We start from the raw sequence: 113,807 nt of genomic DNA, 5'->3' as shown, positions 1-113,807 counted from the left end.
TAGCGGTGACGCCATCGCCGCCGCCGTGACGCAGCTGAGGCGGTACGCCGGCCAGGGCCGCGGTCAGATACCCACGGGAAATCCGAAGCTCTTCCACACCGTCCAGCTGACCCTGGCGACCTGCGGGGAGCGGGCACGCCTGGGCACGTTCACGGCCGAAACCGAGCACTACGCACCGTGGCGCGACCCCTACCCACTGACCGACGCGGTCATCGCGGCCGGGCTTGAGTGCAACGAGCGGTCGGTCACCGAGCAAAGTCGGCTCACCGCAGTGGTGCTGCACCCTGAGCGGCTGCTGCAGATCCTTCACGACTACGTGACCTTCATGACGCTGGACAACGGCATCCGGATCAAGGCCGCGCCGCGCTACCAGCAGTATCGCGCGGTTGAGAAGACCCTGGAGCGCCTGCTGACGGGTGACACGCGGGAAGAGGACGGTGCCCAGGACCGGCGGGGCGGGATCATCTGGCACACCCAAGGCTCCGGTAAGAGCCTCACCATGACTTTCCTCGTCCGCCGTATGCGGTCGATACCGGAACTGTCCGCGATCAAAGTCGTGTTGGTCACGGACCGGACCCAGCTTCAGAAACAGTTGTCCGAGACGCTCCGGCTCACCGGTGAAGAAGTCGAAGAGGCCAAGCGGGTCAAGGAGGCCAAGCGGCTGTTGGCGGCCGACGGCCCGGGCATCGTCGCCGTGATGATCCAGAAGCAGCAGGACGTAGCGGCACGGTCCACCAACGGCGAGCTGGTCGAGGCTGTTCCCTCACTTGGGGAGCTCAACGACGGCAGCGCGATCGTGGTCCTCATCGACGAGGCGCACCGGTCGCACGGCTCGACTCTGCACATGAACCTTTTGGAGGCGCTGCCCAACTGCGCCCGGATCGGTTTCACGGGGACTCCGATCATCATGGGCAAGCAGAAGAAGACCTCCCAGATCTTCGGCAACGTCATCGACACCTACCGGCTGGCCGACGCTGAGGCCGACGGCGCGGTCGTGCGGATCTTCTACGAGGGCAACACCGTCAAGGGCGCGGTTAAAGACGGACGTGACCTCGACGAGGTCTTCGAAGACCTGTTCGCCGAGCAGAGCGACGAGGACCGCGAGGCTCTCCAGCGCCGGTACGCCACCAAGGGCGACGTGCTCGAATCCGAGGAGCTGATCACGGCCAAGGCCAGGCACCTGCTCCGGCACTACGTCACGACCGTGTTGCCCGGCAAGTTCAAGGCCCAGCTTGTGGCGAACAGCCGGGAGGCAACACTGCGTTACCGAACGGCTCTGCTCGCCGCGAGGGATGAGCTGGTCCACCAGGCCGAGACTGTCCCGGCACGGTTGCTCGATGCTCCGCTGGACCAGCTGACCGTCCGACAGATCGCCCAGGTCAACGCACACCGGAATCTCGATCTGCTCCGTGCCATGGACTTCGCTCCCATCATCTCACCGGGCACCGACGACGAAGAGCGCTTCGCCGAGTGGACCGCGCAGAAGCCGCAGGAACGCCGGGTCGACGACTTCACAAAGCCGTTTCCGACGGAACTCGGCCCGGACGACCACCCGGTCGCATTCCTGATCGTTAAGTCAATGCTGCTGACCGGCTTCGACGCACCTATCGAGCAGGTGCTCTACATCGACCGCTCGCTCAAACAGGCCGAGCTGCTGCAGGCGGTGGCCCGCGTCAACCGGCCGGCCAAGGACAAGAAGTGCGGCTATGTTGTCGACTACTTCGGGGTCGCCAACCATCTGACCGAAGCTCTCAAGGCCTACTCCGCCGACGATGTCGATGGAGTTTTCGTCGACCTCCGCGAGGAAGTCGCGAAGCTGGATCCGATACGTCGCCGCCTCCAAGCGGTCTTTACCGACCACGGTGTGCCCCCTTCCGGGACAACCCTCGAGGACTGTGTGCTTTTGTTGAACGACGGCGCCCTGTTCGACAGGTTCGAGGCCGAGCTCAAGCGGTTACTCACCACCATCGACGTCATCCTGCCCGAACCGGCCGTGCGCCCCTTCCTCAAAGATGCCACCCTCTACGCGGAGATCGCGATGCGGGCCAAGCGCAGGTTCCGAGTCGACGGTGGCGACTTCGACCCCGGCGCGTACGGCGCGAAGGTCCGGCAACTGCTCGACGATCATCTGCTGTCGCTGGGTATCGACCAGAAGCTGCCGCCGGTGTCGCTGACAGCGGACGACTTCGAGGAGAAGGTAGCGGCGCTGCCCGGCGCGCGAACCCGTGCCTCGGAGATGGAGCACGCCGTGCGGGACCACATCGAGATCAACCGGGGTAGGGACCCGCGCTTCTATAAGCGGCTCAGTCAGCGCCTCGAAGAGATTCTGCGCGAATACGCCGAGAACTGGGAACAACAAGCCGCGCTCCTGGCTGACTTGGTCGCCGAATTGCGAACCGACCGTTCCGCGCCCGGTGATCCGCTCAGCTCGGTCGAACGGGCCCTATATGGCGTGCTGTTGGAGGAAACCGCGCAGGACGGAGTGGTCGCCCCGGAGACCGACCAGTGGTTGTGCGACATCAGCACCGGCGTCTACACCCTCGCCCAGCAGGTGACCCATCGGCGTGATTTCTGGCGTAGCCCGGTCGACCAGGAGGACTTCCGACGCCAGACCGTCCAGTTACTGATCACCAAGGATGCGGCACCCATCGACAAGGTCGACTCGCTGGCTGACCAGCTTGTGGAAGTGATCGGACACCGGCGTACGGAGATTCCGCGTCCTTGACGCCAGGGCTGGCGGGGGATGTCAGTGACGGGTGCCAGGATGTGACCATGAAGGGTCCAGCGGCCGTCGAGGTCCTGCGCGTCGACGACCTCGACGTACAGGTGCGGGTCAGCGAGCGACGGCGACAGGTCAGGCTGACCGTCGAGCGTGACTCGACCGTCAGCGTCACCGTCCCCCCGGGGACCGGGCAAGCCGAGCTGGTCAAGCTGATCAGAAGCCGGCGGCAATGGCTGTACGGCAAGCTCGCCGAACGCGAGTCGCTGAGCGAAGGCAGACCCCCCCGTGAGTATGTCTCCGGAGAGGGCTTTCCCTACCTGGGGCGCAGCCACCGGCTGCTGGTCGTCGAGACTGGCCCGACCGATGTGCGGTTGCTGCGAGGCCGACTGGAGATCCGGCAGGACGTGCTCCACGATGCGTCCACGGCCCTGATCGCCTGGTACACCCGGCGTGGGCTGACCTGGTTGCCCGGTCGGCTCCGGCCGTGGGCCCAGCGGATGGACGTGGCTTGCGGTGAACTCCGGGTCCGGCCTCTGGGCTACCGCTGGGGGTCGTGCTCGCTCCATGGCGATCTCAACATCCATTGGGCGACCATGCAGCTTCCATCCGATCTGATCGACTATGTACTAGTGCACGAGCTCGCTCATGTGCACGCGCCCGATCACAGCGAACGATTCTGGCGAACGGTTCAGCGGGCCATGCCCGACTGCCATGCCCGTCGCGACCGGCTAAGACGGCTCGGGCCCGATCTCTGGCTCCCGGAAATGAAGACATGAAGCCGTTGGCCAGTGGCGGGTGGCCTACGACGGCCTGGGCCCCATGACGCCGTAATCCGGTGCAAGCCCCACCACCTTGATCGTCTCAAATCAAGAAGTTCGATGGCCTCCCGCAAGGAACTCGGCGGGGAGGTCCCCACACTCCACACATCCCCATTTCGTCACTCTGACGCATTTTCTCCGCAGTTGATGAGACCACAGCTCACTTCTGCGATGCTGGAAGTCGATCGAGAGGGGCCGCAGCCATGCAGTGGAAGATCCACGGGGAACGTCCGATCTATGAGAACCCTTGGGTGAACCTGTGGTTGACCGATGTGGAGCAGCCGGACGGTCGCCGGTGGGAGTACCACGTCGTCAAGCTTCGTCATCTGGCCGTGGCTGCCGTGGTCAACGAGCGTCAAGAGGTCCTGATGATGTGGCGACACCGCTTCATCACAGACTCCTGGGCCTGGGAGTTGCCCATGGGTCTTGTGGAGGAGGGCGAGTCTCCGGAGGGGGCAGCTGCCCGCGAGGTGCTGGAAGAGACAGGTTGGCGCCCTGGCCCCATCAAGCCCTTGATCTACGCCGAGCCGGCCAACGGGATCACCGACTCGCAGCACCACGTCTTCCGCGCGGACGGCGCGACCTACGCCGGGCCTCCCACGGAGAAGAACGAGTCCGACCGCATCGAGTGGATCCCCCTCAGCGAGGTGCGGGGGATGATCGACCGCCGGGAAATCGTGAGCAGTGGATCGCTGGTCGGTCTGCTGTACCTGCTCATGGATGAAGCGATCCGTTGACCGGTGGGAGGAGTTCCCGTAGCCGCGCCTCGAAGCCCAGGGCAACGGGCTCTTGCCTGTGTGGGGCCAACTGGTCGTAGAACTCCCTGAGGTGGCCTGACACTCGCTCGGAGGCCACTGCCGACGCGGGCTTCAGAGCTTGCGTGGCGGTGTGGCATGCCTGATCAACCTTGCCCTGGTCCAGCTGCGTACGAGCCAGCCAGAACGCGTGAAAGGCACGGCCGCGCTGGTTGGTCTGGTTTTCCCGCCGCAAAGCGTCCGCGATCAAGGGTTCTGCGGTCGCCGCTTCGCCCAGTCGGCCGTGGGCAATGCCCGTGTCCACGATGAGCTTCGGTTCGTCGAAGTAGGCTACCCATGAAGGGTCCGGGTCTGTCGCCTGAATCTGCTCGAAATGGCGATGCGCTTCCCCGAGCGCCCGGTGAGTAGAGGTTTGGTTGCCGTGGGTGGCGTGGGCGAAGGCTTCACGCATGGACAGCATCGACAGGACGCGTGGGGTGGCGCCCAGGGCTGAGCGGGCCTGGTCCTGGGCGGCGGTCACGAGTGCCAGAGAGTCCGCGGGCTTGTCCTGGTACGTCGCCTGCAAGCTCATGCAGGCAAGCACGTTGGCCATGAACTGCCGGTCGTCGATCTCCTTGGCCAGTTGGAGCGCCTCGGTGAAGTACGCGCGAGCCTGGTTGTACTGGCGGGCGTCGAAGTAGGTCCAGCCGGTGAGGCGTGCCAGCTCGGCCGCGATTCCGTACAGCCCGTTCTGGATGGTCGGCGGTCGACTCTCTTTCAGTAACCCAACCACGTGGCGGAGCTGACCGACGATGGCCGGCCTCAGGGCCTCGCCGCCGTGCTGGTCGTCCCGTCGCCAGTAGTCCTCGATGGAGGACCGGAACGCCTCAAGCGTGGCCGCGCTGAGGCTCGTTCGGGCGGCCAACGACAGGATGCTATCCACACCTGGCCCCGGCAGAGACGCGCGTGTCTGCCGCTCTGGCTTCGGCGTTTGAGGGACCTCCGGCTCGGTGACGACGAGAGCCTGTGGCGTCTCCCAAGGTCGCCGGGCAAGCCCGAGCATGTGGCCTGGGATACGCAAGCCGTCCGCGATGCGCTCGATGACGTCCATGTGCAGCAACTGACGGCGACCAGCGATGACTTCACCGACTCGGCTAGGCGTCAGATCGCATCGTCTCGCGATCATCGACGGGTAGATGCCCGCCTTGGCCTTCACCAGCTGGAAGACCCTCGTGAAGTCCCGAATCCGACATGCGCTGATCATCTCGGGATTGGTGAGTAGACCGGCAGGTAACTCCTGTGGCCGGGACGACTGGGGCATCGGCGGGCTCCCACGTGAGGGCTACGCAACGTCGCTAATTCTCTACCTCTCGTGATGTTACCCAAGTTGGGTAATCAGCCGGACCTTCTGGTGGCGGCCCATGGATCGGGATCCTCCTGTGCATGGCGAGCAATCAGCAGACCAGACCAGGCATCGGTGAACTGGCCAAGGACACGGACACCGGACGCATTGGCGTCGTCATGGGCACGGTCGGTGGGCGTGTGCAGTTGCGGCCCATCCATGGCGGCGTCGAGTGGGATGTCATGCCGGAGAAGGTCGTGGCACTCAGGCCGCGGGAGGAACTGAGCGCCCGACTCGCCGTGAGGAACGGCAACAGCCGGGTCGGGCTGTGATGCGCGTCATCGGCCGGTACGCCGGGGTCCTCTTCATCATCTGCATCAGCGCCTCGTGCGGCCTGGTGATCGGAATGGCCCTCGGCACCAGCAACTAGACCGGTCCGCCCTGGACGGGTGCCGACTCAATGGCTCCCCCGTCCCCGTTCAGGGCGGGCCATCCACGCCCGTTTCCTGGTCGTCTATGAGCGAGCTCGGCGGCCGGGGCGGGAGGCAAGCACAGCCTCAGAAAAGGAGATCTACGCATGACTGCAACGGCGAACGACCAGAGGACCGGCCGCGCGGTGGCAGGCGAGGAGCTGTTCGAGAGCCTCGCCCACTTCGTGGTCATCCACAACGCGCAGACCCCCGAGCGTGCCGAGCGGATCGCCGACCAGGCCGTTGCCTTCCTGGTCACCGCGGCCACCGCCACGGTCCCGATGGTCCCGTCCGATGACGTGGACCTCGGCCTCCACGCGCTCATCCTGCACACGAAGGAGTACGCCGAGCTCTGCGAGAAGTACGCAGGCCGCTTCCTCCACCACAACCCGAAGCCTGGTGGGGGCCGCCGCGATCCACAGATGGTCGCCGCTTCGGCGCACGCCATGAAGGCCGCCGGGTTCATGCTCTTCGACGACCTCTGGACCGTGAACGGCGAGAACCTGGCGCAGTGCGACTCGGACTGCGGTCGCCCGTACGGTCAGGCGTAACCCAAGGCAAGAGCGTCGCGGCCGGCCTTTGCTGAAGGTCGGCCGCACCGCCAGGAAGGAGAAGCACCTTGTCCGGCTCACACCCCGAACTTCCGATCGTGGTGCTCGACGCGCTCATGCCCACGTCACAGCGCCTCGTGCTCAACCGCCGGGGCTCTTCCGTCTGGGACGTGGAAAGCGGTCGCGGCCGGTACGCAGTGAAGCTCGGGTATCCGATCGAAGCCACGCCCGAGTGGCCGGCCCAGCCCTGGACCGCGCTCGCACCCGCGCGTGAGGGTGCCGTTCTCCACCGACTCGGCGCTGACGACATCGCATACGGGGAGTGGGAACGCGGGACGTGGAACGTCCAGCCGTGGCGTGAAGGGCCCGACCTGTACCGGCTGTGGGAGCCGTGCCGTACCGAGGGGTCTTCCGTCGAGCCGCACACCAGCGTGGCGCTGGGTTGCGTGGAGGCGCTGGCCGAACTTCACACCAAGGGATGGACGCATGGTGACGTACAGCCCGCCCACTTCATCATCGGGCCGGAGCGGACGCATCTCATCGACCTCGCCCTTGCCCGGGGCGGACACGTGCCCGAGGGGTACGACTTCCCGTTCCGCGGCTGCCTCGTCCACTACGAGGCGCCGGAGATTGCCCGCAGCGTGCTCGCCACCGGAGAAGCCGAGCCGACGCAGGAAGCCGACATCTACGCGCTCGGTGCGTCCCTGCTCATCTCCGCCACGGGCTGGCGGGCGGTCGAGTATGCAGACGACTCCCCGCGCCCCGTGCAGAGAGAGGCCGTGGCGAACGGGAAGCGTCGTCCCGTGAAGGCGCCCGGTGAGCTGGGTGAACTGATCGACGCGATGCTCAGCCACGCTCCCGAGGATCGGCCCACCATCTACGAGGTGGGCAAGGCCCTGAGCTGATCCCGAAGCGCCGGTTCATCGGCGCCGCTCGCACGGCTACGGCCACAACGCAAAGACCGGACCACCCTCAGCCTGGACAGCATTCCGGGTGGTCCGGTCGCGGTAGCCCTGATCAGGACCCCGGTGCCGATGGTACCGGGGCACTTGGCGTGCCCGGGACCGGGTGCTGTTCCAACTGCTGCTTCACGTTGTCGAATTGAGAGGGGGGTCCTGACCTGAGCCACCGAAAGTCAGCCACGACGGCGGGTGCGCCGAACGAGCACCCGTCACGTGTGTTTCCAGCAACCACCCGCCGGCCTCAGCCACGCTTCTTCTATGCGTCACGGCTCGCGCGTCGATCCGGCCTGGACGTTGCCGACGTGGCATGTCAACTGGGCTCGGGCTGCGGTTCTGCGGGCCATGCGGCATTGACCGATGGGCGGTTGGGTGGCGCGGTCGCGCTTGGTGGACGTCGGCCTGGTCCTACTGCTCGGAGTGGTCGGGTTGCTTCCTGGTCTGGCTGTCCGCCTTGGCGGTGCTGCGCGCTGAGCGGCGGGGCCGCAGGAGCGGTGGCGGAGACAAGGAGCGGCGGCGGCCCTTGGCCGCCAGCGCGCGCGGCCCGCCGTAGGCGGGCCGCCTTGATCCAGTAAAGAAACTCTGAACAGCTCCGGCGCGCATGGGCCTTGGCCGGCCATGCGGCATGCGCTGCCCCTCGACTCCTCACTCGTTCCACGGTTCACGTGCCGCTATGCCGCTATGCCGCTCTTTGGGCACTATACGTGGGTTCGTTCCGACGTTCCGCGAAAACTATCCACAGGCTCGGGACCTGAAGATGCCGTGGTCGGGCCTGACGGGGAGCACATCAGCCTCGCCGTTATCGTTCCGTGATCTTTGGAGGGGGTTGATGATCGGGGTTGTGGTCGGGGGTCGGTGCTGCCCTGGTGACGTGTCGGTCGGCGGACGTGGAACTCACCAAGCTTGCCGGGATCGTTTCGTGACCTCGGGGGCCCGGTCATGGTGACTGATTCGGTGAGTGGTGAGTGCTGGACTGAATTTCTAGGTGCCGACTGTCACACCGCTCCGACTCCTCGCACCTACAGCAAGTGACCGACTGTTCTTGGCCGCTGCGCCTCCAGGCCAAAGGACAGGAGGTGGCGTGGATCACAGGAAAGGAGGGTCACACGCGAGCCGTTCTGCATACCTCTATAGGCGCGCCCCCAAAGAGGACGGATGCACGACTTAGCAGCGAAGTGCCGGTTAGCCAAACCGGCGATTCTCCGGACCCTAGTGCCTTTGCCGGGCGAGGGAGTAGAGGCGGCATGAGCGTGACGGAAAGACCCAGGCCCGCGCTGCGGGACGTGAACAGAGGATCCTGCCCGCCTGGTGGGAGGGGTGGCCGGGATACCTGCTGGCCTGGCTGGCGCTCCGGTAGATGTGGATGCGGGGCGACCGCAAGGGCTTACCCGTCGGCGCGGGCAAGCCTCGATCCGTCGGTGGGCAACCGCTGGGCAAGCCTTCGGGCAAGCCCTGCCCGGTTGGGTTCGTGCATTACGCGGCAACAGCGCAGCAGTGAACGGGGAGACATGACCGAAAAGATAACCAACGAGGAAAGCGAGCTGATCAGCATTCACGTCCGGGAGGCGGTCGAGGTGACCGAACTGGTCCGGGAAATGGTGACCATGGTTGCCAGGCTGAGCCGTGAAACACGGCAGATGCGTGAAGAAGTCACCAGACTCAGGAATGAGGGTCGGGCCGTTGAGTCTTCAGCGCCTCGACTTCCCGGCGCAGCTCCTGATGCTCGGCGCTGAGGGTCCGGATCGCGTTGCGTAGTTCGGCCAGCATTTCGGCGAGGGAGGGTCCGGCGGCCTTCGGGCTGTCCGGCTCCCCCTCCCTCGCCTCGTCCACTTCGGCCGACGTGTTGGCGAGGTACCAGGCTGGCGGGGTGTAGTCGACGCCGAATTCGCCGGTCGCGTCGTGGTCGGCGACGAAACTGCCCCGGCCGTGGATCGTGTAGATCAAGCCCTCGTCACGCAGGACATTGAGCGCGCTTCGCGCGGTCATGTTGGCGACACCGAAGCGTTCCTGTAGTTCACGGATCGACGGCATTTGTTCGCCGGGCTTGATCCGGCCCTTGAGGATGTCGCGCCGAAGCTCGTCGGCTGCGTGCTGATACGGCGGCCGGCGGTCCTGCTTGCTCTCTGGCGCTGGGCTCATGCGCTCCAGAGTAACGATTCCTAGCAGCCCTAGCACACCCCGCTGACATAGCAGCGCTATCTTTGCTGTAGCCTAGTTCACTGCCGTCACTTGACAGTGCTAGGTCAGCTATGTTCAATGGATCTCGCTACGCCACACCGGCGCAGCGCAACCGAAGGGACGTAACACCCATGGCTCGTATCCGTGTTGGCATGCTCCCGACCGCGTCGTTCATGGTCGGCACCCTGCCGGTGCCGAAGTACGCGGACCAGGAGAAGACGCAGTTCGCGCTGGACCGTGAGACGAACGCGAAGCTCTACACGATCACGCTGTTCTTCATGGAGGAGGACCGCGCTGAGGCGATGAAGATCACCGTGCCGGAAACCGGCCTCCCGAACGGCCTCAAGCCCGGCGTGCCGGTGATGCCGGTGGACCTGTTCGCCACCCCGTGGGCGCGGATCTTCAACGGTCAGCTCTCCGACGGCATCGCCTACCGGGCCACCGCTCTGGAGCTGGTCATCCCGACCGCTGTGGCAGAGACGCCCCAGAAGGCGGCGTGAGTGACACCGACTTCCGGTTCGGCGCTGAGCGCAGCTACCCGCTGCCTCACGCCGGGCCGGACCCCCGGTTCACCGAATCGCTCGTCAACTCGGTGGCGGCCGTGCTCGTCAGCCACCGCTACCCCCGCTTCGCCGCCCTCCAGGACTGGGCGGCTCTCGAAACGGCCCTAGCGGCCTTCCTCTACGGCCACAGCAAGGAGAACGACACGTGAGGGAATGGAACGACACGGTGGAAGGGGCCTTCCGCTACGGGCCCCTGGTGGCGGTCGTGATGCTCGCCGTGCTCGCTGGGTGGGCGGTGTTGTGGATACTGCGCTACCTGCGTGCCGATGCCATGACGCGGCAGTCGATCCGGCAGGCCGTACGTATCAGGCGGGGATGGAAGCGGCTGGCGCCGATGCTGAAGCTGTCGGCAACGGACAAGACGCCGACCGTGATGGCGTCGCTGTCGAACACGGACGGCAAGCCGATCAAGCCCCGCGTCCTGGTCCCGGCTCTCAACGTGGACCACGACATGTACGGGGTGATCGCGCGGGCGAACTGCCTGCCCGGGGTGGGCCTGGAGCAGTACCAGAAGGCGGCCCCTCACCTGGCGGACGCCTGGGGCTGCACACGGGTCGCGGTCACGCAGGAAAAGCCCGGACAGGTCGTGATCCGCGGTGTGCGGCTTGATCCGCTCAAGTTCCCTACGGAACACCGCCCTTCGATCATGGCGCCCGAGGAGACGGCCCGGTGGGACCTCGGGCTGGATGAGTACGCCCGTCCCGTGTCTGTGTATCTCACGCAGGTGCCCGGCGTGACCGTCGCCGGTCTGCCCGGCTACGGCAAGACCAGCCTGATCAACCGGCTTCTGTCCGACTGGGCACCCTCGCCCACCGTGCAGTTCGCGTGCGCGGACGGCAAGGTGTCCGCCGCACACGAAGGGGACTATGCCGACTGGGTGCAGCGGATGTTCGCCTTCGTCGGTGACGACCTGGAGGAAGCCAACAGGCTGTTTATGCTGCTGGTGGAGCTGCGGCGGGTGCGCTCGGCCTGGGTCCGCAAGATCCTCGGGGTCAAGAGCATGTGGGACGTCGGCCCGTCCGAGGACTGGCCGCTGGTCGTGCTGATCATCGACGAGGCACACACCTACTTCCGCGACCACAAGGGCTCCGACCCCAAGACGAAAAAGCTCGCCGCGCTCGCGGCGGAGAACGCGCGCCTGGTGGAAGACCTGGTGAAGAAGGGCCGCAGCGTGGGGATGCTCGTCATCCTCGCCACGCAGAAGTCCACCGGTGACGCCATCCCCACGTTCATCCGGGACGTGTGCCCCGTCGGCCTGTCCTTCGCGCAGAAGACCGCCGAAGCCGCCGTTGCCGCTCTCGGTGAAGAGATCCGCGAGTGGCCCGACGCCAACCCGGTCAACCTCCAGGACCCGGCCTATGTCGGCGTCGCCTCGATGAGCCACCAGTCCCAGCCCGGATTCACCCGCATCCGCACCCCCTACGTGCCAGACGCGGACGCGGCACACGTCGCTGATCACACCGCCCACCTGACCGCCGACCCCTACACGCTCCTGGAACGCTTCCTCGGCCCCCGCATGGGGGACACGGACGTGGACCTGACCAAGCCCAACGCCGCCTGATCGTCCGACCTCGGCCGGTCACGACGCAAACGGAAAGGAGGTGAACACCCATGACTGAGGACCGGATCACGCAGCGCACCATCACCGCCGTGATGATCGTCATCGCCGCGCTGGCGTTCGTCTTCTCCTTCGGCAATGTGTGGGCCCTCGCCCTGCGCCTGGGCGTCCCGGGGCCGATCGCCCCGCTCATTGCACCGATGGTGGACCTGTCGGTGGTCGGCCTCCTGGTCGCCCTGCGCTACCTGTCCCTGCGCGGCCTGCCCGCCGATGACATGAAGGCGGCAACCCGGCTCATGCACTTCTCCGGCCTGCTCACCCTGGCTCTCAACGTCGCCGAACCGATCGCCGCCAGGCACTACGGCCGCGCCGCCGTGGACGCTGTGGCCCCGCTGCTCCTACTCGGCTGGGGCACCGTCGGCCCCCAGCTCCTGCGGGCCTTCCACACCGTCACCCGCACCACCAACCCGGCTCCCGCCTCGACGGAAGCCATCGAGCCCGACCCGGAACCGGCCGCGTCTGCCGAACCCACCCCCGCCCCGGACGCTCCGATTAAGGCCCCGGCGGCGCCTGCGGTCGCGGTGCCTGAGCCGCTGCTGTCCGAAGCACGCTCCATCGCCGCATCCCACCATGCAGAACACGGCGAACCCATCACCGCGGCTCAGCTCAAGATGCGGCTCGGTATCGGCCTGCCGATGGCTACCGCCCTTCACGCCGCCCTGTAGGGCCGCACTCCTCCGCCGGCCTCCCGGCACATCCCGCCCCGCCCACCCCCTGGGCTCGACCTGTCATGCCTGCGGACAGCAGCCCGAGCGCACTGAATCGCTGCTGCCCGCAGGCCCCACCCTCGCGCCAGGAAGGAGACCACGCCACTCATGCGCCGCCCCCTCGACCTGCGCCACGTGATCAGCCCCGGCCTGCGGGACCTGATCGAACTGGCCAACACCGACGACTTCGACCGCGTGACCGAACAGGTCCGCAACCTGCGCGGCTGCACCAGCCCCGTCAACCTGCACGGCTGGACGGTCACCACCGACCAGACCACCAAGCAAGTGGTCCGCTCCTACCGCTCCGAAGACGAACCCTCCGGACGGCTGCTGACCACCTGCGGCAACCGCCGCTCCTCCCGCTGCCCCGCCTGCTCACGGGTGTACGCCGCCGACACCTACCACCTCATCAAGGCCGGACTGTCCGGCGGAAAGAGCGTCGCCGAAACCGTCCGCGACCACCCCCGCGCCTTCGTCACCCTCACGGCCCCCTCCTTCGGCCCCGTCCACAACCGCAAGACCGACAGCGCGGGCAAACCCCGCCCCTGCGCCTGCGGCACCCACCACACCGAGGACGACCCAGTGTTGGGCACCCCGCTGGACCCGGCCACCTACGACTACACCGGCGCCGTGTTGTGGAACGCCCACGCCGGGCAGCTGTGGGCACGCTTCACCACCTACCTGCGCCGCGCCCTCGCCGAGCACCTCGGCATGACGCAGAAGGCGCTGAACGCAGCCCTGCGCGTCTCCTTCGCCAAGGTCGCCGAGTATCAGAAGCGCGGCCTGGTCCACTTCCACGCGGTGATCCGCTTCGACGGACCCGACGGCCACACCACCCCGCCCCCACCATGGGCCACCTTCGACGCCCTCCACGTCGCCGCGGGCCTGGCCGTCGAGCGTGCCCGGCTCACTATCGAGTCCGACGCCATCGGCGAGCGCGTGATCAAGTGGGGCGACCGCTTCAAGGTCGACCAGATCTCCGCCCTGGGCGACGGCGAACTCACCGACGCCAAAGTCGCCGGATACGTCGCCAAGTACGCCACCAAGAATGCCGAAGGCGCGGGCACCGTTGACCGCACCCTCATGTGTCGCCCCTGCACCGGACGGGGCTACGTACGCGGCCCCGACGGCTTCCGCGACCTCTGCGCCGACTGCGACGGCACCGGCCAAGCCGAACCCCTCACCGACCTCCGCGTACAGCAGCACGCCCGGCAGATGATCCGCACTGCCTGGGCACTCGGCCACCTGCCGGAGTTCGCCCACCTCAAGCTCTGGAAGTGGGCTCACATGCTCGGCTTCCGCGGCCACTTCTCCAGCAAGTCCCGCGCCTACTCCACCACCCTCGGCGCGCTCCGCGACGTACGCCGTGCCTGGCGCACCGCCCAAGCCGAAGCCGCCCGCATTCGCGCCGGCCTTCCCGCCGACGACGAGAACACCACCCTCGTCACCGCCTCCTCGTGGACCTACCTCAGCAGTGGCTACCGTCCCGGCGAAGAACTCCTCGCCGCCCAAGTCCGCCACGACATGGCCCACGCCCAAAGCCTCAAGCAAGAAGGGCTGGTGCCTGCATGACAACGGCCGTGCTCACCGTGGACCAGGTCGCCGAGCGTCTCGGCATCAGCCGCTGGAAGGTCCACGACCTGATCCGCTCACGCGAACTCGCCTCCTTCAAGATCGGTCGCTGCCGCCGCATCAGCGAAGCCGCGGTGGTCGCCTACATATCCCTCCGCACCGAACAGGAAGCTGCCTGATGGCCAAGCCGAAGAAGAACGCCAACAACGAGGGCACCATCTATCAGCGCAAGGACGGGCGTTGGGAGGGCAGCGCGTACGTGCTCACGACCGACGGCACGTACAAGCGGCGCAGCGTCTACGGCAAGACCTGGGATGAAGCACACGAGAAGCTGACCAAGCTCAAGGCCGACTCCCTGAGCGGTCTCCCGGTAGCCACCAGCAAGATGATGCTGAGCGAGTACTTGGCGTACTGGCTGGCGAACGTCGCCAAGGGCAAGGTCCGCCGGACGACCTACGTCAACTACGAGTCCCTCGTCCGTAACTACGTCACCTCGGAGTTCGGCAAGAAGAAGCTGACCCGGCTCACCGCCCGAGACATCCGCGCCTTCCTCGCCAAGACGGCCGCCACCTGCCAGTGCTGCGCGCAGGGCAAGGACAAGAAGCGGCCGGAGCACAAGCGGCGCTGCTGCGCCCTCGGCAAGTGCTGCAAGAAGCTCCCGTCTGACCGGACCGTGCGCTTTCTGCTGGTCATCCTGCGTGCGGCTCTCCAGCACGCCGTACGTGAGGACGAGCTGCCCCGCAACGTAGCCCGGAACGTGGAGCTGAGCATGGGAACGAAGCGCGAGATCGAACCGCTCACGGCCAAGGAAGGGCGTCAGCTCCTGGCGGCGGCCCGCGATAGCCGACTATGGGCCACTTACGAACTGGCGGTCCGCATCGGCCTGCGGCGAGGTGAGCTGCTGGGGCTGCGCTGGTCGGACGTGGATCTTCACGAAGGCGTCCTCACCGTCCGGCAGGCCCTCCAGCGAGTCGGCGGTGAACTACTGATCGTCGCGCCGAAGACGCAGCGCTCGGCCCGTCGTGTGGCCCTGCCTGCCGAGTGCGTAACGGCGCTCCGGGCTCAGCGCGCCCAGCAGATCGCCGACCGGAAGGGAGCGGGCAGCAACTGGAAGGGAACGGGCCAGGGGCTCGTCTTCACCACGCGGAACGGAACCCCGATAGAGCCGCGCAACCTGAACCGCTCCTTCGAGGCGCTGTGCATGCGGGCCGGCGTCCGCAAGGTCCGCTTCCACGACCTACGCCACACCTGCGCGTCGCTCCTCCACGAACAGGGTGCCGATGCCCGCATGATCATGGAAGTCCTCGGCCACAGCTCGATCCGCGTGACCATGGATATCTACACGTTCGTACGGCTCGACTCGCAGCGCTCGGCGTTCGATCGCGTCGGGGATGCTCTGAGGGGTGACGGCAACGACCCGGACGATGACGACGGTGTCCCGATAGCCGTCTGATCCGCTCCCGAATGCGGTTGCCGTCAAACACTGCCGTCAAGGCAAAAGCCAGAGACCCTGTGGATCACTCCACAGGGTCTCTGGTCTGCTGTGCACTCGGCAGGATTCGAACCTGCAACCTTCTGATCCGTAGTCAGATGCTCTATCCGTTAAGCTACGAGTGCTTGTGCGTTCCGGGCTTTTCTGCCCGGTCGGCGTTGCGGGAACAACATTACATGACCTGCGCCGTCAGGCGAAATCCATTAGCCGCACCCCATCTGACCTGCACAAACGCCCGTACAGCGGTACGTGCGGGCGCAGTCGCCGCGCCGGGAACGACCGAAGCCCCGGCCGTCGGGCCGGGGCTTCGGTGTTGGGGCGGAGGCGGAGGGATTTGAACCCTCGATGGGCTTTAAAACCCAAACCGCATTAGCAGTGCGGCGCCATAGACCGGACTAGGCGACGCCTCCAGCACACCCGCGCGGGCGCGAGTGGTGCGTGCAGATGATGACACAGCCGGGTGGGGTGTCACCAATCGCTCCCCACGGTACTAGGCGCGCGGGCCCCGGGGCAAAGAGCCGCTCGGGCGTGGCCGGGGCGGGCGACCCCCGGGCGGGTCAGTCCGGGTTGCGCAACGAGCGGGCGTGCGGAGCGTTAGAGATGCCGGGGCGGCTGCCGCTCCCGACCGATCACCCTCCAGGAGTACTCATGCTGCGCCGCCTCGCCTTCACCGCCGTCGCGACCGCCACGGCATCAGTCGCCGCGCTCGTCGTCACCGCCCCGGGCGCCGCCGCGTCCGGGATCGGGCCGCTCCCGCTGCCGCTGCTGCAGCCGGAGGAGACGCAGGACCGGCTCACGGTGATCACCGCCGACACCGGCAACCCGATGGCCGACGGCACGTACGAGCTGACCTGCGGCCCGGTCGGCGGCACGCACCCCGAGGCGCAGGCCGCCTGCGACCGGCTGGAGGAGCTCGGCCAGGAGGGGGCGGACCCGTTCGCGCCCCTCGCCGGGGACGCGATGTGCACGCAGATGTACGGCGGCCCGGCGACGGCCCGGGTCACCGGCACCTGGCACGGGCGGTCCGTCGACGCCACCTTCGACCGCAGCAACGGCTGCGAGATCGGGCGGTGGCAGACGCTGGAGCCGGTCCTGCCGACGGCCCGGTACTAGCGCCCGTCCTCGGCGCGGACCACGTGGCGAGCACCGCGTACGGCGGCGTGCGCGCCGGTCGCTCCGGACAGCGCACAGGTCACGGGCCGTAGCGAGGGTCACGGGACCGCTGCGTGTACACAGAACCTTGGTGAGAGCTCCCCCTCATCCGCCGCCGCACCCCCACCCCCTGCCCTTAGACTCCCTCCAGTGACAGGCTGCGGCCCGAGGGGCAAGATGGGGCCGGCCGTCCGCAAAATGCTGTATGTCAGGGAGGAAGCGTCGTCGTGAGCAGCAGGCCATCCCGGGGCGCTGCTCGCCTCGCAGCCATACTCGACGCCCTTCCGGACGGGCTCGTGCTCGTCAACGCCAACGGCACGGTGGTCAACGCCAACACCATCGCGCTGGAACTGTTCGAGACGCCGGGTACGGCCTTGGTGGGGCGAGGACTGCTCGATCTGCTCCCGTCCTTCGACTCGAAGCTGATCCCGGGATCGATGCGGCGGCCGGATGCCGCGGACGAGCGCGGCCGGACGAAGCCGACCCGCATGGTCGCGCGGCGCACGGACGGCTCGGAGTTCCCCGTCGAGGTCACGAGCGCGAACCTGGAGGACGGCCGCGAGGCCTACGCCTCGTACGGCAGCGGCAACGGCAACGGCAACGGCAGCGGCAGCGGCTACACCGGCGACGAACTCCTCATGCTCGTCGTACGCGATCTCTCCGGCACCGTCGACACCGAGGCCGAACTCGCCCGCTCCCAGCGGCAGACCGAGATGATCCTGCGGGCGGCCGCCGAGGGTGTCGTCGGCACGGACACCGAGGGCCGTGTCGTACTCGTGAACCCGGCCGCCGCCCAGATACTCGGTTTCCGCGCCAGCGACCTCGGCGGCAAAAAGCTGCACCCGCTGGTCCTGCACTCACGGCCGGACGGCGAGCCGTTCCCGTACGACGAGTCGCCGCTCGCCGACACCCTCAAGTCCGGGCGCAAGCACCGGGTGCGCGGGCAGGTGCTGTACGCGAAGAACGGCAAGAAGGTGCCGGTCGATCTGACGACCGCGCCGGTGCGCGACGGGGAGCAGCTCGTCGGCGCGGTGCTGACGTTCACCGACCGGCGGCCCTACGAGGAGCTGAAGGAACGGCACGCCAACGAGATCGCGGAGCGCGACGAACGGCATGCGGCCGAGCTGACGGAGCTGACCGAGAAGCACACGGCGGAGCTCGCCGACAGGACGGAGCGGTACGCGGCGGAGGCCGAGGAGCGGGACGAGCAGGTGGCCTCGCTGACCGCCCGGCTGAACCAGCTGACCGCGGTACTCGGCGAGTCGCTGCGCGGCCCTCTGGACGAGCTGCGCGGCGAGCTCGGCAAGCTGGCCGCCGACCCGGCCGGGCAGCTGTGGCCCGAGGCCAACCAGATCCTGCACCACCTGGCCGCCGGCTACGCCCGGATGACCACGCTCGTCGACAACGTGCTCGGCTTCCAGCGGCTCGACGCGGGCGCGGAGCCGCTGCAGCGGGCGAAGGTGCTGCTCGACGGGGTCGTGGCGGCCGGCGTCGACGGCGCGGTCGAACTGATCGGCCCGGGGCGCGCGCAGTTCGCCGTGCACGCGCCGCCCATCGAGGCCGAGGTGGACGCGGCCCGGCTGGCGACCGCCCTGGCGCACCTGGTCGCGGACGTGGCCGGCGTCGACTCGACGGGCAAGACCCGGGTCGTGGCGGGCGCGGGCGGCGGGTACGTCGACTCGACGATCGTGGTCGCGGCGGCGCAGCGCGGCGATGTCGTACGCATCGAGGTCCGCGGCCCGTACCCCGGGGGCGATCCGGTGCACGAGCCGATCGTCCGCGGAATCGTGGCCGCGCACGGCGGTGTGCTGCAGACGCACGAGGTGCCGGGCATGAGCGGCAGCGCGTACGTGCTGGAGGTGCCGCTGGGCGAGGGCGCCGGAATGGTGACGCCACCGGCCGCCGCGACGCCGGCGGCCACGCCCGCGCTGCCCGCACAGGCACAGTCCGGCGGTGGCGGGCGGCGACGCGCTCGGCGGGCGTCCACGGACGCGTTCCTGGAGAGCCCCGTGCCCGAGAACGGTACGGGTGGTGGTCCGGCCGGTACGGGCGGTGGCACCGGCCGGCGCCGCGGTCGGCCGAGCCCGGCCGAGGTGGGCGCATCCGCGGCACCGGCACTCGCGGCCGAGGGCGGCGTGGTCACCGCGGCGGAAGGCGCGGCCGGTGCCGGGCGCCCGGCGCTGGGCGACACCGTTCCGCCTCAGGGTGTGGGCCCGGAGGCGGCGGCAGCCCCGCAGCCCACGGGCCGTCGTGCCCGCCGTGCCGAGGCGGCCGTGCCCGCCCTGCCGCCGGCGACGCCGGGGGTGCCGGGGCCCGCGAGTCCGTCCGCACCCGTGGCGCAGGCGCCCGCGGCAGCACCGGTACCTCCCAACGCCGCCGCGGTCCCGGCGCATCCCGCGGCTCCCGCACATCCCGTGACCCCCACGGAATGGCCGGCTGCCGGACAGTCCAACGGCTCGGCCCCCGGCTGGCCCGTGCCCGGGCAGGGCAATGCTCCTGCCGTCATGACGCAGGCAGCGCACGCGGACCCGAACGGCACCGGTGCCTCCGCGCTGCAGCCCGCCGGGGCCGGGGCCGGCACGCAGCCCGGCGGTGGGCGGCGCACACGGCGTGCGCTGGCCGGTCCGCAGGAGCGGGCCGCGAGCGATGAGGCGGAGGAGGTGCGGGTCGCGTTCGCGCTGCCGCCCGCCGACGCCGATCGCGTCGCCGCACCTGCGGCGGCCGCTCATGACGGCGAGGGCCGCCACGACGCCGCACGCAGCGAGCCGGGCACCGACCACACCCCGCCGCAGCCGCATCCGGTGTCGACCGGGCGTCGCCGTGCGCGCCCGGAAGCGGCGACGGGACCGGAGTGGGCCGACAGCGGGACCTCCGGGCAGGGCCCGGCGGCGCTCGCCGGCGCCCCCGTGCCTGCGGCCTCCTCCGCACCGGCGCCCGCGCAGGCCGAAGGCGGCAACACCGGCTCCGTGCCGCCACCGCCCGCGGCCCCCGCGGTGGCTCCGGCCTCAGCGGCCCCCGCAACCACGCCGCCGCGCGTCGCACAGCCGCTGCCCGCGGAGGCGCCGCTGCCCGCGGACGCTTCGCAGGGCCGGTCGTTCAGCGTGCGCACCCTCGGGCAGGGCGTGCCGTTCGCGCAGCAGGCCGGGCAGACGCAGCACCCCCTGGCGAGCGCGCAGGCCAAGCAGGCCACGCCGGTCCGGCAGCCCGCGCAGGCCACGCCGCCCGCCCCGGCCCCGAACCAGTCGCTCGGCCAGAACCAGACGCTCGCCCCCGGACGGCGGCGCAAGCTGGCCGCCCCGCCCGAGGACGCCGGCGGCGGCGAGCGCGCGCTCCCGGAGACGGCCGCCCGGCCGCACCCGCAGCCCGCGCAGCCCCAGCGGCGGCTCGCCGCCGCTCCCGCCGAGGGCCGGTCGTACGCGATAGGCGCACCGGACGAGGGCGCCGAAGGCCCCGAGCCCCTCGACGGCCCCGGCGGCGCCGTCGAGGTGGCGAACCAGCCCGCGCCCTTCCCCGTGGACGACGAGCTGCCCCCGGAGCCGCTGGACAATCCGCGCCGTCTCCTCGTCTGGCCCGCGCCGGACGTCGCCACGCAGCAGGCGCTGAGCGAGCGCGGCTACCGGCCGGTGATCGTGCACTCGCGCGAGGAGGTGGACGCGCAGATCGCCGCGTTCCCCGCGGCGCTCTTCGTCGACCCGCTGACCGGGCCGATCACGCGTACCGCGCTCCAGTCGCTCCGCCAGGCGGCGGTCGCGGCCGAGGTGCCGGTGCTGCTCGCGGCCGGTCTGGGGCAGGCGACGCGCGAGGCGGCGTACGGCGCCGACCCCGCCGTACTGCTCAAGGCGCTGGCACCGCGCGACAGCGAGCAGCACCCGTCCCGCGTGCTGCTGATCGAGGAGAACGACGACATCGCTGCCGCGCTGACGGCGACGCTGGAGCGGCGCGGTATGCAGGTCGCCCGGGCCAGGGCCGACGCGGACGCGGTCTCGCTCGCCCAGCAGATGCGGCCGAACCTGGTGGTGATGGACCTGATGCAGGTACGTCGCCGCCGCGCGGGGATCATCGACTGGCTGCGTGCGAACGGCCAGTTGAACCGCACCCCGCTCGTCGTCTACACCTCGGCCGGCCTCGACCAGGCCGAACTGCCCAAGCTCTCCTCGGGCGAGACGGTCCTGTTCCTGGCGGAGCGCTCCACGAGCGCCGAGGTGCAGGGCCGGATCGTGGATCTGCTCGCGAAGATCGGCACGAACTAGCGCGAGGACGAACCGGCGCGGGCACGAGCAGGAGCCCGGCACCAGCAGGAGCCCGGCAGGAGCAGGTACATGCCGGTACGGACCCGGGGCCCGGCGCGCGTCATGCGCGCCGGGCCCCGGGCCGTTCGTGCCTGCTGATGCCTACCCGCCTACCTGCCTACCGCAGTTCCGTGACGTCCAGTTGGCCGTCCGCGTACTGCCTGCGGATCACCTTCTTGTCGAACTTCCCGACGCTCGTCTTCGGCACCGCCGGGATGAACGCCCAGCGCTCCGGCAGCTGCCACTTCGCGATCCTCTCTGCGAGGAAGTCCTTCAGCGAGGCGTAGTCCGCGGTCGCGCCGTCCCTGAGGACGACGGTGGCCAGCGGGCGCTCTCCCCACTTCGCGTCCGGAACGGCGACGACCGCCGCCTCCGCGACGTCGGGGTGCGCCATCAGCGCGTTCTCCAGCTCGACGGAGGAGATCCACTCGCCGCCGGACTTGATGACGTCCTTGGCCCGGTCGGTGAGGGTGAGGAAGCCGTCGGGGCTGATGACGCCGACGTCACCCGTCTTGAGCCAGCCGTCGTCGCTGAACTTGTCCTCCGGCTTGAGGTCCTCGCCCGCCGCACCGCCGTAGTACGCCCCCGCGATCCACGGTCCGCGCACCTCCAGCTCACCGGCCGCCTCGCCGTCCCACGGCAGGAACTCGCCGGCGGGCCCGCGCAGCCGGGCCTCGACGCCGGCCGGGAAGCGGCCCTGCGTGAGGCGGTAGCCGAACTCCTCGTCCGTGCCGACCGCGTGGGCCGGCGGCCGGGCGATCGTGCCGAGCGGGGAGGTCTCGGTCATGCCCCAGGCGTGACAGACGCGCATGCCCAGGCGGTCGAACGCCTCCATCAGCGACGGCGGGCAGGCGGAGCCGCCGATGGTGACCTGGGTGAGGGAGCTGACGTCGCGGGGCTTCGCCGTCAGCTCGGCCAGCAGGCCCTGCCAGATGGTGGGGACGGCGGCCGCGTGGGTCGGGCGCTCGGTCTCGATCATCTCGGCGAGCGGCGCGGGCTGGAGGAAGCGGTCCGGCATGAGCATGTTCACGCCGGTCATCAGCGCGGCGTGGGGCAGTCCCCAGGCGTTGACGTGGAACTGCGGGACCACGGCGAGGCTGGTGTCCCCGTCCGTGAGGCCCATCGACTGGGCCATGTTCACCTGCATGGAGTGCAGATAGATGGAGCGGTGGGAGTAGACGACGCCCTTGGGGTCGCCGGTGGTGCCGGAGGTGTAGCACATGGCCGCGGCCGTACGCTCGTCCAGCTCCGGCCAGGCGTAGCCGGTCGGCTTCCCGGCGATCAGCTCCTCGTAGTCGTGGACCTGCGCCTGCGCCCCGGCCAGCACCGAGCGGTCGCCCGGGCCCGAGACCACGATGTGCTCGATCGTCGGCAGCTGCGGGAGCAGCGGGGCGAGCAGCGGCAGGAGGGAGCCGTTGACGATGACGACCCGGTCGGAGGCATGGTTGACGATGAAGACCAGCTGCTCGGCGGGGAGTCGCAGATTGAGGGTGTGCAGGACGGCGCCCATGCAGGGGATCGCGTAGTACGCCTCGACGTGCTCGGCGTTGTTCCACATCAGCGTCGCGATGCGCTGGTCGCCCTCGACCCCGAGGTCGTCGTGCAGGGCGTGCGCCAGCTGGGCGGCGCGCTCACCGATCTCGCGATAGCTGCGGCGCTGCGGCTCGCTGTCTCCGGTCCACGTCGTGATCTGTGACGTGCCGTGGATGGTCATCCCGTGCTTCAGGATGCGGGTGACGGTCAGTGGTACGTCCTGCATGGTGCTCAGCACGGCGTCCTCCCGAGGGCGCACATCTCCGGACCCGGGGGCCACCCCCGCGTCCCCTGGCCTACGTGGCAGTAAGGGTGTGGAGATTCTGCGCACGTACCGCGCGGTATGTCACTACCCCCGGGTACGAAATCGAGGACGAAAACGGAAATGCCGGTGACCCTGCCGACCGGTGAGGCGCGGGCCGACCGGCGGGCCGAACAGTGGCCCACCAGCGGCGCGAGCCGTGCGACGGCGGGTGCGCCGCGCCCGGTCAGCGCACCGGGGCGAGTTCCGGGTCCTCGCGGAGCTTGCCGAGCGCCCGGGAGACCGCGCTCTTGACCGTGCCGACGGAGACCCCGAGCACCTCGGCGGTCTGGGCCTCGCTGAGGTCCTCGTAGTACCGCAGCACGACCATGGCCCGCTGCCGGTCCGGGAGCTTCATGACGGCACGCCACATCGCGTCGTGCAGCACCTGCTGCTCGGCCGGGTCCGGTGAGGGCACCCCGGACGGCTCGGGCAGCTCGTCGCACGCGAACTCGTCCACCTTCCGCTTCCGCCACTGCGACGTCCGCGTGTTGAGGAGCGCGCGGCGGACGTAGCCGTCGAGCGCCCGGTGGTCCTCGATGCGCTCCCAGGCGACATACGTCTTGGTGAGCGCGGTCTGCAGCAGATCCTCCGCGTCGCACGGGTTGGCCGTGAGGGACCGGGCGGTACGCAGCAGCACGGGCCCCCGCGCCCGTACGTACGACGAGAACGACGGGTACGACGGGTAGGAGGGCTTCGGCGATGCCGCCCTGGAGGCGGTTGCGCAGACTGGCGTGGTCATGGCTCCACGCTAGGAGCGGCCCTGGCCCACGGGATCGGCCCCAGGTCCCGAAAGGGGATCCGCCTCAGGTTGTAGGGGTGGTGAACTCCCCACCTCCTGAAGGTGGAGGGCGTCGGACCCGTGAGTAGGGGTCGCAATCGCCCCTCATCGGGGTGCAGCGGCCTGCCCGGCCACCCGTGGCCGCGCTGACCAGGGCGGGCTCAGCCGTCCGCCCCCAGGACGAGCCCCGAGGTCGGGACTCCCGTGCCGGCCGTGACGAGGGTCGTCGCCGCGCCGGGTATCTGGTTCACCGAGGTGCCGCGCAGCTGCCGTACCGCTTCCGCGATGCCGTTCATCCCGTGCAGATACGCCTCTCCCAGCTGGCCTCCATGGGTGTTGAGGGGCAGGGCGTCCGCGGCCACGAAGTCGGCCGCCTCACCCGGCTCGCAGAAGCCGAACTCCTCCAGCTGCATCAGCACGAACGGCGTGAAGTGGTCGTAGAGGATGCCCACATCGATGTCGCTCGGGCCGAGGCCGGAGGTCCGCCAGAGCTGGCGGGCGACGACGCCCATCTCGGGCAGGCCGGTGAGATCGTCCCGGTAGTAGCTGGTCATCTGCTCCTGCGCCCGTCCCGCGCCCTGCGCAGCCGCGACGATCACCGCGGGTGGATGCGCCAGATCCCTGGCCCGCTCGACGGACGTCACCACGATCGCCTGGCCGCCGTCCGTCTCCTGGCAGCAGTCCAGCAGCCGCAGCGGTTCGACGATCCACCGGGAAGCGGCGTGATCCGCGAGGGTGATCGGCTTCCCGTGGAAGTACGCCGCGGGGTTGCGGGCGGCATGACGGCGGTCGACCACCGCGACATGGCCGAACGCCTCCGGGGTCAGTCCGTACGTGTGCAGATAGCGCTGGGCGGCCATGGCCACCCAGGAGGCGGGGGTGAGCAGCCCGAACGGGATGTTCCACCCGAGCGCCGCGCCCTCGGCCGACGGCTCGCGCTGCTGCACCCCCGAGCCGAACCGGCGGCCCGAGCGCTCGTTGAACGCCCGGTAGCAGACGACGACGTCGGCGACGCCCGTGGCGACGGCGAGCGCGGCCTGCTGAACGGTGGCGCAGGCCGCTCCGCCGCCGTAGTGGATCCGGGAGAAGAACGACAGCTCGCCCATGCCGGCCGCCTGGGCGACGGTGATCTCGGGGCTGGTGTCCATGGTGAAGGTGACCAGGCCGTCGACGTCGGCGGGGGAGAGCCCGGCGTCGTCGAGGGCCGCCCGGACCGCCTCGACGGCCAGCGTGAGCTCGCTCCGGCCGGAGTCCTTGGAGAACTCGGTCGCCCCGATGCCGACGACCGCCGCCCGCCCGCCGAGCGCGTCGGCCCTGCGCACGCTCATGATCCCGCCTCCGGTGCTGGGTGCGAACCCGACTCCGGTGCCGGTGGCGAACCCCGACCCGTCTCCGGCCCCGGGTGTCCCGGATACGGGCCCGCCCCGGCTCCGGCCGCCCGCCCGGGAACCGTCACGGTCACCGTGCCCGTGACGTGCTGTCCGATGCCGTTCGCGCCGAGGACCCGCACCTGGGCCGTGTCCCCGTCGACGTCGGTGACCGTGCCGGTCAACGTCATCGTGTCGCCCGGGTGGTTGGGCGCGCCGAGCCGTATCGCGACCCTGCGCAGGACGGCCGTCGGGCCGAAGTGGTCGGTGATGAACCGCCCCACCAGGCCGTTGGTCGTGAGGATGTTCATGAAGATGTCCGGGGAGCCCTTCTCCTTCGCAAGCTCCGCGTCGTGGTGCACGTCCTGGTAGTCCCGGGAGGCGATGGCTCCCGCGACGATCAGGGTGCGGGTGATGGGGATGGTGAGCGGGGGCAGTTCGTCACCGGCCTTCATGACACGGATCCCTCCTCCGTCGCGCCGAACGCGATCACGTCGCCCAGCTCTGCCAGGACTTCACTGCCGCAGCCCAGATACGCGTCGAGCTGGCGGCCCCAAAGGAAATGCCGGTGGACCGGATGGTCGAGGTCGGCGCCGAGGCCGCCGTGCAGATGCTGGCCACTGTGGACGACCCGCTTGCCCGCCTCTGACGCCCACCAAGCGGCGGTCAGCGCGTGCGTGGCGTACGGCAGTCCCTCGTCGAGACGCCACGCCGCCTCGTACGCCGTGACCCGTATCGCCTCCGTGTCCATGTACGCATCGGCCGCGCGGAGTTGGACCGCTTGCCTGGTGGAGAGGGGGCGGCCGAACTGCTCCCGCACCGACGTGTACGCGACGGCCCGGGCGAGCGAGCCCGCGCAGACACCTGCCTGGAGCCCTGCGAAGGCGATCCGTGCGGCGGCGAGCACGTCCTCGTACGCACCGTCGCCGCCGAGCCGCTCGCCCCGCGTGCCGTCCAGCACCAGCCGGCCCGCCGCCCAGGGGGCGGTGGTCTCCACCGGGGCCGTCTCCGCGTCCGCGGCCCGTATCAGCCACAGGCCCCGGTCGGCGTCCGGCACCAGGACATGGGTGGCGTCCCTCAGCCACGGCACGTATGTGACGGTCCCAGTCAGCCGCCCGTCCTCGTCCGCCCGGATCGCGCCCCGGGCCGCGAACGCCCCGGTCGCGACGGCGGTCCCGTCCGACAGGGAGGGCAGCAGTCGCTCCCGCTGCTCGTCCGTGCCGTGCCGGTCCACCGCGAGCAGCCCGTACACACAGCTCGCGGCGAACGGCACCTGCGCGGTCGTGCGGCCCTGCTCCTCCAGCATCAGCACAAGGCCGAGCAGCCCGACGTCCGCCACGGCTGCGGGCAGCCCGGCCGCGCACAGCGCCTTCCACAGCTCGGCGTCCGTCCCGGTCCCCGCGGCGGCCAGCCGCTCGTGCGTGGACAGGTCCCCGAAGATCCGCGCAGCCAGGTCGCGGGCCGCGGCCTGCTCGTCCGTGGGTGTGAAGTCCATGTCAGCCCGCGCTCTCTGCCGGCACGGCGAGCACTGCCGGCGCTTTCGGCACTTCCGGCCCGTGCAGCGCCGCCGACGGCCGGAACACGGGCAGCTCCAGTTCCTCGTCCACCCGCAGGAACTCCAGCCGCACCGGCATCCCGATCCGCACCTTGTCGTACGGCACTCCCACCACGTTGCTCACCATCCGCACGCCCTCGGCCAGCTCGATCAGCCCCACGGCATACGGCGGGTCGAAGGCCGGGAACGGCGGGTGGTGCATCACCACGTACGAGTAGACGGTCCCCTCGCCGCCCGCCTCGACCGTGTCCCACTGCGCCGAGCCGCACGCCCCGCACCCCGGCAGCCAGGGGAAGCGCAGTGTCCCGCACCCCCCGCACCGCTGGATGAGCAGCTTGTGCTCGGCGACCGCGTCCCAGAATCCGGCGTTGTCCCTGTTGACCACCGGCTGCGGCCTCCGGGCCCGCTGCCGCCTCCCTGCGGTGGCCGGTGCCTCTGCCTGCGTGGCTGCCTGTGTCTGCGCGGGTGCCTGCCCCTGTGCCCGCGTCGCTGCCTGTGTCTGCGCGGGTGCCTGCCCCCGTGCCTGCGTCGCTGCCTGTGTCGGTGCCTGTGCCCGTGGCGGTGCGTACTTGAGGATGCGGAAGCGGTGCGTGCCCGCGAGCTCGCCGTCCGCGCGGATGTCCATCCTGGTCGTGACGAAATGCCCCGTCCCCAGCTTGGTCGTCTTGCGCGGCGACACCGACTCGATCCACGAGTCGTAGGTGATCCGGTCGCCCGGCCGCAGCGGTCGCAGATACTCCTGCTCGCAGTCGGTCGCCACCACCGAGGTGAATCCGGCGCCGTCGAGCAGCGCGGACAGCTCGTCGTACGCGCCCGTGCGGTCCGAGTGCCCGGACAGCCCGCCCATCGTCCATGCCTGGAGCATCGTCGGCGGAGCAATCGCGTCCGGCCCTCGGTACGCCGGGTTGGTGTCCCCCATCGCCTCGCACCAGTGCCTGATCATCGGCTCGTTGACAAGGTCCTTGCCGGTGCCCGCGTGGACTGCGACCCGCCGCCCCTCGTAGGTCCTCAGCAGCCCGTACAGCTCGTCCGCACCCATTTCCCCCGCACTCACCGCTTCCCCCTCCTCATGCCGAGCCGCATCGTCGCGACGATCTCCCGCTGCACCTCGCTCACCCCGCCCCCGAAGGTGTTGATCTGCGCCGCCCTGTTCATCCGCTCCAGCTCCCCGCTGCCGAAGCCGCCCGGCGAACCGGCCCTCACCAGCCCCGCGTCCCCCGTGATCTCCTGGCACATTCGATACACCTCAACGGCCGATTCGGTTCCCATGAACTTCACGCCGCTCGCATCGCCGGGGGCGAGCCGGCCGGCCCCCACATCGCCCACCAAACGCCAGTTGAGCAGGCGCGTTGCCGCGAGCCGGGCATGCACTTCGGCGATCCTGGACCGGACCCACGGCTCGTCAACCGGACGCATGCCCGTCACCGGATCGGGAGTACGAGCGTGCTCCAGTGCCGCGGCCGCGAAGTCCTCCGCCTGCATGCCGATCGCGGCGAGCGCCACCCGTTCGTGGTTGAGCTGGTTGGTGACCAGCCCCCAGCCGCCGTTCTCCTCGCCGACCAGATGCGCGGCCGGGACGCGGATCGCGTCGTAGTACGTCGCCGTCGTCGTCAGCCCGCCGACGGTCTCGATCGGCGTCCACGAGAAGCCGGGCGCATCGGTCGGGACGAGGATGATCGAGATGCCCTGGTGCTTGGGCGCGTCGGGGTCGGTGCGGCAGGCGAGCCAGATCCAGTCCGCGTTCTGGGCGTTCGAAGTGAAGATCTTCTGCCCGTCGATCACCCAGGAAGCCGCCGTGCCGTCGCCGTCCCGCACCGCCTTCGTCCGCAGCGCCGCGAGATCGGTCCCGGCCCCGGGCTCGCTGTAGCCGATGGCGAAGACGACGTCCCCGCGCAAAATCCGCGGCAGGAAGAAGGACTTCTGCTGCTCGGTGCCGTACTTCATCAGGGTCGGGCCGACCGTGTTCAGCGTGACCATGGACACGGGTGCGCCCGCGCGGTACGCCTCGTCGAAGAAAACGAACTGCTCGTCGGCGCCGCGCCCCTGCCCCCCGTACTCGACCGGCCAGCCGAGCCCGAGCATGCCGTCGGCGCCGATCCGGCGCAGCAGCCTGCGCTGCTCCGCCGTGCCGTCGGCGGCCGACGGCCCGTCCGGCATCACGTCACGGAAGTACGAGCGGAGTTCGGCGCGCAGCCGCTGCTGGCGTTCTGTCGGGGCGAGGTGCACGGCGGGGGCCTCCCGGGCGCAGGATGGGTTTCTGACTGTCCGTCAGATTGCGGGCACCTGTCAAGGTCGTGAGCGCGCCCCGACGCGAGCGGGCGCGCGGGCGGGCGGACGGCTCGGGCCGCCGGGACAGCGGACGGACGCGGACACGCGAAACGGCCTGCGCGCCGATGCCGTAGCACCGCCGCGCAGGCCGTTGTTCACCCCTCGGCCAGGCCCCCCTTCGGGCCGCGCCCTACCAGAGCTCGAAGAAGTTCACGGTCACGGTCTCGGTCGACTGGTCGATCGCCGTGAAGGCCGAGCCGTTCACGCTCACCGTGTTGTTCCGGTTGGACGCGCCGGCACCGGTGGCCACCTGCTGGGTGGTCGTCGAGATGCCGTAGTTGTCGTTGCCCACGCCACTGCCCTCGATCTCGGCCACGGACGCGTTCGATCCGTCGCCCGCGAAGGCGCCGTTGTCGGCCTGGGCGACGCCGGAGAAGAGTGCGGCGGCGAGAGGCAGCGCTGCGACAGCGGCGAGGGCGCGGGCGGTACGGATGCTTGCCATGTCAATTCCTCCAGGAACCGTAGGTGCACCCCTGAGTGCACCGGAAGTACGGAAGTACGGCTGGGACCCGGGCAGTTGGCCGACCGCCTCGGTCGTTCTCACGACGTCGCGATTCCAGAGTTGCCCACCGAACCCCCGGCGAACCGCCGCGGACGCCCCGATTCCCCCTCAAGCGTGATGACATATCGATAAACCCCCTTCACGCTCTCAACGTCCCAGCTCACGACCTCGCGGACCCCGAAGACCGCCCACGGCAAGAGAAGAAGCGTTCCGGCACATTTTCTGTCAATCCTCTCCAACCCCCTCTTCCCCCTCTTCCCTTATTCGAACACTCGTACGAACATAGAAGTATGGCCACCACCGACCGGCACAGCGCCACCCTGGCCCTCGCCCACGCTCTCTCCGCCGCCGAGCGCGGGCTCCCCGTGATCCCCCTGTCCCCCACGAAGCTCCCCGCGCTGCCCTCGCCCCACCGCCGCGACCCGCAGCCGGTCCTCTGCCGCGGCGAGTGCGGGCTGCCCGGGCACGGTGTGTACGACGCCACGACGGACCCGGCCGGCGTACGCGCCCTGTTCGCCGCCACACCCTGGGCCACGGGGTACGGCATCGCCTGCGGACGGCCTCCGCACCATCTGATCGGCATCGACCTCGACACCAAGAACGCCGCGACGGGGGGCACCGACTCCGTCACGGCCCTGCGGCAGCTCGCGCTGCAGCACCTGTTCACGGTCCCGGAGACGGTCACGGTGCTCACGCCCAGCGGCGGCCGCCATCTGTGGCTGAGCGGCCCGCCCGACGTCGTCGTACCGAACTCGGCGAGCCGCCTCGCGCCCGGAATCGACGTCCGGGGCAGCGGCGGCTACCTCGTCGGCCCCGGCTCGGTCTCGGCGCACGGCGCGTACCGGCTCGCGCCCGGCACCGCAGACCTGCCGCCCGCGCACTGCCCCCGCGCACTGCTGCGCCTGATCGCGCCCCCCGCGCGCCCCCACGACCCTGAGCCGTCGTACGCGGGCGACCGGGCACCCAGGGGCGAAGGGCTGGTCCAGTTCGTACGCGCCGCCCACGAGGGCCAGCGCAACACCCGGCTGTTCTGGGCGGCCTGCCGCGCGTACGAGAACGGCATCGGGGACGCACTCGCGGACGCCCTCACCGAGGCGGCGGTCCGCGCCGGGCTCACCGAGCGGGAGGCCCGCGCCACGATCGCCTCGGCGGCACGGCTGAGCACGGGACGCCGCGATTAGCCATGCCCCGGCCCCGTCTTCGATGACCGGGCCGACGGGGCCGACGGGGCCGAGGGAGCCGACATGACCGCCTCGGACGACCCTCGCCACCACGCCCAGGTGAACAGCCGGCACCCACTGCACCTGGGCCAAATGACATGCATCACAAAATTGGCCCGAACCAGGAAGGCAACTACCCCCTTACGCGGTATTTGCCTGCCCTGCGAGCAGGATGCGCCGCGCCCGTCCCTTGCACAACTCGCTTCCTACGACGGCATTTCCGGTCATACGATCACGGGCCAGCGGCCCTGCGTGGGTGCTACCGCAGCGGCTGCCCCAGCGCTTTCGAACCCTGCCTCTCGGACCCACAAAGGACTCCGTTGAAGATTCGCCGCACGCTTGCCACGGCCGTCGTCGCCGCCGTGACCACCCCCGTCGTCCTGCTCTCCGTCACCCCGGCCTTCGCCGACGCCAAGCCGTCCGCCGCGTCGCAGGCGCAGCGCCAGGCCGCGGAGGACAAGCCCTCCATCGAGGAGCTCGAGAAGGCCGCCGCGGAGGCGCAGAAGGCGTACGACGACGCCGTCGCCGCGCAGAAGGTCGCACGGGCCGTCGTCGAGGCCGCGCTCTCCGACGACGCGCCCCTCACCGTCGCTGCCGAGGCCGCCGAGAAGGAGGCGGCCGACGCCGCCACCGCCAAGCAGAACGCCGACCAGGCGCTCGCCGACGCCCAGGCCGCACTCGCCGCACTGCCCGAGACCGCCACCGCCGAGGAGAAGGCGGCCGCGGAGATGGCCGTTGCCGACGCCGAGACCGCCGCCGTGGCCGCCGCGGCCGCCAAGACCGCCGCCGACGAGAAGGCGACCACGGCCCGCCAGGTGGCCGACGACGCCCGTGTCGCCGCCGCCAAGGAGTACTCCAAGGCCCAGAAGGCCGTCGAAGAGGCCCTCAAGGCGAAGGAGGCCGCCGACAAGGCGCTCGCCGACGCCAAGGAGGAGGCGGAGGAGGGCGAGGACTGCGTCTTCGAGAGCAAGCTCACCACGGTCGTCACCGGCCTGCCGTCCAAGATCGTCGCGGGCTCGACGACCGACTTCTCGCTCCGCGTCACCAACGGCACCGACAAGACGCTGGACGAGGTCTTCCCGTTCGTCTACTTCCACGCGACGGACAAGGGCGGCTACAACGTCATCGACGACGCCTTCCACCTGCAGTGGTCGACCGCCGCCGCCCCGACCTGGAAGAACGTGGAGGAGGACGGCGGCTACGCCGGCTCCGTCAGCCCGCTGAAGGCCGGCGCCCACGCCGACGTGAAGCTGCGCCTGAAGGTCGACGCCACGGCCCCGGCCGGTGAGGGCCTGGCCTTCGTCGCCGGTGACTACGTCAACGACGACGAGTCCTGCGGCGGCAACGACTTCACCGAGTACGCCTTCGAGCTCCTCGCCGCGGGCACCGACGCGGGCGACGTCGACGACGCCGAGCCCGGCAAGACCACGCCGCAGACCCCGGACAACAAGCCGCAGGGCGTCACGTCCACCACCCCGGTGAACTCCGGCACCCTCGCCGACACCGGCTCCTCCTCGGCCCTCCCGCAGCTCGCCGCTGCGGCCGGCGCGGCCGTGGCCCTCGGTGCCGGCGCGGTCTTCGTCGTCCGCCGCCGCAAGGCCGGTTCGGCCGCCTGACGCACCCTCACGCGGCCGCGTAGTACGTACGCGAAAGGCGCCCCCGCATTCCGCGGGGGCGCCTTTCTCCACGCCTGCCCCGTCAGGACGGATCCGCGCCGGTCTGTCGGCCTGCCTCGGGTTGCGCGTCCTTGCCCGGCCTTCGCCCTGCGACGCGTGCGCCACCACGCCGCGGCACCGGTCAGCCCCACGGCGGCCAGGACGGCCGCCTTCGCGCCGACCTTGACCGACAGCCAGCCGAAGAGGAAAGAGGAACCCCACTCCTGCCACCGGACGACGCCGATGATGCCCAGCGTCGTCAGCACTCCCGCCGTGACCGCCAGTGCGGTCGTCACGTCGGCCCCCGGCCGACGCTCTCCCCCATGTCAGCACTCATGCACCTCACGCTGGAGCCCGCGCTCCGCGGTCATGGTCCGACTCAAGGACGATTGCGCAGCGCCCCGCCGTCGGAGACCCGTGGACGCCGTGCACACAAGAAGCCGTGCACACGAGAAGCCGTGCACACGAGAAGCGGTCGCGACTCCACGAGAACGCCCCGGGGTGCTGGTGTTCCCGAAGCCGGGCAGGCCGGCGACGGCCACACCGCGGCACACCTGTGTCAGGTCCACCGACACCGGACGCGCGTCATCGTCCGGCCGAGACCCTCCCGCAGCCGTCCCCGCAACCACCGTCGTGGGACGGTGCTCGGCCGAAGGGCGACCCGAGGTTGCGGCCCTCACACCCACCGGCCCGGCACAGCGCGCCTCGTCCGGCGGAGCCTTCGGGCTTGCTCTGATAACAGAAGTCGCGCATGCCCCCCTCAGAAAAGCTGTCATGGCCGTCATACACATGCGTGCTCGCCCGGGGACTATCGTCTTCCTCGTAGCCGAGAAATCCAGAAGGCGCGACAACGGAAACGGACTGCCGCGCACGGCAGACCAGCAGGACGTGGCACGGCAGTGGAGCGGCGGGGCCGGAGTTCCCGTGGACGCCTGGTCGGCCGCCGGGCTGCGCGGCTCGCCCAGGGGCCGCAGGCAGTACGCACGATCCGCAGTAGGCAGTTGACCAGCAGGAAAGAAGAAGGAAGAAGGCAGACGCCATCAGGATCGCCCGGGCAGGAATCCGGTCAGCCCGGTACCGCAGGCCCCGGAACGGCAGGTGGTCCCACGGTCACGCATGCGCGATCCCCGCACACGCCCCTCTGCCGGGGGACCGCGCGGCAAGAGGAGCCCGGCACCGCAGCAGGCCGGCAGATGGTGTTCACATCCTTCGGGGTTCCGGTGCCGTACGGCACCGGAACCCCTCGACGCGTTTCCCGATCAGAGGTGCAAATGACCGCAGAGAACTCCTTCGACCGTCTCGATGACGACGACTACCCCGCCTACACCATGGGCCGAGCCGCCGAGATGCTCGGCACCACCCCCGGCTTCCTGCGCGCGATCGGTGAAGCCCGCCTCATCACCCCCCTGCGTTCGGAGGGCGGACACCGCCGCTACTCCCGCTACCAGCTGAGAATCGCCGCCCGTGCCCGCGAGCTCGTCGACCAGGGCACCCCCGTCGAGGCTGCTTGCCGCATCGTCATCCTCGAAGACCAGCTCGAAGAAGCCCAGCGCATCAACGAGGAACTACGGCGCTCCGCCACCGAGCCCCGACACGGGGCCGAGGCTTGATCCATTTGCCTGCCGACCCGACGCGTGCCGAGCCGGCGCCGGCCCCTGGGGCGGCGGTCTGCCCGGCCGGACCTCGACGGTCCCGCCCCACCCATGGCGACTGCGCCCCTGCGCAGAAACACTTCGGTCGGCGTCGCCCAATATCTGTGACCGCGAAATGAGAAATAAGGTCGAGGCGCGATGACGGTATCTTGCGCGGCGGCCCGTGTGCAATTGTTCACCGCGCAGGGCCGATCCCGGCGTGCTACTGTCGATCTCAGTTGCAGTTGTGGTTCCCAAACTCCAAGTGCCTCCATAGGCGTGAAGATGCCAGTGGGAGCACTTGTGTAATTTCCGGTAATTTTCCGGACGGGGCAATCATCGCGGCGACACGGGTTTCGCACAGTGCGGACCCGGGCACTGCCCCGAAGGAGAATTGACATGGCATCTGGCACCGTGAAGTGGTTCAACGCGGAAAAGGGTTTCGGCTTCATCGAGCAGGACGGTGGCGGCGCTGACGTGTTCGCCCACTACTCGAACATCGCCGCCCAGGGCTTCCGCGAGCTGCAGGAAGGCCAGAAGGTGAACTTCGACATCGCGCAGGGCCAGAAGGGCCCGACGGCCGAGAACATCGTTCCCGCCTGACGCTGACGCGTAGTACGAGCTGGGGCCCGCACCGTGGGGTGCGGGCCCCAGCTCGTTGCATGGGACGGTGCAGCGCCGCCCGCATCCCGGTAATTCCAGCCGCGGCAGTCCTCTCGGACCCCAGTCCCACCGCCTGACGAACACCCAAGCTCCGGATACCGACTCCGTATGAGCTGATCAAGACTCCGGCCTGCCGTCCGGATCGCTCGGCGCATTTGGGCGGACGCCCCGCCATTTCCTCCGCCGGCTCCGTTTTCGCTTCTGCTTTCAGTTTTGGCTCGTTCTCGCGATTCACCGCGCCGCTCATCTGCTGCGGGAATTCCTTGATACGTGCCGCATCGAGGAAGGTTCCGCATGAACCGCACACGCATGAACGACCGCTACTCCCGCACCCGTGCCGGCAGTGCCGATGGCTCCGGCCGTGGCGGCCGCCTCCGCTCGTCCAGCCCCAGCCGCGCCGGTGCCCCCAGCCGTGCCGGCGGGCCGAGCCGCTCCGGCGGCTACGGTCGTCGGCCCGCCGCGGTGCAGGGAGAGTTCGCGCTCCCGAAAACGGTGACACCCGCACTGCCGGCAGTCGAGGCGTTCGCCGATCTCGACATGCCCAGGCAACTGCTCGACGCGCTCACCGCAGAGGGCGTGAGCGTGCCGTTCCCCATCCAGGGTGCGACCCTGCCCAACACCCTTGCCGGCCGTGACGTGCTCGGTCGCGGTCGCACCGGTTCCGGCAAGACGCTGGCCTTCGGCCTCGCGCTCCTGGCCCGTACCGCCGGACAGCGCGCCGAGCCCCGCCGGCCCCTCGCGCTGGTTCTCGTCCCCACCCGGGAGCTCGCGCAACAGGTCACCGCCGCGCTCACCCCGTACGCCCGGGCGCTCAAGCTGCGGCTGACGACCGTCGTCGGGGGGATGTCCATCGGCCGCCAGGCCAGTGCGCTGCGCAGCAGCACCGAGGTCGTCGTCGCGACTCCGGGCCGGCTCAAGGACCTCATCGACCGTGGCGACTGCCGACTGAACCAGGTGGGCATCACCGTGCTGGACGAGGCCGACCAGATGGCCGACATGGGCTTCATGCCGCAGGTCACCGCCCTGCTCGACCAGGTACGACCGGAGGGCCAGCGGATGCTGTTCTCCGCCACCCTGGACCGCAACGTCGACCTCCTCGTGCGCCGCTACCTGACCGACCCCGTCGTGCACTCCGTCGACCCCTCGGCCGGCGCGGTCACCACGATGGAGCACCACGTGCTGCACGTCCACGGCGCCGACAAGCACGCCGCCACCACCGAGATCGCCGCCCGTGACGGCCGCGTGATCATGTTCCTGGACACCAAGCACGCCGTTGACCGGCTGACCAAGGACCTGCTGGCCAGCGGGGTACGGGCCGCCGCGCTGCACGGCGGGAAGTCCCAGCCTCAGCGCACCCGTACCCTGTCGCAGTTCAAGAGCGGGCACGTCACCGTGCTGGTGGCGACCAACGTGGCGGCGCGCGGGATCCACGTCGACAACCTCGACCTCGTCGTGAACGTCGACCCGCCCACCGACCCCAAGGACTATCTGCACCGGGGTGGGCGCACCGCGCGCGCCGGCGAGTCCGGCAGCGTTGTCACTCTGGTCACGCCGAACCAGCGCCGCGACATGACCCGTCTGATGGCGGCCGCGGGCATCGTCCCGCAGACCACCCAGGTCCGCTCCGGCGAGGCCGAACTGCACCGCATCACCGGGGCCCAGGCGCCCTCCGGCATCCCCGTCACCATCGCGGCGCCTGTGACCGAGCGCCCCCGGCGCAGCTCCGCCACACGCGGCCGGCGCAGTCGACGCCTCTCGCAGGCACCGCGCCGGGCCGCCCGGCGGCAGCCGGCCTTCGACACGGCGGCCTAGAAGGCTCACGATCAGGGAACTGACCACTGACCCATCTCTGAAGGAGGCACCTTGTGACACTGGTTCAGATGCAGCCCCGCCCGGCGAGCGCCGTCCCCGAGAACAGGACGCCGGTCGACGTCATGGACGGGGCCGGCCTCCGCGTGTGGGACGACATGACCGTTGAGGTGGCTCTTTCCGTCATGGCCAGTGCCCGCGCCGGGCACCTGCTCGTCTGTGACGAGGACAGCCAGTGCACCGGCGTGGTCACCCAGGCCCGGCTCACTGCCGTCCGCAACGACACCGCATATACGGACCGGGTTCGACTGCGCGACATTCACGGCGACCGTGGGCCTTTCGCCTCGCCGGTCACCGCGGTGGCCGATGCCGAGCACACGATGCGCTCCAGGCGCCTCGGGGTCCTGCCCGCCCTCGACGAGCACCGTCGCGCCCTGGGCTCCCTTTCCCGCTGAACCGCCTCACCCCACCCGGCCGTTCCCCCTGCTCCCTGCGAGGCCTCATGCGCTGCGTCATCGCCCGTTTCCCGTTCGACCTGACCAAGAGCGGGGTGCTGCAGTCGATGAAGGGCATCAAGCCCGAGCCCGTCACCGGAGAATCCGTGATCATCGGCCGCCGCCACTACCCCCTCAAGCAGGTGGGACAGGTCATCACCCGCCAGGACCGGCGTGATTTCAGCGCCGGCGAAGTCCGGCGGGCCATGACCCTCCTCGGCTTCACCTGCCACACCGTCCCCGCGGCCACACCACCCGCCCCCGGTCTCAGCCCTTACCAGCAGGCTTCCGCGATGCTCGGCGCGCCCGTCTCGGGCTGACCCGGCGGGCAGGCAGAAGCCGCTGCCCCGAACAGCAGTGGGGCCCGACCGGCGCAGGCCGGTCGGGCCCCACTCGGACGGACGTCCTCGCCGCGGTCACTCAATGGCCTCCGTAGCTGAAGGCGCTCCGGGCTCCAGAGTGGTGCGGGGCGGTTCAGGGCGAGACAGGCTCCATGACGAAGGGGTGCCCCTCAGCGAGAGACACCCCATCTGGCCGGCAACTAAGCTGACCTGCGCGGTGGGTGTGGGATTTTGAACCCACGGTGACGTTGCCGCCACGACGGTTTTCAAGAGCGCCGTGCTTCAAGCCTGTGTGGGGCTGTGACCTGCATCGAAGCGCGGCTTGCTGGGTCAGCTGTCCTGGCTGGCCCACATGGCCCACGGCGCCCTCGAAGAGGTTGTGCCCTACGAGGCGAGCCGGGTGGTCCTACACCCGCTTCAGGAGTTCGATCGCTGTGTGGGGCGACCTCACGGAACGGGCCCTTATGGCTGTCTGCCACTGGGGGCAGAGTTGCCGTTGTCTGCCCTCGTTCAGCGGCGTTGGTGTCAACTGGTGATGTCAGCCGGACGATCTGTGCCGCGCCGGGACCCGCCGGGACCCGCCGGGTTCCGGCTCGGTGAGCGACCTGGCCGGGCTAGCCGTTGACGCAGGCGTTGCCCGCCGCCGGGTTGAGCACTCCGATGACGTTCACGGTGTTGCCGCACGCGTTGACGGGGATGTTCACCGGGGCCTGTACGACGTTGCCGGACAGCAGACCGGGCGAGCCCGTCGCGGTCCCGACGGCCGAGGCGCCGTCGGGAGCCTCGGATGCTTCCTCCTCGACGGTCAGCGTCGCGGGGGCCGGGGGATTCAGGCCGACCGTGGTGATCGCTTCAGGGCCGTTGACGTAGGTTCCCGCCTCGTCGGCGGTGACATTCACCGTGACCGTGCAGGACGTCTGGTCGGCGGCCAGGTCGCCGCCTGCCAGAGCCACGGTGGCTGGGGAGTCTCGTTCGGCCCTGTTTGTGGTCCCGGAAGGGCCGGCTCGTGCCCGGTGGCCGGTCGTCAGGGCACGGTGTACCCGCCGTCGACGGGAAGCGCGATGCCGGTGACGAAGCTCGACTTGTCCGAGCAGAGCCAGACCACGGCGTCGGCGATCTCTTCTGCGCGGGCGATCCGCCCCAGGGGGTGAGCGGTGTCGAGCGCCTTGCGCTGGTCCGCGTCCAGGGCCGCGATCATCGGAGTGTCCACCAGGCCGGGGCACACGGCGTTGATGCGGATGCCGTGGGGTGCGGCCTCGAGCGCCGAGCTCTTGGTCATGGCGATCTCGGCGGCCTTGGTGGCCGTGTAGCCGGAGAATCCGGGGACGCCCACCAGCCCCGCGCCGGAGGACATGTTCACGATCGCGCCGGACCCCTGGGCCACCATGTGCCGCAGCTCGTACTTCATCGACAGGAACGCCCCGCGCACGTTGAGGGCGATCATGTGGTCGAGCATCTCGGTCGAGTAGTCCTTGGTGAGCTGGAACTCGCCGTCGTAGCCCGCGTTGTTCAACGCGAAGTCCAGGCGCCCGATGTCTGCGAAGGCGGCCTGGACGGCTTTCTCCACCTGGGACTCGTCGGTGATGTCGGCCACCACGTAGCGGGCCGAGCCACCGGAGGCTTCGATCAGGCGGACGGTCTCCTTGAGGGTCTCCGCGGTGCGACCGGCGACCGTCACCAGCGCCCCCTCGGCGGCCAGGGCCAGGGCGCTCGCCCGTCCGATGCCGCTGCCGCCGCCGGTGACGAGCGCCGAGGTGCCTGCAAACTGCTGGGTCATGTTTGTGATCTCTCTTGTTGCGGTGGGGTGTTGCCTATGTGGAGTGGTCGGTCAGGAGCGCCGAAGCACGGCGGTCACACTCGGACGAGGGCCCGGCGGCCGGCGCTGTGCGGCGGCACCTCGCAACGGTGGGAAGCGGGGTGCCGCCGATGGCCACCGGGGGCGAACCGTTCAGCCGGTGACCGGTGGTTCAGCGGTGGCCTCCGCAGGTGCCGAGGCTGTGGGCGGCACGAGCAGACGGCCCGCCGGGCATGGCGTCAGACCGCTGTGCCCTGGACGATGACCTCGCTGACGTTGACGTCGGCCGGCTGAGCGATGGCGTAGCCGATGGCCTGGGCGATGGCCGAGGCGTCGATACCGACGGCTTCGAGTGCTGCCCGCACCGCGTTCTGCTGCTCGGGGTTGCCTCCGGAGTGGGTGAGCTCGGTCTTGGTGAGGCCGGGGCTGACGACGGTGACGCGGATGTCGGTCGTCTCCTGGCGCAGGCCGTCGGACACGGCGCGTACGGCGAACTTCGTCGCGCAGTACACGACCCCGGTCGGGTCGACGCGGTACGCGGCGGTGGAGGCGACGTTGATGATGTGCCCGGACCGGCGCTCGCGCATGGCGGGCAGGACCGCCGCGATGCCGTGCAGCACGCCGCGCAGGTTCACGTCGATCATCTGGTCCCATTCGTCGACGCGCAGCTCCTCCATGAGGCCCAGCGGCATCACACCGGCATTGTTGACCAGGACGTCGACGCGCCCGTGGCGTTCGAGCGCGCCGGCGACGAAGGCGTTCACGCTGTCGCGATCGGTGACGTCCAGCTGTGCGGACTCGGCGCGGTGGCCGGCCTCGGTGAGCTCGGCGACCAGACGGTCCAGGCGGTCCACGCGCCGGGCGCCGAGGACGACCTGGTGACCGGCGGCGGCGAGGTGGCGGGCGGTGGCCTCGCCGATGCCGCCGGACGCGCCGGTCACCAGGACGATCTTGCGGTCGGAGGACGGGACGGGGTGGTTCATAGCTGTGCTTCCTCAGATGTTCTGCCGACCCTTGTGGCCGGGTGACACATCCAGAGCACCAGCGGCCTGGAACACCAGGAAGAGCTCTCCTTGACCCGGGGCGTGGCCTACGGGGGGTACAGCAATACCCCCTTCGGACAAGGACGCGGCCGGCCCGCAGAGCTAGCCTGAAATACATGAGCCAGCACGTGCCCGAGCCCGATATCCGGGACTTCCTGCGGACACGCCGGGCCCGCATCACCCCGGAGCAAGCCGGTCTGCCGCCGCACCCGGGCGTGCGCCGGGTGCCCGGTCTCAGGCGCGAAGAAGTCGCCCAGCTCGCTGGAGTGAGCGTGGACTACTACGTACGGCTGGAACGCGGACGTACGACGAGCGTCTCCGCTGCCGTCCTGGACGCCGTCGCTCGCGCGCTGCAACTGAACGACACCGAGCGTAACCATCTGTTCGCCCTGGCCAACCCCACCCGGCAGCGCCCGTATGCGAGAGCGAGCCAGCGTGCCCGCCCCGGGCTGCTGCGGGCGCTGGAGAACATCGCCGACGTCCCGGCCCTGCTCCTGGGCCACCGCCTGGACGTCCTGGCCACCAATCACCTGGCCCGCGCCTTCTACCGTGATTTCGAGGGCCTGCCGGCCGGCGAGTGGAACATGGCCCGCTACATGTTCCTCGACGACGCGGCCCGCGATCTCTACGTCGACTGGCCCGAGACCGCCCGCGAGAACGTGGGCATGCTGCGCCTGTACGCGAGCCACCATCCGCGCGATCCCCGGCTCGCCCGGCTGGTTGGTGAACTGTCCGTCGGCGACCGGGACTTCCGCAGGTGGTGGGCGGACCACGACGTGTACCAGCCCAAGTACGGCTCCAAGCGCTACCACCACCCACTCGTCGGGGACCTCACCCTTGGCTTCGAAGCCTTCACACCCATGGGCGACCCCGACCAGACGCTCGGCCTGTACACCGTCCAACCCGGATCACCCTCGGAAAGCGCCCTGCGCTTGCTTGCCAGCTGGACCGCTGACAGCACGCACATCCAGCCCGAGGAAGGCTTGGGGGGTGCGCCTGGCCCGCCTGGCCGTGGGGCGGCGGGGCGGGCCTGAGTGGCGAGGCTGGGATCGATCAGTGCCTGTCCGGCCGGTCATGCGTCTCGCTGAGGCGACCTCGGCTGAGGGGGACCTGCCGCTGCAGGTGCTCACGGCACGGCCCGTTGCTGTCTGCCTTGGCCGCGGTAGGCGGGGGCCGAGGGCTCGGCGCGAGGATGGCGCGACGGCGGCCGGGCGGGGAGGCGGCGAGGCGGGCCGTTGTGCGAGAAAGGGCCCCGCACAACGCCGCTCAGGCAAGGCGGCACCGCGCACCCGCGGCCGCGTTCGCAGCGTCGGCGATGCCGGCATCGAGCCTGTCGCGGGTTGCGACCAGAGCGCTGATCTGCCGATCGATGCGATCTCTTTCCGCCGCGAGCCGCTCGAGCAGCGGCGGCGGCACCATGCCGGTCGCGAGGTACGGCAGGATTTCCGCGATCGACTTGCTCGGCAGCCCCGCCTGGCACATCTCCTGGATCAGATGGACGTGCTTGACCCCGCTGTCCGGGTAGTGCCGCTGCCCACCCGGGCTGCGCTCGGAGGCAAGCAGGTTCTGCTCCTCGTAGTAGCGCAGGGCTCGCACGCCGACCCCTGCCTTCGCGGCGAGTTCGCCGATGCGCATCACCGAATCCCGGGCCGGGCTGAACCCACGGCAAGGCTGTGGTCCACAGCCCGGCCCCCGTTGATCCGTCATGTGAGCAAGAGTCACCATTCACCGCCCGCTCACCCGGCCCCCCGCCGGGAAGGAAATGAGCAACAGTGCAACGCCTGGAAGGCAAGGTCGCGCTCAGACCGGCGGCCTCGATGGCCCAAAGTGTCCGGTGGGACGCCCTGATCGGACAGCGTTCAGGTCCACACCTGGTCCACACACGATGATCCGAAGCGGCACAAGGGCGGTGCAAAGTGAGACAGGCCGAATACAGGAGGGGTGCTCCCTAATCGGAAGCACCCCTCCTGACCAGCATCTACGCTGATCTGCGCGGTGGGTGTGGGATTTGAACCCACGGTGACGTCGCCGCCACGACGGTTTTCAAGACCGTTCCCTTAGGCCGCTCGGGCAACCCACCTCGCGCCGCACCGGACGATCACGGGTGACGTGCGCGTGCACAGCCTAGCCCGTCAGCTGTCGCCCTCGCGCTGGCCCAGAATGACGTCGACCGTGGACTCCTTGCCGTCGCGTTCGTAGGTGAGGGACACCTTGTCGCCCGGCTTGTGGTTCCAGATCTCGCTGATCAGGGTCGGGCCGCTGTCGATGGGCTTGCCGTTGAACTTGGTGATGACGTCGCCCGGCTTGAGGCCGGCCTTGGCGGCCGGGCCGTCGGGGGTGACCGCGGGGGTGCCGCCGGTGCCCTGGGTGGCGATGGTGGCGCCGGCACCCTGGTCCGTCATGTTCACGGTGGCACCGATCACCGGGTAGACGGGCTCGCCGGTCTTGATGAGCTGCTCGGCCACGTTCCTGGCCTGGTTGATCGGGATGGCGAAGCCGAGGCCGATGGAGCCGGCCTGGGCCTGGCCCATGCCGTTGCCCGCGGACTGGATCGCGGAGTTGATGCCGATCACCGCGCCGCTCGCGTCGAGCAGGGGACCGCCGGAGTTGCCGGGGTTGATCGAGGCGTCGGTCTGCAGGGCGCTCATGTACGAGTTCTTGCCGCTGGAGCCGTCGCCCGAGGCGACCGGGCGGTTCTTGGCGCTGATGATGCCCGTGGTGACCGTGTTGGAGAGGCCGAAGGGCGCACCGATCGCGATCGTGGAGTCGCCGACGGCCACCCGGTCGGAGTTGCCGAGCGGCAGCGGGGCCAGTCCGTCGGGCGCGTTCTTCAGCTTCAGCACGGCCACGTCGTAGCCCTGGGCACGGCCCACGACCTCGGCGTCGTACGACTTGCCGCTGGGGAAGATCACGGAGAGCGTGCCGCCGTCGGCCGCGGACTCCACCACGTGGTTGTTGGTGAGGATGTGGCCTTCCCTGTCGTACACGAAGCCGGTGCCCGTGCCGCCCTCGCCCTCGCCGCCGTTGGCCTTGGCCTCGATGGTGGCGACGCTCGGCAGCGCCTTGCCCGCGACCGCGGCGACCGTGCCCGGCTCGCGCTTGAAGCCGGCGGGGGCCTCACCGGCGGAGACGGTGGTCGAGATGCCGCCGCCGTCGTTGCGCTCGGCCGCCCAGTAGCCGATGCCGCCACCGACGGAGCCCGCGACGAGCGCGGCGGCGAGCACGGTGGCGACGAGACCGCCGGAACGCTTGGGCGGGGCGGCCACGTGACCCGCCGCGGGTACGGGTGCTCCCCAGGGGGAGGCCGGCGGCGGGGGCCAGCCGCCCGCAGCGTGCTGCGTCACGGTGGGCGAGGCAGCAGGTACCGGCGGTACCTGCTGCGTCGGCGCATCCGCGCCGGCGGGCTCGTGCGCGGCGTGCGTCGGCGACGCGGCCTGGGGAGCGGCCGCCGGCGCAGGAGGTGGCACGGGAGGTACCGACGGGGCGCCCTGACCTGCAGTGCCCTCGTTGCCCTCGTTCTCGGTGCTCACAGCTCTCTCTCCTCGATTCCGCGAATCCGCGATTCCGCTGTCGGTACGCGTGGGGACCGGCGCGTCGGCCGGGCTCGTCGGCACGCATGCGCGGGTGCATATGGCACAGGTGCGCTGCGCTCAGCTTTTCCCACTGGCTGTCAGGCCACTGTAAGCGGGACCTGTGCGTATCCGCCCCACCCTTTATCCCGGACATTACGGACACGTGATCGACGTCCCCGTTCCGACGATGACACCATGACGCGGTGACACAACTCCCGATCCAGGTCGTCGCCCACCGAGGCGCATCGGAGGACGCCCCCGAGCACACCCTGGCCGCCTATGTGAAGGCCATCGACGACGGGGCCGACGCCCTCGAATGCGACGTGCGACTCACCGCCGACGGCCATCTCGTCTGTGTCCACGACCGTCGCATCAACCGCACGTCCAACGGCCGCGGCGCCGTCTCCGCCCTCGAGCTCTCGAAGCTCGCCGCGCTCGACTTCGGCTCGTGGAAGGACAGCGAGGAGAGCCCGGACTGGGGCGATCGCGAGTTCACTTCCGTCCTCACCCTGGAGCGGCTCCTGGAGCTGGTCGCCGACGCCGGGCGGCCGATCGACCTGGCCATCGAGACCAAGCACCCCACCCGCTGGGCGGGCCAGGTCGAGGAGCGCCTGCTCCATCTGCTGAAGCGTTTCGGCCTCGACACCCCCGCGACGCACGCCGAGTCGTCCGTACGCGTCATGAGCTTCTCCGCGCGCTCGCTGCAGCGGATCGCCACCGCGGCGCCGACCATCCCGACCGTGTACCTGATGCAGTTCCTCCCGCTGCGCATGCGCGACGGGCGGCTGCCCGCGGGCTCCCGCATCGCGGGGCCGGGGATCCGGCTCGTACGCAATCACCCCGCGTTCATCGAGCGCCTGCAGGCGGCGGGCAACCGCGTGCACGTGTGGACGGTGAACGAGCCGGAGGACGTCGATCTGTGCGTCGGCCTCGGCGTCGAGGCCATCATCACCAACCGCCCGAGGCAGGTTCTGGCCCAATTGGGCCGCGGTTAGCCGGCCCCACAGGCAAGCCCTGCGCGGAGCCGGAGCCGAACCCCGAACCGAACCCGGAGTCAGGACTGCGTCACCCGGAGTGACTACAGGGAGTGCACCGGCGCGTTCGGTCCGTGTTCGATCGTTACGAGTGCGTCACCAGACAGGGATTGGCCGGTTTCCGGTCCAGTCCAGTGGGGCATCCACACCGTGGCGTGGGGCAAAGGAGGTCTCGGGGGTGGCGTTGGTGGTGGCACAGGAAGTGCCCACGTCGTCGAGCATGGCCGTGCCCCATGGCCCTGCGGGCGTGGGCGAGGCAAGGCACCGGATGCGTGAGCAGCTGCGGCGCAGCGGGGTGTCCGAATCGGTCGTCGACGATGCTGTTCTGATCCTTTCCGAACTGCTCAGCAATGCCTGCCGGCACGGCAGACCGCTGGGCCGCGCGGAGATCGGGGACGGCGACATCCGCGCCGCCTGGCGCGTCGACAAGGCGGGCAGGCTGACCGTCGAGGTGACGGACGGAGGCGGTCCCACCCGACCGATTCCGGCCACGCCCTCGGTCACCGCGCACGGCGGCCGCGGGCTCAACATCATCAGTGCGCTCGCCCAGGACTGGGGCGTGCGGGACAGCGAGGCCGGTGAGGTCACCGTGTGGGTGCTCGTGACCGAAGGGCATCGTCGCGACGATTTCGCTACGCGCGTCACTGGCTCAGGACCCGGTTCCGGATTCGACTTCGTGGAAGCGTACGAGGAAACGTACGACGACGCCTAGGACGCCCCCACGGCGGGTGCACCGAGGCGTGCCCGAGACCCGGACCGCGACGCGCGCGACGACACCCTCGGACACGTAGCGACCGGCAAACGGGCCGTAACGGCTAGGCTCGCGCCCGAGACACAGGCACCACACAGCACCGCAGTCCTCGGGAGAGAGCCACACCATGGCCAAGAAGCGCCCCCAGACGAAGGCCGTCAAGCCTCAGATCGCCGACGGGGAGATCCCCGTCGTCGGCGCCCGCGAGCCCTGCCCGTGCGGTTCGGGTCGTCGCTACAAGGCCTGCCACGGCCGAGCCGCCTCGCACGCCGTGACCGAGCGGGTCCAGCGCCCCTTCGAAGGGCTCCCCAACGAGTGCGACTGGGTCGCCCTGCGGGAGCTGGTCCCTGCCGCGACGGTCGAACTGACCCTGAAGGACGGCCTGCCCGACGACGTCCCGTCGGTGACGCTCGCCACCGTCCTGCCGATGGCATGGCCCGCGCTGCGCCGCGACAGCGGCGCCGTACTGCTCGCTCTGCAGAACGACACGACCTCCGGCGACCTGAGCCGCGACATCGCCGACACGCTGCGCCGCGTGCTCGTCGCGAAGCCCGGCAGCCCGGTCTCCGCCGCGCGCGTGCCCGCGGACGGACCGCGACTGCAGGATCTGCTCGACCCGGCCGCGCCGTTCGAGCCCGTCATCCACAAGGGCTTCGAGTTCTGGATCCCGGACAACGCGGAGAACGCGGGCCCGGAGGTCGCCGCCTCCCTCGAGCGCGCCAACGCCGCCGCGATCCCGACCGTCAAGCTGACCGGCGTGGACTCGGCGTACTGGTGCGAGACCCCGGAGAAGAACCATCTGCGCTGGGTCATGCCGCACCCCGAGGAGAAGCTCCTCGACGCGCTCGCCCGGCTGCACGCCGCCGGGACGTCGAGCCTCACCGAGGAGACCCGGCTGGTCGGCTCGTTCCGGGCGCACGGGCTCATGGTCCCGGTCTGGGACCTGCCCCGCTCCATGGGCGCCGAGGAGTGCGAGAAGCCGGCAGCGGAATTCGCCGAGCGGCTGGGGGATGCGCTCGCCACCGACGCCCCGCTCACCGCGGAAGAGCGCCGGGCGCGCGGCGGTCTCACCAACCGCCAGGTGACGCTCAGCTGACGGTCCGGACGGGCACAGTGACGATTTCTGTCACCCGACAGGTGATCCCGGTCACACGTGCCCCCACGGGCCGGTAATTCCCTGTCCGAATACCCGAGATCGAATTTGCGAACAGCAGATCTCTTGTTACCGTTCTGGAAGCCCGGTCGCTGGTGCATCCCCCGTCGCCAGCGACCGGGCGTCGCTATTCACGGATTGCGACACGCGGCGCAGCCGTTGCTCAACCGCCCGTAACGACAGGGGAGTTGCTCCCCGATCGCAGCAACAGCGGCCCTTCTCCGAGATCTCCGGAACGCGCGAACTCCGCCACCGCCGCATACGCGTCAACTTCGGCTTCCGCCTTCTCGCGCGGTGTTTCACAGGCCCCGGGTTCATCGTCAGCTTCCACAACGCAATGGGTCTGTACGGTCCTGCCGCCGGGGCCCATGAGGCTCAGCACGGAGCTCAGCCTCTCGCCCGTCGCGTTGCGGTAGTACGTACGCGCCCAGGCGTCCCCGCCCTCGGCCAGGACGCACGTCTGGGCCTCGACACCGTCGGGCGAGGTGAGTTCCGGGCCGCAACGTTCGCTTGTCCGCCCGCGCCAGGGTGATGCGGTCGCATCGATTTCAGCCAGAATTCCGGGCCGCTCCGCCCTTTTGTCGTGCTCCGGAACGGACCTCGCCTCAGGTCCCGGCACACGGGCCGGTCCCGCGGATGCGGCGATCGGCAGCAGGGCGGCGGTGACGACCGCGAGCGCGAGTCCGGTCATGCGGATGTTCATGTGCGGCCCACCTGCCGGCGCGGGGACGTGTGAGGCTCCGGTCACGCGTGCGGCGTGACACGTGAGGTGATCGGTGGGCCGAAGATATCGACGGTGCGAGGGCGCCCGGGGCTCCGCGCGCCCAATTCCCGTAGAACTGGGCTCGGCTCACACCCGTAAGAGTGAGCCGAGCCCGGGATTCTTCACACCGTCGAGCCGAGGTGCGGCGCGGGCCGTCGGCGGTTCAGTACGTGAGCCGGGTGCCGTCCCCGGCCTCCGGCGGGGTGAATCCTTCGGCGGGCGCGCTCACGCTCGCCTCGACGAGCGCGTCGACGACGGCCTCCACGTCCGGCAGCCAGGGCGACGCCGAACCGGGCAGCGGGGCACGCTCCCAGCGCACCTGTCCCGTACCGGCCTCCGACGGTGGCAGCACCAGATAGCCGCCCTCGCCGTGGAAGCGGAGCGAACTGGGCACCCAGTCCTTGGCGTACAGCAGCTCGCCGAGCTGCTCCATCGAGTACGGGGCGACGAGCAGCGACCAGCGGGTGGGGGTCGCCACGACCGGGCCGAGCCGCATACCCATGCGGTCGAGCGCGGCGAGCGCCCGCGCCCCCGCCACCGCGGGCAGGCTCACGGCGCACGGCGCACGGCCTCCCGTCGCCAGCATGATCGGGGCCGTGGGGCGGTTGGTCCACCACCAGCGCACCATGCGCACGTCGGTGGTGGCCGCGAGGATTCCGGGATCGAAGGGGTGTGCGCCGGGAACGACGCACTCGGGGTCGGGGCAGGCGCAACCGCGTCCGCGGTCATCGCGTGCGGCAGGACCGAGCCCCACGCCGGGAAGCACGGGCCAGTGCCATGCCGTGGCGCAGGTGAGCGCCGCGTCGAGCTGGGCAGGCGTCCCCTTGTGCCGGAACCGGAGCCTGCGTCGCCTTCCGGGGATCTCGCGCATGAGCGCTCGTTCCTTTCCGTTGAACGCCGAGGGCCACATCACACCATGTGTGCGTCACTTCACTGTGCGTACCGCTGACGTGCCACTGCGTGCATCGTGCGTGCGCATCGCTTCGTGCGCACCATCGCTTCGTGCTCGTACTTCGCGCTCGCGCACGTGCTTCGCGCCGGCGCTTCGCTCTTCGTGCTTCGTACGCGCACACCACGGCAAGCATCACTGCAGGTGTTACTGCGTGCATCGTGCAGATCGTCGCATCACCGCCCCTCGCCATGAGCCTGCCAGGGGCATGGGCGCCCCGAGCCGCTGCGGCGACGAGCACCGCGGGGGCCGAACGAACGTGGGCCGTGTCCATTAAACGTGTGGCGAGGGGTGGCGCGTGCATGGCGCTTTACTGTCCCGCTGAACTGGTCCCTCTGAACCGGTTCCGCTGGTCCCGCCACTCGGGATGGGGCGCGGCGGCCTCGGCGACTAAGACGCCCGGGCTCCCCGCCAGGTTCCGGAACTGTCCCAACTGCCCCTGACCATCACCATTTACGTACCCACCACGTTCGGAATGACGCTCCCCCTGGGACTTCCGACTGTGGATCTTCGCCCCGGGAGGTGCCCCCTCTCGAACTCCCTCAGTCGACCGCAAATAGATGCCATGGGGGGCATTTTTTGGCCAAGTTAGCAGCACCCCGAACACCCCGTGGACACCAGCAATTCCGCCAGGACAATGCTGGACATCCCCTCACGTGTGCGTGTAGATGTGGATGCATTGATAGCTGCGCAGAATGACATGGGGGTTTGCGATGCTATTGGCCGAAACGCACCAGTCGGAAAGTCGGCTGCCATGAGCGCCCCTCACCTGCCGAAAGTGGCTGGAATCGATTCAGCGGTTCCCGCTTCCGCGCACACTGCCGCGACCCTCGCGGCCTCCCCCGCCCTCGCCCCGACGACGGCCCCCGGCGCGCTGATCCAGGACCGGCTGGCCGGCTGGGTCTCCGACCTCACCACCCTCCACGAACTCACCGAGCGCCTGGCCAGAACCAGCACCCGGGACGACGCGCTCCATGAACTCCTGCGCGCGGGCGCCGCCCTGGTCGGCGCCCGCCGTGGCATGGTGGTCCTGGAACCGCCCGAGGGCCGCGGCCCCGCCACCACCGTCGGCCTCGGCCTCGCCCACGCCGACCTCGGCCACATCGAGACCGTCCCGCGCAGCGCCACCCCCCACGGCCGGATCCTCGACGGAGCCCCCACGAGCGTCCCCGGCCCGGTCGCCCAGGCCGATCTGTTCCGCGACGAGAGCCTCGACCCACGCCTTCGCGAAGTCGCCGTCCGCCTCGGCTACGCGGCCAGCTACGCCCTGCCGCTCGCCACCGCGGAGGCCGGAAGGCTCGGCGTCGCCGTCTGGTTCTACGACGAGCCCGCCGAACCGGTCGAGCGCCAGCGCCATCTCGTCGGCCTCTACGGGCGGTACGCCACCGAGCATCTGGCCCGGCTCCTCGAGCTCGACCGGGCACGTGCCCGCATGGCGATCATCGCCGAGGAACTGCTGCCCAGCCGGCTGCCCCGGGTGCCCGGGGTCCGCCTCGCCGCCCGCCATCTCGGCGGACCGCGCGGCGGCGGCGAGTGGTACGACGCGCTGCCGCTGCCGGAGGGCGCACTGGGGCTCGCCGTCGGCTCCGTCTCCGGGTCGGGGCCGAGCGCCCTGGCCGCCATGGGGCGGCTCCGGGCGAGCCTGCGGGCGTACGCGGTGATGGAGGGGGAGGACCCCGTCGCCGTACTGTCCGATCTGGAGCTGCTGCTGCGGCTGACGGAACCGGCCCGTTCGGCGACCGCGCTGTTCGCGTACTGCGAGCCGGCCCTGAGGAAGGTCGTGCTCGCCGGGGCCGGGCACACCCCGCCACTGATCACCGGGGAGCGGCGGACCGAGTTCGTCGAGACCTCGCTGTCGGCGCCGCTCGGGATGCTGGCCTGCTGGGAGGCGCCGAGCGTGGAGTTCTCGCCCGGCCCCGGAGAGACCGTGCTGCTCTACACCGACGGGCTGCTGCGCCGCACCGGAGACCCCATGGACCGCGCGTTCGCACGGCTCCACACGGCGGCCGCGAGCGTCCCGAAGGCCACCCGCGAGGACCCGTCGGCAATCGTCGACCACGTGCTGCGGACCGTCCTGCCCGAAGGGCTCGGCACCGGCGCGGTCGGCGACGAGGACGACGAGGACGTGGTGATGCTGGCGGCCCGGTTCGAGTGACACACGCCACGGGCCGGTGGGCCGGGGGCGGGGAGGCCGGGGGCGGAAAGGCCGGGGATTCGCGCCGAGGGTCCAAGGACCCTGGGCCCGCTTCCGTACGACCGTACGATGGGTGAGGGTTCAATGTCGTACCAACAAGGAGGCGGACCCGTGGCCGAAGAGCTCACCCCGGAGACCCCGGACGAGACTGAAGAACAGCCGATCAAGCAGCGGAAGAACGGGCTGTACCCGGGAGTGTCCGACGAGCTCGCCGAGAACATGAAGTCCGGCTGGGCCGACACCGAGCTGCACGGTCTCGAGCCGATCGCGCAGGCCGCACACACCGCGCGCCGCCGCGCCGCGCTCTCCGCCCGCTTCCCCGGCGAGCGCCTCGTCATCCCCGCGGGCAATCTGAGGACCCGCTCCAACGACACCGAGTACGCCTTCCGCGCCTCCACCGAGTACGCGTACCTCACGGGTGACCAGACCCACGACGGCGTCCTGGTCCTGGAGCCCACCAAGGACGGCCACGAGGCGACGGTCTATCTGCTGCCGCGCTCCGACCGTGAGAACGGCGAGTTCTGGCTGGACGGCCAGGGTGAGCTCTGGGTCGGCCGCCGGCACTCCCTCGCCGAGGCCGAGCAGCTGCTCGGCATCCCGGCCGAGGACGTCCGCGGGCTCCCGCAGCAGCTGCGCGAGGCCACCGGACCGGTGCGCAACGTCCGCGGCCACGACGCCGGCGTCGAGGCCGCCCTGACCGACAAGGTCACCGCCGAGCGCGACGAGGAACTGCGCGTCTTCCTCTCCGAGGCCCGCCTCGTGAAGGACGAGTTCGAGATCGCCGAGCTGCAGAAGGCCTGCGACTCCACCGCCCGCGGCTTCGAGGACGTCGTCAGGGTCCTCGACAAGGCCGAGGCCACCAGCGAGCGCTACATCGAGGGCACGTTCTTCCTGCGCGCCCGCGTCGAGGGCAACGACATCGGCTACGGCTCGATCTGCGCGGCCGGACCGCACGCCACCACCCTGCACTGGGTGCGCAACGACGGCGCCGTGCGACCCGGCGAGCTGCTGCTGCTCGACGCCGGCGTCGAGACCACCGAGCTCTACACGGCGGACGTCACCCGCACGCTGCCGATCAACGGCCGCTACAGCGAGCTCCAGCGCAAGATCTACGACGCGGTGCACGAGGCCCAGGAGGCCGGGATCGCCGCGGTGAAGCCGGGCGCCGCGTACCGCGATTTCCACGACGCCGCGCAGCGCGTCCTCGCCACCAAGCTGGTCGAGTGGGGCCTGTTCGGGGACATGGACGTGGAGAAGGTGCTCGAGCTCGGCCTGCAGCGTCGCTGGACCCTGCACGGCACCGGCCACATGCTCGGCATGGACGTCCACGACTGCGCGGCCGCGCGGACCGAGACGTACGTGGACACGACGCTGGAGCCGGGCATGTGCCTGACCGTCGAGCCGGGTCTGTACTTCCAGGCCGACGACCTGACCGTGCCCGCCGAGTACCGCGGCATCGGCGTCCGGATCGAGGACGACATCCTCGTCACCGAGGACGGCAACCGGAACCTCTCCGCATCGCTGCCGCGGCAGGCCGACGAGGTGGAGGCCTGGATGGCCCGCCTCAAGGGCTGATCCGCGCAGGCGAAGACGGCGACAGGCAGAGGCGAAGCAGGAGGGCGCCCGGCTCAGGTGACTCTGAGCAGGGCGCCCTCCCGCCACTTCAGCATCTTGTCGAAGCTGACCACCGCACCGTGCCCCGGCCGGTTCCTGAAGTGGACGTGGTCGGCGAGCTGCTCGATCAGACAGAGTCCGCGGCCGTGCTCCGCGGAGGGCGGCGGAGCGGGGGCGACCTGGGCGAAGGGTGCTGTGGCCCGGCGGTCGGGAAAGCCGGGACCGGAGTCCGCCACTTCGATGCAGCACCTGTCGCCGTCCAGATACGCCGTCACGCGGTACGCCTCCGACGGGCCGCCGGGCCCCGCATTGCCGCCGTGCTCCACCGCGTTGGCGCATGCCTCGCTCAGGGCGACCGAGAGGTCGTAGGAGATGTCGGGGTCGACGCCCGCGGTCTCCATCGTGCCGAGGAGAAGGCGACGGGCGAGCGGAACGCTCGCAGCCTCGCGCCGCAAATGGAGAGACCACCAGATGCTCATGCTCCAGCCTCCTGGCTGCGGCTCGACATACCGTTACGTATTGCCGCAAGGCCGCGTCCGTAAGCGCATGGTTGACGTAAGAAGCCGCAAAGCCCTCATTCGGCGGACGCGCGTACGGCGTAGACGGGTGTATGTCGTGCACGCCGGGATGCCTGCCAGGGCGCACGTCGGGACGAACACGCCCTGGACACGCGCACGAAGCGCTCGCAAACGTGATCTTCCGGACCTGCCGATCGGCGGCCGGGGGCACAGTGCGATGATGTCCCGGCCATGTCTGCCCACCCGTCGGTCGAGCCCTCGATCGCACACGCCGGAGCCGGTCTTCGGCTGCTGAGGGCCGCGGTGTTCGCCGCGGTCTGCGTCGTGCTGTCCGCTCTGGGGCATGTGCTGGCCGGGTGCGCGACCGTCCCCTGGTGGACACTCCTGGCGGGCTTCCTGATCGTCTTCGCGGTGACGTCGCCACTCGCGGGGCGCGAGCGTTCGATGCCCGTCATCGCCACCGCCCTGGCCGGCGGACAGCTCGCCCTGCACACCCTCTTCGCCCTCGCACAGCGGCAGCTCGTGGCGGCGCCGACCGCCGACGACGCGCTGATCAGGACCGCGGCGAAGCTCCTGTGCGGCGCGGGAGCCGCTTCACTGAGCCCCGCCGACGCCCACCGGATCATCACGCGCGCCGGGATCGACCCGGCGGGCGTCGGGCACGTGGCTCACGAGCACACCGCCGGCGCCACGGCGGGCACCTCGGTGGAGGCAGCCGGACTGCTGCCGGACGTCCCGATGCTGCTCGCCCACCTGCTGGCCGCGGTCGCGACCGGCTGGCTGCTGCGGCGCGGCGAGGTCGCACTGTTCCGGCTGGCGCAGCTGTCGGCGCACGGCGCCACCGAGATCGCGGAGAGGGCGCTCGTACGTTCCCTGCGCGCCGCCCTGGTGCTCGTACGGGCCCTGCTCGCCGGACTGCCCGGCGCGCCCGGCACCGGTCCGCGCCCCCTCCTCCCGCCACTCGACGCACCCCTGCCGCCGGTGGCAACGGCACTCCAGCACACGGTGATCAGGCGCGGCCCCCCGGCCGCGTACGCACTCGCAGCCTGACGCGGCCCACTCGACGGGAGTGGTGCCGCAGCGCCCGCGCGCACCCGCGCCGAGGCCGATCACCCTCCTGCCGACATGGAGTGTCCACCTGCCATGAACAACGTCTCTCGTCTCGCCGTCGCCGGCGCCGTCGCCGCCTCGTCCGTGCTGCTGCTCTCCGGCACGGCCTTCGCGCACGTCAGCGTGCAGCCGCAGGGCGAGGCCGCCAAGGGCGGCTACACCACGGTCGTCTTCAAGGTCCCCAACGAGCGCGACAACGCCTCGACGGTGAAGCTCGAGGTCACCGTCCCCGCCGAGCACCCGCTGTCCTCCGTGATGCCGCAGCCCGTCCCGGGCTGGAAGGCCGTGCCCACCAAGACCAAGCTCGCCAAGCCGCTCACCGTGCACGGCAAGCAGATCACCGAGGCCGTCACCAAGATCACCTGGACCTCGGACGGCGGCAAGATCGCACCGGGCGAGTTCCAGCAGTTCCCGGTCTCGCTGGGACAGCTCCCGCAGGACACCGACCAGCTCGTCTTCAAGGCCCTCCAGACGTACGACAACAAGGAGATCGTGCGCTGGATCGAGGAGCCGAAGGACGGCGCAGCGGAGCCGGAGCACCCCGCGCCCGTGCTCAAGCTGTCGGCCGCGGCCGATGACCACCACGGCGGCGGCGCCGCGAAGGACGCACCCGACGACACGTCCGACGACAAGAGCAACGCCGGGCACCACGACGACGCGAAGACCGAGGCCGCCGCCCACTCCGACTCCGACGCCGGCGACACCACCGCCCGTGTCCTGGGCGTCGTGGGCATCGTCATCGGCGCCGCGGGCGTCGCGTTCGGCGTGCTGGCAGGCCGACGCCGCTCGGCCTGACGGCCTCCACGGAACCCCCCCGAAAGAGAAACCCCATGCACATCCAGAAGACCGACGTCCAAACCCGCCCGCGGCGGCGCACCCCTCTCATCGCGGTGATCGCCGCCGTGGCGGCACTGGCCGTCGCCGCGGGCTTCGCCCTCACCCGGGGCGACGACAGCGGCTCGTCCGGCAGCGCCTTCGCCGACGTATCCGCCCGGCCGAACACCAAGGCGGCCACCGTCCTGGACCGCCCCTTCGCGAAGCCCGACCTCGTACTGAAGGACACCAAGGGCAACACGTTCGACTTCCGTGAGCAGACCAAGGGCAGGCCGACGCTGATCTACTTCGGCTACACGCACTGCCCCGACGTCTGCCCGCTGACGATGAGCAACATCGCCATCGCCAAGAAGAAGCTCCCCAAGGCCGACCAGGACAAGCTCCAGGTCGTCTTCGTCACCACCGACCCCGAACGGGACACCTCCGCCGAGCTCGCCAAGTGGCTGCCCGCGGCCGGCGACCCGTCGTTCGTCGGCCTCACCGGTGACTTCGCCACCATCCAGGCAGGCGCGCGCCAGCTCGGCATCGGCATCGACCCGCCGAAGAAGGAGAAGGACGGTTCCGTCGTCTCCATGCACGGCGCGCAGGTGATCGCCTTCTCCCCCACGACCGACCAGGGCTACGTCCTGTACGGGGAGGACACCACCTCGGACGACTACGCCAAGGACCTGCCGAAGATCGTCAAGGGGGAGAACCCGTGACCCGCCGCACCGCCCACCCGTCGCCCGGCCACCGCCCCCCAAGGCGCTTCGCACGGAGTCTGACCGCCGTCATGGCCCTCACCACGGGCCTGGCCCTGGCGGCCTGTTCGTCGTCCGGCTCCGCGCCCGAACTGAAGGTCAGCGGAGCGTTCATGCCGCAGCCCGTGGGCGACATGGCGGGTGGCTTCCTCACCGTCACGAACAGCGGTGACACGGCGGACAAGCTCACCTCGGTCACCAGCAGCCTCTCGGACGACGTCCAGATCCACGAGACGAAGAGCCAGAAGATGCAGCAGGTGACGTCCTTCGACATCCCTGCCCACGGTGAGCTGAAGCTCGAACGCGGTGGCAGCCACATCATGTTCATGGCCATCAAGAACGAGCCGAAGCGGGGCGAAAAGGTCGGCATAGAGCTGCACTTCGAGAAGACGGACCCGATCAAGGTCGAGCTTCCCGTCGAGGCACAGACCCACAACCCGAAGCAGCACTGAGCTACTTGAGGGACTGACGACACATCATGATCACCACCGCCCCGCGCTTCGGTACCGCGACTCTTCTGCGGCTGCTGCTCATCACCGCGGCGCTGCTCGGCACCGTGCTCTCCGGCACGGCGAGCGCGCACGCCGCGCTGACCGGGAGCAACCCGAAGGACGGGGCGGTGCTCGCCGCCGCCCCCAAGGACGTCACGCTCACCTTCTCCGAGCAGGTCGCCATGGGGAACGACTCGATCCGGGTCCTCGACCCCAGCAGCAAACGCGTCGACACCGGTGAGCTGCAGAACCTGTGCAGCGGGAGCATCGTCAAGTACGGCGTCTCGCTGCACGCAGGCCTGCCGGACGGCACGTACACCGTCGCCTGGCAGGCCGTGTCGGCCGACAGCCACCCCATCGCCGGCGCCTTCACCTTCTCCGTCGGAGCGCCCTCGCAGACCGCGGTGGAACTGCCGAAACAGGAGGCGGGCGGCGGACTCGTCGGCACGCTCTACGGCATCGCGCGGTACGCGGCCTACGCCGGGTTCATCGTGCTCGCGGGCGGCGCCGCGTTCGTCCTCGCCTGCTGGCCGCGCGGCGCGGCCGAGCGGCCCCTGCAGCGGCTGGTCGCGCAGGGCTGGGTGACGCTCACGGCGGCGACCCTGGCGATGCTGCTGCTCCGCAACCCGTACACCGGCTCAGGGGAGTTGGCCGACGCCTTCGACCTGAGCGGGCTGAAGGCCGTGCTGGAGACCAAGACCGGGGCCGCGCTGGTGTCCCGGCTGCTGCTGCTCGGGGCGGCGGCACTGTTCGTGGCGGTGCTGTTCGGGGCGTACGCGAAGCGGGCCGACGACGGTTCCGACGCCAAGGAGAAGGGCGATCTCACCTTCGGCCTCGCCGTCGGCGGAACGGTCGTCGCGGCCGGGATCGCCGCCACCTGGGCGCTCTCCGAGCACGCCTCGACCGGTCTGCAGCCGGGCATCGCCATGCCCGTGGACGTGCTGCACCTGCTGGCCGTCGCCGGCTGGCTCGGCGGCCTGGTGGCAGTGCTCGTCGCGCTCTACCGGACGCCCTCTCTCGACCGCACGGCCGTACTCCGCTTCTCACGGGTCGCCTTCGCGTCCGTCGTCGTGCTCACCCTGACCGGGCTCTACCAGTCCTGGCGCCAGGTCGGCTCCTGGACGGCGCTGACCGGCACCTCGTACGGCCAACTCCTGCTGGTCAAGGTGGGCTTGGTCGCCGTGCTCGTCGGGATCGCATGGATCTCGCGGCGGTGGACGGCGCAACTGGCGAAGGAAACGGCGGGCGTTGCGGAGACCGGGACGGAACCCGAGCCGGATCCTGAGACCGAGCCGGACCCCGAGACCGAGACCGAGAACGAGACCGGGACCGTCCCGGACCCCGCCACCGTCGACCCCGAGCGCGCCGCACAACTCGCCCGCCAGAAGACCGCGTTGGCGACAGCCCGCCGCAAGCGGATCAGGGACGCCGACCCCGCCCGCACCGGACTGCGCCGCTCGGTGCTCACGGAAGCGGGCATCGCCGTCGTTCTCCTCGCCGTGACGACCGTGCTGACCTCCACCGAGCCCGGACGTACGGAAGAGGAAGCCGCGCGGGCAGCCGGCGCACCGACGTCCACCGCCGTCCCCGACCGGCCCGTCGACGTCACCCTGCCGTTCGACACCGGCGGCAAGGACGGTAGGGGCACCGTCCGGCTCACCATCGACCCGGGCCGCTCCGGCGCCAACGACCTGCACGTATGGGTGAACCGGCCCAACGGACGGCCCCTGGACATCCCCGAGGTGAAGGTCGCCTTCACCCTCACCGCCGAGAAGATCGGCCCCCTCCCCGTCGTCCCCGACCGCGTCGCGAGCGGCCACTGGAGCGCAAGCAACCTCCAGATCCCGCTGCCGGGCGAGTGGCGGGTCCAGATCACCGTACGGACGTCCGACATCGATCAGACGACCGTCGACAAGAACGTCAAGATCGGCTGACCGAATGAACACACGACATGAACGCACCGCACGGATGCCCGCATGGATGCCCGCATGAGTGACACCGGCATGGACAACATCGAGATCTCACGACGCCGACTGCTCGGCACCGTGGGTGCCGCGGGAGCGACCGGCCTGGCGCTGGGCGCAGCGGGTGGCGCAGGGGTCCGCGCGGCTGCCGCCGGCGAGCCGGCCACCGCGCTGACCACCGTCGGCTCCGCCGCCGAGTCCTTCCACGGCGACCACCAGGCGGGCATCACCACGGCGACGCAGTCCCGCGGCCATCTGATCGCCTTCGACCTGGCGCCCGGGGCGGGCCGCAAGGAAGCGGTCGCGCTGATGCGCCGCTGGTCGGCCACGGCCTCCCGGCTGATGGCCGGCGAACCGGCCGGCGACGGCGACACCGCCGTCGCCCTCGACGCCGGCCCCTCACTGCTGACGATCACCTTCGGCCTCGGCCGCACCTTCTTCGACCGTACGGGCCTGGCCGCACAGCGCCCCGTCGAGCTGGACCCGCTCCCCGCCTTCTCCTCCGACCACCTGGACCCACGGCGCTCCAACGGCGATCTATGGGTGCAGATCGGGGCGAACGACGCACTGGTCGCCTTCCATGCCCTGCGCGCGATCCAGAAGGACGCGGGCGAGGCGGCCCGGGTGCGCTGGCAGATGAACGGCTTCAACCGTTCGCCGGGCGCAACCGCGCAGCCGATGACCGCCCGCAATCTCATGGGCCAGATCGACGGCACCCGCAACCCGAAACCGTCCGAGCCCGACTTCGACCGTCGGATCTTCGTCCCGGACACGGGACAGCCCGCGTGGATGGCCGGCGGCTCGTACGCCGTCGTCCGCAGGATCCGCATGCTCCTCGACGACTGGGAGCAGCTGTCCCTCACACAGCAGGAACGCGTGATCGGCCGGCGCAAGTCCGACGGCGCCCCACTGACGGGCGGCGGCGAGACGACCGAGCTCGACCTCGACAGGACCGGCCCCGACGGCAAGCTGATCATTCCTGACAACGCCCATGCCAGGATCTCGGCCCCGGAACAGAACGGGGGCGCGGCGATGCTGCGACGCCCCTACTCCTTCCACGACGGAATCGCCGAGGACGGCACGCCGGACGCGGGCCTCCTCTTCGTCTGCTGGCAGGCGGACCCTCTGAAGGGCTTCGTACCGGTGCAGCGCAAGCTCGACCGGGGCGACGCGCTGTCCACGTTCGTCCGCCACGAGGCGAGCGGCCTATTCGCCGTGCCCGGCGGCCCGCGGAAGGGCGAGTACGTGGGGCAGCGGCTGCTGGAGTCGTAGGAGGCGCGAGCGCACTAGGGTGGCTGGTATCCGCCAGTAGTTGCCCGAGCGCCAGCAGGGATGCCGTATGTCCGCCACGCGATACACGTACCTCGGTCCCGAAGGGACCTTCACCGAGGCCGCCCTGCGCACACTCCCGGAAGCCGCGACACGGGAGCTGGTCCCGATGGTGTCCGTACCGGCCGCGCTCGACGCCGTACGGAACGGGGACGCTGCTGCCGCGCTCGTACCGATCGAGAACTCCGTGGAGGGCGGCGTCACCGCCACCCTCGACGAGCTGGCCTCCGGCGAACCGCTGATGATCTACCGCGAGGTGCTGCTGCCGATCGCCTTCGCGCTGCTGGTGCGGCCGGGCACGAAGCTGTCCGACGTGAAGACGGTGACCGGCCATCCGGTCGCCCAGCCACAGGTGCGGAACTGGCTGCGCGCCCATCTGCCCGACGCCGTATGGGAATCCGCGGCATCGAACGCGGACGGCGCTCGGCTGGTGCAGGAGGGCCGCTTCGACGCGGCCTTCGCGGGTGAGTTCGCGGCGTCGACGTACGGCCTCGAACCTCTGGTCACCGAGATCCACGACGCGGAGAACGCGGAGACGCGCTTCGTCCTCGTGGGCCGCCCGGCCCGGCCCGCCGCCCCGACCGGCGCGGACAAGACGTCGGTGGTGATCTGGCAGCGCGAGGACCACCCGGGCGCGCTGCTGGAGCTGCTCCAGGAGTTCGCGGTGCGCGGCGTGAACCTGATGCTGCTGCAGTCGCGGCCGACGGGTGCGGGCATCGGGAACTACTGCTTCGCGATCGACGCCGAGGGCCATATCGCGGACCGGCGGGTCGGCGAGGCGCTGATGGGGCTGAAGCGGATCTGTCCGAAGGTGCGGTTCCTGGGGTCGTATCCGCAGGCGGGGGTCTCGGCGGAGAATATGCGCGCGCTGCGGGCCGGGACGTCGGACGCGGAATTCGTCGACGCGGCGGAGTGGCTGGCCCGCTGTCAGGACGGCCGGGCGTAACCCTGCGTTTCCTTTGACCGGTTCTGTCCGCGCGATCTTCCCACTTTTCGTTACCCACAGAAGTTATCCACAGGGCTGCAACTCGACCTGGGGACAAGTCGACAACGTCGATCCACATCGTCGACAAATCACCCCAGTCGCCCCACATGCGTCCACAGCCCACCCGGTCGCCCGTGTCAGCTCAATTCCTTTGATCAACTCTATGGAGCGAGGAATTCCCACTCGAATGAGTGCATGGGCGAGGTTTGGAAGAGGAATCCTCCGCTCCTCATGCGGCTTCCGGAATGATCTCTTCCGTAATCCACAGATGACCGACACACCCTGTGGATAACTCCAGGGGATCATGCACTCCTGTGGACAACACGCCCCGAGTTCCGCACCCCACAACGGAAATGGGTCAAGCAAGAAGTGAGCCTTGCCCCATTTCGGGGATCGGCATCCCGTTCATTGACCGATGTCGCTCTCGATTTACCGCCGCTTTCCCCAATTCCGACAATTCGGTCAAAGTGACACGCAAGCAATATCAACTGGGGAGGCGGGAGCCCGCACCGGTAGCCTGGTGGGGTGATTGACCTTCGCCTGCTCCGTGAGGACCCCGACCGTGTTCGCGCCTCCCAGCGCGCCCGTGGAGAGGACGTCGCGCTCGTCGACGCCCTGCTCTCCGCCGATGAACGGCGCAGGTCGTCCGGCGTCCGCTTCGACGAACTCCGCTCCGAGCAGAAGTCGCTCGGCAAGCTCATCCCCAAGGCGTCCCCGGACGAGCGAGCCGAGCTGCTGAAGCGGGCCGAGCAGCTGAAGACCGACGTCAAGGCCGCCGAGGCCGAGCAGAACGAGGCCGACGAGGAGACCCGCCGGCTGCTGTTGCAGCTGGGCAACCTGGTCCACCCCGACGTCCCGATCGGCGGCGAGGAGGACTTCGTCGTCCTGGAGACGCACGGCACGATCCGTGACTTCGGTGCCGAGGGCTTCGAGCCCAAGGACCACCTGGCGCTCGGCGAGGCGCTGGGTGCGATCGACGTCGAGCGCGGCGCCAAGGTGTCCGGCTCGCGGTTCTACTACCTGACGGGCGTCGGCGCCCTGCTGGAGCTCGCGCTCGTCAACGCGGCGATCGCGCAGGCGACGGAGGCCGGCCTCACCCCGATGCTGACCCCGGCGCTGGTCCGCCCGCGCGCCATGGAGGGGACGGGCTTCCTCGGCCAGGCCGCGGAGAACGTGTACCACCTGGAGAAGGACGACTTCTATCTCGTCGGCACGTCCGAGGTCCCGCTCGCGGCGTACCACATGGACGAGATCATCGACGCCGACAAGCTGCCGCTGCGGTACGCGGGCTTCTCGCCGTGCTTCCGCCGCGAGGCCGGTACGTACGGCAAGGACACGCGGGGCATCTTCCGCGTCCACCAGTTCGACAAGGTCGAGATGTTCTCGTTCGTGGACCCGGACGACGCCGAGGACGAGCACAAGCGGCTCCTGGACTGGGAGAAGCAGTGGCTGACCAGCCTGGAGCTGCCGTTCCAGGTGATCGATGTGGCGTCCGGCGACCTGGGTGCGTCGGCTTCGCGGAAGTTCGACTGCGAGGCGTGGATCCCGACCCAGGGCAAGTACCGCGAGCTGACGTCGGCGTCGAACTGCGACAGCTTCCAGGCGCGCCGGCTCGCCGTTCGGCTGCGTGACGGAAAGCAGGTCAAGCCGCTCGCGACGCTCAACGGCACGCTGTGCGCCGTACCGCGCACGATCGTGGCCCTCCTGGAGAACCACCAGCTGGCGGACGGTTCCGTGCGGGTGCCCGAGGTGCTGCGTCCGTACCTGGGCGGCCGTGAGGTGCTGGAGCCGGTCGCCAAGTGAGTTCGGCCCGGTTTCCGTACCGCCTGATCGCCACGGACCTCGACGGGACGCTGCTGCGCTCCGACGAGACCGTCTCGCAGCGCACGCGCGACGCGCTCGCCGCCGCCACGGCGGCGGGCGCCGCACACATCGTCGTCACGGGGCGTGGCGTCGCATGGACCCGGCACATCCTGGACGACCTGGGCTACGAGGGGCTGGCGGTCTGCGGGCAGGGTGCGCAGGTCTACCACGCGGGCGAGCACAAGCTGCTGACCTCGGTGACCCTGGACCGGCAGCTGGCCGGGCTGGCGCTCGCCAAGCTGGAGGCGGAGGTCGGCCCGCTGGCGCTTGCGGCGAGCCGCGACGGCCTGCACGGCGAGGTCGTCGTCGGCCCCGGCTACCAGGTGCAGGAGGGACCGCTCCCGGTGGTGCCGTTCGACGACCCGGCGGAGCTCCTGTCCGCCCCGCTCAACAAGGTCTACGTCCAGCACCCGTCCCTCGGCGACGACGCCCTCGCCGCCGTCGCCCGTGAGACGGTCGGCAGCCTGGTGGACGTGGTGATGGCCGGTCCCGGCATCGTCGAGATCCTTCCGCTGGGCCTCAGCAAGGCCACCGGCCTCTCCCTGGCGGCCCGCCGGCTCGGCGTGAGGTCCACCCAGACGATCGCGTTCGGGGACATGCCGAACGACATCCCCATGTTCGCCTGGTCCGCTCACGGCGTGGCCATGGCCAACGCCCACGACGACCTCAAGGCCGTGGCCCACGAGATCACTGCCTCGAACGAACACGACGGGATCGCGATGGTGCTGGAGGAGCTGCTGGGCCGCTGAGGCGGTTGTGGCCGGACGTTCCGCCAACGCTCCCTGTTGTGGGAGTCGTTGTTGTAGGCAGTCGTTGTCGTAGGCAGTCGTTCCGCCGTGCTGGGGGCCTCGGACGATGCTCCGGGGGAGGGTGGGCGCGATTCCCGGTGCCGGGTGCGGCTACGCGCGGGGCGCCCACCCCGTACACAGGTTCTGCGGCCCGCTCAGGGCCACGCGGAGGATGCGCGGATCGAACGCGCGCGGGGTTGACCCCGACCACGGCTTAGCAAGCCGGTGCCTTACCTCTCGGCCAATCCTCCGGGAGGGCGGCCCGCGCACATGTGCGCGCTCGAAGCGGCCGCCCGGGCAGCTGTCCGCCGACGGCTCGACGGAGTCCGATGATTACTCCGAAGCCTGCCGCGCGCTGCCCTGCTGGGAGCTCGGCGGACTCGTACTCTCGGTCATCGCCGTGCCCCTCCCCGGTCTCGAAACGTCGTCGCACATATGCGCGACACTGTCTCGATCACTGTGCCCGTCCCGGCAGTTCCGCGCCACTGAATATCGGACGCAGCGCCTTCGGTCGTCAGCGCCTTCGGTCGTCAGCGCCGGCGCCGCCACCGCCGGCGCCTGCGCGCCCTGCTCCAGAACCACCCCGCGGGCGGCTCGTCGGAGCGCCACGGCTGCGGCTCGGGCGCGGACTTTCGCCAGCGGGCGGCGAGCATCCGGGCCCGCGCGGACGGCTCGGCGGTCTCGGCGGACCGTATGAAGTCCTCGTCGAGGACGAGTTCGTCCCAGGACTCCGCCCCGGGCTCCGGGTCCCGTTCCGGCTCGGCGGCCATGGCGTCTCCTCCTCCACCCTCCACCTCGTGCTTCCAGTGTCCCGGCCGGCCTGTCAAGCGGGCGTGAGAACGACGACGGGCCGGGCCGGGAGTGCCCCGGGGCCCGGCCCGCCGGCCGACCGGGGCGCGAGCCCCCCGGGGGCCCGCTACTCCTCCCCGGCCAGCTTGAGCGTCCGCAGCTTCTGTCCCGCGTAGCCGGTGGCCAGCACCGTCACGCCGGCCAGCAGCGCCACCGCGAGCGGCAGCCCGACGTCCGAGGCGATCATTCCCTCGCCGCCGATCTTCTCGGCGAGCGCCAGCGACCACTGCTGCACGCTGAGCGTGCGCGCTCCCGGCACCAGGCTGCCGAAGAGGGTCTCCCACACGAGCGCGTAGACCAGCCCGATCACGACCGCGTGCCGGCTGACCGTGCCGAGCAGCAGGAACAGCGCGCTGTACGCGATCGACGCGACCAGTGCCGCGACCGTGTAGGCCGTGGCGATCTGCTGGCCGTTCCCGTTCAGGATCAGTCCGGCCACCAGCGTGGGGATCGCGGAGAAGGCCATCGTCACGGCGATCGCCACGATGAGCTTGGTGATGATGATCGTCGGCCGCTTCACCGGCTTGGCGAGCAGGTAGACGATCGAGCCGTCGTCGATCTCCGGCCCGATCGCGCCCGTACCGGCGATGACGCCGATCAGCGGCACCATGGTCGCGATGGCGAAACCGCCCAGCACATCGGCGGCGATCTGGTCGTCCACCCCGTTGAACGCGCGCACCGAGGCCGCGATGAGCAGGAGCAGCCCCGGGAGGATGAAGAGGACCGCTGCCCGGCGCCGGCCGAGGAGGGCCCGGTAGGTGAGCCGGGCGACTGTTGGGTTGTACATGTCGATGGCTCCTTTCAGGCCGCTACGAGGTACGAGAAGACCGACTCGAGGGATTCGTCCGATGGCGAGACCGTCAGGAGGCGGATGGAGTGCTTGCGGGCGACCTTCGGCAGCAGTTCGGTGAACCGCCCGAAGTCGACGGCCTGGATCCGCAACGCGCCTTCCTGCAGATCCACTTCGATGCCGGCCGTCGACGGGTCGGCGATCAGCGCGGCGGCCAGCGCCCGGTCGTCGCTGGACCGGACGAGATACCGGTGCGGCCGGTCCGTCATCAGCCTGCGGATCCTGCGGAAGTCGCCGCTCGCCGCGTGCCGTCCCGCCACGATCACCTCGATGTGCGAGGCGAGTTGCTCGACCTCCTCCAGGATGTGGGAGGAGAACAGGACCGTACGGCCCTCGGCACCCATCCGCCGCAGGAGCTCCATCAGCTGCATCCGCTGGCGCGGGTCCATGCCGTTGAAGGGCTCGTCGAGGAGCAGCACACTCGGCTCGTGGACGAGCGCGGACGCCATCTTGACGCGCTGGCGCATTCCCTTGCTGTACGTCGCGATCTTGCGGTCCTGCGCGTACTCCATCTCCACGGTGGCGAGCGCGCGCTGGGCGGCCTTGGCGCCGAGTCCGTGCAGTTCGGCGTTGGCGACGACGAATTCCTGTCCGGTCAGGAAGTCGTACATCGCCTCGCGCTCGGGCACGACGCCGATCTGCCGGTACACCGCTTCGTTGCGCCAGATCGGCTGCCCGTCGAGGGTGACGCTGCCCGTGGAGGGAGCGAGAAAACCACCCATCATGTTGATGAGTGTGGACTTGCCGGCCCCGTTGGGGCCGAGGAGTCCGGTGACGCCCGGGCCGATGGTCATGGTCACGTCGTTGACGGCGACGACGTTGCCGAACCAGCGCGAGGTGTGGTCGATGTTGATGGTGGTCACAGCCCGACCTTTCGGTAGCGGCGCATCAGCACGGCGTACGAGCCGAGGATGAGTGCGAGGACGACCAGCAGATAGACCGTGCCGGCGCCGGTGTCCGGTCCCTGTCCGCCGGGGAAGGAGGAGGTCGCGTCGAGGAAGGCCGTCTGCACACCGTCGATGAGCGTGATGGGTGAGAAGAGTCCCAGCCACTGCACCGCGCCGCCGGATCCGGTCTCGAGTGCGATCGCCTGGACCGTGGAGACCGCCCCGTAGGTGATGGTCAGGGTGGCGATGACGGCGGCGACGCCGAAGCCGCGGCGCGGGGTGAGCGCGGCCATGACGAGGCCGAGGCCGCCGAAGAGCAGCGAGAGGAGTGCCACGGAGACCAGTCCCTGTGCGAATCCCTTGGTCTGGTCGGAGAAGTCCATCTTCGCCAGCAGCGAGCCGATGTAGAGGATCAGCACCGGTGCGGCGGTGAGGACGAACAGCGCCGAGGCCATGGCCCCGTACTTGGCGAGGACGTAGTCGATGCGCTCGATGGGCCGCGAGAAGTAGAGGGGCACGGTCTTGAAGCGCAGGTCCCGGGAGACCGACTGCGGGGCCTGGGCGGCCAGGAAGAGGCCGATCACGGCCTGCGTGACGATCGCGTAGCGCGTGTAGTCGAGCGGCAGTTCCTTCATCTTGGTGGCGACCGCGACGGCGACGATGATCGCCGCGGGCAGGCACATCACCGCGAACAGGATCATCGGCAGTACCTTGGACTTGGCGCTGCGGCCCAGTCCGTACGCGCCGCGCAGCGACTGCGAGTAGAGCGAGCGGCGGGCGTAGGCCCGGCCGAGGCGGGTTCCCTCGTAGTTGCGGTATCCGATGTTGTGGATACGGGTGGTCTCGACATGCTGCGTGCTCATCGGGCCGGCACCTCCAGGGGCTGTGCGCCTTCCGCCTGCTGGGGCCGGAAGACCTCCGCGATGTGGTGGCGGCGCTGTTCCATCCGAACGAGACCGAGGCCGAGGGCGGCGACGGTGTCGCGGACGGTGTCGTAGGTCTCCTCGCCGGTCGCCTCCAGCAGGAGGATGTGGCCGGCTCCCGGCAGCCCTTCCTCGACGCCCGCGTGCAGCGTGATGCCGGCGGCCGTGAGGGCCTCACGGAGTGCCGCCGTCCCGTCGGGGTGGGTGTCGGAGTCGGTGACCTCGACCGCGAGGGTGGTCGTGATCTGGGTGAAGTCGCTGGTGGAGCTGGAGCGCAGCAGCGTGCCGCCGTCCACGACCACCACGTGGTCACAGGTGCGCTCGAGCTCGCCGAGCAGATGGGAGGTGACCAGGACCGAGATGCCGAAGTCGGTGTACACGCGGCGGATCAGGCCGAGCATCTCGTCGCGGCCGACCGGGTCGAGACCGTTGGTGGGCTCGTCGAGGAGCACCAGCTGCGGGTCGTGGACGAGTGCCTGCGCGAGCTTGACGCGCTGTTTCATGCCGGTGGAGTAGCCGCCGATGGGGCGGTACCGCTCCTCGTAGAGGCCGACGTGGCGCAGCGTGTCGGCGGTGCGTTCGCGCGCCGCGGTCGGGGGGAGTCCGGACATGCGCGCCATGTGGACGACGAACTCGGTGGCCGAGACGTCGGGCGGCAGGCAGTCGTGCTCGGGCATGTAGCCGACGCGCTCGCGGATGGCGGCGCCGGAGGTGGCGACGTCCAGGCCGAGGACCTCGGCCCGGCCTTCCGTGGCGGGGGACAGACCCAGCAGGATCTTGATCAGTGTGGACTTGCCGGCTCCGTTGGCGCCCACGAGTCCGGTCACGCCGGGCCCGATGTCCAGGGAGAGCCGGTCAAGCGCGGTCACCCGGGGGAACCGCTTGCTCAGGCTTTCGGTCACGATCACAGTCACGGTTCGAAGGTAGTGGCGCACACCACAGGCGGCGTCAACCCTGACGGCTGGTTCCGCATCCGACTCCAGGCGTACGGACCCGTAGGGGGGCAAGGCCGGAGGAGGAGCCGGCCGGGGTTGTCCACAGGCCTCGTGCACGACTCTTGACGCAGCCGCCGAGCATTGTCACATTCATCAGTGTCAAGTTACGACCACGTACCGCACATGACGAGGGACGGACGGTGGCATGGCCGGCATGACCTCAGCAGTGAAGACGGAGCGCGAGGCGGAGCTGCGGGGGTTCCGGGAGGTGCAACGCCTGGCGTACGAGTGCGCGGAAGCGGTCGCCGCGCAGCTCAAGCCCGGTGTGACCGAGCGCGAGGCGGCGCGGATGCAGCGGGAGTGGCTGCGTGAGCGCGGCGTGCGCGACTGGTTCCATCTGCCCTTCGCCTGGTTCGGGGACCGCACGGCGTTCGTCGGCTTCCGGATACCGCTGCAGTTCTTCCCCACCGACCGGAAGCTGGAGGCGGGGATGCCCTTCATCCTCGACATGGCTCCGGTCCACAAGGGCTTCACGGCCGACATCGGGTATTCGGGCTGCCTGGGCCTCCATCCCGTGCACGACAAGCTGCTCGCCGACCTCCGGGCGCACCGCGAGCTGATCCTGCGCGAGGTGCGCGAGCGCCGCTCGCTGCGCGAGATCTACGAGGACGTGGACCGGCTGATGGTCCGGCAGGGGTATGCCAACCGCCATCGCGCGTATCCCTTCGGCGTCATCGCCCACAAGGTCGACCGGGTCAGGCAGCGCTCTTGGTCCCCGACGCTCTTCGGGTTCGGCACACAGTCGCTGAAGGGGCTCGCGAGCGACGCCCTGCACGGCCACCGGGACGGCTGGTCCCCCCTGTGGTCGCCGTACAAGTTCTCCGACCACCCGCCCCGGCCGGGGCTCTGGGCGGTCGAGCCGCACCTCGGTTTCAGGGGTACGGGCGCGAAGTTCGAGGAGATCCTGGTGGTCACCGACTCCAGGGACCCTGAGCAGAGCGCATTCTGGCTGGACGACGATCTGCCGCACGTGCGGCGCTGGGCGGATTCGTGAGCGGCGAAACGCGAGGCCGCCGGGCCGCGGACAGCAGCGATGGCCGCGCCGCTGCGCCGCGCGGGCGAGGATGGGAGCACCCCCTGGCCGGGGGCTCCGGGGAGATCAAGGGCGGAGGGTCAGTGATGGCGTTGCAGGGCGCGCGCGAGCGATGGGTGCGTACGGGCGGGATCAAGCTCTGCGTCGCGGAGCTCGGTGACGAGACACAGCCGACGGTGCTCCTGGTGCACGGATACCCGGACAGCAAGGAGGTGTGGTCCGAGGTCGCGGCCCGGCTGGCCGAGCGTTTCCACGTCGTGCTGTACGACGTCCGGGGGCACGGCCGCTCCACCGCGCCGGTGCCGCTGCGCGGCGGGTTCACCCTGGAGAAGCTGACGGACGACTTCCTGGCGGTCGCGGACGCGGTCAGCCCGGCCCGGCCGGTGCATCTGGTCGGTCACGACTGGGGGTCCGTGCAGTCCTGGGAGTTCGTCACGGTGAAGCGGACCGAGGGCCGCATCGCCTCGTTCACCTCGATGTCCGGGCCGTCGCTCGACCACTTCGGACACTGGATCAAGCAGCGCATGACCCGGCCCACCCCGCGCCGCGTCGGTCAGCTCCTCGGCCAGGGCGCCAAGTCCTGGTACGTGTACATGCTGCACACGCCGGTGCTGCCCGAGCTGGCCTGGCGCGGACCGCTCGGCAAGCAGTGGCCGAGGATCCTCCAGCGGATCGAGAAGGTGCCCGGCGGTGACTACCCGACCGCGTCGCTGCCGTCCGACGCGGCACACGGCGCCTGGCTCTACCGCGACAATGTGCGCGCCCGGCTGCGCCGCCCCCGCCCCGACGCGTACGCCCACGCGCCGGTCCAGCTGATCACCCCGACCGGCGACGCCTTCCTGTCCGAGCGGCTCTACGACGACCTGGGCCGGTGGGCGCCCCAGCTGGTGCGCCGCACGCTGCCGGCCAAGCACTGGGTCCCGCGCACCCGCCCCGACCGGCTGGCCGCATGGATCACGGAGTTCGTGACGGCGACCGAGGACGGCAGACCGGCCCCTGCGAGTGCGGCGACCGGTCGGTACGCGGAGCGCTTCGGCGGTCAGCTGGTGCTGGTGACGGGTGCGGCCAGCGGCATCGGGCGGGCCACGGCCTTCGCCTTCGCCGAGGCGGGGGCCCGGATCGTCGCCGTGGACCTGGACGCGGAGGGGGCGGCCAGGACTGCGGAGCTGGCCCGGCTGATCGGCGCGCCCGCGGCCTGGGGCGAGTCGGTGGACGTCGGCGACGAGGGGGCGATGGAGAAGCTCGCAGGGAAGGTCGCCGCCGAGTACGGGATCGTGGACGTGCTGGTCAACAATGCGGGGATCGGCCTCTCGGGCTCGTTCCTCGACACCACGAGCGAGGACTGGCGCAAAGTCCTCGACGTCAATCTGTGGGGTGTCATCCACGGCTGCCGGATCTTCGGCAGGCAGATGGCCGAGCGCGGCCAGGGCGGCCACATCGTCAACACCGCGTCGGCCGCCGCGTATCAGCCCTCCAGGGCTCTGCCCGCGTACTCGACGTCGAAGGCCGCGGTGCTGATGCTCAGCGAATGTCTGCGGGCGGAGTTGGCCGAGCAGGGGATCGGGGTCTCCGCGATCTGCCCGGGGATGGTGAAGACGAACATCACGGCGACCGCGCGCTTCGCCGGTGTCTCCGACGAGGAGCAGGAGCGCCGGCAGAAGAAGTCGTCCCGGCTGTACGGACTGCGCAACTATCCGCCGGAGAAGGTCGCCGACGCGATCCTGCGCGCGGTCGTGAAGAACCAGGCGGTGGTGCCCGTGACACCGGAGGCCCGCGGTGCGCACCTCTTGTCCCGCTTCACCCCCAGGACCCTGCGGGCGATAGCGCGGATGGAGCCACCGCTGTGAGCGGCCACCATGCGATCCCGCCGCGAAGGGTGGCGTTCGACCGACGCGCGACCCCGCTGGACAGGATCCCGCACGAGCCGACCACCAACCCCCACGCATGCCCTCACCCGGTATCGGCCGCCGCGATTCCTCGATACGTCCGGCGGTCGTACGATCCCTCGCAGGAAGGGCGCGGCGCCAGGTGGTCGAGTATCTCGCCATGCCGCCGGCGGCCCGTGCGGCAGCGGGGGCCGCGGGGCGCGCCGCCATGGGTCAGTAGGGAGTGATCGTGTCCGGGGAGTCGGCAGCCGAGTACCGGATCGAGGACCTGGCCCATCACAGCGGGGCCACGGTCCGGACGATCCGCGCCTACCAGGACCGCGGACTGCTGCCCAGGCCGGAGCGGCGCGGCCGGTCCAATGTGTACGGGGACGCCCATCTGGCCCGGCTGCGGCAGATCGCCGACCTCCTCGACCGGGGATACACGCTGGCGTCCATCAAGGAGCTGCTGGAGGCCTGGGACGCGGGGCGCGGGCTCGGCGGGGTGCTCGGACTGGTCGCCGAGGTCCATGGGCCCTGGACGGACGAGGAGGCGGACCGGATCACCCGCGCGGAGCTGGACGAGACCTTCGGCGGGAAGCCGGACGAGGAGGCCATCGCCGAGGCGGTGGAGCTCGGTGTGCTGGAGCGCATCCCGGGCCGTGACGACGAGTTCCTGGTGCCGAGTCCCCAGGAGCTCGCGGTGGCGGCCGAGTTGTACGCGGCGGGCGTTCCTCTGCCGGCAATCTCCGGTCATCTATGGGAACTTCGCGGGCAGGTCGAGCACATAGCCTCCCGTTTCCTGGAGTTCACGACCGAGCATGTCTTCGCCCGCTACCTCGGCCATCGGCCGCCGACGGATGCGGACGCGGCTGAGGCAGCGGCCATGGTGCGGCGGCTGAGGCCGCTCGCGCAACAGACCGTCGATGCCGAACTTGCCCGGGCGATGCGGCTGTTCGCGACCCGTCACCTGCAGCATCACCTGGGCGCGGAGGGGCCGCTCGATCTCGGCGACGAGCCGCGTCCGGTGGCACTGTCGGCGGCCACGATCCGGGCTGTGCACCGGCTGGTTGGCCAGGAGAACGCGGAGGCGTTCATCACGGCGGCGACCGAACGGGAGCTCCAGGCACGGACATTGGACGCACTCGCACCAACTTTGGAGAAAGGGAGCGATGTTGAGCAAATGCAATGAGGCACACGGAGGTTGTCCACAGGAACGCCAATTCTCCTTGTGGATAACGGACTTGGCTGTGGATCAAACGTGTGGATCATTGTCGTCCGGATGAAAACCGCGTGGCGCCGAACCGACGCCACGGGCACTCTGACGGCATGGACAAAAACGACATGGACGAAGACGGCGAAGATCACATGGCCGGAATGGACGACAAGCGCACCGTCAAGGTGTCGAAGTACCTCTCGAAGCATCTGAGACATCAGCCCGAGCGGATCGGCATCACCCTGGACGCGAACGGCTGGGTCACGATCGACGCGCTCATGCGGGCTGCGGCCGCGCACGGCTTCCGCTTCACCCGCGCCGAGCTGGACCACGTCGTCGCCGTCAACGACAAGCGGCGCTTCACGATCGACGGCGCCCGGATCCGGGCCAATCAGGGCCACACCGTCACGGTCGACCTCGACCTGCCGGTCGCCGAGCCGCCCGCGTACCTGTACCACGGCACGGTCGCCCGCAGCCTGGACGCCATCCGTACGGAGGGCCTGCGCCCCATGGCCCGCCACCATGTCCATCTCTCACCGGACCGCGAGACCGCGACCCGCGTCGGCGCCCGCCGCGGCCGCCCGATCGTCCTCTCGGTGGACGCGGGCGCGATGCACCGCGCCGGCCATGTGTTCCACGTCAGCGCCAACGGCGTCTGGCTCACGGACGGGGTCCCCCCGCAGTTTTTGCGCTTCCCCGGCTGACCTGCGGTTTCCTCGGGGCTTCCCCGGGTCGTCCCAGTTGACCCACGCCCTCTCCGCGGCTGGACAGGGAAACCGACAGGCCCCCGTACGCTGGAGGACATGACGTCTCCTCTGCGCCTCAGCACCGTGATCCTTCCCGTGCACCGCTGGAACGAGGGGGGCCGGGCGCTCTGGCAGCGGGCCGAGGAGCTCGGTTTTCACGCCGCGTACACGTACGACCACCTCGCCTGGCGGACCTTCCGCGACGGGCCGTGGTTCGGTGCCGTCCCCACGCTGACCGCCGCCGCCGCGGCAACGGACCGGCTGCGCCTCGGCACCCTCGTGACCTCGCCGAACTTCCGGCACCCGGTCACCCTCGCCAAGGAACTGATCACCCTCGACGACATCTCCGGCGGCCGCATCACCCTCGGCATCGGCGCCGGCGGCAACGGCTTCGACGCGACGACGCTGCTGAGGAGCGACGAGGAGCCCTGGACCCCGCGCGAGCGCGCGGACCGGTTCGGTGAGTTCGTACCGCTGCTGGACAGGCTGCTCCGCGAGCCGGCCGGGACCACGTACGAGGGCCGCTTCTACTCCGCGTCCGAGGCACGGAACGTGCCCGGCTGCGTCCAGCGCCCGCGGCTGCCCTTCGCCGTCGCCGCCACCGGCCCACGCGGGCTGAAGCTCGCCGCGCAGTACGGGCAGGCATGGGTGACGACGGGCGACCCGAAGCTGTACGAGACGGGCACCCCGGAGGAGTCGGTCGAGGCCGTCGCCGGGCAGCTCACCAAGCTGGGCAAGGCCTGCGCCGAGGCCGGCCGGGACACGGCCGAGCTCGACAAGATCCTCCTCACCGGCTTCACGCCGGAATTCAATCCGGCCGTCTCCGCTCCCCGGCAGGGCCGTCCGCTGGAGTCCCTCGACGCCTTCGTCGACTTCGCCGGCCGGCACGCGGAGCTCGGCTTCACCGAGATCGTCGTCCACTGGCCCGTCGCGGACTCGGTCTTCGCGGCGGACCGGGAAGTCTTCGAGCGGATCGCGACCGAGGCCCTGGCGCAGCTGGGCTGAGCACCGGGGCAGCCGGGGGCGCATGCGGATGTGCGCCCACTCGCACGCCCGTACGGCAGGTACGGGAGAATGCCTCTGTGACCTCAGCTAACGATCCTCTCCCGCTCCCCGCCACCGTCCGGCTGATCGCCACCGATCTCGACGGCACCCTGCTGCGCGACGACAAGTCCGTCTCGGACCGCACCGTCGCGGCGCTCGCGGCCGCCGAGGAGGCCGGCATCGAGGTCTTCTTCGTCACCGGCCGCCCGGCCCGGTGGATGGACGTCGTCAGCAATCATGTCCACGGTCACGGCCTGGCGATCTGCGCCAACGGCGCCGCGGTCGTCGACCTCCACGCCGGCGGCAAGCTGCTCCAGGCACGTCCGCTGGAGCGGGAGACCGCGCTCGATGTGGTCAGGACGCTGCGCGACGCCGCGCCCGGCACGTCGTTCGCGGTCGAGCTGAGCACGGGCATCCACTACGAGCCCGACTACCCGCCGTTCCATCTCGACCCGGGCGCCACCGTCGCCACCGCCGAGAAGCTGCTCCACAAGGAGGGCCCGGACTCCGACGCGCCCGTGCTCAAGCTGCTCGCCCACCACGCGGAGCTGACCCCCGACGGGTTCCTCGCCCTGGCCCGTACGGCCGCGGGCCATCTGGCCTCGTTCACCCGCTCCAGCCCGACCGCACTGCTGGAGATCAGCGGCCTGGGCGTGTCCAAGGCCTCCACGCTCGCGCTGTGCTGTGCGCAGCGCGGGATCTCGGCGGACGAGGTCGTCGCGTTCGGGGACATGCCCAACGACGTGGAGATGCTGACCTGGGCCGGCACCTCCTACGCGATGGGCAACGCCCACCCCGATGTGATCACCGCCGCTTCCGGGCGGACCGTCGCGAACAACGAGGACGGCGTCGCGGTCGTCATCGAGCAGATCCTGGCGGCGCGCCTCGCGTAGGCCGCGCCAACGCCGCACCGGGCCCGGGCCGGGTCCGCCCCAGGGCCCGGCCCGCTACAGCCAGACCCCGCGTTCGCGCAGCCAGGGCACCGGATCCACCCCGGACCCGAGATACGGCGTCAGCCGCACCTCGAAGTGCAGGTGGGGCCCGGTCGAGTTCCCGGTGGTGCCCGCCTGCCCGACCCACTGGCCGGTTCGCACCCAGTCCCCCTGGTCGACGGTGACCGCGGCGAGGTGCGCGTACTGCGAGTACCAGCCGTTGTCGTGCTCGACGACGACCTGGATGCCGAAACCGCCGCCGCAGGACACGGAGACCACCCGGCCCGCGCCGACCGACCGCACCGGCGTACCGATGGGGACGGCGAAGTCCTGCCCGGTGTGACGGCGTGCCCAGCGTTCACCCGCGCTGTCGAATCCGGCCGACAGCGTGTAGTCCTCCACGGGTGCCACCCAGTTCGGCCCGTCCGGCAGCGGCGGCTCGTCGAGCCGTACCGCTCCGGCGCACTGACCGGCGGCCGCGCTGCGGTTGGCCTCGCCCTGGAGCGTCCACTGCGCCGACTCCAGCTTGGTCTCGATGGACTGCTTGAGCCATGCCAGCCGCTCGGTGCGTGCTTCGAGGTCGAGCCAGGCGGCGCGGGCCCGCTCTTCGGCCTGACTCGCCCGGCGCTCCGCCTCCTTGGCCTGGCCGAGCAGCCGGTTCACCGCCAGCTCCGCCTTCCAGGCCAGCTCCCATCCGCGCATCATGACTTCTGGCTCGTCAGCGAGCAGCAGCCTCGCGGTGAGCGCGAGGTTGCCGCCGGTGCGGTACTGGGCGCGGGCCACCTCGCCGATCTTGTCGTGTATGTCGGAGAGTTCACGACGGTGCTCGGCCAGCCGCCACTGGAGCCGCTCGGTGCGCGCCCGTTCGATCTCCGCGGCGTGCAGGCCGCGCTGATAGGACTGGGTGGCCTTCGCCGCCTCCTCGAACAGCCGGGCCACTTCGGCACTCGTCGTGGGCCCGTCGTTGGCGGCGGCCGGTGGCGCGGCAAGGGCCGGCAGCAGGCACAGCAACGACACGATCAGAATCCGTTGCCAGTCGCGGTGTTGGTGACCCATGCTCGGATCGTCACATCCGATTTGCCCCATGTGCGACATATAGATGGTGTCGTACGGCCAACCGGCCCAGTCCGGCCGGGGCCTGGGAGCCCGTCAGGCTTCCAGCTGATCGCGGCCCGCGGCCGCCACCCCGCGCGGCTCGAGCGGCGCCTCCCAGATCACCCTCGTACCGCCGCCGCCCTCCGCGATCCCCGGCTCGCACCAGCTCGAGCCGCCGAGCGACTCGGCACGCCGCCGGAGGTTGCGCAGCCCGCTGCGCCGCCCGCCCTCGGGAATGCCCACACCGTCGTCGGCGACCGAAAGGCGCACCCCCCGTGTGCCTGAGCCGGCGTCACCGTCGCCGCCACCCCGGCCAGTACCCTCGCCGGCGCCGTCACTCTCGCGGGTGGCCTCGCCGGAAGCGTCCCCCAGTCGTACGGTCGCGTCGACGACGACCTCGATACGGGTCGCCTCGGCATGCCGGAACACGTTGGACAGCGCCTCCCGCAACGCCGCGATCAGGTTCTTGCCCGTCAGCTCTCCGACCACCGAGTCGACCGGCCCGACGAAGCGGTGCGAGGGCTTGAACCCCAGCGGCACGGCCGCCATGTTGATCTCCCTCAGCACGCGCGTACGCAGCCCGGACGGCGCCTCCGCCGGACCCTGCTGCAGCGCGAAGATGGCCGTGCGGATCTCCTGGATGGTCACGTCCAGTTCGTCGACCGCCTTGCCGACGCCTTCCTGCACGGCGGGCGCGAGCGACTGCCGCTGCGCGCTCTCCAGCATCATCCCGGTGGCGAACAGCCGCTGGATCACGAGGTCGTGGAGGTCTCGGGCGATACGGTCGCGGTCCTCGTACACGGCGAGCCGCTCCCGGTCCCGCTGCGCCTCGGCCATCATCAGCGCCACCGCGGCCTGCGAGGCGAACTGGGTGGCCAGCGTGCGTTCGGTCTCGGTGAACTGGCGTGCACCACGCGCCCTCGGGGTGGCCAGCGCGCCGAGCACCCTGCCGCCGCTGTGCAGGGGCAGGAGCATGACCGGCCCGTAGTCGCTCACCAGCCGGGTGACCATGCGCGAATCGGTGGCGGCGTCCGCGACGAACACCGCCTCACCGGCGAGGAGCGACGCAACGGCCGGACTCTCGGCGGGCGCGACCGCGCCTGGACGAACGGAGGGCTGCGACGACGAGACGGCGACGATCTCCAGGCCGCCTTCGCCGGCCGGGAGCAGCACGATCCCGGCCGCCGCGTCGGCGAGCTTGCGCGCCTGCTCCGCGACGACGGCGAGCGCGTCGTCCGCGTCACCGCCGGCGAGCAGAGCGGTGGTGACGGCGACCGAGCCGTCGATCCAGCGCTCGCGCTGCCGCGCCGCCTCGTACAGCCGGGCGTTGCCGATCGCTATGCCCGCCTCGGTCGCGAGGACCCGAAGCATGTGGACGTCGTGGTCGGTGAACTCGCCCCCGCCACGCTTCTCCGCCAGATAGAGATTGCCGAAGATCTCGCCCCGGACCCGGATCGGTACCCCGAGGAACGTCCGCATCGGCGGATGGTCCGGCGGGAATCCGGCGCAGCGCGGGTCCTTCGTCAGATCGGTGAGCCGTATGGACTCGGGCTGGTGCGTCAGCGCGCCGAGGAGCCCCTTCTGCCCGTCGGGCGGGTGCCCGATCCGCCGCGCCACGTCCTCGGGAACGCCGTACGTGACGAAGTCGGACAGGCCCCGGCCCTCCTCGTCGACGACGCCGATGGCGGCGTAGCGGGCGTCCCCGAGCTCCGCTGCGGTGGCGCAGATCCGGTCGAGGGTGGAGCGCAGCTCCAGGCCCGTGCCGATGGAGCGCATCGCTTCGAGCAGCTGGGGAACGCGGGCGGTGAGCTCGGTGGACAGGCCCTGGAGGCTGCGGGTCGCCTGCGTGGCGGCTTCGATCGGGCCCGAGGGCTCCTCGGGGCCCGTCGGCTCCCTCTTCTCCGGGGCTGTCATGCCCTTGAGACTAGTAAGCCCTATTTGGCATGGAAAGTCGGTTCCCGGAGCCGGCTCTCCAGCAGATCACCGGCGCGTTCGCGCTCCAGCATGCGGCGCAGCGGCCCCTCCGCCTCGGCCAGATGCGCGTACGGGCCGCGCTGTACGGTCCGGCCGTCGTCCAGGACGAGCACCTCGTCCACCGCGTCGAGGCCGCGCAGCCGGTGGGTGATCAGCAGCGTCGTACGCCCCTGTGTCGCCGCCAGCAGATCCGCGGTGAGCGCGTCCGCCGTGGCGAGGTCGAGGTGCTCGGCCGGTTCGTCGAGGAGGAGCACGGGGAAGTCGGCGAGGAGCGCGCGGGCGAGGGCGAGGCGCTGGCGCTGGCCGCCGGAGAGCTGGGCGCCGTGCTCGCCGACGAGGGTGTCCAGGCCGTCGGGGAGGCTGTCGGCCCACTCCAGCAGCCGGGCACCGGCGAGTGCCGCGCGCAGTTCCTCCTCGGAGGCCTCGGTACGGGCGAGTCGGAGGTTCTCACGGATGGTGCTGTCGAAGATGTGCGCGTCCTGGGCGCAGAGCCCGACGAACCGCCGGACCGTGTCCCCGTCCAGCGCGGCCGCGTCCGTTCCGCCGAGGGTGTACGTGCCTTCCCGTGCGTCCAGGAAGCGCAGCAGCACCTGGGCGAGGGTGGTCTTCCCGGAGCCGGAGGCGCCGACGACCGCGATCCGCCTGCCCGCGGTGAGACTCAGGTCGAAGCCGGTGAGGGCGTCGCGCTCCTGGTCCGCGTACCGGGCCGCGAGTCCGCGGACCTCCAGCGGGAACGGCGACGCGGGTGCGGGTGCCGGCTCGAGGGGCTCGTGCACCGGCACCGGGGCGTCGAGCACCTCGAAGACCCTCTCGGCACTCCGCTTGACCCGCTGGCGGTACTGCACGGCGAGCGGAAGCCCGATGACCGCCTCGAAGGCGGCGAGCGGGGTCAGTACGACGACGGCGAGCTCGACGCCCTCGATCCGGCCCGCGTGCACGGCCATGACTCCCGCGTACGCGGCGAACGCGACGGTGAGCCCGCAGGCCACTGCGGAGAGTCCGCCGCCGAGCGCGGTGGCGGAGGCGGCGCGCGAGGCGATCCGGGTGAGCGTGCGGTCGGCCTCCCGCACCGCGGCGATCCGGCCGTTCAACGCCCCGGCTACGGTCAGCTCGGCCGTACCGCGGAGCAGATCGACGACCCGTGTCGCCAGCACGCCGCGCGCGGGCGCGAGCCTGCGCTCGGCCCGCCGTGCGCAGGCTGCGCTGACCATCGGCACGGCCACCCCGGCGACGAGCAGCCCCACGGCCAGCACGGCACCGGCCTCGGGCAGCAGCCACGCCGTGAACCCGACGGCCCCGGCCCCGACCACGACCGCGACGCCCGCGGGCAGCAGCCACCGCAGCCAGTAGTCCTGCAGCGCGTCGACGTCGGCGACGAGCCGCGACAGCAGATCGCCGCGCCGAGCCCGGCGCAGCCCGGCAGGCGCGATCCGCTCCAGCCGCCGGTACACCCCGACCCGCAGATCGGCCAGCATCGACAGCACGGCGTCGTGCGACACCAGCCGCTCCGCGTACCGGAACACGGCTCGCCCGATCCCGAACGCCCGCGTCGCCGTCACCGCCACCATCAGGTACAGCACGGGCGGCTGCTCCGACGCCCGCGAGATGAGCCATCCGGACACGGCCATGAGGCCCACGGCCGACCCGAGCGCCAGACTCCCGAGCACCAGCGCCAGAACGAGCTGCCCCCGCAGCCCTCCGGCCATCCCCCGCACCCGGGCCAACGCCCGGCCCCGCTGCGCCCGTGGCAGCGTCGCGGCCTTTGCGGCCTCGCGGCCATCGAGGCGTACAGGGTCAGCCGCAGTCGGCCCGCCGACGAGGCTCTCCCCCGCGGGCGGAGGGGAAGGATGCGGGAGCCCGGAGGAGGCGAGGGCGCCTACCGCCCCGGCACCCGCCGCCCTCGAGGGGCTGAGCTCCACCACCCGGTCCGCGAGATCCAGCAGCGCGGGCCTGTGGACGACCAACAGCACCGTCCGCCCGTCCGCCAGCCGCCGGACCGCTTCCACGATCCCTGCCTCGGTCTCGCCGTCCAGCGCCGCCGTCGGCTCGTCGAGCAGCAACAGCGGCCGGTCGGCGAGGAAGGCGCGGGCCAGCGCGAGCCGTTGCCGCTGCCCCGCCGACAGCCCTGCGCCGTCCTCGCCGAGGACGGTCCCCACCCCCTGCGGCAGCGCGGCCACGAAGCCGTACGCACCCGCGTCCCGCAGCGCCGCCATGACCTCGGAGTCGTTTGCGCCCGGCCGCGCGAGCCGCACGTTCTCGGCGATCGTTCCCGCGAAGAGGTACGGCCGCTGCGGCACCCACGCGATCGATTCCCGCCAGCGCTCCAGATCCAGGGTCGCGAGGTCCGCGCCGCCCACCCGCACCCGGCCCTCGTCGGGCGGAACGAACCCCAGCACCACGTCCAGCAGCGTCGACTTCCCGACCCCGCTCGGCCCCACCAGGGCCACCACCTCGCCGGGCTCCAGGATCAGCGACGCCGAATCCAGTGACGGCTCGCTCCGCCGCGCACGGCGGACCGTCACCCCGGAGAGCTCCAGCCTCACGGAGCCCGGAGCCCCCGTACCCCCACCGGGGACAGGGCTCTCCAGGACCGCGAAGATCTCCTCCGCCGCCGAGAGCCCCTCCGCCGCCGCGTGGTACTGCGCCCCGACCTGCCGGAGCGGCAGATACGCCTCGGGCGCGAGGATCAGCACCACCAGCCCTGTGTAGAGGTCGAGCTCGCCGTGGACGAGCCGCATACCGATGCCCACGGCCACCAGTGCCACCGACAGCGTCGACAGCAACTCCAGCGCGAACGACGACAGAAACGCGATCCGCAGCGTCTTCAGGGTCGCCCGCCGGTACTCGGTGGTGATCCTCCGGATCGACTCGGCCTGCGCCTTCGCCCGCCCGAACACCTTCAGCGTCGGCAGCCCTGCGACCACGTCCAGGAAGTGCCCGGACAGCCGCGACAGCAGCTTCCACTGACGGTTCATCCGGGCTTCCGTGGCCCAGCCGATCAGCACCATGAAGATCGGAATGAGCGGCAGGGTCACCACGATGACCGCCGCCGACACCCAGTCCTCGGTGACGATCCGCGCCAGCACCGCCACCGGAACCACCACGGCGAGCCCCAGCTGCGGCAGATACCGCGCGAAGTAGTCGTCGAGAGCGTCCACTCCACGCGTGGCCAGCGCGACGAGCGACCCGGTGCGCTGCCCGCTCAGCCATCCCGGCCCGAGCGCCGCCGCCCGCCCCAGCAGCCGCATCCGCAGCTCGCTCTTCACCGCCGCACTCGCCCGGTGCGCCGCCAGCTCGGTCAGCCATGAGACAAGCCCTCGCCCCACCGCGACGACGGCCAGCAGCACCAGCGGAGTCCACAGCCCGGAGGCGTCCAGCCCTCGCTGGAACGCCCCCACCACCACCTCGGCGATGAGCATCGCCTGGGCGACGACCAGCGCCGCTCCGGCAAGGCCGAGGACCACCACGGCCGCCATGAAGAAGCGGGTGGCCCTGGCGTACCGGAGCAGACGCGGGTCGACGGGTTTCACGTGAAACATCCCCTACTTCATGACGGCAGGCCGGCGGACACGGAGAGCGGGCGTGGAGAGCGGGCTCGGAGAACTCAGAGAACTCAGTGCGGATCAGCGATGTGCTGCGTGCCGATCCGCTTCCGGAACACCCAGTACGTCCATCCCTGGTACAGCAGCACCATGGGCGTCGCGACCCCCGCACACCACGTCATGATCTTCAGTGTGTACGGGCTCGACGAGGCGTTGGTCACCGTCAGGCTCCACTCCTCATTGAGCGACGACGGCATGACGTTCGGGAAGAGCGTCAGGAAGAGCATCGCGACCGCGGCCGCGATCGTCACCCCTGACAGCGCGAACGACCAACCCTCGCGTCCCATCTGATTCGCACCGATCGCGCCGACCAGCGCCACCACCGCAATGATCATGGCGACCAGGCTGGTCCCGTCGCCCTTGTCCACCTGGGTCCAGCTCAGGAAGCCGAGCGCCAGCACGGCTGTGATCAGCCCCAGGGTCAGCGCCAGCTTCCGTGCCCGCTCGCGGATGTCCCCGACCGTCTTCAGCGCGGCGAACACCGTCCCGTGGAAGGTGAAAAGGAACAGCGTCACCAGTCCGCCGAGAATCGCGTACGGATTCAGCAGATCGCCGAAGGTGCCGACGTACTCCTTCTCCGCGTCGATCTTCACGCCGTGCACGATGTTCCCGAAGGCCACACCCCACAGCACGGCCGGCACCAGCGAGGTCCAGAAGATGGCCGCCTCCCAGTTGCGCTGCCAGCTCTCCTCCGGCCGCTTCGCGCGGTACTCGAAGGCCACGCCGCGCACGATCAGGCACACCAGGATGATCAGCAGCGGCAGATAGAAGCCCGAGAAGAGTGTGGCGTACCACTCGGGGAAGGCGGCGAACGTCGCGCCGCCCGCCGAGAGGAGCCACACCTCGTTTCCGTCCCAGACGGGACCGATCGTGTTGATGAGGACGCGCTTCTCGACCCGGTTGCGGGCGAGCAGCTTCGTCAGAACGCCGACCCCGAAGTCGAAACCCTCGAGGAAGAAGTAGCCGGTCCACAGGACGGCGATGATCACGAACCAGACGTCGTGGAGTTCCATGCCTCAGCTCCCAGTCCTCGGTCTCAGTAGGAGAAGGCCATAGGCCGGTCGGCGTCACGGTCGTCGCCGCCGATCCTGGTGGGCGGATTGAGGTCGGACTCGGTGAGCTCGGGAGGCCCGGCCTTGACGTACTTCACGAGCAGCTTGACCTCGATGACGGCGAGCACCGCGTAGAGCGCCGTGAAGACGATCATCGAGGTGAGCACCTCGCCCTGGGAGACACCGGGGGAGACCGCGTCACGGGTGCGGAGCACGCCGTACACGACCCAGGGCTGCCGCCCCATCTCCGTGAAGATCCAGCCCCAGGAGCTGGCGATCAGCGGGAAGCCCAGCGTCCAGATCGCGGCCAGCCAGTACAGCTTGGTGAGCTTCGGGCCGAGCGGCTTCCTGAAGAGCACCACATGCGGCACCTCGTCCTCCCCGACCCGCAGCGCCGGCGGCAGCAGGAACTTCTTGCGCGTCAGCCAAAGTCCGGCCAGACCGATGGTGAAGGACGTCATACCGAAGCCGATCATCCAGCGGAAGCCCCAGTACGCCACAGCGATGTTGGGCCGGTAGTCGCCGGGCCCGTACTTCTCCTGCAAGGCCTCGTTGGTGTCGTTGATCCCGGGCACGTGCGACGTGAAGTCGCTGTGAGCCAGGAACGACAGCAGGCCAGGGATCTCTATGGCGACCTTGTTATGGCCCTTGTCCACATCGCCGTACGCGAAGACGGAGAACGGCGCCGGCTGCTCGCCCTCCCAGAGCGCCTCGGCGGCGGCCATCTTCATCGGCTGCTGCTCGTACATGACCTTGCCGAGGGAGTCACCGCTGACGGCGGTGAGCAGACCCGCGACGGCCACGGTGACCAGCCCCAGGCGCAGCGAGCTCTTCATCACCGGGACGTGCTTCTTGCGTAGGAGGTGGAAGGCCGCGATGCCGACCATGAAGGCGCCGCCCGCGAGGAAGGCCGCGGACAGGGTGTGGAAGACCTGGGTGAGCGTGGTGTTCTGGGTCAGCACGAGCCAGAAGTCGGTGAGCTCGGCCCGGCCGTTCTCCTTGTTGATCCGATAGCCGACCGGGTGCTGCATCCAGGAGTTGGCCGCCAGGATGAAGTACGCGGAGAGGATGGTGCCGATGGAGACCATCCAGATGCAGGCGAGATGGATCCTCTTCGGGAGCTTGTCCCAGCCGAAGATCCACAGGCCGATGAAGGTGGACTCGAAGAAGAAGGCGATCAGTGCCTCGAAGGCGAGCGGGGCCCCGAACACGTCACCGACGAAACGTGAGTAGTCGGACCAGTTCATACCGAACTGGAACTCCTGCACGATGCCGGTGACCACGCCCATCGCGATGTTGATCAGGAAGAGCTTGCCCCAGAACTTGGTGGCCTTGAGGTACTTCTCGTTCTCCGTACGGACCCACGCCGTCTGCAGTCCCGCCGTGAGCGCGGCCAGCGAGATCGTCAGGGGAACGAAGAGGAAGTGGTAGACGGTGGTGATGCCGAACTGCCAGCGCGCCAGGGTCTCTGGCGCCAGAGCTAGGTCCACGTCGTCTCTCCTTACGTCGGCGTGGTCACATCGGCCTGGTACATCGTGCGCGTCCCGGCAGTTTGCCCCGTATGCCCATCACATTCCTGGAGATTCGGGACGCGCTTGTGAACGCGTTCACATTCACAAGCATTATGACTCATCCGAAAACCGCACCGGCGCGCGGGGGGCCCTCCCGGTCGCCGACCGGTCGCTCTTCCCGACTTCTTCAACATATTGTTGAACTTGGGGGCGAGGATCCACGTCTCCCGGCCCGCCGGACAGCTCACGGCGACCCTCGGGGAAACCCCCACGGGCGAGGCGCTCGCGAGGGCTCTCCCGATCTCGTCCACCGCCACCATCCGGGGCGAAGAGCCCCGCCTCGCGAGCCCGTGCACCATCCTGGGCCGGAACGACGGCGACCCGCGCGTGCCGGCGACGGTGCGGCCGGGCGACCCGATCCGCGTCGAACCGATCAGCGTCGGACCAATCCTCGTCAAGCACGCGAACGGCCACGCAGGAGAGTCCCCGCGGACAAGGCCGCGGGGACACAGCACACCTGGCAGGAGGACTCCCGGATCGCCCACGCACCCCGGGAGAGCGCCGGCTACAGCTCCTTGCGGAACGCCTCCGCCGTGTTCAGGAACACGTCGTTCGCCTCGCACTCGCCGATCGTGACCCGCACGCCCTCGCCCGCGAACGGCCGCACCACGACCCCGGCCCGCTCGCACGCCGCCGCGAAGTCGACCGTACGCTCGCCCAGCCGCAGCCAGACGAAGTTCGCCTGGGTCGGCGGCACGGTCCAGCCCTGCTTCACCAGCCCGTCGTACACCCGCGTCCGCTCGGCCACCAGCGAACCGACCCGTCCGAGCAGCTCGTCCTCGGCCTGCAGCGACGCGACCGCCGCGTCCTGGGCGAGCTGGCTCACGCCGAAGGGCACGGCCGTCTTGCGCAGCGCCGCCGCCACCGGCTCGTGGGCGATGGCGAAGCCGACCCGCAGGCCGGCCAGGCCGTAGGCCTTGGAGAAGGTCCGGAGCACGGCGACGTTCGGCCGCTCCCGGTAGATCTCGATGCCGTCGGGGACGTCCGTGTCCCGGATGAACTCCCGGTACGCCTCGTCCAGCACCACCAGCACGTCGGAGGGCACGCGGTCGAGGAACCGTTCCAGCTCGGCGCGGTGCACCACCGTGCCGGTCGGATTGTTCGGGTTGCAGACGAAGACCAGCCGGGTCCGGTCCGTGACGGCGTCCGCCATCGCGTCCAGATCGTGCACATCACCTGAGGTCAGCGGCACCGGAACCGGCGTGGCTCCGCTGATCTGCGTGATGATCGGGTACGCCTCGAAGGACCGCCAGGCATAGATGACCTCGTCGCCCGGGCCGGCCGTGGCCTGGAGCAGCTGCTGGGCGACGCCCACCGAACCGGTGCCGGTCGCCAGATGCGAGACGGGCACCCCGAACCGGTCGGAGAGCTCGTTCATCAGTCCGGTGCAGGCCATGTCCGGGTAGCGGTTGAAGCCCGCCGCCGCGGCAATCACGGTCTCCATCACCCCGGGCAGGGGCGGGTACGGGTTCTCGTTGGAGGACAGCTTGAAGGCGGTCGGCCCCTCGTCACCGGCCGCGGCAGGCTTGCCCGGCTTGTAGGTGGGAATGCCGTCCAGCTCGGCGCGCAGCCTCGGGCTCTTCTCGCTCACCGCAGGTCCTCCTCGACCGTCGTACAGGCTCACCAATACTGCTCACCTTATGAGGATTCCCGGCCGGTGCGAATGGCCGGCGGCAGATACGGAAAGCCGATCCCGGAACAGGGGGGAGCGCTCCCCCGCCTTGCGTGCGCCGGTGGCTCACTCCGTGGCGCGCATCGCCCGTAGTAGTGAGTTGAGACCTCTTCGAGACCTCGGACCCTTGGCAGGTCTATGCCGGTCGACAACCGCGAGAAGAGTGCTGGACGCCCCAACCCCCTTTATTTCCAAGGCCATTGGCCAGTGCGCGCCATGCAGAAACGTGCCTGCCAACGTCCGCATATGCGACCGGCCCAACCGCCCGACATCGCCCTACTATCGGCTCGCCATGACAGCAGCAGGGAAGCACCAGGTAAGCCGGACGGAAACAACCCGCCGGGGCAACCGGCAAGGTCGGGCGGGCATCCGGGACGTGGCCGCCGCTGCCGGTGTCTCCATCACGACCGTCTCCGACGCCCTCAACGGCAAGGGCAGACTGCCCGACGCCACGCGCCGCCACGTCCGCGAGGTCGCGGACCGGCTGGGCTACCGCCCGTCGGCCGCGGCCCGGACACTCCGTACAGGCAAGTCGGGACTGATCGGCCTGACCGTGACCACGTACGGGGATGAACCTTTCACCTTCACCGAATTCGCGTACTTCGCGGAGATGGCGAGAGCCGCGACCTCCGCCGCGCTCGCCCGCGGCTACGCCCTCGTCATCCTCCCCGCCACCTCACGCCACGACGTCTGGTCGAACGTCGCCCTCGACGGCACCGTCGTCATCGACCCCTCCGACCACGACCCGGTCGTCACCGAGCTGGTCCGCCAGGGCCTGCCCGTCGTCTCCGACGGACGCCCCGCCGGCAGCCTCCCGGTGACCGCCTGGGTCGACAACGACCACGAAGCCGCCGTACTCGAGCTGCTCGACCATCTCGCCGACGCCGGCGCCCGCCGGATCGGCCTGCTCACCGGCACCTCCACCGACACCTACACCCGGCTCTCGACCACCGCGTACCTGAGCTGGTGCGAGCGGGTCGGCCAGGACCCGGTCTACGAGGCCTACCCCGCGCACGACCCGTGCGCGGGAGCCGTCGCCGCCGATCGGCTGCTCGCCCGCCCCGACCGCCCCGACGCCGTCTACGGACTCTTCGACCCCAACGGCACGGACCTGCTCGCCGCGGCCAGGCGGTACGGACTGCGCGTCCCCGACGACCTCCTCCTGGTCTGCTGCAGCGAGTCCACGCTGTACGCCAACACCGATCCGCCCGTCACCACCCTCTCGCTCAAGCCCCGGAGGATCGGCACCGCCGTCGTGCAGCTGCTGATCGACGCGATCGAGGGCGTCGACGGAGGCCGGCCGATCGAGCAGGTGATACCGACGGAACTCATCGTCCGTGCGTCCTCACAGCGCCGCCCCCCGCGGACGACGGTGAGCCACCCGCGGTCCCCCTCCCAGGACTAGACCAGCCCAATTGGGGTGAAACGGACGACGAACCGGGGGTGTACCCGGATTCAGCACCCCTGGTGCATCACACAGCACGATCCGCATTCCTATGATGGGCGCACGACACCGCGGGCCTCCCCGACCAGGCCGGGCCGACGGTGTACGGCGGCGCGACGGTGGTGGAGGGGTCGATGACTCAGGGGGCCGGTCAGGGACCCGTGGTGCGGACGGCGACGTTGCGTGACTTCCGCGTGCCCCCGTACGCACAGGTCCCGGTGCAGTCGCAGGCGCCGTCGTACGAGCACGTGCTCGACCACCCCGGCAACGCCTTCCCGGAGGACGAGCCGCCGGAGGGCTACACCCCCACCGAGCGCGACCTGCCGGTGATCAACCGTCGCGGGGACACCGTCCAGGTGACCGTCGCGCCGGACGAGACGCAGGCCGCCGTCCCGGACGGCCTCGGGCCGCTCTACGTCGTCGGCGACGTCCACGGATATCTCGACGAGCTCGTCGCCGCGCTCTCCGGGAAGGGCCTGATCGACGCCGAGGGCCACTGGTCGGCGGGCAACACCCGGCTCTGGTTCCTCGGCGACTTCACCGACCGCGGCCCCGACGGCATCGGAGTCATCGACCTCGTCATGCGGCTCTCCGCGGAGGCCGCGGCCGCCGGCGGCTACTGCAAGGCCCTGATGGGCAATCACGAACTGCTGCTCATCGGTGCGAAGCGCTTCGGCGACACGCCCGTCAACTCCGGCGCCGGGACCGCCACCTTCCAGGCCGCCTGGCTTCTCAACGGCGGCCAGAAGAACGACATGGACCGCCTCCAGGACGTCCACCTCCAGTGGATGGCCCGGCTGGACGCGGTGGTCGAGGAGGACGGGCATCTGCTGATGCACTCCGACACGACCGCCTACCTCGAGTACGGCACCACGATCGAGGACGTCAACGACAACGTCCACGAGATCCTGAACCGCAACGACGCCGACGAGTGCTGGGACCTCTTCCGCAAGTTCACCAAGCGCTTCGCCTTCCGTGACGACGAGGGACCGCAGGCCGTGCGCGAGCTGCTCGCCGCGTACGGCGGACAGCGCGTCGTCCACGGCCACAGCCCGATTCCCTATCTGCTCGGCGAGGTCGGCACCGAGGACGCGGCGGACGGCGAAGCGGTCTCCCGCCCGGTGGTCGAGGGCCCGCATGTGTACGCGGACGGACTCGCCATCGCGATGGACGGCGGAGTGACCATGGCCGGAAAGTTGCTGGTGGTGCAGCTCCCTCTGCATGGCTGAGCCGATCCGGGGAAGGCGATTTCCGGAAACCCCCTGTCACCCCGTGCCGTAACCGCTCTACCATCGGCTTATCCGTAGCAGGCTCTCCTCCGTTTCCGCCCAACCGCCCACCCACGCGGGCAATCCGGCCCTACGGAGCATCGGGGGATGCACATGAACAGCGCTCCGCACCTGCTGACCGAGGACCGCGCCGAATACGAGCGCCTCCTCGACGACGCGCTGCGCAACGCACACGACCGTCCGGATCTCGACGCCGTCGGGAAGCGGCTCAACGCCGAACAGCTACGCACGATGGCGCTCAACGCCACCGCACTGATAACCAGCGCAGCGTCCGCGGAGTACGAGCACTTCGTGAAGGTCCGCGACGAACTGCGCGCGCCGTCCACAACGTCCGTCCGAAGCTCGGTGCTGGGCCCCGCGCTCGGTGAATCGGCCGAGTCGGGCGCCGGGGCCGGCTTCGGCGCCGTGCTGACCGTCCTGGCGCCGGTCCTTGCGGGCACCGCCGCGGTGATCTTCCTTCTCGTGGGTTATGTCCTGAAGGCGCTCAGCCCGGAACCCTCCTTCGCGGAGACCCTGCTGACGGCCGGCTGGTTCTTCGGGGCACTCACTGCGGCGGGCCTCCTGGCCGCCGCCATCGGACTGCTGATCACGGCTCTGCGGAACAGCGCGACCGAGGTGCCCGCCGAGGAGGCGGGGGGCGAACTGCCCGACGAGGTGGCACGTGCCAGGGAGGCCTGGCGGCACGCCCTCCTGGAGCGTGGAATCATCCCGTTCCTGCGCGCCGCCCTCGCCGACCCCAGCGCCGACCCGGCATCGCCCGCTCCACCGCGCCGGGCGAACCGGATCCCGAAGGTCGGCTACAGCGGGCCCGACTTCTCCAGCCCGAGCGAGGGATCGTCGGAGAACTCCCGCCCGGCATTCACCAGCCCGGACTTCACCAGCCCGGACTTCGGTCCTCCGGAGCACCGACCCGAGTAGCCGGAAGCCGTCGCAGTCTTCGACGTGGGCGCCACGGCATGGCGGAAAGCCCTGCTCGGCGCGGACGATGCGGCGCTCGACACGGCGGGCCACAGTACGTGCCCCCTGGCAGCGACCCGGAGGACCCGTTTCATCGAGACCGTCTGGTGGGTCAACCAGGAACTGCTGCACCACGGAGCCGAGATCGCGTTGCTACGGGACCTCTACCGCGCGCGCCGGCACTGAAGGCGTCGCCCGGGGGGTCGCGCCGGGCACGGCGAAGGCCGGGGCAGCTCCGACGGCTGCACCCGGCCCCTGGTCCGATCCTGACGGATCGTCGACTCACGCCGCGGCGGGAGCGAGCTTCGGGTTCACGCCGTACTGGTTCTCCTCCGGCTTGCCGTCGGACGCCAGGAAGACGAGCAGGATGATGCCGCCGACGAGGGGAACGAAGGAGATGAGCAGCCACCAGCCCGAGCGGCCGGTGTCGTGCAGCCGGCGCACCGCTGCGGCGAGAGCCGGGATCAGCGTCGCGAGTATGTAGATCGCGTAGGGGATCTGCGACTCGATGGCGAAGCCGATGCCGAGAAGCACCGCGGCGAAGATGACGTTGAAGAGTACGAACATCCAGTACTCCTTGCGGCGTGCACGACCGCCGAATCCGGCGTAGTTCTTGAGCACAGCCAGGTACCAGCTCACTTCGGTTCCTTTCATTCCCTTTGTCAGGGACGCATCGATTTTCGGCCAAGCAAGGCGGAACGTAAGGCACACATAAAGACCCGGTCAAGCGCTGCCTGACCGCTGGGAGAACGTTCATCGTCCTGCCACTCAACCGTGTCCGTTCCGAGGCCGGAGGACAGGTGCGATCACGACAGGAAAGGGATGCCTCATCACAAACCAGCCACCGGCATTCACTTGGGCAACCCGCGACAAGGCACGGCCGTGGAAGAGGGCATGATGGCGCGGCCGTGCGGGAACAGCCCGGTCCACAGCCGGCAGGGTGGCGCGTGCAAGGTACCGAGAGACCCCGAAGATTTCCCCACCGGACGTGGCCACCCCCGCCCGGGGAGTCGAACCACCGCCTGGCCGCCGCCGTCGGCATCCTCGTGGCATTGGGCGCGGGATTGGCCGCGCTGCCGGCACTCACCGGCGCCGCCCCTGTGGCGCCGGTCGTCCCGGTGGGCCTCGGCCGCATCGTGGTCCCCGTACCGGACGGTGATCTGCTCGTTCTGGCGCGGAGCGACAACGTGGGCACCTGGCAGGACGAGCAGGGTGGCCGGATCGTCCTCGCCGCAGACGGAACCTTCGCCGCCACGAACGTGTGCGGCAACTACTCCGACGCCGCCACCGGGGCCAGCGCCGGACTCGACCTGGCCCCGGTCAAGACCGGTACGGGCACCTGGGAGAGCTCCGAGTCGGATTTCTCCGGTGAGAACACCACGGAAGTCCGCGCCGAGTTGAGCCCCGGTGACGTATGGACCCAGTACGAGGCGAGGGGCTCGGCCGCAGTCCCCGTCCTGTGGACCCACATCGGCGATCCCGGCGCCGGAGAGCTCCGCGTCCTGAAGAAGGACACCACCCGATGAGCGGTGGAGGCCAGGACGGGGCCTCCACCACGCACACGGACGGACCGGCGGACGCTCAGTCCGCGATCGGCAGGTACACGCGGTTGCCTGCCGCCGCGAACTCGGCGGACTTCTCCGCCATGCCCGCCTCGATCTCCTGCGACTTCAGGTCGCCGCCGTGCTCGCGCCGGATGTCCTGGGAGATCTTCATCGAGCAGAACTTCGGCCCGCACATCGAGCAGAAATGCGCGGTCTTCGCCGGCTCCGCAGGCAGCGTCTCGTCGTGGAACTCCCGGGCCGTGTCCGGGTCCAGGGCCAGATTGAACTGGTCCTCCCAGCGGAACTCGAAGCGCGCGTCGGAGAGGGCGTCGTCCCACTCCTGCGCGCCCGGGTGTCCCTTGGCGAGATCGGCCGCATGTGCGGCGATCTTGTAGGTGATGACGCCGGTCTTGACGTCATCCCGGTTCGGCAGGCCCAGGTGCTCCTTGGGCGTGACGTAGCAGAGCATCGCCGTACCCCACCAGGCGATCATGGCGGCGCCGATGCCGGAGGTGATGTGGTCGTACGCGGGCGCCACGTCGGTCGTCAGGGGGCCCAGCGTGTAGAAGGGCGCCTCTTCACAGATCTCCTGCTGGAGGTCGATGTTCTCCTTGATCTTGTGCATCGGGACGTGTCCCGGGCCCTCGATCATCGTCTGTACCTGGTGACTCTTGGCGATCGTGTTGAGTTCCCCGAGGGTCCTCAACTCGGCGAACTGCGCCTCGTCGTTGGCGTCCGCGATCGACCCGGGCCGCAGGCCGTCGCCGAGGGAGTAGGTGACGTCGTACGCCGCGAGGATCTCGCAGAGCTCCTCGAAGTTCTCGTACAGGAACGACTCCTTGTGGTGCGCGAGGCACCAGGCCGCCATGATCGAGCCGCCGCGCGAGACGATGCCCGTCTTGCGGCGGGCGGTCAGGGGTACGTACCGCAGCAGCACGCCCGCGTGGACCGTCATGTAGTCGACGCCCTGCTCGGCCTGCTCGATGACGGTGTCCTTGTAGATCTCCCAGGTCAGCTCCTCGGCGCGGCCGTCGACCTTCTCCAGCGCCTGGTAGAGCGGGACCGTGCCGATCGGCACGGGGGAGTTGCGCAGCACCCATTCGCGGGTGGTGTGGATGTTGCGGCCGGTGGAGAGGTCCATGACCGTGTCCGCGCCCCAGCGGGTCGCCCAGGTCATCTTCTCCACCTCCTCCTCGATGGAGGAGGTCACCGCGGAGTTCCCGATGTTGGCGTTGACCTTCACCAGGAACCTCTTGCCGATGATCATCGGCTCGATCTCCGGGTGGTTGACGTTCGCCGGCAGCACCGCACGCCCGGCGGCGATCTCCTCGCGGACGACCTCGGGGGAGACGTTCTCACGGATCGCGACGTACTCCATCTCCGGCGTGATCTCGCCCCGGCGGGCGTACGCGAGTTGCGTCACCGCCTGGCCGCCGCGGCCCCGGCGGGGCTGGCGCGGACGGCCGGGGAAGACCGCGTCGAGGTTGCGGAGCCCGCCGCGCGGCGAGGTGTGCTTGATCCCGTCGTCCTCGGGGCGGACGGGCCGGCCCGCGTACTCCTCGGTGTCGCCGCGACCGATGATCCAGTTCTCCCGCAGCGGCGGCAGTCCGCGGCGGACGTCGGTCTCGACATTGGGGTCGGTGTACGGCCCGGACGTGTCGTACAGGGTCACGTCCTTGCCGTTGGTGAGGTGCACCAGGCGGACCGGCACCCGGATGTCGGGGCGGGAGCCCTCGACGTATCCCTTGTGCCGGCCGATGGACTTCCCGCTCTCGTTCTCCCCCTCGTTCGAGCTGGAGGCAGGCGTGCGTGTGTCCTCAATGGTCATCGTGACCTACTCCCTACGCCGGCATTACCCGGTAACAGGTTCGGCGGTCGGCGCAGCTGTCCCGTACGGATGTACGGAGGTCAGCGCCCTCTCAGCCCGGTGCTCCGAGCTCCCGCGTGTGCAAAGGTGTCACCACGCTAGCGCCATATCTGGCGTGCTGAACAGTGGGCCTCTTTCGTTCTTGCGATGATCGGTCGGTGACTTCCTCGCAGCAGACGCCCGAACCTCATGGCCCCGCCGACGGCAAGGAGGCCGCTCACGCCCACGGCCACACGCACAGCCACGGGCCTGCCGAGCCCGTTTCGCGGCATCTGAGACGGGTCATCGCCGCGGTGCTGATTCCTTTCGCCACCGCCGTTCTGGTGGGTCTCGTCGTGCTCTGGCCGGGCGGGATCCCGGGCCACGAGCGCACCGGAGTCGGCTTCGACCGGCAGACCGAGGAGGGGCGGGTGGTGAAGGTCGAGCAGGTCGACTGCAAGGACGTGAACGCCGCCCAGGTGCCGCCGACCGGCGACACCTCGACCCCCGAGGGACGCGAAGCGGTCAACTCGCAGCAAGGAACGTGCGCGAGAGCGACGGTCGAGGTCACGACCGGTGAGAACAAGGGCCGTACGTTCGTCGAGGTCGTGCAGCCGGACGCCCCTCGGCAACTGCACCAGGGGCAGGGCGTGGTCGTGGCGTATGCGCCGGACGCCCCGCAAGACCTCCAGTACTCGGTCGCCGATGTGGACCGGCGTGTCCCGATGGTGGTGCTCGCCGGGATCTTCGCGCTCGTGGTCGTCGTGGTCGGACGACTGCGCGGGGTGGCTGCCCTGATCGCGCTCGCGATCAGCTTCGCCGTACTGACGCTGTTCATTCTGCCCGCGATTCTGCAGGGCTCGAATCCGCTGGTCGTCGCGGTGGTCGGGGCGAGTGCGATCATGCTGATCGCGCTCTACATGTGCCATGGCCTGTCCGCGCGCACCTCGGTCGCGGTGCTCGGCACACTCATCTCGCTGCTGCTGATCGGACTGCTCGGCTCGCTCTTCATCGGCTGGGCGGCCCTGAGCGGGAACACGGACGACAACACCGGCCTGATCCACGGCCTGTACCCGAACATCGACATGTCCGGTCTGCTGCTGGCAGGCGTGATCATCGGTTCGCTCGGTGTGCTCGACGATGTGACGGTGACCCAGACATCGGCGGTCTGGGAGCTGCACCAGGCGGATCCGAGGCTGGGCCCGCGCGGTCTGTACCGGGCCGCCATCCGGATCGGGCGCGACCACATCGCCTCGGTCGTCAACACGCTCGTACTCGCTTACGCGGGCGCGTCGTTGCCCCTGCTCCTGCTGTTCTCGATCGCCCAGTCGGGCGTGGGGACGGTGGCCACCAGCGAACTGGTGGCGGAGGAGATCGTACGGACGCTGATCGGCTCGATCGGTCTGGTCGCATCGGTGCCGGTGACCACCGCGCTGGCGGCACTGGTCGTCTCCGCCGACCGGCCGGGGGCCACTGCGGGTGCCGGTGCCGGTAACGGCGGGGCCGTGGTTCGCGGCGGGAGGGGCCGCCGCCGCAAGAGGTGACTCAGCCGGCCTCTGCGAGGATGCGCCCGAGCGCCGCCTCCAGATGGTCCTCGAAGTCACCGAGCGTGCGCTCCTGCCCCAGCGGAACCAGCTTGTCCGTACGGTCGAGGAAGGCCACCAGCGGCGCGGCGCTCACCCGGAACATCGCGCGGTCGGCACCGACCTGGAGCCGGATGGACACATCGGAGAGCCCTTCGGGCTCGGTCGGCGCGATGTGCACGTCGCCGTCACCACTGGGCCCGTTGATGCCGTCGATGAGCAGCTCTCGACCGAAGGCCCAGGTCACGGGCGCATCGCCGGGCAGGTGAAAGGTCATCCGAACCGCGTATGCATCTCCCGTCTCATATCGGAGTTCCACCGGGATCCGGAACGAGAGCTCCTCGGAAACGAGGAAGCTCATCAGGACCTCGGCCTGAACCGACTCGCGCATCATGTACCCCGCAGTAGATGAAAACGGCCAGGAATGATCCCCCTTGGCCCTCTCGGGCCATCGTGCTGCACCCACCGGCAGATCACAAGGAGTGATTTTTCAGATACTGATAGAGAACGCGAACGAGCTGAGCAGACTTCCCATCCCGCTGCGCAGTTGCTCGACCGCGGGCAGCAATCGATCTTCCTGGTGGGCGGGTAGCGAAATCGCCATGGTGGCAGCAAGAGAACCCACTGTGATCGGAATAGCCGCGCAGACCGTGCCGAGTGCATATTCCTGACGCTCGACGACCGTTTGCATACGGTCCACGGAGCCGAGCCGCTCCAGCAGCGCCCGCCGGTCGCGGACCGTGTACGGGGTGATCGCCTGCACGGGATGGCGGTCGAGGTGGTCCTCACGGGTTTTCTTGTCGAGCTGGCTCAGCAGGCACTGGCCGATCGCATGGGCGTGCCCGGTTTCGCGGAAGTCGGCCCACTCGTCCACGGCGGGTGCGTACGAGGTGTCTGCCACGGCGGCGAGTTCGATCTCCCCCTCCCGGTAGAGGGCGAAGTAGACGGGCACGCCGATCGCGTCCCGCCAGTGGGCCAGCGAGTCCTCGATCCTGCTACGACGATTCTGCATCGCGCCGCCGGCCGCGAGCCGCACGGCTGCCTCGCCCAGGACGAACACGCCGTTCTCGCGCCGGAGATAGCCCTCGTGGGTCAGCGTCCGCAGCAGGTGGTACGCGGTGGGCAGAGGGAGGCCCGCTTCGCGCGCGAGCTGCTTGGCCGGGGCTCCGGCGGTGTGGGAGCCCACGGCCTCGAGCAGTCTCAACGCCCGCTGCACCGAACCGATCAGCGTGGGTGCAGGTGCGCAGGCAGGCGCAGGTGGAGCAGCCGGTGCGGGTGGAACAACAGATGCGGGTGGAACAACAGATACGGGTGGAGCAGCAGGTGCAGGAGCCGTGGCTGTAGCCAAAGGTCACCCCCAGGCGTGGTGACGGGCGGCACGCCCGCCCGCGGGGGCCGCCCCCGCGCGCCTGCCGCGCTCCTGAAGGCCGGTCGAGGACTGCCTGGATTCAAGCCGCGAGAAATAACCCAGGAAGTCCTACAAACCGCTGTTCATCGCGCTCGTCGACCCTTGATTTCCAGGGGGCGGCAGGCGTTGGCCACTCTAATGGCAGCCTCTGTTCGGGCGCCTTGATTAGCTGTGACCGTTCCCTCGCGAGGGCTAACGTGCGTACGTGCTACCAGTCACCGCGCGACGACGAGGAGGAGTTCATGAACTTCCGTACGACGTAGATGAGTCCGCCGACGAGTGCCACGAACACGAGCACCTTGAAGAGCAGTCCGATGACAATCCCGATCACGGTCGAGATAAGCCCGCCGAATACGACGATGGCGATCAAGGGCACCGCAACCCACTTCACCCACCAGGGCATCCCCGCGAATATCTCCCGCACCGCCATCGTCCCAACCTCGCTTCTGTGAGTTGTCCTGGCTCCGATGCTAGGGGTGGGCGCGGGCCGGCGGAGCCTCCGCGGCCCTTGAACTCCCCTGATCCGTCCCCTAGGGAAACCCTGGGTGCCCGGTCAGCTCTCGGGCGGAGAGAAGACGACCAAGACGCGCAGGTCCTCGGTGATGTGATGGAACTTGTGGGCCACCCCGGCCGGCACGTAGACCACACTGCCCCGCCCGACCTGCGTCGTCTCCATCCCGACCGTGATCGAGGCACGGCCGCTGACCACCAAGTAGATCTCGTCCTGTCCGTGCGGCTGCTGGGGGTCGAGTTCGCCCGCGTTCAGCGCGTACAGCCCGGCCGACATGTTCCGCTCGCGAAGAAACTGCAGATACGCCCCCTCGTTCGCGGCGCGCTCCGCCTCGAGCTCGTCCAGTCGGAATGCCTTCATCGTCCGTCCGCCCCTGCCATTGGTCCGATCACGTCTGCCACGATCAGACACATGAAGAATTTCCTCGTCAAGACGATCGCGAATGCCGGCGCCCTGGGTGTGGCAATCTGGCTGATCAAGGACATTACGCTCACCGGTGACAGCACGGGCGACAAGGTGCTGACGCTCGTCGTCGTCGCGCTGCTCTTCGGCCTGGTGAACTTCCTCGTGAAGCCGGTGGCCAAGCTGCTGACGCTCCCGCTCTTCGTTCTCACTCTCGGGCTGTTCACACTGGTGATCAACGCCCTGATGCTGCTGCTGACGTCCTGGCTCGCCGACAAGCTCGAGCTGGGCTTCCACGTCGACGGCTTCTGGACCGCGGTGCTCGGCGGTCTGATCATCTCGATCGTGTCATGGGCGCTGAACATGGTGCTCCCCGACGACAAGGGCTGAGTGTCCGATGCCGTTCGCTGTCTGTTTTGTCTGCACCGGCAACATCTGCCGTTCGCCGATGGCCGAGTCCGTCTTCCGCGCCCGTCTGGAGGAGGCCGGACTCGGCGGCCTGGTCGATGTCGACAGCGCCGGCACCGGAGGCTGGCACGAGGGCGACGGTGCCGACCACCGCACCGTCTCCGTCCTGAGGACGAACGGCTACGGGTCGGAGCATGTCGCACGTCGGTTCCGCACCTCCTGGTTCGCCCGGCTGGACCTGGTGATCGCCCTGGACGAAGGGCATCTGCGCGAGCTGCGCAGACTCGCACCGACCGAGACGGACGCCGCGAAGGTGCGGCTGCTGCGCTCCTACGATCCGGCCGCCGTGGCCCGGGGCGAGCTCGATGTGCCCGACCCGTACTACGGCGGCATGGACGGCTTCGAGGAGTGCCTGGACATGGTGGAGACGGCGAGCGAGGGCCTGCTCGCCGCAGTGCGTACGGCTGTTGAGGAGCGAGCGGCATGAGCATGGGTGACGGAACCAGGGCCGTACGGGCGGGACTGCCCGAGGCGCGGAAGCACGAACCGACCCTCCCCGGGCCGGTCTTCGCCGCGCACTACCATCTGCCGGGCGAGCCGACGGGCCCGTACACCTACGGGCGCGACGACAACCCCACCTGGACGCTGCTGGAGCGGGCCATCGGGGAGCTGGAGGCTCCCTCGGAGCCCGAGGGCGGCACGGGGAAGGGCACCGGGCCCGGCGCCGAGACCGTCGTCCTCGCCTCCGGGATGGCCGCGGTCTCCGCGGTCCTCCTGTCCCAGGTACGGGCCGGTGATGTCGTCGTACTGCCCGACGACGGCTACCAGGCGCTCCCGCTGGTTCGCGAGCAGCTGGAGGCGTACGGCGTCGAGGTACGGACCGCGCCGACGGGCGGCGACGCGCAGCTGGCCGTGCTCGACGGGGCGAAGCTGCTGTGGATCGAGACACCGTCCAACCCGGGGCTCGATGTGTGCGACGTGCGGCGGCTCGTGGACGCGGCGCACGCCGGCGGGGCGCTCGTCGCCGTCGACAACACGCTCGCGACGCCGCTCGGCCAGCGACCGCTGGAGCTGGGCGCGGACTTCGCCGTGGCCAGTGGCACCAAGGGGCTGACGGGGCACGGGGATCTGCTGCTCGGGTACGTGGTGTGCCGGGACGCCTCGCTCGCCGCGCGCGTACGGCACTGGCGCAAGGTCGTCGGAGCGATCCCGGGTCCGATGGAGGCCTGGCTCGCGCACCGCTCGCTGGCCACGCTGCAGCTGCGGTCCGACCGCCAGTGCGCGAACGCGCTCGCCGTCGCGCGGGCGCTCACCGGTCGCGCCGAGGTGACCGGGCTGCGCTATCCGGGACTGCCCGACGACCCCTCCCACAAGGTCGCCTCGGGTCAGATGCGCCGCTTCGGCTCGGTGGTCTCCTTCACGCTGCCCGACCGCGCACACGCGGAGCGGTTCCTGGCCGAGCTGCACCTCGTCGACGATGCGACGAGCTTCGGGAGCGTCCGCTCCAGCGCCGAGCGCCGGGGCCGGTGGGGCGGTGACGCCGTACCGGAAGGCTTCATCCGCTTCTCCGCCGGCGCGGAGGACCCGGAGGATCTGGTGGCGGATGTGCTGCGCGCCCTGGAGGCGGGGGCCGCGGCTGCGTGACGGCGAACCCCGGAGGACCGGAGGACCGGCGGACCGGCGGACCGCGGGACGGGCGGACGACGGGACGGGGGCACGACACGAAGAGGCGGTCCGAGCCTCCCCCCTCATGGCTCGGACCGCCCCGGTTCCCCGCGGTTCCACGCGCGGAGAACCGCTCGACCAAGGCTAGTTGACTGTGCGTCAGTGTCCAATCACGCTAGCGACAGCGACCTATCGACTTATTTATAGTTGAGCAATGGACTTGGCCCTGTTGCGCACATTCATCACGGTGCACCGGGCCGGTTCGTTCACCCGCGCCGCCGCACTGCTCGGGCTCTCCCAGCCCGCGGTGACCAGTCAGATCCGGACCCTGGAGCGGCAGCTGGGGCGGCCGCTCTTCCTGCGCCAGGCGCGCGGCGTCACCCCCACGACCATCGGCGACGAGCTCGCCCACCGTGCCGCCCCGCATCTGGACGCCCTCGTCGAGATCGCCGAGGCTGGTTTGGACGACGAGTCGGCCGTCCGTACGCTGCACCTCGCCGGGCCGCCTGAGTTCACGTCCGTACGTGCGATCCCGGCACTCACCCCACTGATCTCGGAGGGCCTCGCGTTACGGACGTCCTTCGTGGCCAACGCCGAGGAAATCCTCGAAGGACTGGCGGCCGGGCATCATGATCTGGCCATTGCGACGGCCCGTCCGCGCGGCGGACTGCTCACCTCGACTCCGCTCTGCGACGAGGAGTACGTCCTGGTCGCCTCGGCGCGGTGGGCGGCACGGCTGGGCCCCGGCGTGCTGCGAGGAAAGGGCTCCGTCGTGCTGGAGCAGCTGCCGGTGGTGGAGGTCCACGAGTCGCTGCCGTTCGTCTCGCGCTACTGGGCCGCCGTCTTCGACCGCCGGCCGGCTGCCGCCGGCACCGTCATCGCGCCGGATCTGCGCGCGGTCCTGGAGTCCGCCGCGTCGGGCGCCGGGCTGGCGGTCCTGCCGCGCTATCTGTGCGAGAGCGACCTCAAGAGCGGGCGACTGGTGGCCCTGCTCGATCCTCCCGTACCCCCGCTGCGTACGTATTTCCTCGTGGTCCGCACCGGGACGCTCGCGCTCCCGCACATCGCACGGGCACACGAGGGGCTGCTGCGCGCGGCGGTCGACTGGTGACAGTCGGGTGCCGACAGGTGACGCCAGGCAACGGCTGGGTGGACGGGAGTTTCAGAACGGGTGTCGTGGGCCACTCTCTTGCCATGACCGAACGGCCAGTGGTCAAGCGCACCGCACGCGCCATTCTGCTCGACGGGGACGACCTCGTCCTGATCAAGCGCACCAAGCCGGGCATGGATCCGTACTGGGTGACGCCGGGCGGCGGGGTCGAGCCCGAGGACGCGACCGTCGTCGAAGCCCTCCATCGTGAAGTGGACGAGGAGCTCGGCGCCAAGATCGTCGATGTGGTGCCCTGTTTCGTCGACACCGTCGAACACATCGTGGACGGCGGGGTGTCGGGCGTGAAGGTGCAGCACTTCTTCGTGTGCCGGCTGGTGTCGCTGGACGAGACACGGCGCCACGGCCCCGAGGTGGAGGAGCCCTGCGGGCAGTACGAGATCGTCCGGGTGCCCTTCAGCCGCGTCGGGATCGCCGCCGTTCATCTCGTACCGCTGTCGCTGCGGCACTACCTGGACGGCAACATCGAGGGCGTGCGTGCGATGCACGCTCCTGATCTGGGCTGACCCCGGGCCGTGGCCGGGCGGCGCGGGATCCTAGTCTGCGGCGGCGACGAGCTCTTCGAGGGAGTCGTGACGGATCCGCTCGAACGGGATGCCGATGCCCCTGAGCGCGTCCACACCGCTGCGGATCATCCCGATCGGGCCGGACAGATAGGCGTCGTACTCGTTCCACGGACCGTACTCGCGCACGGCGTCGGGCAACTGGGCCTTGCCGTCGACGATCGGTCGCACCTGCAGCCACGGGTGGCTCTGCTGGAGTCGCAGCATCGTGTCGATGTCGTAGAGGTCGTGGTCGGTGCGCGCACCGTAGAAGACCTCCACCGGCCGGCGCTCACCGTGCTCGGCGACGTCCTCGACCAGTGCCTTGATCGGCGCGATGCCGGTCCCGCCGCCCAGACAGAGCAGACCGTTGTCGGTGCTGTGGTCGACGGTCATGGACCCCGCGGGCGGACCGAGGCGCAGCACATCGCCGGGGCGGGCGTGGTGGACCAGGGCGTTCGAGACCCAGCCCGCCGGGACGGCCTTGACGTGGAAGGACAGCAGCCCGTCGGAGCGCGGGGCACCCGCGAAGGAGTAGTGCCGCCAGACCCGCGGCCACCACGGCGTCTCCAGGCTCGTGTACTGCCCGGCCAGGAAGGGGTACGGCTGGTCGGGGCGGACGGTGACGACCGCGATGTCCGAGGTCCTGAGGTCGTGCGAGACGACCTCGGCGTGCCACCAGGCCGGCGCGTGGAGCTCGTTCTCCGCGGCCGCGTCGATCATGACCTGCGAGATCGTCGTGTACGTACGGACCCAGGCGGCCTCGGTCTCGCTGTCCCAGGTGGTGGTGGCGTAGCGGCTGAGCGCCCCGATGAGGGCCTCGCCGACGGCCGGGTAATGGGCGGGCTGGGTGCCGTACTTGCGATGGCCGCGGCCCAGATTCTTGAGGTAGCCGACGAGCACGGCGGTGTTGTCCATGTGCTCGGCGGCGGTCAGCAGGGCCTTGAGGAGGCGGTCCCGCTGGGTGTCCATCGCGGCGGGGAAGAGGGAGCGCAGGTCGGGGTGGCGGACGAAGAGCAGGGCGTAGAAGTAGGAGGTGACCTTGTCGGCGACGGGGCCGATCTCTTCCATCGTCCGCCGGACGCGGATCGCGTCGGGCGACGCGCTGCTCTGCCGCAGATACGCCGGCGCGGCAGGGGGCGTCGGGGGCTCGGGTGCGTGCGGCGTGGGTGCGAAGGCCTCGGGAGCGGGCGCCTGCGGGGCGGAGGGCGGGTTCGCCTGCGGGTAGGGCGTGCGAGCCTGGGGTACGCGGGGCTCGGGTGCGGGGGGTTCGGGTGCGGGCCGCTGCGAGGCGGCCGGGGCGCCGCGCTGCGGCATGGCGGAGGCTCGCTCGGCTCCGGTGCCGACAGGGCGTATCGCGGCCACAGGACGGCTCGGCGGGGCTATCCGGCCTTCGCCGCCCTCGCCCGTCGGGCCGCCCTCCGCATGCGGCGCGGACCGGCCCGTGGCACCCCTCTTACGAGGGGTGAACCAGCCGCCTCCGCCGCCGTTGGCACCGTTCTCGCCCGAAGTGCCATTGCCGGCCGACGTGGTGGTCGGAGCGTCCATTGTGTGCCTCGCCTCGAACATCTTTCGGTCGGTCTGCGCACTTCCGCTGGTCCGGAACGTGCCCCATTTCCCCGCTCTGCCTCAAGACCGTTGCCGGCCCACACTAGCCCTTTGCCTTCGCGGGAATCGGGACGAGTGGGACTGGGTGACATTGCCCGCGACACCTGTCGTCGAGCATCCCAGCATGTACCGCCGCAACGGACAAAGAGCGGAAAGTCCGGGTATCCCTGCCCACTTTCCCGTTAGGCTGCAATACCCCATGCCTGTAGCCGCGGTCAGCCCTGAATCTCCGGGCCGTCCCTGACCCCTGTTCCCCGATGCCGCGAACTACGGCAGGAATCGCACCAGTTCGTATGCCTCCCGCAGATTGCTCCCCGTGTGGGCGTGGTGGCGAGCTCGGAGAGATGATGGTCCGCATTCACCGCCACCGCAACGGGCACCGCGGCGAAGATGTGCGCGTCGAACATGGAATCACCATATGCAACAGAGGCGTCCAGCTTCACCCCAAACTCTGCACAGAGCTGGTTCGCGATCTTCACCTTCGCGACTGCATCAAGAATGCCTGATCGGTCGACCGGCTCGGTGAACGGTGGAGACGGGCGACGTGAACCATAGGTGGAGCGCGCACCCCGCGGCAGCAATCTCTTGACGAAGAAATCAGGGACGAGGGAGATCGCGGCACAGTAGCCCCATGGGTGGGCGGAGGCGCGTCAGCGTCGTGTACGCCGAGGCTAGTACGTGCGGTTACTCCCGCTGTCAGACGCGGAGGCACCAGGCGGAGCGGCACGGTGTTTCACGTGAAACCACTCAAGCGACCCGTTCGGCGGGCCACCCTCGTCGTCCATGTCTCCGCATCGGCGGGCTGGCTCGGGCTCTCTCTCGGACTGCTCGGGCTGAGCGTCGCCGCGGTCAGCTCCGGGTCACCTGCCATGGCCGAAGCCTCGTACCGCTCGATGGCGGTCTTCGCGAACTGGCTGATGATCCCCGTCGCACTGCTGACCCTCGGCAGCGGTCTGCTCCTGTCGCTCGGTACGCCATGGGGCCTGGCCCGGTACCGCTGGGTCTGGACCAAGTTCTGGCTCACTCTGATCACTACCGCGCTGACGGCGTTCTCGCTGCGGCCCGGAGTGAACGCGGCCGCGGACGAAGCCGCCGCGGGGATTCCGGTGACGGACCCGTCGGGTCTGCTCGCCGCCCCGATCGTCTCCCTGTCGGCGTACCTCTTCATGACGGCGATCTCGGTCCTCAAGCCCTGGGGGATGACGCGCCGCGGACGTCGGCTGCGGGTCTCGGCCACTTCCGGTAAAGCGCTGGACGAGCGATCTCTGCGTCCGACAGCCTGACCTTCATGTCAACACCGCTCAACGAGCCCCCCATCCGGGATCTGACCACGGCAGACCTGACGTCCTGCGCCGATCTCTCCGAGGACCGCGGTTGGCCGCGCGAAGAGCACAAATGGGGTTTGCTGCTCGCGGCCGGGACCGGATACGGCATCGACGACCCCTCCGGCAAGGGCCTTGTCGCGGCGTGCGTCGTCACCTCCTACGGCCCGGGACTCGCTGCCATCGGCATGGTGCTCGTGGCCGAGCGGTACGCCCGGCAGGGCATCGGCAGGCGCCTGATGACGTACGTGGTGGCGGAGACCGGAGGAATTCCGCTCACCCTTCATGCCACCCCGAACGGGCAGCCCCTATACGAGGAACTGGGCTTCACCACCGTCGGCCGCGCCGAGATGGTCCGCGGCCACTTCCGCCCCACCGGCCCGGCGACGGACAACTCCACCGGGACGTCGGCCGGAACCACGATCCGTCCGGCGACGGCCGAGGACCTCTCCGCGATTCTCCGCCTCGACAGCGAGGTCTTCGGCCTGGACCGCACCCACATGATCACGCGCCTCCCCGCCTTCGCCGACCAGTTGAGGGTCGCGGAGTCCGACGGCGTCCTCACGGGCTACGCGGCCGCCTGGCCCAACATGAACACCCATGTCATCGGCCCCCTCATCGCCCGGGACACGGACACGGCGAAGGCGCTCGTCGCCTCCCTGGCCACCGCCACGGACCGCCTCTTGCGCACCGACATCGACGTACGCCACGAGGAGCTCCTCGACTGGCTGAAGGCGAGCGGCCTGTCACCGATCGCCTTCAACACCGTCATGACCCACGGCACCCCCGCCCTTCCCGGCGACTGGACCCGCCGCTTCGCGCCGCTGACGGTTGCGGCGGGCTGAGCGAGAGGTCCCGCCGGGTCATCGGTGCAGGGGCAGCCTGCCGGTGGGAAAGCCGGTCAGCGGGGCAGCTCTTCCAGCGCCGCGGCCGCGAAACCGTGGTCCTGCTCCGGCGCGCCGCCGCCGACACCGATCGCACCGATGAGACGACCGTCGCGGTGCACCGGGATGCCACCCGCAATGAAGAGGAGCGGGCGGTCCAGCGCGGTCGGAAGGGTGTGGAAGAGGCCGCCGGGCTGGACCGCATCGACGAGATCCGCGGTGGGGGCGTTCAACTGGAGTGCCGTGTAAGCCTTGCGCGTGCTGGTCTCTCCGGCGATGAGCACGGCCCGGTCGTCCCGGCGGAAGGCCAGCAGATGGCCTCCGGCGTCGAGGACGGTGATCGCGACGGTCACGCCGGCCGCTTCGGCCGCCGCTCGGGCAGCCTCCACGAGGGCTTCGGCGTCCTGGATGGTCAGGGGGGCGACAGCGGTGGCGGTGGCGGTGGTCATGGTGAGCTCCTTGATGCGATGGTGCGGTTGTGCGGTGAGGGACGGAAAGTTGAGGGATTGAGAGGGTCGGCGTGAGCCTTCAAACTCAGCGACGGGCTGCGGGGACGGACACGGGCTCTGTGGCCCCCACCCCGGCCACGACCCGGCTCTCCCGACGGGCGGAGCCGCGCTCCAGGGCCGCCGAGAAGACGGCGAGACCGAGCGCCGACGCGGCGAGAATCGCGCCCACCCAGTTCGGGGCGGTGAAGCCGAGCCCGGCCGCGATCACGATGCCGCCGAGCCAGGCGGACAGTGCATTGCCGAGGTTGAAGGCGCCGATGTTGACGGCCGAGGCCAGCGTCGGGGCGCCGGACGCCTGGTCCAGGACCCGCTTCTGCAGCGGCGGCACGGTGGCGAAGCCCAGCGCGCCGACAAGCACGATGGTGACGGCCGCCGCGATCTTGTGGTGAGCGGTGAAGGTGAACAGCGCCAGTACGAGCGCGAGCGCGCCGAGCGACACGAACAGCATCGGCATGAGCGCACGGTCCGCGAACCTGCCGCCGACCAGGTTCCCGCCGACCATGCCCAGACCGAACAGGACGAGCAGCCAGGTCACCGAGGAGTCGGCGAAGCCGGCGACCTCGGTCATCATCGGCGTGATGTAGGTGATCGCGGCGAACACACCACCGAAGCCGAGCACGGTCATCGCCATGGCCAGCAGAACCTGCACATTGCGGAACGCGGCGAACTCATGGCGCAGCCGTACGCCTTGGGGCCCGGGCTGCTCCGGAACCAGCTTGGCGACACCGGCCAGGCCCAGCACACCCAGCCCGGCGACGATGAAGAACGTCGCACGCCAGCCGATGCTCTGGCCGATGAACGTGCCCAGCGGGACACCGACGACATTCGCGACGGTCAGTCCGGTGAACATCATGGCGATGGCGCCCGCCTTCTTCTCCGGGGCGACGAGATCGGCGGCGACCACCGAGCCGATGCCGAAGAAGGCGCCGTGCGCGAGCGAGGCCACCACGCGGCCCGCGAGCATCACACCGAAGGCCGGGGCGACGGCGGAGAGCACATTCCCCGCGATGAACAGTCCCATCAGCAGCATCAACATGCGCTTGCGGGAGACCTTGGTCCCGAGGACCGTCATCACGGGAGCACCGAGGACGACTCCGAGGGCGTAGCCGGTCACCAGATGTCCGGCGGTCGGGATGGACACCTGGAAGTCATCGGCAACCTCGGGGAGCAGCCCCATGATCACGAATTCGGTGGTGCCGATACCGAATGCCCCGATGGCGAGGGCGAGGAGCGCGAGCGGCATGGGTTCACCTTTCCCAGAAGATTGCGTCTGCGCCTTACAGGCGTCCACAATAATTGCAGACGACGATTAGTTGCAAGCGCGGGCTATTGCATGGGTCGTCTATCCTGGTGTCAAGTCACCGAGCGCAGTGGCGGCAGCGGCCTCCCATGGCCCTCAGAGGCCCCTCGAGAGCGCTCCTGGACGAAGGAGAGATCGATGACCGCGACGGACCCGGCACTCACCGCCCTCGCCCAGAGCTGGTGCGCCCTCTCCCTGCTGCACGGCCGGATCGAGGCGCACCTCGAGCGGGAGCTCCAGGCCAAGCACGACCTGAGCGTGCGGGAGTACTCGCTGCTCGACGTCCTCAGCCGCCAGCACAGCGGCCCGGGCGGCCATCTCCAGATGAAGCAGGTCGCCGACGCCGTCGTGCTCAGCCAGAGCGCCACCACCCGCCTGGTCACCCGCCTCGAGGACCGTGGGCTGCTCAGCCGCTATCTGTGCGACACCGACCGCCGCGGCATCTACACCGACGTCACGGATGCCGGCCTGGCACTGCTCGCCGAGGCCCGGCCGACGAACGACACCGCTCTGCGCGAAGCCCTCGACGAGGCCGCGAAGAGCCCCGAGCTGGCCCCTTTGGTCCGGGCGGTCGAGGGACTGCGGATTCCGGCACCCGCGGGGTCGTCGGCGTGAGCGCAGGGCGCACGCACGCGGCGTACCTACGGGGCGCAGCCCCCACCGCGTCAGCACAGGGCCTCAGCACATGGCGCTACCCCTCCCGCATAGGCTGGCGATCATGAGCGATCTCCAGATACGGCCCGCCTCCCCCGCCGACATCCCGGCCATCGTGGAGATGCTCGCCGACGACCCGTTGGGCGCCCGGCGTGAGTCGCCGGACGATCTCTCCCCGTACACCGTGGCCTTCGAGCGCCTTGCGGGAGACCCGAACCAGCATCTGGTCGTCGCCGAACGCGCGGGCCGTGTCATCGGCACCCTCCAGCTCCCCGTCATCCCCGGACTCTCGCGACGCGGCGCCACCCGCTCGATCATCGAGGCGGTACGGATCCATTCCGACGAGCGGGGCACCGGCCTCGGCAATCGGCTCATCGAATGGGCCGTCGACGAATCCCGCCGCCAGAACTGCCAGGTGGTCCAGCTGACGTCGGACGTCAGCCGCACCGATGCCCACCGGTTCTACGAGCGCCTCGGGTTCGAGGCGTCCCATGTGGGCTTCAAGCGCACGATCTGACGCTCGGACGTCGACACCCCTGTCGGACGGCGATATCTGCGCCGACCCGTCGGCTGATGCGGACTCGAACTGACCTAGTTCCGCTCTACGCTCCGGCCATGAGCAGTGCACTTCACCGGATCAGCGCGGCCGAACGCCGGACGCGCCTCGGCCGCCGCCACCTCCTGGCACCCTCCGCGCGGGCCGCAACAGCGGTGGACGCCACGGACGCCGTGATCGCCCTCCACGCGACGGACGCCGCCACCGTCCATCTCTCCGCCTGCGCCCGCCTCACGGACGCCACCACCGCAGAGGTGGTGCGGGCGCTGTACGAGGACGTCTCGCTGGTCCGGCTGCTTTCCATGCGTCGCACACTCTTCGTCGTCTCGGAGGAACTCGCCCCGTGCGTCGCCGCCTCGACCGGGCACGCCATCGCCGTCAAGGAACGCAAGACGCTGATCAAGCATCTCGTGGAGGACGGAAACGGTCTGGACGAGCAGTGGCTCGCCGATGCCGAGGATGCGGTCCTGACCGAGCTCACGGCACGGGGCCCATCGACCGGTAGCCAGCTCTCCGCCGCTGTCCCCGCACTGCGCACCAAGATCACCGTGTTCCGCGGCCAGAAGTACGAGACGGTGCAGGGCGTGTCCACCCGCGTGATCCGGGTACTCGCCGCCGAGGGCCGTATCCGCCGGGACCGGCCGCGCGGTTCCTGGACCTCCAGCCAGTTCACGTGGGCCCTGAGCGAACCCTGGCCCGTCCTGCCTGTCGCCGAGGCCCAGGCCGAGCTGACCCGGCGCTGGCTGCTCCGCTACGGCCCCGCCACCGAGGCGGACCTCAAGTGGTGGACCGGATGGACGCTGGGCCATGTACGCAAGGCCCTCGCGGCCGTCGGCGCCGAGGAGGTCCGGCTGGACGAGGACGTCGTGGGCTATGTCGCGCCCGGCGACACCGAGCGGGAGCCACCGGTGGAGCCCTGGGCGGCCCTGCTCCCCGGGCTCGATCCGAGCGCCATGGCGTGGGCCGACCGAGGCTTCCATCTCGACCCCGGGCACCGTGCCGCGCTCTTCGACTATGCCGGGAACATCGGGCCCACGGTGTGGTGGAACGGCGAGATCGTCGGGGGCTGGGCGCAGCGCGCGGACGGCGAGATCGTCTGGCGCCTGCTGACGGACCCGGGCCGGGAGGCCTCCGCCGCGATCGAAGCGGAGGCCTCCCGACTGTCGGAGTGGGTGGGCGAGGCCCGGATCACTCCGCGCATCCGTACGCCGTTGGAGCGGGAACTGTCGGCCTGACGTCCGGCCTCCCTGCGGCCCTGCCGTCGTCCGTTTCACGTGAAACGTCGCCGCAGGTCCGCTGCCTGCGCAGTCGTTCCGGCCAACGGCTGGACGGATTCACGCCTGAAGGCCCCTCCAGCCGCCCTGATCCACCCCTCCGGGCACATCCGCCGCCGGGTCGTACGGCTCACGCGTAAAGGCAAATGAGCCCAGATCCAGGTGGTCCACCGACCCATCGGCTCGTCGCACGACGCTCAGCGTCTCCCCCGCGAAATAGCCGTCGCGCCCGATCCAGCCGTCGCCGTCCTCCGGGGCACGGAACCGCGAGCCGCGGCCGTTCCCCTTCAACGGGTACAGCTCCAGCCCGTGGTCGGCCACCAGCTTCAGCCCAAAGCCACTCGTGCCCCAGTACCAGGGCCCGGCGAGCTCCAGCAGCGACTCGTCCACCTCCCGCATCGGGCGCCAGGGCTCGGGCAGCCGTGGCTCGGCCTCGACCACGATCCGCACGAGATCGGCTGCCACGGCGCCGGTCAACGGGCCCGAGGTGGCATTGGCGAGCGCGACGCCGGCGACGCCCTCCTCCACACTCACCCAGAGACAGGCGACGAACCCCGGCAACGAGCCGGTGTGTCCGATGAGCGTGCGTCCGTCCCTCCGCACGACCTGAAGGCCGAGCCCGTAGCCGCTCTCCCAGTCCCCGGCCTCCAACGGAACTGACGGGGTCCTCATCTCCCGTACGGAATCCGCGCTCAGCACCCGGTCATCGCCCTCGGCGAGAAGGCCGGCAAAGCGGCAGAGGTCGGAGGCGGTCGACCACAGCTGGCCTGCCGGGGCCATCAGCCCGAGATCCTGGGCCGGTTCGGGCATCATCACATCCGCCCAGGGGTGCACGGCCCATCCCGCCGCATGCGGGGCCTGCGGCTGGGTGCTCGTACGGCTGAGGCCCAGCGGTTCCAGGATGTCCCGACGGAGCACGGCCTCCCACGACTCTCCGCGTACCGCCTCGATCAGCGAGCCGAGCAGCGTGTAGCCGGGGTTGGAGTAGTGGTGCCGACGGCCCACGGGATGAAGCATCGGCCTCTCGCCGAGCACATCGCCCAGCGTCGGCCGGAGGGTGCCTGGTGTGCGCTCCCACCACGGCGCCGGGCTCTCGGCGGCCAGTCCCGCGCTGTGGCCGAGGAGTTGGGCGATGGTCACCTCACCCACACCGGTGCCGGGCAGGTGCTTCTCCAACGGGTCGCCGAGGTCCAGCAGCCCTTCGTCCCGCAGCCGTAGGACCAGCACCGCGGTGAACGTCTTGGTGAGGGAGCCGATGCGGTACTGGGTGTCGGCGTCCGGCGCATGTCCGTCGACGCAGCTGCGCGCACCGCTCCAGACACGTCGGCCGTCCCTGGCGACCGCCCCGACGAGGGAGGGGGAGCGGCCCTCGGACTGTGCGGTGGCGACCCGGTGGAGGAGGGCCCGCTCGGTGCTGTGAAGCAACGCTTCGAAAGGTGAGGTCATGGTCAAGCTCTACCTCTACGGCCAGGTTCCGGTCGAGCGAAAAGCACGGTCGGGATCTTGACCACTGACGGAGTGAGTTACTCACTCCGCACCATGAGGGGGACATGACACCACCGGAGCGAGACGACGCCGAGCCCCTGCCATGAGCACGGAGCAGCGTCGCGGCATGAGAATCCGCGCCGCGATCCCGCCCGTCATCGCCCACGGCAGCACCGTCACCACCCGGCAGATCGCGCAGGCCGCAGGCATCGGCGAAGGAACGATCTTCCGTGTCTTCGCCGACAAGGTCCCCGCGTCTGCCGTTGCCTCCGGCGATCGCCACGAGCAGCCACAGCACCTCATTCCGGTGCCCCGGCCCGTACACCGCGAGCCGGCCAAGACGGGGCACGGCCGACGCCCTGCCCGAATACACCGTCTCCTGGTGTCAGAACGAGGAGCCCAGCCGTCGAGCGCCTCGCCCCGTACGTCCTCGCCGGGGTTCTCCATCGCGCGCAGCAGCTGCGGCACATCGTCCGCCGGTCCGTACGCGTGCTTGAGCCCTGCCCAGTCCACCCCGTCGCACTGCTCCGTCATGGGCGCGACCCTCCGCAGGCACGCGGGCAGGCCCCACGGCCGGCCGGATCAGGTCTGCGCCATGTCCACGAAGCGTGAGTAATGGCCCTGGAAGGCAACCGTGATGGTGGCCGTCGGGCCGTTACGGTGCTTGGCGACGATCAGGTCCGCCTCGCCCGCGCGGGGCGACTCCTTCTCGTACGCGTCCTCGCGGTGCAGCAGGATGACCATGTCGGCGTCCTGCTCGATGGAGCCCGATTCACGCAGGTCGGAGACCATCGGCTTCTTGTCCGTACGCTGCTCGGGGCCACGGTTCAGCTGGGAGAGCGCGATCACCGGAAGCTCCAGCTCCTTGGCGAGCAGCTTGAGGTTACGGGACATGTCCGAGACCTCCTGCTGGCGGCTCTCGGCCCGCTTCGAACCACCGGACTGCATCAGCTGCAGATAGTCGATGACGACCAGCTTCAGATCGTTGCGCTGCTTGAGCCGACGGCACTTGGCGCGGATCTCCATCATCGACAGATTCGGGGAGTCGTCGATGTAGAGCGGGGCCTGGGAGACATCGGGCATCCGGCGGGCCAGCCGGGTCCAGTCCTCGTCGGTCATCGTCCCGGAGCGCATGTGGTGCAGCGCCACGCGCGCCTCCGCGGACAGCAGACGCATCGCGATCTCGTTGCGGCCCATTTCGAGGGAGAAGATGACGCTCGGCAGATTGTTCTTGATCGAGGCGGCCCGGGCGAAGTCCAGTGCCAGCGTCGACTTACCCATGGCGGGACGGGCCGCGATGACGATCATCTGGCCGGGGTGCAGTCCGTTGGTGAGCGAGTCGAAGTCGGTGAAGCCGGTCGGCACGCCGGTCATCTCGCCGCTGCGGGAACCGATCGCCTCGATCTCGTCGAGCGCGCCCTCCATGATGTCGCCGAGCGGCAGATAGTCCTCGCTGGTGCGCTGCTCGGTGACGGCGTAGATCTCGGCCTGCGCGGAGTTCACGATCTCGTCGACGTCGCCGTCCGCCGCGTATCCCATCTGCGTGATACGGGTGCCGGCCTCCACCAGACGCCGCAGCACCGCCCGCTCGTGGACGATCTCCGCGTAGTACGAGGCGTTGGCCGCGGTCGGCACCGACTGGACCAGTGTGTGGAGATACGGGGCACCGCCGACGCGGGTGATCTCGCCGCGCTTCGTGAGCTCGGCGGCCACCGTGATGGGGTCGGCGGGCTCGCCCTTCGCGTAGAGGTCGAGGATCGCCTGATAGACGGTCTCGTGCGCGGGACGGTAGAAGTCGTGGCCCTTGATGATCTCCACGACGTCCGCGATGGCGTCCTTGGACAGCAGCATGCCGCCGAGGACGGACTGCTCGGCGTCGAGGTCCTGCGGGGGCACTCGCTCGAAGCCGCCGTGAGCGGCCTCGTCCCAGGGGCCGCTCTCCCTGCCGCGCTCGTGCTGCTCCTCGCGGCCGCGGCCACGACCCTCTCCACGTCGCGGACGGGAGACGGGCAGACGGTCGCCCGGACCGGTGTCGGCCCAGGGATCGTCCAGGGGCTCGGGAATGCTCACCGGCCACCTCCTCCCGTCCGCTCCGCGGACCTCGCCGTGCGACTCTTTCTACGACACGGCACTGACAAAACGAACGGCGCGACTCCGCATCCGGAAGCGTCGGGCGCCGGTCCACGTTAGGCCCGCGGGCACCGTCAGCCAATCTGGTTATCCACAGGCCATGTGGACGACCGACGAGATGCTGTGGAGAACCCGGCGCAACCTGTGCACGGACCGGGGGACAGCACTGTGGACAAAGTCATGGCCACCTGACCGCACCACCTGCGACCTGCGGTTTTTCCGTCCACCGGCTGTGGGGGAGAAAAACTTTCCCAGCTGGACCAAGATCAGAACAAACCGCACACAGCAGGAGCCCCGCCTCCCCCATCGGTAAGGAGTGCAAGGGCTTTGTATCTCTTACCTGTGGAAGATTAGATTGACCCCATGACCCAGGCCACCGCGGCACCGAAGACCAGCCGCCGCCGACACGACCGCGAGATCATCGCACTCGCCGTTCCCGCCTTCGGCGCACTCGTCGCCGAGCCCCTCTTTGTGATGGTCGACAGCGCCGTCGTCGGCCATCTCGGCACTCCCCAGCTCGCCGGGCTGGGTGTCGCCGCGGCCCTGCTGACCACCGCGGTCAGCGTGTTCATCTTCCTCGCGTACGCCACGACGGCCGCGGTCGCCCGCCGCGTCGGCGCGGGCGAACTCGGAGCCGCCATCCGCCAGGGCATGGACGGCATCTGGCTCGCTCTCGTGCTCGGCACCGCCGTCATCGTGGTCGCCCTCCCCACGGCCCCCTGGCTCGTCGAGATCTTCGGCGCCTCCGAGACGGCCGCGCCATACGCCACCACGTATCTGCGAATATCCAGCCTGGGCATTCCCGCGATGCTCGTCGTCATGGCTTCCACCGGCGTACTGCGCGGTCTCCAGGACACTCGCACTCCCCTGTACGTCGCCGTCGCCGGTTTCGCCGCCAACGCAGCCCTCAACGCCGGGCTCGTCTACGGCGCCGGGCTCGGCATCGCAGGATCCGCGTGGGGCACCGTCATCGCCCAGTGCGGAATGGCCGCGGCCTATCTCGTCGTGGTCGTCCGTGGAGCCCGCAGGCACGGCGCCTCGCTCCGCCCTGACACCGCGGGCATCCGGGCCAGCGCCCAGGCCGGCGTACCACTGCTTGTACGCACCCTGTCGCTGCGGGCCGTCCTGATGATCGCCACTGCCGTGGCCGCACGCCTCGGTGACACCGATATCGCCGCGCACCAGATCGTCCTCTCCTTGTGGAGCCTGATGGCCTTCGCTCTGGACGCGATCGCCATCGCGGGCCAGGCGATCATCGGCCGCTATCTCGGCGCCGGCGATTCCGAAGGCGCACGGGACGCCTGCCGCCGCATGGTGCAGTGGGGTATCGCCTCCGGTGTGGTGCTGGGGGCCTTGATCGTGCTGGCCCGCCCGCTCTTCGTCCCCCTCTTCACCGGCGACCAGGCGGTTCAGGACACCCTGCTTCCCGCTCTGCTGGTCGTGGCGCTCTCCCAGCCGATCGCCGGCGTCGTCTTTGTGCTGGACGGCGTACTGATGGGCGCCGGAGACGGCCCCTATCTGGCCGGAGCGATGCTGGTGACGCTGGCCTTCTTCGCTCCCGTCGCCCTGCTCATTCCCGCCGTCGGCGGCGGACTGACCGCCCTGTGGTGGGCGATGGCCCTGATGATGACGGTCCGCATGCTGACCCTGTGGCTGCGCACCCGCTCGGGCCGCTGGATCGTCACGGGCGCGACCCGCTGACAAACCCGTTTCACGTGAAACACCCGCCTCAGCCGAGGCCCACCCGTTGGGTACCCGTTTCACGTGAAACAGCGAAGAGGGCCGCACCCCCGTGGGGTGCGGCCCTCTCATGCTCTGCGAGCAGTCGCTCAGGCGGCGACGACCTCGACGCCGAGGTTGGCGGCAACCTCGGGGTGCAGACGCACGGACACCTGGTGCGAGCCCAGGGTCTTGATCGGCGAACCGAGCTCGACGCGACGCTTGTCGACGTCCGGGCCACCGGCGGACTTGATCGCCGAGGCGATGTCAGACGGGGTGACCGAGCCGAAGAGGCGGCCGGCGTCGCCGGAGCGAACGGCCAGACGCACCTTCACGGCCTCGAGCTTGGCCTTGATCTCGTTGGCCTGCTCGATGGTCGCGATCTCGTGGATCTTGCGAGCGCGACGGATCTGCGCGACGTCCTTCTCGCCACCCTTGGTCCAGCGGATCGCGAAA

Annotated in this window: 101 protein-coding genes, 4 tRNA genes and 3 pseudogenes (2 of these 108 running past the window's edge); 62 read left to right on the top strand and 46 right to left on the bottom strand. The window is 70.0% G+C overall.

From position 1 onward, the window contains the following. The 3 genes from ACWCP0_RS14680 to ACWCP0_RS14670 form a co-directional block, all read left to right on the top strand. On the top strand, positions 1–2,725 hold the 3' portion of the coding sequence (locus ACWCP0_RS14680) for a type I restriction endonuclease subunit R (RefSeq protein ID WP_451079166.1). Its footprint begins 656 nt before the window's first position; 2,725 of the gene's 3,381 nt are visible here — the last part of the coding sequence; the start codon falls outside the window, past its left edge; its stop codon occupies positions 2,723–2,725. Next, on the top strand, positions 2,722–3,498 hold the full coding sequence (locus ACWCP0_RS14675; RefSeq protein ID WP_451079165.1) for a M48 family metallopeptidase: 777 nt from the start codon (positions 2,722–2,724) through the stop codon (positions 3,496–3,498). The genes ACWCP0_RS14680 and ACWCP0_RS14675 overlap by 4 nt, the downstream gene beginning before the upstream one ends. A gap of 245 nt (positions 3,499–3,743) precedes the next feature. Continuing rightward, positions 3,744–4,277 (top strand): NUDIX hydrolase, encoded by a 534-nt coding sequence (locus tag ACWCP0_RS14670; protein WP_451079164.1) that lies wholly within the window; start codon positions 3,744–3,746, stop codon positions 4,275–4,277. Here ACWCP0_RS14670 and ACWCP0_RS14665 read toward each other — a convergent pair. Next, positions 4,255–5,595, bottom strand: a complete 1,341-nt coding sequence (locus ACWCP0_RS14665) for a hypothetical protein (RefSeq protein WP_451079163.1) — start codon at positions 5,593–5,595, stop codon at positions 4,255–4,257. The two genes, ACWCP0_RS14670 and ACWCP0_RS14665, sit on opposite strands and share 23 nt — an antisense overlap. 122 nt (positions 5,596–5,717) lie before the next feature. Here ACWCP0_RS14665 and ACWCP0_RS14660 point away from each other — a divergent pair, with 122 nt between their 5' ends. The 3 genes from ACWCP0_RS14660 (at position 5,718) to ACWCP0_RS14650 (ending at position 7,542) form a co-directional block, all read left to right on the top strand. Next, the gene (locus ACWCP0_RS14660) at positions 5,718–5,948 is read left to right on the top strand and encodes a hypothetical protein (protein WP_451079162.1); all 231 of its coding nucleotides are present in this window, start codon (positions 5,718–5,720) and stop codon (positions 5,946–5,948) included. 245 nt (positions 5,949–6,193) lie between these two features. Beyond that, positions 6,194–6,637, top strand: coding sequence for a hypothetical protein (locus tag ACWCP0_RS14655; protein WP_451079161.1), 444 nt, complete (start codon positions 6,194–6,196; stop codon positions 6,635–6,637). Between the two features lie 68 nt (positions 6,638–6,705). Further along, positions 6,706–7,542 carry a protein kinase domain-containing protein gene (locus tag ACWCP0_RS14650; protein WP_451079160.1) on the top strand — a complete coding sequence of 279 codons (837 nt, stop codon included), beginning with the start codon at positions 6,706–6,708 and terminating at the stop codon, positions 7,540–7,542. A 1,713-nt stretch (positions 7,543–9,255) separates the two neighbouring features. Here ACWCP0_RS14650 and ACWCP0_RS14645 read toward each other — a convergent pair. Then, positions 9,256–9,735 (bottom strand): SCO5717 family growth-regulating ATPase, encoded by a 480-nt coding sequence (locus tag ACWCP0_RS14645; RefSeq protein ID WP_451079159.1) that lies wholly within the window; start codon positions 9,733–9,735, stop codon positions 9,256–9,258. Between the two features lie 170 nt (positions 9,736–9,905). Here ACWCP0_RS14645 and ACWCP0_RS14640 point away from each other — a divergent pair, with 170 nt between their 5' ends. From ACWCP0_RS14640 to ACWCP0_RS14610, 7 genes are all read left to right on the top strand, one after another. Beyond that, positions 9,906–10,274, top strand: a complete 369-nt coding sequence (locus ACWCP0_RS14640) for an SCO3933 family regulatory protein (protein WP_451079158.1) — start codon at positions 9,906–9,908, stop codon at positions 10,272–10,274. Further along, a complete protein-coding gene (locus ACWCP0_RS14635; RefSeq protein WP_451079157.1) occupies positions 10,271–10,486 on the top strand; it encodes a hypothetical protein in 216 nt (71 codons plus the stop codon). The genes ACWCP0_RS14640 and ACWCP0_RS14635 overlap by 4 nt, the downstream gene beginning before the upstream one ends. Beyond that, positions 10,483–11,898: an FtsK/SpoIIIE domain-containing protein gene (locus ACWCP0_RS14630; RefSeq protein WP_451079156.1), complete on the top strand. Its 1,416-nt coding sequence runs from the start codon at positions 10,483–10,485 to the stop codon at positions 11,896–11,898. The genes ACWCP0_RS14635 and ACWCP0_RS14630 overlap by 4 nt, the downstream gene beginning before the upstream one ends. 50 nt (positions 11,899–11,948) lie before the next feature. Next, positions 11,949–12,620 (top strand): DUF2637 domain-containing protein, encoded by a 672-nt coding sequence (locus ACWCP0_RS14625; RefSeq protein WP_451079155.1) that lies wholly within the window; start codon positions 11,949–11,951, stop codon positions 12,618–12,620. Between the two features lie 150 nt (positions 12,621–12,770). After that, positions 12,771–14,234 carry a replication initiator gene (locus ACWCP0_RS14620; protein WP_451079154.1) on the top strand — a complete coding sequence of 488 codons (1,464 nt, stop codon included), beginning with the start codon at positions 12,771–12,773 and terminating at the stop codon, positions 14,232–14,234. Continuing rightward, positions 14,231–14,413 (top strand): helix-turn-helix domain-containing protein, encoded by a 183-nt coding sequence (locus ACWCP0_RS14615; RefSeq protein ID WP_450722819.1) that lies wholly within the window; start codon positions 14,231–14,233, stop codon positions 14,411–14,413. The genes ACWCP0_RS14620 and ACWCP0_RS14615 overlap by 4 nt, the downstream gene beginning before the upstream one ends. Next, positions 14,413–15,687: a site-specific integrase gene (locus tag ACWCP0_RS14610; RefSeq protein WP_451079153.1), complete on the top strand. Its 1,275-nt coding sequence runs from the start codon at positions 14,413–14,415 to the stop codon at positions 15,685–15,687. The genes ACWCP0_RS14615 and ACWCP0_RS14610 overlap by 1 nt, the downstream gene beginning before the upstream one ends. 91 nt (positions 15,688–15,778) lie before the next feature. Here ACWCP0_RS14610 and ACWCP0_RS14605 read toward each other — a convergent pair. Next, positions 15,779–15,851 (bottom strand) — tRNA-Arg (locus ACWCP0_RS14605). 194 nt (positions 15,852–16,045) lie between these two features. Next, positions 16,046–16,136, bottom strand: a tRNA-Ser gene (locus tag ACWCP0_RS14600). A gap of 238 nt (positions 16,137–16,374) precedes the next feature. Here ACWCP0_RS14600 and ACWCP0_RS14595 point away from each other — a divergent pair. Both ACWCP0_RS14595 and ACWCP0_RS14590 read left to right on the top strand, forming a co-directional pair. Next, positions 16,375–16,839, top strand: coding sequence for an SSI family serine proteinase inhibitor (locus ACWCP0_RS14595; RefSeq protein WP_451079152.1), 465 nt, complete (start codon positions 16,375–16,377; stop codon positions 16,837–16,839). A gap of 266 nt (positions 16,840–17,105) precedes the next feature. Further along, positions 17,106–21,128, top strand: coding sequence for a PAS domain-containing protein (locus ACWCP0_RS14590; protein WP_451079151.1), 4,023 nt, complete (start codon positions 17,106–17,108; stop codon positions 21,126–21,128). A gap of 157 nt (positions 21,129–21,285) precedes the next feature. Here the strand turns inward: ACWCP0_RS14590 and ACWCP0_RS14585 are convergent, their stop codons facing one another. The 8 genes from ACWCP0_RS14585 to ACWCP0_RS14550 all read right to left on the bottom strand — a co-directional run bounded on the left by ACWCP0_RS14585 (position 21,286) and on the right by ACWCP0_RS14550 (position 29,474). Next, positions 21,286–22,938 carry a long-chain fatty acid--CoA ligase gene (locus ACWCP0_RS14585; protein WP_451079150.1) on the bottom strand — a complete coding sequence of 551 codons (1,653 nt, stop codon included), beginning with the start codon at positions 22,936–22,938 and terminating at the stop codon, positions 21,286–21,288. A gap of 250 nt (positions 22,939–23,188) precedes the next feature. Next, positions 23,189–23,743, bottom strand: coding sequence for a SigE family RNA polymerase sigma factor (locus ACWCP0_RS14580; protein WP_451079149.1), 555 nt, complete (start codon positions 23,741–23,743; stop codon positions 23,189–23,191). Positions 23,744–23,943: 200 nt separating this feature from the next. Then, positions 23,944–25,110 carry a lipid-transfer protein gene (locus tag ACWCP0_RS14575; RefSeq protein ID WP_451079148.1) on the bottom strand — a complete coding sequence of 389 codons (1,167 nt, stop codon included), beginning with the start codon at positions 25,108–25,110 and terminating at the stop codon, positions 23,944–23,946. Beyond that, the gene (locus ACWCP0_RS14570) at positions 25,107–25,604 is read right to left on the bottom strand and encodes a MaoC family dehydratase (protein ID WP_451079147.1); all 498 of its coding nucleotides are present in this window, start codon (positions 25,602–25,604) and stop codon (positions 25,107–25,109) included. The genes ACWCP0_RS14575 and ACWCP0_RS14570 overlap by 4 nt, the downstream gene beginning before the upstream one ends. After that, entirely contained in the window at positions 25,601–26,644 is a 1,044-nt protein-coding gene (locus ACWCP0_RS14565) for an acyl-CoA dehydrogenase family protein (protein WP_451079146.1), read from the bottom strand. The genes ACWCP0_RS14570 and ACWCP0_RS14565 overlap by 4 nt, the downstream gene beginning before the upstream one ends. 1 nt (position 26,645) lies before the next feature. Continuing rightward, positions 26,646–27,743 (bottom strand): OB-fold domain-containing protein, encoded by a 1,098-nt coding sequence (locus ACWCP0_RS14560; protein ID WP_451079186.1) that lies wholly within the window; start codon positions 27,741–27,743, stop codon positions 26,646–26,648. Between the two features lie 11 nt (positions 27,744–27,754). Continuing rightward, positions 27,755–28,930, bottom strand: coding sequence for an acyl-CoA dehydrogenase family protein (locus ACWCP0_RS14555; protein WP_451079145.1), 1,176 nt, complete (start codon positions 28,928–28,930; stop codon positions 27,755–27,757). A gap of 232 nt (positions 28,931–29,162) precedes the next feature. Further along, positions 29,163–29,474, bottom strand: a complete 312-nt coding sequence (locus ACWCP0_RS14550; protein ID WP_351230692.1) for a hypothetical protein — start codon at positions 29,472–29,474, stop codon at positions 29,163–29,165. Between the two features lie 350 nt (positions 29,475–29,824). Here ACWCP0_RS14550 and ACWCP0_RS14545 point away from each other — a divergent pair, with 350 nt between their 5' ends. The 7 genes from ACWCP0_RS14545 (at position 29,825) to ACWCP0_RS14515 (ending at position 37,326) form a co-directional block, all read left to right on the top strand. Then, the gene (locus ACWCP0_RS14545) at positions 29,825–30,715 is read left to right on the top strand and encodes a bifunctional DNA primase/polymerase (RefSeq protein WP_451079144.1); all 891 of its coding nucleotides are present in this window, start codon (positions 29,825–29,827) and stop codon (positions 30,713–30,715) included. Positions 30,716–31,074: 359 nt separating this feature from the next. Then, positions 31,075–32,370, top strand: a complete 1,296-nt coding sequence (locus ACWCP0_RS14540; protein WP_451079143.1) for an LAETG motif-containing sortase-dependent surface protein — start codon at positions 31,075–31,077, stop codon at positions 32,368–32,370. A 1,310-nt stretch (positions 32,371–33,680) separates the two neighbouring features. Next, positions 33,681–34,019 (top strand): MerR family transcriptional regulator, encoded by a 339-nt coding sequence (locus ACWCP0_RS14535; protein WP_451079142.1) that lies wholly within the window; start codon positions 33,681–33,683, stop codon positions 34,017–34,019. Between the two features lie 420 nt (positions 34,020–34,439). Next, positions 34,440–34,643 carry a cold-shock protein gene (locus tag ACWCP0_RS14530; protein ID WP_014047008.1) on the top strand — a complete coding sequence of 68 codons (204 nt, stop codon included), beginning with the start codon at positions 34,440–34,442 and terminating at the stop codon, positions 34,641–34,643. Positions 34,644–34,997: 354 nt separating this feature from the next. Then, complete coding sequence (locus ACWCP0_RS14525; RefSeq protein ID WP_451079141.1) at positions 34,998–36,515, top strand: DEAD/DEAH box helicase; 1,518 nt, start codon at positions 34,998–35,000, stop codon at positions 36,513–36,515. Positions 36,516–36,568: 53 nt separating this feature from the next. Next, entirely contained in the window at positions 36,569–36,967 is a 399-nt protein-coding gene (locus tag ACWCP0_RS14520) for a CBS domain-containing protein (RefSeq protein WP_451079140.1), read from the top strand. Between the two features lie 47 nt (positions 36,968–37,014). After that, complete coding sequence (locus ACWCP0_RS14515) at positions 37,015–37,326, top strand: SCO5918 family protein (protein ID WP_451079139.1); 312 nt, start codon at positions 37,015–37,017, stop codon at positions 37,324–37,326. Between the two features lie 638 nt (positions 37,327–37,964). Here ACWCP0_RS14515 and ACWCP0_RS14510 read toward each other — a convergent pair. From ACWCP0_RS14510 to ACWCP0_RS14500, 3 genes and pseudogenes are all read right to left on the bottom strand, one after another. Further along, positions 37,965–38,375: pseudogene (locus ACWCP0_RS14510) on the bottom strand (chaplin); the annotation flags it as partial. After that, the gene (locus ACWCP0_RS14505; RefSeq protein ID WP_451079138.1) at positions 38,372–39,124 is read right to left on the bottom strand and encodes a glucose 1-dehydrogenase; all 753 of its coding nucleotides are present in this window, start codon (positions 39,122–39,124) and stop codon (positions 38,372–38,374) included. The gene ACWCP0_RS14505 and the pseudogene ACWCP0_RS14510, both read right to left, overlap by 4 nt. A gap of 257 nt (positions 39,125–39,381) precedes the next feature. Then, positions 39,382–40,125 carry an SDR family oxidoreductase gene (locus ACWCP0_RS14500; RefSeq protein ID WP_451079137.1) on the bottom strand — a complete coding sequence of 248 codons (744 nt, stop codon included), beginning with the start codon at positions 40,123–40,125 and terminating at the stop codon, positions 39,382–39,384. A 176-nt stretch (positions 40,126–40,301) separates the two neighbouring features. Here ACWCP0_RS14500 and ACWCP0_RS14495 point away from each other — a divergent pair, with 176 nt between their 5' ends. Next, positions 40,302–41,219: a helix-turn-helix transcriptional regulator gene (locus ACWCP0_RS14495; protein ID WP_451079136.1), complete on the top strand. Its 918-nt coding sequence runs from the start codon at positions 40,302–40,304 to the stop codon at positions 41,217–41,219. 232 nt (positions 41,220–41,451) lie between these two features. Here ACWCP0_RS14495 and ACWCP0_RS14490 read toward each other — a convergent pair whose 3' ends face one another. From ACWCP0_RS14490 to ACWCP0_RS14480, 3 genes are all read right to left on the bottom strand, one after another. Then, positions 41,452–41,820 (bottom strand): MerR family transcriptional regulator, encoded by a 369-nt coding sequence (locus ACWCP0_RS14490; protein WP_451079135.1) that lies wholly within the window; start codon positions 41,818–41,820, stop codon positions 41,452–41,454. Positions 41,821–42,178: 358 nt separating this feature from the next. After that, positions 42,179–42,265 (bottom strand) — tRNA-Ser (locus ACWCP0_RS14485). 52 nt (positions 42,266–42,317) lie between these two features. Continuing rightward, complete coding sequence (locus ACWCP0_RS14480; protein ID WP_451079134.1) at positions 42,318–43,715, bottom strand: trypsin-like peptidase domain-containing protein; 1,398 nt, start codon at positions 43,713–43,715, stop codon at positions 42,318–42,320. A 245-nt stretch (positions 43,716–43,960) separates the two neighbouring features. Here ACWCP0_RS14480 and ACWCP0_RS14475 point away from each other — a divergent pair, with 245 nt between their 5' ends. The 3 genes from ACWCP0_RS14475 (at position 43,961) to ACWCP0_RS14465 (ending at position 46,638) form a co-directional block, all read left to right on the top strand. Beyond that, positions 43,961–44,752 carry a glycerophosphodiester phosphodiesterase gene (locus ACWCP0_RS14475; RefSeq protein ID WP_451079133.1) on the top strand — a complete coding sequence of 264 codons (792 nt, stop codon included), beginning with the start codon at positions 43,961–43,963 and terminating at the stop codon, positions 44,750–44,752. A 130-nt stretch (positions 44,753–44,882) separates the two neighbouring features. Continuing rightward, the gene (locus ACWCP0_RS14470; RefSeq protein WP_451079132.1) at positions 44,883–45,503 is read left to right on the top strand and encodes an ATP-binding protein; all 621 of its coding nucleotides are present in this window, start codon (positions 44,883–44,885) and stop codon (positions 45,501–45,503) included. Positions 45,504–45,669: 166 nt separating this feature from the next. Continuing rightward, complete coding sequence (locus ACWCP0_RS14465) at positions 45,670–46,638, top strand: DUF5926 family protein (protein ID WP_451079131.1); 969 nt, start codon at positions 45,670–45,672, stop codon at positions 46,636–46,638. A 220-nt stretch (positions 46,639–46,858) separates the two neighbouring features. Here ACWCP0_RS14465 and ACWCP0_RS14460 read toward each other — a convergent pair whose 3' ends face one another. Together ACWCP0_RS14460 and ACWCP0_RS14455 are read right to left on the bottom strand one after the other, a co-directional pair. After that, a complete protein-coding gene (locus ACWCP0_RS14460) occupies positions 46,859–47,398 on the bottom strand; it encodes a hypothetical protein (RefSeq protein ID WP_451079130.1) in 540 nt (179 codons plus the stop codon). 223 nt (positions 47,399–47,621) lie between these two features. Continuing rightward, the gene (locus tag ACWCP0_RS14455) at positions 47,622–48,329 is read right to left on the bottom strand and encodes a bifunctional DNA primase/polymerase (protein WP_451079129.1); all 708 of its coding nucleotides are present in this window, start codon (positions 48,327–48,329) and stop codon (positions 47,622–47,624) included. A 715-nt stretch (positions 48,330–49,044) separates the two neighbouring features. On the opposite strand from ACWCP0_RS14455, the gene ACWCP0_RS14450 reads away from it, so the two are divergent. Together ACWCP0_RS14450 and ACWCP0_RS14445 are read left to right on the top strand one after the other, a co-directional pair. Further along, positions 49,045–50,562, top strand: a complete 1,518-nt coding sequence (locus ACWCP0_RS14450) for a PP2C family protein-serine/threonine phosphatase (RefSeq protein WP_451079185.1) — start codon at positions 49,045–49,047, stop codon at positions 50,560–50,562. A 150-nt stretch (positions 50,563–50,712) separates the two neighbouring features. After that, on the top strand, positions 50,713–52,176 hold the full coding sequence (locus ACWCP0_RS14445) for an aminopeptidase P family protein (RefSeq protein WP_451079128.1): 1,464 nt from the start codon (positions 50,713–50,715) through the stop codon (positions 52,174–52,176). Positions 52,177–52,229: 53 nt separating this feature from the next. Here the strand turns inward: ACWCP0_RS14445 and ACWCP0_RS14440 are convergent, their stop codons facing one another. Further along, positions 52,230–52,694 carry an ATP-binding protein gene (locus ACWCP0_RS14440; RefSeq protein ID WP_451079127.1) on the bottom strand — a complete coding sequence of 155 codons (465 nt, stop codon included), beginning with the start codon at positions 52,692–52,694 and terminating at the stop codon, positions 52,230–52,232. 270 nt (positions 52,695–52,964) lie between these two features. Here ACWCP0_RS14440 and ACWCP0_RS14435 point away from each other — a divergent pair, with 270 nt between their 5' ends. The 9 genes from ACWCP0_RS14435 to ACWCP0_RS14395 all read left to right on the top strand — a co-directional run bounded on the left by ACWCP0_RS14435 (position 52,965) and on the right by ACWCP0_RS14395 (position 62,798). Continuing rightward, positions 52,965–53,783, top strand: a complete 819-nt coding sequence (locus ACWCP0_RS14435) for a hypothetical protein (protein WP_451079126.1) — start codon at positions 52,965–52,967, stop codon at positions 53,781–53,783. A gap of 75 nt (positions 53,784–53,858) precedes the next feature. After that, positions 53,859–54,638 (top strand): YcnI family copper-binding membrane protein, encoded by a 780-nt coding sequence (locus ACWCP0_RS14430; protein ID WP_451079125.1) that lies wholly within the window; start codon positions 53,859–53,861, stop codon positions 54,636–54,638. 35 nt (positions 54,639–54,673) lie between these two features. Beyond that, positions 54,674–55,378 carry an SCO family protein gene (locus ACWCP0_RS14425; protein ID WP_451079124.1) on the top strand — a complete coding sequence of 235 codons (705 nt, stop codon included), beginning with the start codon at positions 54,674–54,676 and terminating at the stop codon, positions 55,376–55,378. Between the two features lie 71 nt (positions 55,379–55,449). Next, positions 55,450–55,869: a copper chaperone PCu(A)C gene (locus tag ACWCP0_RS14420; protein WP_451079184.1), complete on the top strand. Its 420-nt coding sequence runs from the start codon at positions 55,450–55,452 to the stop codon at positions 55,867–55,869. Between the two features lie 26 nt (positions 55,870–55,895). Further along, entirely contained in the window at positions 55,896–57,842 is a 1,947-nt protein-coding gene (locus ACWCP0_RS14415; RefSeq protein ID WP_451079123.1) for a copper resistance CopC/CopD family protein, read from the top strand. A gap of 69 nt (positions 57,843–57,911) precedes the next feature. Continuing rightward, entirely contained in the window at positions 57,912–59,144 is a 1,233-nt protein-coding gene (gene efeB / locus ACWCP0_RS14410; RefSeq protein WP_451079183.1) for an iron uptake transporter deferrochelatase/peroxidase subunit, read from the top strand. Between the two features lie 67 nt (positions 59,145–59,211). Next, a complete protein-coding gene (pheA, locus tag ACWCP0_RS14405; RefSeq protein WP_451079122.1) occupies positions 59,212–60,147 on the top strand; it encodes a prephenate dehydratase in 936 nt (311 codons plus the stop codon). Between the two features lie 564 nt (positions 60,148–60,711). Next, complete coding sequence (gene serS, locus ACWCP0_RS14400) at positions 60,712–61,989, top strand: serine--tRNA ligase (protein WP_451079121.1); 1,278 nt, start codon at positions 60,712–60,714, stop codon at positions 61,987–61,989. Then, positions 61,986–62,798 carry an HAD family hydrolase gene (locus ACWCP0_RS14395; protein WP_451079120.1) on the top strand — a complete coding sequence of 271 codons (813 nt, stop codon included), beginning with the start codon at positions 61,986–61,988 and terminating at the stop codon, positions 62,796–62,798. Before serS ends, ACWCP0_RS14395 begins: the two co-directional genes overlap by 4 nt. A 205-nt stretch (positions 62,799–63,003) precedes the next feature. Here the strand turns inward: ACWCP0_RS14395 and ACWCP0_RS14390 are convergent. The 6 genes from ACWCP0_RS14390 to ACWCP0_RS14365 form a co-directional block, all read right to left on the bottom strand. Beyond that, a tRNA-Ser gene (locus ACWCP0_RS14390) sits at positions 63,004–63,088 on the bottom strand. A gap of 279 nt (positions 63,089–63,367) precedes the next feature. Beyond that, positions 63,368–63,607: an SGM_3592 family protein gene (locus ACWCP0_RS14385; protein WP_451079119.1), complete on the bottom strand. Its 240-nt coding sequence runs from the start codon at positions 63,605–63,607 to the stop codon at positions 63,368–63,370. Between the two features lie 146 nt (positions 63,608–63,753). Beyond that, entirely contained in the window at positions 63,754–64,473 is a 720-nt protein-coding gene (locus ACWCP0_RS14380) for an ABC transporter permease (RefSeq protein WP_351230642.1), read from the bottom strand. A 14-nt stretch (positions 64,474–64,487) separates the two neighbouring features. Then, positions 64,488–65,399 (bottom strand): ABC transporter ATP-binding protein, encoded by a 912-nt coding sequence (locus ACWCP0_RS14375; protein WP_451079118.1) that lies wholly within the window; start codon positions 65,397–65,399, stop codon positions 64,488–64,490. Further along, positions 65,396–66,286, bottom strand: coding sequence for an ABC transporter permease (locus ACWCP0_RS14370; protein ID WP_451079117.1), 891 nt, complete (start codon positions 66,284–66,286; stop codon positions 65,396–65,398). Before ACWCP0_RS14370 ends, ACWCP0_RS14375 begins: the two co-directional genes overlap by 4 nt. Then, complete coding sequence (locus tag ACWCP0_RS14365) at positions 66,283–67,254, bottom strand: ABC transporter ATP-binding protein (RefSeq protein WP_451079182.1); 972 nt, start codon at positions 67,252–67,254, stop codon at positions 66,283–66,285. Before ACWCP0_RS14365 ends, ACWCP0_RS14370 begins: the two co-directional genes overlap by 4 nt. Before the next feature lie 241 nt (positions 67,255–67,495). Here ACWCP0_RS14365 and ACWCP0_RS14360 point away from each other — a divergent pair, with 241 nt between their 5' ends. The 6 genes from ACWCP0_RS14360 to ACWCP0_RS14335 all read left to right on the top strand — a co-directional run bounded on the left by ACWCP0_RS14360 (position 67,496) and on the right by ACWCP0_RS14335 (position 74,138). Then, positions 67,496–68,335: a M24 family metallopeptidase gene (locus ACWCP0_RS14360; protein WP_451079116.1), complete on the top strand. Its 840-nt coding sequence runs from the start codon at positions 67,496–67,498 to the stop codon at positions 68,333–68,335. A gap of 125 nt (positions 68,336–68,460) precedes the next feature. Beyond that, positions 68,461–70,221 (top strand): SDR family oxidoreductase, encoded by a 1,761-nt coding sequence (locus tag ACWCP0_RS14355; RefSeq protein WP_451079115.1) that lies wholly within the window; start codon positions 68,461–68,463, stop codon positions 70,219–70,221. A 268-nt stretch (positions 70,222–70,489) separates the two neighbouring features. Next, positions 70,490–71,431 carry a MerR family transcriptional regulator gene (locus ACWCP0_RS14350; protein ID WP_451079114.1) on the top strand — a complete coding sequence of 314 codons (942 nt, stop codon included), beginning with the start codon at positions 70,490–70,492 and terminating at the stop codon, positions 71,429–71,431. A gap of 185 nt (positions 71,432–71,616) precedes the next feature. Beyond that, positions 71,617–72,159 (top strand): RNA 2'-phosphotransferase, encoded by a 543-nt coding sequence (locus ACWCP0_RS14345; protein WP_451079181.1) that lies wholly within the window; start codon positions 71,617–71,619, stop codon positions 72,157–72,159. Positions 72,160–72,258: 99 nt separating this feature from the next. Next, positions 72,259–73,206: an LLM class flavin-dependent oxidoreductase gene (locus ACWCP0_RS14340; RefSeq protein WP_451079113.1), complete on the top strand. Its 948-nt coding sequence runs from the start codon at positions 72,259–72,261 to the stop codon at positions 73,204–73,206. Between the two features lie 77 nt (positions 73,207–73,283). Further along, positions 73,284–74,138 (top strand): Cof-type HAD-IIB family hydrolase, encoded by an 855-nt coding sequence (locus tag ACWCP0_RS14335; RefSeq protein WP_451079112.1) that lies wholly within the window; start codon positions 73,284–73,286, stop codon positions 74,136–74,138. Positions 74,139–74,192: 54 nt separating this feature from the next. Here the strand turns inward: ACWCP0_RS14335 and ACWCP0_RS14330 are convergent, their stop codons facing one another. The 5 genes from ACWCP0_RS14330 to ACWCP0_RS14310 all read right to left on the bottom strand — a co-directional run bounded on the left by ACWCP0_RS14330 (position 74,193) and on the right by ACWCP0_RS14310 (position 83,390). Continuing rightward, positions 74,193–75,233 carry a M23 family metallopeptidase gene (locus ACWCP0_RS14330; protein ID WP_451079111.1) on the bottom strand — a complete coding sequence of 347 codons (1,041 nt, stop codon included), beginning with the start codon at positions 75,231–75,233 and terminating at the stop codon, positions 74,193–74,195. A 93-nt stretch (positions 75,234–75,326) separates the two neighbouring features. Then, complete coding sequence (locus tag ACWCP0_RS14325; protein ID WP_451079110.1) at positions 75,327–77,186, bottom strand: sensor histidine kinase; 1,860 nt, start codon at positions 77,184–77,186, stop codon at positions 75,327–75,329. A 20-nt stretch (positions 77,187–77,206) separates the two neighbouring features. Next, positions 77,207–80,776: a thiol reductant ABC exporter subunit CydD gene (gene cydD / locus ACWCP0_RS14320; protein ID WP_451079109.1), complete on the bottom strand. Its 3,570-nt coding sequence runs from the start codon at positions 80,774–80,776 to the stop codon at positions 77,207–77,209. Between the two features lie 83 nt (positions 80,777–80,859). Then, complete coding sequence (gene cydB, locus ACWCP0_RS14315; protein WP_451079108.1) at positions 80,860–81,861, bottom strand: cytochrome d ubiquinol oxidase subunit II; 1,002 nt, start codon at positions 81,859–81,861, stop codon at positions 80,860–80,862. Between the two features lie 23 nt (positions 81,862–81,884). Further along, positions 81,885–83,390, bottom strand: a complete 1,506-nt coding sequence (locus ACWCP0_RS14310) for a cytochrome ubiquinol oxidase subunit I (RefSeq protein WP_451079107.1) — start codon at positions 83,388–83,390, stop codon at positions 81,885–81,887. 216 nt (positions 83,391–83,606) lie between these two features. On the opposite strand from ACWCP0_RS14310, the pseudogene ACWCP0_RS14305 reads away from it, so the two are divergent. Continuing rightward, a pseudogene (locus ACWCP0_RS14305) lies at positions 83,607–83,840 on the top strand (hypothetical protein); the annotation flags it as partial. A gap of 136 nt (positions 83,841–83,976) precedes the next feature. Here ACWCP0_RS14305 and hisC read toward each other — a convergent pair. Beyond that, complete coding sequence (hisC, locus tag ACWCP0_RS14300) at positions 83,977–85,062, bottom strand: histidinol-phosphate transaminase (RefSeq protein ID WP_451079106.1); 1,086 nt, start codon at positions 85,060–85,062, stop codon at positions 83,977–83,979. 373 nt (positions 85,063–85,435) lie between these two features. Between hisC and ACWCP0_RS14295 the strand changes: the two genes are divergently transcribed. From ACWCP0_RS14295 to ACWCP0_RS14280, 4 genes and pseudogenes are all read left to right on the top strand, one after another. Next, the gene (locus tag ACWCP0_RS14295) at positions 85,436–86,548 is read left to right on the top strand and encodes a LacI family DNA-binding transcriptional regulator (RefSeq protein WP_451079105.1); all 1,113 of its coding nucleotides are present in this window, start codon (positions 85,436–85,438) and stop codon (positions 86,546–86,548) included. Between the two features lie 158 nt (positions 86,549–86,706). Next, positions 86,707–87,816, top strand: coding sequence for a metallophosphoesterase (locus ACWCP0_RS14290; protein ID WP_451079180.1), 1,110 nt, complete (start codon positions 86,707–86,709; stop codon positions 87,814–87,816). Between the two features lie 147 nt (positions 87,817–87,963). Beyond that, positions 87,964–88,794 carry a hypothetical protein gene (locus tag ACWCP0_RS14285; RefSeq protein WP_451079104.1) on the top strand — a complete coding sequence of 277 codons (831 nt, stop codon included), beginning with the start codon at positions 87,964–87,966 and terminating at the stop codon, positions 88,792–88,794. A gap of 6 nt (positions 88,795–88,800) precedes the next feature. Next, positions 88,801–89,019, top strand: a pseudogene (locus ACWCP0_RS14280) (DinB family protein); the annotation flags it as partial. A 96-nt stretch (positions 89,020–89,115) separates the two neighbouring features. On the opposite strand, the gene ACWCP0_RS14275 reads toward ACWCP0_RS14280, so the two are convergent. Next, complete coding sequence (locus ACWCP0_RS14275; RefSeq protein ID WP_451079103.1) at positions 89,116–89,472, bottom strand: DUF805 domain-containing protein; 357 nt, start codon at positions 89,470–89,472, stop codon at positions 89,116–89,118. 413 nt (positions 89,473–89,885) lie between these two features. Between ACWCP0_RS14275 and ACWCP0_RS14270 the strand changes: the two genes are divergently transcribed. Further along, a complete protein-coding gene (locus ACWCP0_RS14270; protein ID WP_451079102.1) occupies positions 89,886–90,359 on the top strand; it encodes a hypothetical protein in 474 nt (157 codons plus the stop codon). A gap of 55 nt (positions 90,360–90,414) precedes the next feature. Here ACWCP0_RS14270 and thiC read toward each other — a convergent pair whose 3' ends face one another. Beyond that, complete coding sequence (gene thiC, locus ACWCP0_RS14265; RefSeq protein WP_451079101.1) at positions 90,415–92,205, bottom strand: phosphomethylpyrimidine synthase ThiC; 1,791 nt, start codon at positions 92,203–92,205, stop codon at positions 90,415–90,417. Positions 92,206–92,402: 197 nt separating this feature from the next. Between thiC and ACWCP0_RS14260 the strand changes: the two genes are divergently transcribed. Continuing rightward, positions 92,403–93,767: a YibE/F family protein gene (locus ACWCP0_RS14260; protein WP_451079100.1), complete on the top strand. Its 1,365-nt coding sequence runs from the start codon at positions 92,403–92,405 to the stop codon at positions 93,765–93,767. A gap of 1 nt (position 93,768) precedes the next feature. Here the strand turns inward: ACWCP0_RS14260 and ACWCP0_RS14255 are convergent, their stop codons facing one another. The 4 genes from ACWCP0_RS14255 to ACWCP0_RS14240 form a co-directional block, all read right to left on the bottom strand. Further along, positions 93,769–94,197 carry an SsgA family sporulation/cell division regulator gene (locus ACWCP0_RS14255; protein ID WP_451079179.1) on the bottom strand — a complete coding sequence of 143 codons (429 nt, stop codon included), beginning with the start codon at positions 94,195–94,197 and terminating at the stop codon, positions 93,769–93,771. A gap of 99 nt (positions 94,198–94,296) precedes the next feature. Then, a complete protein-coding gene (locus ACWCP0_RS14250; protein WP_451079178.1) occupies positions 94,297–95,034 on the bottom strand; it encodes an IclR family transcriptional regulator in 738 nt (245 codons plus the stop codon). 388 nt (positions 95,035–95,422) lie between these two features. Then, the gene (locus ACWCP0_RS14245) at positions 95,423–95,638 is read right to left on the bottom strand and encodes a DUF5326 family protein (RefSeq protein WP_451079099.1); all 216 of its coding nucleotides are present in this window, start codon (positions 95,636–95,638) and stop codon (positions 95,423–95,425) included. Between the two features lie 129 nt (positions 95,639–95,767). Further along, positions 95,768–96,085, bottom strand: a complete 318-nt coding sequence (locus ACWCP0_RS14240) for a cupin domain-containing protein (RefSeq protein WP_351230598.1) — start codon at positions 96,083–96,085, stop codon at positions 95,768–95,770. A gap of 51 nt (positions 96,086–96,136) precedes the next feature. On the opposite strand from ACWCP0_RS14240, the gene ACWCP0_RS14235 reads away from it, so the two are divergent. The 5 genes from ACWCP0_RS14235 (at position 96,137) to ACWCP0_RS14215 (ending at position 99,874) form a co-directional block, all read left to right on the top strand. Then, positions 96,137–96,517, top strand: coding sequence for a phage holin family protein (locus ACWCP0_RS14235; protein WP_451079098.1), 381 nt, complete (start codon positions 96,137–96,139; stop codon positions 96,515–96,517). A 7-nt stretch (positions 96,518–96,524) separates the two neighbouring features. Next, on the top strand, positions 96,525–97,022 hold the full coding sequence (locus ACWCP0_RS14230) for a low molecular weight protein-tyrosine-phosphatase (RefSeq protein WP_451079097.1): 498 nt from the start codon (positions 96,525–96,527) through the stop codon (positions 97,020–97,022). Next, complete coding sequence (locus ACWCP0_RS14225) at positions 97,019–98,179, top strand: cystathionine gamma-lyase (RefSeq protein WP_451079096.1); 1,161 nt, start codon at positions 97,019–97,021, stop codon at positions 98,177–98,179. The genes ACWCP0_RS14230 and ACWCP0_RS14225 overlap by 4 nt, the downstream gene beginning before the upstream one ends. A gap of 235 nt (positions 98,180–98,414) precedes the next feature. Next, positions 98,415–99,311, top strand: a complete 897-nt coding sequence (locus ACWCP0_RS14220; RefSeq protein ID WP_451079095.1) for a LysR family transcriptional regulator — start codon at positions 98,415–98,417, stop codon at positions 99,309–99,311. 83 nt (positions 99,312–99,394) lie between these two features. Next, positions 99,395–99,874, top strand: coding sequence for an NUDIX hydrolase (locus ACWCP0_RS14215; protein ID WP_351230588.1), 480 nt, complete (start codon positions 99,395–99,397; stop codon positions 99,872–99,874). Between the two features lie 30 nt (positions 99,875–99,904). Here ACWCP0_RS14215 and ACWCP0_RS14210 read toward each other — a convergent pair whose 3' ends face one another. Both ACWCP0_RS14210 and ACWCP0_RS14205 read right to left on the bottom strand, forming a co-directional pair. Further along, complete coding sequence (locus ACWCP0_RS14210; protein ID WP_451079094.1) at positions 99,905–101,458, bottom strand: globin domain-containing protein; 1,554 nt, start codon at positions 101,456–101,458, stop codon at positions 99,905–99,907. A gap of 275 nt (positions 101,459–101,733) precedes the next feature. Next, the gene (locus tag ACWCP0_RS14205) at positions 101,734–101,997 is read right to left on the bottom strand and encodes a hypothetical protein (protein ID WP_451079093.1); all 264 of its coding nucleotides are present in this window, start codon (positions 101,995–101,997) and stop codon (positions 101,734–101,736) included. Between the two features lie 258 nt (positions 101,998–102,255). Between ACWCP0_RS14205 and ACWCP0_RS14200 the strand changes: the two genes are divergently transcribed. Together ACWCP0_RS14200 and ACWCP0_RS14195 are read left to right on the top strand one after the other, a co-directional pair. Continuing rightward, positions 102,256–102,801, top strand: coding sequence for a DUF2269 domain-containing protein (locus ACWCP0_RS14200; RefSeq protein WP_451079092.1), 546 nt, complete (start codon positions 102,256–102,258; stop codon positions 102,799–102,801). A gap of 5 nt (positions 102,802–102,806) precedes the next feature. Next, positions 102,807–103,685 carry a GNAT family N-acetyltransferase gene (locus tag ACWCP0_RS14195; RefSeq protein WP_451079091.1) on the top strand — a complete coding sequence of 293 codons (879 nt, stop codon included), beginning with the start codon at positions 102,807–102,809 and terminating at the stop codon, positions 103,683–103,685. A gap of 56 nt (positions 103,686–103,741) precedes the next feature. Here the strand turns inward: ACWCP0_RS14195 and ACWCP0_RS14190 are convergent, their stop codons facing one another. Beyond that, positions 103,742–104,173, bottom strand: a complete 432-nt coding sequence (locus tag ACWCP0_RS14190; protein ID WP_451079090.1) for a GlcG/HbpS family heme-binding protein — start codon at positions 104,171–104,173, stop codon at positions 103,742–103,744. A gap of 85 nt (positions 104,174–104,258) precedes the next feature. Further along, positions 104,259–105,476 carry an MFS transporter gene (locus tag ACWCP0_RS14185; RefSeq protein WP_451079089.1) on the bottom strand — a complete coding sequence of 406 codons (1,218 nt, stop codon included), beginning with the start codon at positions 105,474–105,476 and terminating at the stop codon, positions 104,259–104,261. Positions 105,477–105,671: 195 nt separating this feature from the next. Between ACWCP0_RS14185 and ACWCP0_RS14180 the strand changes: the two genes are divergently transcribed. The 3 genes from ACWCP0_RS14180 (at position 105,672) to ACWCP0_RS14170 (ending at position 107,978) form a co-directional block, all read left to right on the top strand. Continuing rightward, on the top strand, positions 105,672–106,148 hold the full coding sequence (locus ACWCP0_RS14180; RefSeq protein ID WP_451079088.1) for a MarR family winged helix-turn-helix transcriptional regulator: 477 nt from the start codon (positions 105,672–105,674) through the stop codon (positions 106,146–106,148). 103 nt (positions 106,149–106,251) lie between these two features. Continuing rightward, entirely contained in the window at positions 106,252–106,704 is a 453-nt protein-coding gene (locus tag ACWCP0_RS14175) for an N-acetyltransferase family protein (RefSeq protein ID WP_451079087.1), read from the top strand. A gap of 98 nt (positions 106,705–106,802) precedes the next feature. After that, positions 106,803–107,978 (top strand): winged helix DNA-binding domain-containing protein, encoded by a 1,176-nt coding sequence (locus ACWCP0_RS14170; RefSeq protein WP_451079086.1) that lies wholly within the window; start codon positions 106,803–106,805, stop codon positions 107,976–107,978. A gap of 99 nt (positions 107,979–108,077) precedes the next feature. Here the strand turns inward: ACWCP0_RS14170 and ACWCP0_RS14165 are convergent, their stop codons facing one another. Then, positions 108,078–109,463, bottom strand: coding sequence for a serine hydrolase domain-containing protein (locus ACWCP0_RS14165; protein ID WP_451079085.1), 1,386 nt, complete (start codon positions 109,461–109,463; stop codon positions 108,078–108,080). A 166-nt stretch (positions 109,464–109,629) separates the two neighbouring features. Here ACWCP0_RS14165 and ACWCP0_RS14160 point away from each other — a divergent pair, with 166 nt between their 5' ends. After that, positions 109,630–110,118, top strand: a complete 489-nt coding sequence (locus tag ACWCP0_RS14160; RefSeq protein WP_451079084.1) for a hypothetical protein — start codon at positions 109,630–109,632, stop codon at positions 110,116–110,118. Here ACWCP0_RS14160 and dnaB read toward each other — a convergent pair. After that, positions 110,085–111,572 carry a replicative DNA helicase gene (gene dnaB / locus ACWCP0_RS14155; protein WP_451079083.1) on the bottom strand — a complete coding sequence of 496 codons (1,488 nt, stop codon included), beginning with the start codon at positions 111,570–111,572 and terminating at the stop codon, positions 110,085–110,087. The two genes, ACWCP0_RS14160 and dnaB, sit on opposite strands and share 34 nt — an antisense overlap. Positions 111,573–111,995: 423 nt before the next feature. Here dnaB and ACWCP0_RS14150 point away from each other — a divergent pair, with 423 nt between their 5' ends. Then, a complete protein-coding gene (locus ACWCP0_RS14150) occupies positions 111,996–113,333 on the top strand; it encodes an MATE family efflux transporter (RefSeq protein WP_451079082.1) in 1,338 nt (445 codons plus the stop codon). A 128-nt stretch (positions 113,334–113,461) separates the two neighbouring features. Here the strand turns inward: ACWCP0_RS14150 and rplI are convergent, their stop codons facing one another. Further along, positions 113,462–113,807, bottom strand: partial view of a 50S ribosomal protein L9 gene (rplI, locus tag ACWCP0_RS14145; protein ID WP_451079081.1) — the 3' portion only. Its footprint extends 101 nt past the window's final position; only the last 346 of its 447 coding nucleotides appear in the window; its start codon lies off the right edge, out of view; the stop codon is at positions 113,462–113,464.

The sequence above is a fragment of the Streptomyces sp. NPDC001970 genome (assembly GCF_053594115.1).
This window is presented reverse-complemented; position numbering and strand designations above follow the sequence as displayed.

Excerpts from the sequence above, each read along its gene's own strand:
- ACWCP0_RS14215 (WP_351230588.1), top strand. The coding sequence starts at position 99,395 with ATGACCGAACGGCCAGTGGTCAAGCGCACCGCACGCGCCATTCTGCTC.
- ACWCP0_RS14620 (WP_451079154.1), top strand. The coding sequence starts at position 12,771 with ATGCGCCGCCCCCTCGACCTGCGCCACGTGATCAGCCCCGGCCTGCGG.
- ACWCP0_RS14495 (WP_451079136.1), top strand. The coding sequence starts at position 40,302 with ATGAGCCAGCACGTGCCCGAGCCCGATATCCGGGACTTCCTGCGGACA.
- ACWCP0_RS14535 (WP_451079142.1), top strand. The coding sequence starts at position 33,681 with ATGACCGCAGAGAACTCCTTCGACCGTCTCGATGACGACGACTACCCC.
- ACWCP0_RS14190 (WP_451079090.1), bottom strand. The coding sequence starts at position 104,173 with ATGACCACCGCCACCGCCACCGCTGTCGCCCCCCTGACCATCCAGGAC.
- ACWCP0_RS14345 (WP_451079181.1), top strand. The coding sequence starts at position 71,617 with ATGGACGACAAGCGCACCGTCAAGGTGTCGAAGTACCTCTCGAAGCAT.
- ACWCP0_RS14430 (WP_451079125.1), top strand. The coding sequence starts at position 53,859 with ATGGAGTGTCCACCTGCCATGAACAACGTCTCTCGTCTCGCCGTCGCC.
- ACWCP0_RS14670 (WP_451079164.1), top strand. The coding sequence starts at position 3,744 with ATGCAGTGGAAGATCCACGGGGAACGTCCGATCTATGAGAACCCTTGG.
- thiC (WP_451079101.1), bottom strand. The coding sequence starts at position 92,205 with ATGACCATTGAGGACACACGCACGCCTGCCTCCAGCTCGAACGAGGGG.
- ACWCP0_RS14285 (WP_451079104.1), top strand. The coding sequence starts at position 87,964 with ATGCACATGAACAGCGCTCCGCACCTGCTGACCGAGGACCGCGCCGAA.
- ACWCP0_RS14220 (WP_451079095.1), top strand. The coding sequence starts at position 98,415 with ATGGACTTGGCCCTGTTGCGCACATTCATCACGGTGCACCGGGCCGGT.
- ACWCP0_RS14385 (WP_451079119.1), bottom strand. The coding sequence starts at position 63,607 with ATGGCCGCCGAGCCGGAACGGGACCCGGAGCCCGGGGCGGAGTCCTGG.
- ACWCP0_RS14645 (WP_451079159.1), bottom strand. The coding sequence starts at position 9,735 with ATGAGCCCAGCGCCAGAGAGCAAGCAGGACCGCCGGCCGCCGTATCAG.
- ACWCP0_RS14230 (WP_451079097.1), top strand. The coding sequence starts at position 96,525 with ATGCCGTTCGCTGTCTGTTTTGTCTGCACCGGCAACATCTGCCGTTCG.
- ACWCP0_RS14380 (WP_351230642.1), bottom strand. The coding sequence starts at position 64,473 with ATGTACAACCCAACAGTCGCCCGGCTCACCTACCGGGCCCTCCTCGGC.
- ACWCP0_RS14515 (WP_451079139.1), top strand. The coding sequence starts at position 37,015 with ATGCGCTGCGTCATCGCCCGTTTCCCGTTCGACCTGACCAAGAGCGGG.
- cydB (WP_451079108.1), bottom strand. The coding sequence starts at position 81,861 with ATGGAACTCCACGACGTCTGGTTCGTGATCATCGCCGTCCTGTGGACC.
- ACWCP0_RS14210 (WP_451079094.1), bottom strand. The coding sequence starts at position 101,458 with ATGGACGCTCCGACCACCACGTCGGCCGGCAATGGCACTTCGGGCGAG.
- ACWCP0_RS14440 (WP_451079127.1), bottom strand. The coding sequence starts at position 52,694 with ATGAGCATCTGGTGGTCTCTCCATTTGCGGCGCGAGGCTGCGAGCGTT.
- ACWCP0_RS14550 (WP_351230692.1), bottom strand. The coding sequence starts at position 29,474 with ATGGCAAGCATCCGTACCGCCCGCGCCCTCGCCGCTGTCGCAGCGCTG.
- ACWCP0_RS14490 (WP_451079135.1), bottom strand. The coding sequence starts at position 41,820 with ATGCGCATCGGCGAACTCGCCGCGAAGGCAGGGGTCGGCGTGCGAGCC.
- ACWCP0_RS14225 (WP_451079096.1), top strand. The coding sequence starts at position 97,019 with ATGAGCATGGGTGACGGAACCAGGGCCGTACGGGCGGGACTGCCCGAG.
- ACWCP0_RS14160 (WP_451079084.1), top strand. The coding sequence starts at position 109,630 with ATGAGAATCCGCGCCGCGATCCCGCCCGTCATCGCCCACGGCAGCACC.
- ACWCP0_RS14500 (WP_451079137.1), bottom strand. The coding sequence starts at position 40,125 with ATGAACCACCCCGTCCCGTCCTCCGACCGCAAGATCGTCCTGGTGACC.
- ACWCP0_RS14570 (WP_451079147.1), bottom strand. The coding sequence starts at position 25,604 with ATGAAGGCCGGTGACGAACTGCCCCCGCTCACCATCCCCATCACCCGC.
- ACWCP0_RS14610 (WP_451079153.1), top strand. The coding sequence starts at position 14,413 with ATGGCCAAGCCGAAGAAGAACGCCAACAACGAGGGCACCATCTATCAG.
- ACWCP0_RS14545 (WP_451079144.1), top strand. The coding sequence starts at position 29,825 with ATGGCCACCACCGACCGGCACAGCGCCACCCTGGCCCTCGCCCACGCT.
- ACWCP0_RS14175 (WP_451079087.1), top strand. The coding sequence starts at position 106,252 with ATGAGCGATCTCCAGATACGGCCCGCCTCCCCCGCCGACATCCCGGCC.
- ACWCP0_RS14595 (WP_451079152.1), top strand. The coding sequence starts at position 16,375 with ATGCTGCGCCGCCTCGCCTTCACCGCCGTCGCGACCGCCACGGCATCA.
- ACWCP0_RS14435 (WP_451079126.1), top strand. The coding sequence starts at position 52,965 with ATGTCTGCCCACCCGTCGGTCGAGCCCTCGATCGCACACGCCGGAGCC.
- ACWCP0_RS14340 (WP_451079113.1), top strand. The coding sequence starts at position 72,259 with ATGACGTCTCCTCTGCGCCTCAGCACCGTGATCCTTCCCGTGCACCGC.
- ACWCP0_RS14460 (WP_451079130.1), bottom strand. The coding sequence starts at position 47,398 with ATGAACATCCGCATGACCGGACTCGCGCTCGCGGTCGTCACCGCCGCC.
- ACWCP0_RS14625 (WP_451079155.1), top strand. The coding sequence starts at position 11,949 with ATGACTGAGGACCGGATCACGCAGCGCACCATCACCGCCGTGATGATC.
- ACWCP0_RS14505 (WP_451079138.1), bottom strand. The coding sequence starts at position 39,124 with ATGACCCAGCAGTTTGCAGGCACCTCGGCGCTCGTCACCGGCGGCGGC.
- ACWCP0_RS14455 (WP_451079129.1), bottom strand. The coding sequence starts at position 48,329 with ATGCGCGAGATCCCCGGAAGGCGACGCAGGCTCCGGTTCCGGCACAAG.
- ACWCP0_RS14255 (WP_451079179.1), bottom strand. The coding sequence starts at position 94,197 with ATGCGCGAGTCGGTTCAGGCCGAGGTCCTGATGAGCTTCCTCGTTTCC.
- ACWCP0_RS14240 (WP_351230598.1), bottom strand. The coding sequence starts at position 96,085 with ATGAAGGCATTCCGACTGGACGAGCTCGAGGCGGAGCGCGCCGCGAAC.
- ACWCP0_RS14560 (WP_451079186.1), bottom strand. The coding sequence starts at position 27,743 with ATGGGTGCGGACGAGCTGTACGGGCTGCTGAGGACCTACGAGGGGCGG.
- ACWCP0_RS14235 (WP_451079098.1), top strand. The coding sequence starts at position 96,137 with ATGAAGAATTTCCTCGTCAAGACGATCGCGAATGCCGGCGCCCTGGGT.
- ACWCP0_RS14615 (WP_450722819.1), top strand. The coding sequence starts at position 14,231 with ATGACAACGGCCGTGCTCACCGTGGACCAGGTCGCCGAGCGTCTCGGC.
- ACWCP0_RS14180 (WP_451079088.1), top strand. The coding sequence starts at position 105,672 with ATGACCGCGACGGACCCGGCACTCACCGCCCTCGCCCAGAGCTGGTGC.
- ACWCP0_RS14170 (WP_451079086.1), top strand. The coding sequence starts at position 106,803 with ATGAGCAGTGCACTTCACCGGATCAGCGCGGCCGAACGCCGGACGCGC.
- ACWCP0_RS14295 (WP_451079105.1), top strand. The coding sequence starts at position 85,436 with ATGACAGCAGCAGGGAAGCACCAGGTAAGCCGGACGGAAACAACCCGC.
- ACWCP0_RS14185 (WP_451079089.1), bottom strand. The coding sequence starts at position 105,476 with ATGCCGCTCGCGCTCCTCGCCCTCGCCATCGGGGCATTCGGTATCGGC.
- pheA (WP_451079122.1), top strand. The coding sequence starts at position 59,212 with ATGTCCGCCACGCGATACACGTACCTCGGTCCCGAAGGGACCTTCACC.
- ACWCP0_RS14425 (WP_451079124.1), top strand. The coding sequence starts at position 54,674 with ATGCACATCCAGAAGACCGACGTCCAAACCCGCCCGCGGCGGCGCACC.
- ACWCP0_RS14330 (WP_451079111.1), bottom strand. The coding sequence starts at position 75,233 with ATGGGTCACCAACACCGCGACTGGCAACGGATTCTGATCGTGTCGTTG.
- ACWCP0_RS14580 (WP_451079149.1), bottom strand. The coding sequence starts at position 23,743 with ATGACCACGCCAGTCTGCGCAACCGCCTCCAGGGCGGCATCGCCGAAG.
- efeB (WP_451079183.1), top strand. The coding sequence starts at position 57,912 with ATGGACAACATCGAGATCTCACGACGCCGACTGCTCGGCACCGTGGGT.
- ACWCP0_RS14465 (WP_451079131.1), top strand. The coding sequence starts at position 45,670 with ATGGCCAAGAAGCGCCCCCAGACGAAGGCCGTCAAGCCTCAGATCGCC.
- ACWCP0_RS14665 (WP_451079163.1), bottom strand. The coding sequence starts at position 5,595 with ATGCCCCAGTCGTCCCGGCCACAGGAGTTACCTGCCGGTCTACTCACC.
- ACWCP0_RS14420 (WP_451079184.1), top strand. The coding sequence starts at position 55,450 with ATGGCCCTCACCACGGGCCTGGCCCTGGCGGCCTGTTCGTCGTCCGGC.
- ACWCP0_RS14655 (WP_451079161.1), top strand. The coding sequence starts at position 6,194 with ATGACTGCAACGGCGAACGACCAGAGGACCGGCCGCGCGGTGGCAGGC.
- ACWCP0_RS14565 (WP_451079146.1), bottom strand. The coding sequence starts at position 26,644 with ATGGACTTCACACCCACGGACGAGCAGGCCGCGGCCCGCGACCTGGCT.
- ACWCP0_RS14415 (WP_451079123.1), top strand. The coding sequence starts at position 55,896 with ATGATCACCACCGCCCCGCGCTTCGGTACCGCGACTCTTCTGCGGCTG.
- ACWCP0_RS14640 (WP_451079158.1), top strand. The coding sequence starts at position 9,906 with ATGGCTCGTATCCGTGTTGGCATGCTCCCGACCGCGTCGTTCATGGTC.
- ACWCP0_RS14525 (WP_451079141.1), top strand. The coding sequence starts at position 34,998 with ATGAACCGCACACGCATGAACGACCGCTACTCCCGCACCCGTGCCGGC.
- ACWCP0_RS14575 (WP_451079148.1), bottom strand. The coding sequence starts at position 25,110 with ATGAGCGTGCGCAGGGCCGACGCGCTCGGCGGGCGGGCGGCGGTCGTC.
- ACWCP0_RS14360 (WP_451079116.1), top strand. The coding sequence starts at position 67,496 with ATGACCTCAGCAGTGAAGACGGAGCGCGAGGCGGAGCTGCGGGGGTTC.
- ACWCP0_RS14450 (WP_451079185.1), top strand. The coding sequence starts at position 49,045 with ATGCTGGACATCCCCTCACGTGTGCGTGTAGATGTGGATGCATTGATA.
- ACWCP0_RS14165 (WP_451079085.1), bottom strand. The coding sequence starts at position 109,463 with ATGACCTCACCTTTCGAAGCGTTGCTTCACAGCACCGAGCGGGCCCTC.
- ACWCP0_RS14530 (WP_014047008.1), top strand. The coding sequence starts at position 34,440 with ATGGCATCTGGCACCGTGAAGTGGTTCAACGCGGAAAAGGGTTTCGGC.
- ACWCP0_RS14660 (WP_451079162.1), top strand. The coding sequence starts at position 5,718 with ATGGCGAGCAATCAGCAGACCAGACCAGGCATCGGTGAACTGGCCAAG.
- ACWCP0_RS14195 (WP_451079091.1), top strand. The coding sequence starts at position 102,807 with ATGTCAACACCGCTCAACGAGCCCCCCATCCGGGATCTGACCACGGCA.
- ACWCP0_RS14150 (WP_451079082.1), top strand. The coding sequence starts at position 111,996 with ATGACCCAGGCCACCGCGGCACCGAAGACCAGCCGCCGCCGACACGAC.
- ACWCP0_RS14355 (WP_451079115.1), top strand. The coding sequence starts at position 68,461 with ATGGCGTTGCAGGGCGCGCGCGAGCGATGGGTGCGTACGGGCGGGATC.
- ACWCP0_RS14325 (WP_451079110.1), bottom strand. The coding sequence starts at position 77,186 with ATGACAGCCCCGGAGAAGAGGGAGCCGACGGGCCCCGAGGAGCCCTCG.
- ACWCP0_RS14370 (WP_451079117.1), bottom strand. The coding sequence starts at position 66,286 with ATGAGCACGCAGCATGTCGAGACCACCCGTATCCACAACATCGGATAC.